Source organism: Nocardia iowensis (assembly GCF_019222765.1).
Taxonomy (GTDB): Bacteria; Actinomycetota; Actinomycetes; order Mycobacteriales; family Mycobacteriaceae; genus Nocardia; species Nocardia iowensis.
The window spans coordinates 5673156-5788498 of the sequence record NZ_CP078145.1 but is presented as its reverse complement, the minus strand read 5'-3'; the positions used below and the strand labels follow the sequence as shown (position 1 = coordinate 5788498).

Annotated in this window: 105 protein-coding genes (2 of these 105 cut by a window edge); 60 read left to right on the top strand and 45 right to left on the bottom strand. The window is 67.6% G+C overall.

Features of this window, described 5'->3' with window-relative positions; translation table 11 throughout:
* A protein-coding gene (locus tag KV110_RS26565) for a metal-dependent hydrolase (RefSeq protein ID WP_218469982.1) crosses the window boundary here: on the top strand, positions 1-396 show its 3' portion. It extends 480 nt beyond the left edge of the window; 396 of the gene's 876 nt are visible here — the last part of the coding sequence; its start codon lies beyond the left edge, outside the window; it ends in the stop codon at positions 394-396.
* Positions 393-1463, top strand: a complete 1071-nt coding sequence (locus KV110_RS26560) for a PDR/VanB family oxidoreductase (RefSeq protein WP_218469981.1) — start codon at positions 393-395, stop codon at positions 1461-1463. The genes KV110_RS26565 and KV110_RS26560 overlap by 4 nt, the downstream gene beginning before the upstream one ends.
* Positions 1464-1604: 141 nt before the next feature.
* Here KV110_RS26560 and KV110_RS26555 read toward each other — a convergent pair whose 3' ends face one another.
* On the bottom strand, positions 1605-2279 hold the full coding sequence (locus tag KV110_RS26555) for a TetR/AcrR family transcriptional regulator (RefSeq protein WP_218469980.1): 675 nt from the start codon (positions 2277-2279) through the stop codon (positions 1605-1607).
* Between the two features lie 172 nt (positions 2280-2451).
* Between KV110_RS26555 and KV110_RS26550 the strand changes: the two genes are divergently transcribed.
* Together KV110_RS26550 and KV110_RS26545 are read left to right on the top strand one after the other, a co-directional pair.
* Positions 2452-4023 (top strand): succinic semialdehyde dehydrogenase, encoded by a 1572-nt coding sequence (locus KV110_RS26550; RefSeq protein WP_218469979.1) that lies wholly within the window; start codon positions 2452-2454, stop codon positions 4021-4023.
* A 30-nt stretch (positions 4024-4053) separates the two neighbouring features.
* The gene (locus KV110_RS26545; protein ID WP_218469978.1) at positions 4054-4884 is read left to right on the top strand and encodes an SDR family NAD(P)-dependent oxidoreductase; all 831 of its coding nucleotides are present in this window, start codon (positions 4054-4056) and stop codon (positions 4882-4884) included.
* On the opposite strand, the gene KV110_RS26540 is transcribed toward KV110_RS26545, so the two are convergent.
* On the bottom strand, positions 4845-5696 hold the full coding sequence (locus tag KV110_RS26540) for a putative protein N(5)-glutamine methyltransferase (protein ID WP_218469977.1): 852 nt from the start codon (positions 5694-5696) through the stop codon (positions 4845-4847). The genes KV110_RS26545 and KV110_RS26540 overlap by 40 nt on opposite strands.
* Positions 5697-5818: 122 nt before the next feature.
* On the bottom strand, positions 5819-6691 hold the full coding sequence (locus tag KV110_RS26535) for a YdcF family protein (protein WP_246633993.1): 873 nt from the start codon (positions 6689-6691) through the stop codon (positions 5819-5821).
* Positions 6692-6929: 238 nt separating this feature from the next.
* Here KV110_RS26535 and KV110_RS26530 point away from each other — a divergent pair, with 238 nt between their 5' ends.
* The 7 genes from KV110_RS26530 to KV110_RS26500 all read left to right on the top strand — a co-directional run bounded on the left by KV110_RS26530 (position 6930) and on the right by KV110_RS26500 (position 13885).
* Positions 6930-7781 carry a bifunctional 5,10-methylenetetrahydrofolate dehydrogenase/5,10-methenyltetrahydrofolate cyclohydrolase gene (locus KV110_RS26530; RefSeq protein WP_218469976.1) on the top strand — a complete coding sequence of 284 codons (852 nt, stop codon included), beginning with the start codon at positions 6930-6932 and terminating at the stop codon, positions 7779-7781.
* A gap of 204 nt (positions 7782-7985) precedes the next feature.
* Positions 7986-9320, top strand: a complete 1335-nt coding sequence (locus KV110_RS26525) for an MFS transporter (RefSeq protein ID WP_218469975.1) — start codon at positions 7986-7988, stop codon at positions 9318-9320.
* A gap of 79 nt (positions 9321-9399) precedes the next feature.
* Complete coding sequence (locus tag KV110_RS26520) at positions 9400-10119, top strand: GntR family transcriptional regulator (RefSeq protein ID WP_218469974.1); 720 nt, start codon at positions 9400-9402, stop codon at positions 10117-10119.
* A gap of 124 nt (positions 10120-10243) precedes the next feature.
* Entirely contained in the window at positions 10244-10786 is a 543-nt protein-coding gene (locus KV110_RS26515) for a thiamine pyrophosphate-binding protein (RefSeq protein WP_218469973.1), read from the top strand.
* Between the two features lie 2 nt (positions 10787-10788).
* Positions 10789-11379, top strand: coding sequence for a thiamine pyrophosphate-dependent enzyme (locus tag KV110_RS26510; RefSeq protein ID WP_218469972.1), 591 nt, complete (start codon positions 10789-10791; stop codon positions 11377-11379).
* Positions 11376-12755, top strand: coding sequence for an aldehyde dehydrogenase family protein (locus KV110_RS26505; RefSeq protein ID WP_218469971.1), 1380 nt, complete (start codon positions 11376-11378; stop codon positions 12753-12755). The genes KV110_RS26510 and KV110_RS26505 overlap by 4 nt, the downstream gene beginning before the upstream one ends.
* Entirely contained in the window at positions 12752-13885 is a 1134-nt protein-coding gene (locus tag KV110_RS26500; protein WP_218469970.1) for a mandelate racemase/muconate lactonizing enzyme family protein, read from the top strand. The genes KV110_RS26505 and KV110_RS26500 overlap by 4 nt, the downstream gene beginning before the upstream one ends.
* A 9-nt stretch (positions 13886-13894) precedes the next feature.
* On the opposite strand, the gene KV110_RS26495 is transcribed toward KV110_RS26500, so the two are convergent.
* Together KV110_RS26495 and KV110_RS26490 are read right to left on the bottom strand one after the other, a co-directional pair.
* Complete coding sequence (locus tag KV110_RS26495; protein WP_218469969.1) at positions 13895-14653, bottom strand: DUF8176 domain-containing protein; 759 nt, start codon at positions 14651-14653, stop codon at positions 13895-13897.
* 195 nt (positions 14654-14848) lie between these two features.
* Positions 14849-15274 (bottom strand): MarR family winged helix-turn-helix transcriptional regulator, encoded by a 426-nt coding sequence (locus KV110_RS26490; protein WP_246633992.1) that lies wholly within the window; start codon positions 15272-15274, stop codon positions 14849-14851.
* Positions 15275-15358: 84 nt separating this feature from the next.
* On the opposite strand from KV110_RS26490, the gene KV110_RS26485 reads away from it, so the two are divergent.
* Positions 15359-17116, top strand: coding sequence for an ABC transporter ATP-binding protein (locus KV110_RS26485; protein ID WP_218469967.1), 1758 nt, complete (start codon positions 15359-15361; stop codon positions 17114-17116).
* On the opposite strand, the gene KV110_RS26480 is transcribed toward KV110_RS26485, so the two are convergent.
* The 4 genes from KV110_RS26480 to KV110_RS26465 form a co-directional block, all read right to left on the bottom strand.
* Positions 17113-18021, bottom strand: a complete 909-nt coding sequence (locus KV110_RS26480) for an alpha/beta hydrolase (protein ID WP_218469966.1) — start codon at positions 18019-18021, stop codon at positions 17113-17115. The two genes, KV110_RS26485 and KV110_RS26480, sit on opposite strands and share 4 nt — an antisense overlap.
* A 144-nt stretch (positions 18022-18165) precedes the next feature.
* The gene (locus tag KV110_RS26475; RefSeq protein ID WP_218469965.1) at positions 18166-18915 is read right to left on the bottom strand and encodes a L,D-transpeptidase; all 750 of its coding nucleotides are present in this window, start codon (positions 18913-18915) and stop codon (positions 18166-18168) included.
* A gap of 215 nt (positions 18916-19130) precedes the next feature.
* The gene (locus tag KV110_RS26470; RefSeq protein WP_218469964.1) at positions 19131-20111 is read right to left on the bottom strand and encodes a TIGR03557 family F420-dependent LLM class oxidoreductase; all 981 of its coding nucleotides are present in this window, start codon (positions 20109-20111) and stop codon (positions 19131-19133) included.
* 76 nt (positions 20112-20187) lie between these two features.
* Positions 20188-20847: a cyclodeaminase/cyclohydrolase family protein gene (locus tag KV110_RS26465; protein ID WP_218469963.1), complete on the bottom strand. Its 660-nt coding sequence runs from the start codon at positions 20845-20847 to the stop codon at positions 20188-20190.
* Positions 20848-21031: 184 nt separating this feature from the next.
* On the opposite strand from KV110_RS26465, the gene KV110_RS26460 reads away from it, so the two are divergent.
* Positions 21032-22072: an LLM class F420-dependent oxidoreductase gene (locus KV110_RS26460; RefSeq protein WP_218469962.1), complete on the top strand. Its 1041-nt coding sequence runs from the start codon at positions 21032-21034 to the stop codon at positions 22070-22072.
* 79 nt (positions 22073-22151) lie between these two features.
* Here the strand turns inward: KV110_RS26460 and KV110_RS26455 are convergent, their stop codons facing one another.
* From KV110_RS26455 to mftR, 7 genes are all read right to left on the bottom strand, one after another.
* A complete protein-coding gene (locus KV110_RS26455; protein WP_218478913.1) occupies positions 22152-22490 on the bottom strand; it encodes an STAS domain-containing protein in 339 nt (112 codons plus the stop codon).
* 151 nt (positions 22491-22641) lie between these two features.
* Positions 22642-24990: a SpoIIE family protein phosphatase gene (locus tag KV110_RS26450; RefSeq protein WP_218469961.1), complete on the bottom strand. Its 2349-nt coding sequence runs from the start codon at positions 24988-24990 to the stop codon at positions 22642-22644.
* 7 nt (positions 24991-24997) lie between these two features.
* Entirely contained in the window at positions 24998-25633 is a 636-nt protein-coding gene (locus KV110_RS26445; protein ID WP_218469960.1) for a SpoIIE family protein phosphatase, read from the bottom strand.
* Positions 25626-26051 carry an ATP-binding protein gene (locus KV110_RS26440; RefSeq protein WP_218469959.1) on the bottom strand — a complete coding sequence of 142 codons (426 nt, stop codon included), beginning with the start codon at positions 26049-26051 and terminating at the stop codon, positions 25626-25628. The genes KV110_RS26445 and KV110_RS26440 overlap by 8 nt, the downstream gene beginning before the upstream one ends.
* Positions 26029-26418, bottom strand: coding sequence for an STAS domain-containing protein (locus KV110_RS26435; RefSeq protein WP_218469958.1), 390 nt, complete (start codon positions 26416-26418; stop codon positions 26029-26031). Before KV110_RS26435 ends, KV110_RS26440 begins: the two co-directional genes overlap by 23 nt.
* 15 nt (positions 26419-26433) lie before the next feature.
* Positions 26434-27339, bottom strand: coding sequence for an STAS domain-containing protein (locus KV110_RS26430; RefSeq protein WP_218469957.1), 906 nt, complete (start codon positions 27337-27339; stop codon positions 26434-26436).
* Positions 27340-27466: 127 nt separating this feature from the next.
* Positions 27467-28060 (bottom strand): mycofactocin system transcriptional regulator, encoded by a 594-nt coding sequence (gene mftR / locus KV110_RS26425; RefSeq protein WP_218469956.1) that lies wholly within the window; start codon positions 28058-28060, stop codon positions 27467-27469.
* Positions 28061-28100: 40 nt separating this feature from the next.
* Here mftR and mftE point away from each other — a divergent pair, with 40 nt between their 5' ends.
* Together mftE and mftD are read left to right on the top strand one after the other, a co-directional pair.
* Positions 28101-28847, top strand: coding sequence for a mycofactocin biosynthesis peptidyl-dipeptidase MftE (mftE, locus tag KV110_RS26420; protein ID WP_218469955.1), 747 nt, complete (start codon positions 28101-28103; stop codon positions 28845-28847).
* Positions 28844-30082 (top strand): pre-mycofactocin synthase MftD, encoded by a 1239-nt coding sequence (mftD, locus tag KV110_RS26415; protein ID WP_246633991.1) that lies wholly within the window; start codon positions 28844-28846, stop codon positions 30080-30082. Before mftE ends, mftD begins: the two co-directional genes overlap by 4 nt.
* Positions 30083-30086: 4 nt before the next feature.
* On the opposite strand, the gene KV110_RS26410 is transcribed toward mftD, so the two are convergent.
* Positions 30087-30557, bottom strand: a complete 471-nt coding sequence (locus KV110_RS26410) for a MarR family winged helix-turn-helix transcriptional regulator (RefSeq protein WP_218469954.1) — start codon at positions 30555-30557, stop codon at positions 30087-30089.
* A 270-nt stretch (positions 30558-30827) separates the two neighbouring features.
* Between KV110_RS26410 and KV110_RS26405 the strand changes: the two genes are divergently transcribed.
* Entirely contained in the window at positions 30828-32504 is a 1677-nt protein-coding gene (locus KV110_RS26405) for a fumarate hydratase (protein WP_218469953.1), read from the top strand.
* A 7-nt stretch (positions 32505-32511) separates the two neighbouring features.
* Here the strand turns inward: KV110_RS26405 and KV110_RS26400 are convergent, their stop codons facing one another.
* The gene (locus KV110_RS26400) at positions 32512-33678 is read right to left on the bottom strand and encodes an alkane 1-monooxygenase (protein WP_218469952.1); all 1167 of its coding nucleotides are present in this window, start codon (positions 33676-33678) and stop codon (positions 32512-32514) included.
* Positions 33679-33936: 258 nt separating this feature from the next.
* Between KV110_RS26400 and KV110_RS26395 the strand changes: the two genes are divergently transcribed.
* The 8 genes from KV110_RS26395 to KV110_RS26360 all read left to right on the top strand — a co-directional run bounded on the left by KV110_RS26395 (position 33937) and on the right by KV110_RS26360 (position 41192).
* Positions 33937-34794 (top strand): class I SAM-dependent methyltransferase, encoded by an 858-nt coding sequence (locus tag KV110_RS26395; protein WP_218469951.1) that lies wholly within the window; start codon positions 33937-33939, stop codon positions 34792-34794.
* 137 nt (positions 34795-34931) lie between these two features.
* Positions 34932-36278: a sensor domain-containing diguanylate cyclase gene (locus tag KV110_RS26390; RefSeq protein WP_246633990.1), complete on the top strand. Its 1347-nt coding sequence runs from the start codon at positions 34932-34934 to the stop codon at positions 36276-36278.
* Between the two features lie 200 nt (positions 36279-36478).
* A complete protein-coding gene (locus KV110_RS26385) occupies positions 36479-36946 on the top strand; it encodes a hypothetical protein (RefSeq protein WP_218469949.1) in 468 nt (155 codons plus the stop codon).
* A 497-nt stretch (positions 36947-37443) separates the two neighbouring features.
* A complete protein-coding gene (locus KV110_RS26380; RefSeq protein ID WP_218469948.1) occupies positions 37444-37674 on the top strand; it encodes a hypothetical protein in 231 nt (76 codons plus the stop codon).
* Entirely contained in the window at positions 37671-37976 is a 306-nt protein-coding gene (locus tag KV110_RS26375; protein WP_218469947.1) for a type II toxin-antitoxin system PemK/MazF family toxin, read from the top strand. The genes KV110_RS26380 and KV110_RS26375 overlap by 4 nt, the downstream gene beginning before the upstream one ends.
* 54 nt (positions 37977-38030) lie before the next feature.
* Positions 38031-38561, top strand: coding sequence for a M15 family metallopeptidase (locus KV110_RS26370; RefSeq protein WP_246633989.1), 531 nt, complete (start codon positions 38031-38033; stop codon positions 38559-38561).
* 167 nt (positions 38562-38728) lie between these two features.
* Positions 38729-39748 carry a poly(ethylene terephthalate) hydrolase family protein gene (locus tag KV110_RS26365; protein WP_218469946.1) on the top strand — a complete coding sequence of 340 codons (1020 nt, stop codon included), beginning with the start codon at positions 38729-38731 and terminating at the stop codon, positions 39746-39748.
* A 28-nt stretch (positions 39749-39776) separates the two neighbouring features.
* Positions 39777-41192: a serine hydrolase domain-containing protein gene (locus tag KV110_RS26360; protein ID WP_218469945.1), complete on the top strand. Its 1416-nt coding sequence runs from the start codon at positions 39777-39779 to the stop codon at positions 41190-41192.
* 4 nt (positions 41193-41196) lie between these two features.
* On the opposite strand, the gene KV110_RS26355 is transcribed toward KV110_RS26360, so the two are convergent.
* The 6 genes from KV110_RS26355 to KV110_RS26335 all read right to left on the bottom strand — a co-directional run bounded on the left by KV110_RS26355 (position 41197) and on the right by KV110_RS26335 (position 47824).
* On the bottom strand, positions 41197-42528 hold the full coding sequence (locus KV110_RS26355; RefSeq protein ID WP_246633988.1) for an FAD-binding oxidoreductase: 1332 nt from the start codon (positions 42526-42528) through the stop codon (positions 41197-41199).
* Positions 42525-43535 carry a class I SAM-dependent methyltransferase gene (locus KV110_RS41620; RefSeq protein WP_246633987.1) on the bottom strand — a complete coding sequence of 337 codons (1011 nt, stop codon included), beginning with the start codon at positions 43533-43535 and terminating at the stop codon, positions 42525-42527. Before KV110_RS41620 ends, KV110_RS26355 begins: the two co-directional genes overlap by 4 nt.
* Before the next feature lie 22 nt (positions 43536-43557).
* Positions 43558-43905 (bottom strand): RidA family protein, encoded by a 348-nt coding sequence (locus tag KV110_RS26350; protein ID WP_218469943.1) that lies wholly within the window; start codon positions 43903-43905, stop codon positions 43558-43560.
* Entirely contained in the window at positions 43902-44999 is a 1098-nt protein-coding gene (locus tag KV110_RS26345) for an alpha-hydroxy acid oxidase (protein WP_218469942.1), read from the bottom strand. Before KV110_RS26345 ends, KV110_RS26350 begins: the two co-directional genes overlap by 4 nt.
* Entirely contained in the window at positions 44996-46426 is a 1431-nt protein-coding gene (locus KV110_RS26340; protein ID WP_218469941.1) for an amino acid permease, read from the bottom strand. The genes KV110_RS26345 and KV110_RS26340 overlap by 4 nt, the downstream gene beginning before the upstream one ends.
* A gap of 228 nt (positions 46427-46654) precedes the next feature.
* Positions 46655-47824: a hypothetical protein gene (locus KV110_RS26335; protein ID WP_218469940.1), complete on the bottom strand. Its 1170-nt coding sequence runs from the start codon at positions 47822-47824 to the stop codon at positions 46655-46657.
* A gap of 133 nt (positions 47825-47957) precedes the next feature.
* Between KV110_RS26335 and KV110_RS26330 the strand changes: the two genes are divergently transcribed.
* Positions 47958-48539 carry a TetR/AcrR family transcriptional regulator gene (locus KV110_RS26330; RefSeq protein WP_218469939.1) on the top strand — a complete coding sequence of 194 codons (582 nt, stop codon included), beginning with the start codon at positions 47958-47960 and terminating at the stop codon, positions 48537-48539.
* Here KV110_RS26330 and KV110_RS26325 read toward each other — a convergent pair.
* The 4 genes from KV110_RS26325 to KV110_RS26305 all read right to left on the bottom strand — a co-directional run bounded on the left by KV110_RS26325 (position 48536) and on the right by KV110_RS26305 (position 57224).
* Positions 48536-52720: a TIGR02680 family protein gene (locus KV110_RS26325; protein ID WP_218469938.1), complete on the bottom strand. Its 4185-nt coding sequence runs from the start codon at positions 52718-52720 to the stop codon at positions 48536-48538. The genes KV110_RS26330 and KV110_RS26325 overlap by 4 nt on opposite strands.
* A 4-nt stretch (positions 52721-52724) precedes the next feature.
* The gene (locus KV110_RS26320) at positions 52725-54149 is read right to left on the bottom strand and encodes a TIGR02678 family protein (protein ID WP_218478909.1); all 1425 of its coding nucleotides are present in this window, start codon (positions 54147-54149) and stop codon (positions 52725-52727) included.
* The gene (locus KV110_RS26315) at positions 54149-55816 is read right to left on the bottom strand and encodes a TIGR02677 family protein (protein ID WP_393540186.1); all 1668 of its coding nucleotides are present in this window, start codon (positions 55814-55816) and stop codon (positions 54149-54151) included. Before KV110_RS26315 ends, KV110_RS26320 begins: the two co-directional genes overlap by 1 nt.
* Positions 55817-55991: 175 nt before the next feature.
* Positions 55992-57224, bottom strand: a complete 1233-nt coding sequence (locus tag KV110_RS26305) for an NsdA family TPR-like regulatory protein (protein WP_246633985.1) — start codon at positions 57222-57224, stop codon at positions 55992-55994.
* Between the two features lie 235 nt (positions 57225-57459).
* Here KV110_RS26305 and KV110_RS26300 point away from each other — a divergent pair, with 235 nt between their 5' ends.
* Positions 57460-57765: a hypothetical protein gene (locus KV110_RS26300; RefSeq protein ID WP_218469937.1), complete on the top strand. Its 306-nt coding sequence runs from the start codon at positions 57460-57462 to the stop codon at positions 57763-57765.
* Here KV110_RS26300 and KV110_RS26295 read toward each other — a convergent pair.
* Together KV110_RS26295 and KV110_RS26290 are read right to left on the bottom strand one after the other, a co-directional pair.
* Positions 57667-60285 carry an AMP-binding protein gene (locus KV110_RS26295; RefSeq protein ID WP_246633984.1) on the bottom strand — a complete coding sequence of 873 codons (2619 nt, stop codon included), beginning with the start codon at positions 60283-60285 and terminating at the stop codon, positions 57667-57669. The genes KV110_RS26300 and KV110_RS26295 overlap by 99 nt on opposite strands.
* 91 nt (positions 60286-60376) lie before the next feature.
* Positions 60377-61261, bottom strand: coding sequence for a PAC2 family protein (locus KV110_RS26290; protein WP_218469935.1), 885 nt, complete (start codon positions 61259-61261; stop codon positions 60377-60379).
* A 172-nt stretch (positions 61262-61433) separates the two neighbouring features.
* Between KV110_RS26290 and metH the strand changes: the two genes are divergently transcribed.
* The 10 genes from metH to KV110_RS26245 all read left to right on the top strand — a co-directional run bounded on the left by metH (position 61434) and on the right by KV110_RS26245 (position 74808).
* Positions 61434-65030, top strand: coding sequence for a methionine synthase (metH, locus tag KV110_RS26285; RefSeq protein WP_218469934.1), 3597 nt, complete (start codon positions 61434-61436; stop codon positions 65028-65030).
* 527 nt (positions 65031-65557) lie between these two features.
* Positions 65558-67291, top strand: a complete 1734-nt coding sequence (locus tag KV110_RS26280; protein ID WP_218469933.1) for a serine/threonine-protein kinase — start codon at positions 65558-65560, stop codon at positions 67289-67291.
* A gap of 176 nt (positions 67292-67467) precedes the next feature.
* Positions 67468-68139, top strand: coding sequence for an HAD family hydrolase (locus KV110_RS26275; protein WP_281427685.1), 672 nt, complete (start codon positions 67468-67470; stop codon positions 68137-68139).
* Between the two features lie 149 nt (positions 68140-68288).
* Positions 68289-69152 (top strand): HalD/BesD family halogenase, encoded by an 864-nt coding sequence (locus KV110_RS26270; RefSeq protein ID WP_218469932.1) that lies wholly within the window; start codon positions 68289-68291, stop codon positions 69150-69152.
* A gap of 59 nt (positions 69153-69211) precedes the next feature.
* Positions 69212-70048: a class I SAM-dependent methyltransferase gene (locus KV110_RS26265; RefSeq protein WP_218469931.1), complete on the top strand. Its 837-nt coding sequence runs from the start codon at positions 69212-69214 to the stop codon at positions 70046-70048.
* Entirely contained in the window at positions 70045-71859 is a 1815-nt protein-coding gene (locus KV110_RS26260; RefSeq protein ID WP_218469930.1) for a choline/carnitine O-acyltransferase, read from the top strand. The genes KV110_RS26265 and KV110_RS26260 overlap by 4 nt, the downstream gene beginning before the upstream one ends.
* A gap of 302 nt (positions 71860-72161) precedes the next feature.
* Positions 72162-72425 (top strand): phosphoribosyl-ATP diphosphatase, encoded by a 264-nt coding sequence (locus KV110_RS26255; RefSeq protein WP_218469929.1) that lies wholly within the window; start codon positions 72162-72164, stop codon positions 72423-72425.
* 48 nt (positions 72426-72473) lie between these two features.
* Entirely contained in the window at positions 72474-73325 is an 852-nt protein-coding gene (hisG, locus tag KV110_RS26250; protein WP_218469928.1) for an ATP phosphoribosyltransferase, read from the top strand.
* Between the two features lie 125 nt (positions 73326-73450).
* A complete protein-coding gene (locus KV110_RS41860) occupies positions 73451-73585 on the top strand; it encodes a hypothetical protein (protein WP_281427684.1) in 135 nt (44 codons plus the stop codon).
* Positions 73585-74808: a YeiH family protein gene (locus tag KV110_RS26245; protein WP_218469927.1), complete on the top strand. Its 1224-nt coding sequence runs from the start codon at positions 73585-73587 to the stop codon at positions 74806-74808. Before KV110_RS41860 ends, KV110_RS26245 begins: the two co-directional genes overlap by 1 nt.
* 234 nt (positions 74809-75042) lie before the next feature.
* Here KV110_RS26245 and KV110_RS26240 read toward each other — a convergent pair whose 3' ends face one another.
* Positions 75043-75954: a RecB family exonuclease gene (locus KV110_RS26240; protein ID WP_218469926.1), complete on the bottom strand. Its 912-nt coding sequence runs from the start codon at positions 75952-75954 to the stop codon at positions 75043-75045.
* Between the two features lie 79 nt (positions 75955-76033).
* Here KV110_RS26240 and KV110_RS26235 point away from each other — a divergent pair, with 79 nt between their 5' ends.
* On the top strand, positions 76034-76867 hold the full coding sequence (locus KV110_RS26235; RefSeq protein ID WP_218469925.1) for a tRNA (adenine-N1)-methyltransferase: 834 nt from the start codon (positions 76034-76036) through the stop codon (positions 76865-76867).
* Positions 76868-76925: 58 nt separating this feature from the next.
* Here KV110_RS26235 and KV110_RS26230 read toward each other — a convergent pair whose 3' ends face one another.
* Positions 76926-77435, bottom strand: a complete 510-nt coding sequence (locus KV110_RS26230; RefSeq protein ID WP_218469924.1) for a WKL family lipoprotein — start codon at positions 77433-77435, stop codon at positions 76926-76928.
* 179 nt (positions 77436-77614) lie between these two features.
* Between KV110_RS26230 and arc the strand changes: the two genes are divergently transcribed.
* Positions 77615-79375, top strand: coding sequence for a proteasome ATPase (gene arc / locus KV110_RS26225; RefSeq protein ID WP_218469923.1), 1761 nt, complete (start codon positions 77615-77617; stop codon positions 79373-79375).
* Positions 79376-79439: 64 nt separating this feature from the next.
* On the opposite strand, the gene KV110_RS26220 is transcribed toward arc, so the two are convergent.
* Both KV110_RS26220 and KV110_RS26215 read right to left on the bottom strand, forming a co-directional pair.
* On the bottom strand, positions 79440-82349 hold the full coding sequence (locus KV110_RS26220) for a tetratricopeptide repeat protein (RefSeq protein ID WP_218469922.1): 2910 nt from the start codon (positions 82347-82349) through the stop codon (positions 79440-79442).
* Between the two features lie 86 nt (positions 82350-82435).
* Positions 82436-82774: a hypothetical protein gene (locus tag KV110_RS26215; protein WP_218469921.1), complete on the bottom strand. Its 339-nt coding sequence runs from the start codon at positions 82772-82774 to the stop codon at positions 82436-82438.
* Positions 82775-82940: 166 nt separating this feature from the next.
* On the opposite strand from KV110_RS26215, the gene KV110_RS26210 reads away from it, so the two are divergent.
* The 6 genes from KV110_RS26210 (at position 82941) to KV110_RS26185 (ending at position 89886) form a co-directional block, all read left to right on the top strand.
* Positions 82941-84200 carry a carboxylesterase/lipase family protein gene (locus tag KV110_RS26210; protein WP_218469920.1) on the top strand — a complete coding sequence of 420 codons (1260 nt, stop codon included), beginning with the start codon at positions 82941-82943 and terminating at the stop codon, positions 84198-84200.
* Positions 84201-84218: 18 nt separating this feature from the next.
* Positions 84219-84854: a TetR/AcrR family transcriptional regulator gene (locus tag KV110_RS26205; protein WP_218469919.1), complete on the top strand. Its 636-nt coding sequence runs from the start codon at positions 84219-84221 to the stop codon at positions 84852-84854.
* Positions 84847-86367, top strand: coding sequence for a glycosyltransferase family 39 protein (locus tag KV110_RS26200; RefSeq protein ID WP_246633983.1), 1521 nt, complete (start codon positions 84847-84849; stop codon positions 86365-86367). Before KV110_RS26205 ends, KV110_RS26200 begins: the two co-directional genes overlap by 8 nt.
* Before the next feature lie 120 nt (positions 86368-86487).
* On the top strand, positions 86488-87276 hold the full coding sequence (locus KV110_RS26195) for a class I SAM-dependent DNA methyltransferase (protein WP_218469918.1): 789 nt from the start codon (positions 86488-86490) through the stop codon (positions 87274-87276).
* A 44-nt stretch (positions 87277-87320) separates the two neighbouring features.
* Positions 87321-87761 carry a VOC family protein gene (locus KV110_RS26190; protein ID WP_218469917.1) on the top strand — a complete coding sequence of 147 codons (441 nt, stop codon included), beginning with the start codon at positions 87321-87323 and terminating at the stop codon, positions 87759-87761.
* 379 nt (positions 87762-88140) lie between these two features.
* Entirely contained in the window at positions 88141-89886 is a 1746-nt protein-coding gene (locus KV110_RS26185; protein WP_218478898.1) for a CocE/NonD family hydrolase, read from the top strand.
* 90 nt (positions 89887-89976) lie between these two features.
* On the opposite strand, the gene KV110_RS26180 is transcribed toward KV110_RS26185, so the two are convergent.
* Both KV110_RS26180 and KV110_RS26175 read right to left on the bottom strand, forming a co-directional pair.
* Positions 89977-90702 carry a peptidylprolyl isomerase gene (locus KV110_RS26180; RefSeq protein ID WP_246633982.1) on the bottom strand — a complete coding sequence of 242 codons (726 nt, stop codon included), beginning with the start codon at positions 90700-90702 and terminating at the stop codon, positions 89977-89979.
* Between the two features lie 124 nt (positions 90703-90826).
* Positions 90827-92254: an aminotransferase-like domain-containing protein gene (locus KV110_RS26175; RefSeq protein WP_218469916.1), complete on the bottom strand. Its 1428-nt coding sequence runs from the start codon at positions 92252-92254 to the stop codon at positions 90827-90829.
* 250 nt (positions 92255-92504) lie between these two features.
* Here KV110_RS26175 and KV110_RS26170 point away from each other — a divergent pair, with 250 nt between their 5' ends.
* From KV110_RS26170 to KV110_RS26135, 8 genes are all read left to right on the top strand, one after another.
* Positions 92505-93341 (top strand): nitrilase-related carbon-nitrogen hydrolase, encoded by an 837-nt coding sequence (locus KV110_RS26170; protein WP_218469915.1) that lies wholly within the window; start codon positions 92505-92507, stop codon positions 93339-93341.
* 16 nt (positions 93342-93357) lie between these two features.
* Positions 93358-94779 carry a dihydropyrimidinase gene (hydA, locus tag KV110_RS26165; protein ID WP_218469914.1) on the top strand — a complete coding sequence of 474 codons (1422 nt, stop codon included), beginning with the start codon at positions 93358-93360 and terminating at the stop codon, positions 94777-94779.
* A gap of 49 nt (positions 94780-94828) precedes the next feature.
* On the top strand, positions 94829-95863 hold the full coding sequence (locus KV110_RS26160) for a TIGR03842 family LLM class F420-dependent oxidoreductase (protein ID WP_218469913.1): 1035 nt from the start codon (positions 94829-94831) through the stop codon (positions 95861-95863).
* A gap of 130 nt (positions 95864-95993) precedes the next feature.
* Entirely contained in the window at positions 95994-96881 is an 888-nt protein-coding gene (locus KV110_RS26155) for an ABC transporter permease (RefSeq protein WP_218469912.1), read from the top strand.
* Positions 96882-97008: 127 nt separating this feature from the next.
* Positions 97009-97950 carry an ABC transporter ATP-binding protein gene (locus KV110_RS26150; RefSeq protein WP_218469911.1) on the top strand — a complete coding sequence of 314 codons (942 nt, stop codon included), beginning with the start codon at positions 97009-97011 and terminating at the stop codon, positions 97948-97950.
* The gene (locus KV110_RS26145) at positions 97947-98720 is read left to right on the top strand and encodes an ABC transporter permease (RefSeq protein WP_218469910.1); all 774 of its coding nucleotides are present in this window, start codon (positions 97947-97949) and stop codon (positions 98718-98720) included. Before KV110_RS26150 ends, KV110_RS26145 begins: the two co-directional genes overlap by 4 nt.
* Positions 98717-99859, top strand: coding sequence for an ABC transporter substrate-binding protein (locus KV110_RS26140; RefSeq protein WP_218469909.1), 1143 nt, complete (start codon positions 98717-98719; stop codon positions 99857-99859). Before KV110_RS26145 ends, KV110_RS26140 begins: the two co-directional genes overlap by 4 nt.
* A gap of 1 nt (position 99860) precedes the next feature.
* Positions 99861-101168 carry an aspartate aminotransferase family protein gene (locus KV110_RS26135; RefSeq protein ID WP_218469908.1) on the top strand — a complete coding sequence of 436 codons (1308 nt, stop codon included), beginning with the start codon at positions 99861-99863 and terminating at the stop codon, positions 101166-101168.
* A 42-nt stretch (positions 101169-101210) separates the two neighbouring features.
* On the opposite strand, the gene KV110_RS26130 is transcribed toward KV110_RS26135, so the two are convergent.
* The gene (locus KV110_RS26130) at positions 101211-101714 is read right to left on the bottom strand and encodes a nitroreductase family deazaflavin-dependent oxidoreductase (RefSeq protein WP_218469907.1); all 504 of its coding nucleotides are present in this window, start codon (positions 101712-101714) and stop codon (positions 101211-101213) included.
* 156 nt (positions 101715-101870) lie between these two features.
* On the opposite strand from KV110_RS26130, the gene KV110_RS26125 reads away from it, so the two are divergent.
* The 3 genes from KV110_RS26125 to KV110_RS26115 all read left to right on the top strand — a co-directional run bounded on the left by KV110_RS26125 (position 101871) and on the right by KV110_RS26115 (position 105182).
* Positions 101871-103406: a glycosyltransferase family 39 protein gene (locus KV110_RS26125; protein WP_218469906.1), complete on the top strand. Its 1536-nt coding sequence runs from the start codon at positions 101871-101873 to the stop codon at positions 103404-103406.
* A gap of 197 nt (positions 103407-103603) precedes the next feature.
* The gene (locus KV110_RS26120; RefSeq protein WP_218469905.1) at positions 103604-105022 is read left to right on the top strand and encodes an amidase; all 1419 of its coding nucleotides are present in this window, start codon (positions 103604-103606) and stop codon (positions 105020-105022) included.
* 13 nt (positions 105023-105035) lie between these two features.
* Complete coding sequence (locus KV110_RS26115) at positions 105036-105182, top strand: hypothetical protein (RefSeq protein WP_218469904.1); 147 nt, start codon at positions 105036-105038, stop codon at positions 105180-105182.
* Positions 105183-105186: 4 nt separating this feature from the next.
* Here KV110_RS26115 and KV110_RS26110 read toward each other — a convergent pair whose 3' ends face one another.
* Positions 105187-106668 (bottom strand): bifunctional phosphatase PAP2/diacylglycerol kinase family protein, encoded by a 1482-nt coding sequence (locus tag KV110_RS26110; protein ID WP_218469903.1) that lies wholly within the window; start codon positions 106666-106668, stop codon positions 105187-105189.
* Between the two features lie 91 nt (positions 106669-106759).
* Here KV110_RS26110 and KV110_RS26105 point away from each other — a divergent pair, with 91 nt between their 5' ends.
* The 3 genes from KV110_RS26105 (at position 106760) to KV110_RS26095 (ending at position 108344) form a co-directional block, all read left to right on the top strand.
* Entirely contained in the window at positions 106760-107128 is a 369-nt protein-coding gene (locus tag KV110_RS26105) for an arsenate reductase family protein (protein WP_218469902.1), read from the top strand.
* Positions 107129-107288: 160 nt separating this feature from the next.
* Positions 107289-107606, top strand: a complete 318-nt coding sequence (locus KV110_RS26100) for a hypothetical protein (RefSeq protein WP_218469901.1) — start codon at positions 107289-107291, stop codon at positions 107604-107606.
* Positions 107607-107663: 57 nt separating this feature from the next.
* On the top strand, positions 107664-108344 hold the full coding sequence (locus KV110_RS26095) for a TIGR00266 family protein (protein WP_218469900.1): 681 nt from the start codon (positions 107664-107666) through the stop codon (positions 108342-108344).
* A 185-nt stretch (positions 108345-108529) separates the two neighbouring features.
* Here the strand turns inward: KV110_RS26095 and KV110_RS26090 are convergent, their stop codons facing one another.
* Complete coding sequence (locus KV110_RS26090; protein WP_218478893.1) at positions 108530-109039, bottom strand: NUDIX hydrolase; 510 nt, start codon at positions 109037-109039, stop codon at positions 108530-108532.
* A 91-nt stretch (positions 109040-109130) separates the two neighbouring features.
* Between KV110_RS26090 and KV110_RS26085 the strand changes: the two genes are divergently transcribed.
* Both KV110_RS26085 and KV110_RS26080 read left to right on the top strand, forming a co-directional pair.
* Entirely contained in the window at positions 109131-109514 is a 384-nt protein-coding gene (locus KV110_RS26085) for a nitroreductase family deazaflavin-dependent oxidoreductase (protein ID WP_218469899.1), read from the top strand.
* Positions 109501-109749 carry an SRPBCC family protein gene (locus tag KV110_RS26080; protein WP_218478891.1) on the top strand — a complete coding sequence of 83 codons (249 nt, stop codon included), beginning with the start codon at positions 109501-109503 and terminating at the stop codon, positions 109747-109749. The genes KV110_RS26085 and KV110_RS26080 overlap by 14 nt, the downstream gene beginning before the upstream one ends.
* A 25-nt stretch (positions 109750-109774) precedes the next feature.
* Here the strand turns inward: KV110_RS26080 and yidC are convergent, their stop codons facing one another.
* From yidC to KV110_RS26050, 6 genes are all read right to left on the bottom strand, one after another.
* On the bottom strand, positions 109775-110659 hold the full coding sequence (gene yidC / locus KV110_RS26075; protein ID WP_218469898.1) for a membrane protein insertase YidC: 885 nt from the start codon (positions 110657-110659) through the stop codon (positions 109775-109777).
* 94 nt (positions 110660-110753) lie between these two features.
* Positions 110754-111053 (bottom strand): DUF6412 domain-containing protein, encoded by a 300-nt coding sequence (locus KV110_RS26070; protein ID WP_218469897.1) that lies wholly within the window; start codon positions 111051-111053, stop codon positions 110754-110756.
* 24 nt (positions 111054-111077) lie between these two features.
* Positions 111078-111938 (bottom strand): helix-turn-helix domain-containing protein, encoded by an 861-nt coding sequence (locus tag KV110_RS26065; protein WP_218469896.1) that lies wholly within the window; start codon positions 111936-111938, stop codon positions 111078-111080.
* 106 nt (positions 111939-112044) lie between these two features.
* Positions 112045-113424, bottom strand: coding sequence for a condensation domain-containing protein (locus tag KV110_RS26060; RefSeq protein ID WP_218469895.1), 1380 nt, complete (start codon positions 113422-113424; stop codon positions 112045-112047).
* A complete protein-coding gene (locus tag KV110_RS26055; RefSeq protein WP_218469894.1) occupies positions 113424-114875 on the bottom strand; it encodes a condensation domain-containing protein in 1452 nt (483 codons plus the stop codon). Before KV110_RS26055 ends, KV110_RS26060 begins: the two co-directional genes overlap by 1 nt.
* Positions 114866-115343 carry the final stretch of a condensation domain-containing protein gene (locus KV110_RS26050; protein ID WP_218469893.1) on the bottom strand. It continues 974 nt past the right edge of the window, so only the last 478 of its 1452 coding nucleotides appear in the window; its start codon lies beyond the right edge, outside the window; its stop codon occupies positions 114866-114868. The genes KV110_RS26055 and KV110_RS26050 overlap by 10 nt, the downstream gene beginning before the upstream one ends.

The window sequence follows — 115343 nt, the reverse complement described above, 5'->3', positions numbered from 1 at the left end:
AAGGGAATGCACCCGGCCATGCTGGATCTCATCCGCTGGCACGGCGCGGAAGAGGTCGAGCACCGCAGCGTGGTCTACGACGCGTACATGTACGTCGACGGTGGGTACGTGCGCAAGGCGCGGCAAGCACTGATCGCGAGCACGGGATTGCTTGTGCTGTTCGTCATTTCGGGCGGATACCTGTTCCACAAGGACCCGTCCCCGCACAAGGGACGATTCTGGCCACTACAGTTGGCCAGCGCCTCTTTGCGCGGAGTGGTGCCGAACTTCACCACCTTCTTCACCGAGATCCCGCGGTACCTTCGGCCGGGGTTCCACCCCTCGCAGCTGGGTCCGATGGACAACGCACTGCGCTACCTCGCGCAGTCGCCCGCGGCGCGGACGGCGGTCGCATGACGGCCGCCGAGGCGGGTTATCGGCCGGGCCCTGGGTTGCGGTTGATCGCCTCGGCGGCCGACGCGTACAAGCGCGTCTTCGCCGAAGGTGATGCGGCGCAACTGCTTTCGCCGCCACAGCCGGTCCGGCACACCGGGTACGAGTTCGCGGTCGTGATCGATCGGATCGAGTCGGAAGCCGACGAGGTGGTCAGCCTGATCCTGAGCGACCCGGACGGCGGGCTGCTGCCTGCCTGGACGCCGGGTGCGCACCTGGACGTGGTGCTGCCATCGGGACGCCAGCGCCAATACTCGTTGACCAGCGATCCGGCCGATCGTCGGCAGTACCGGATCGCCGTGCGCTACATCGCCGATGGGGGTGGCGGATCGCGGGAGGTCCACGAGCGGTTGCGGGTCGGTGACCGGCTGTCGGTTCGCGGGCCGCGCAATGCCTTTCCGTTCATCGAGGCGCCGCAGTACCTGTTCGTCGCCGGTGGTATCGGGATCACGCCGATCCTGCCGATGGTCGCCGCCGCTGAGCAGACCGGAAAGCGTTGGCGGCTCATGTATTTGGGACGTTCACGGTCGCGGATGCCGTTCCTCGGCGAGTTGGCGCGGCTGACCGGTGGCGACGTGGTGGTGCGTCCGGACGACGAATTCGGCATGCCGGACCCGAGGATGATCTTCGAGCAGACACCGACCGGCGCCGCCGTGTACGTCTGCGGCCCACCACCATTGGCCGCGGCGGCGCGCGAGGTGTTGTCGCTGCACGACCCGACGGCATCGCTGCACACCGAGCGGTTCTCGCCGGTCCCGGTGCGTGACGGTGCCCCGTTCCGTATCCGACTGCGCCGGAGTGGGATCGAGGTGGATGTCGCGTCCGACGAGTCCGCGCTGGCCGCGATCCGGCGGGTCCTGCCCGGCGTCGCCTACTCCTGCCAGCAGGGTTTCTGCGGCACGTGCCGGGTCGACGTCCTCCGCGGCGAGGTCGACCACCGAGACCGGTTCCTCCTCGACGCCGACCGCGACCACGGGATGCTGACCTGCGTATCCCGTGCCTGCGGTACGGAACTCGACATAGACCTGTGAACTCGGCGACCAACGTCGCTCGCCGAGTCCACGTGCGGAAAGGGTGTGCACACCCCTTCTGGCAGCCGCACACCTTCGTGAACGGGTGTGCGGCTGAGGCAGTGGGTGTGCACACCCTTTCGGTAAGGCGTGCGGCTGACTTCAGGGAGCGGGGAAGATGCCGGGGAGGTTCATCGCGTATTCGATGTCGGTGCGGGTGCCCAAGGTGGTCAGTAGTACGCGGATCATCGTGAGGCGCGCTGCCGCAACGGTTTCCGCGTCGGGTTCGACGCCGGGCTCGGTGCCCGCGGAGATCCGGTAGACCACGTATTCGCAGACGTGCAGTGCGGCATCGAGATCGAGCGGGCTCGGGACGGGGCGGCCCAGCTCGGTGAAGGTCGAACGGACCAGGGCGCGGATATCATCGAGCGCCCGTTCCCGGTACGCGGAGACCGGCGAGGCGGGGTCGTGCAGTTCGGCGAACAGCGGGCGCAGCATGGCGCCGTGCCCGCCTGCCCACGCCAGGTAGGCGTCGATCAGCCGGATGCCGAGTTCGACCGGTTCGTCGGTACCGGTCAGCGCCACCCGGATGCCGTCGACCAAGCCGTCGTTCGACGTGTTGAGCAGCACGTGCAGCGGCTCGGTCGCATTGCCGAAGTAGCGGTAGAAGGTCGGCCGCGCCAATCCGGCCTGCTCGATGATCTGCGCGACGCTCAGCCCGCGCGAGCCGTTGCGGGTGAATACCGCCGCGGTGGCGAGCACGATCCTGGCGCGGACCTCGTCGGCCTGCTCCTGGGTCTGCGGCGGCCTGCCCCGCCGGGTGGTCGCCTCGGTCACCGCGCCGCGCCGCAGACATGGTGCTGCCTCACAGCGAGCAGCCGGTCATGTCTGTGTTCCATGACGAAGAGCTTGACACGAGACGTGGCACGCCCATTAATCTAACACTAGTGTTCAGTTAATGGACGACGTGCTTCCGGCCCGTCCGACCGTCCGATCGAGAGGGCCGACAATGACGACCGCCTCCCAGCTCACCACCGCAGACGCGTTGCCGTCGTCGCTGGTCCAGCCGCTCCTGGACCGGGCGGTGGCTGGTGGCGCGCCTTCCGTGGAGGTGTTCGCGCCGGCCACCGGGCGCAAGATCGCCGACCTGCCACAGTCCGCGACCGCCGATATCGAGCGGGCCTTCGCGACGGCACGCGCGGTGCAGCAGGAGTGGGCGCGCCGGCCGATGCGCGAGCGCGCCGCCGTGCTGCGCCGCTTCCACGACATCGTGCTCGCCGAGCAGGACACCATCCTCGACATCGTGCAGACCGAGACGGGCAAGTCCCGCGCACACGCTTTCGACGAGGTCGGTGACGTCGCGGTCAATGCCAGGTACTACGCGCAGGTCGCCGCGAGGCTGCTCGCCACCCGGAAGCCGCGCGGCGTGCTGCCGGTGCTCACCCAAGTCGACGTGCGGCACCGGCCGAAGGGTGTCGTCGCGGTGATCTCGCCGTGGAACTACCCGCTCGCGCTGGCCGCCTCCGACGCACTGCCCGCCCTGGTCGCGGGCAACGCTGTGGTGGCCAGACCGGACAACCAGACCGCGCTCACCGCGCTGTGGGCGATCGACGCCGCCGAACGCGCTGGGCTGCCACGCGGGCTGTGGCAGGCGGTACTCGGGCGGGGCTCGGTGATCGGTCATGAAGTGATCGGACGCGCGGACTATGTCGACTACACCGGTTCCAGCGCGACCGGCCGCACCATCGCCCAGCAGGCGGGGGAGCGGCTCATCGGCTACTCGCTCGAACTCGGCGGCAAGAACCCGCTCGTGGTGCTCGCCGATGCCGATGTGTCCCGGGCCGCGAAGATCGCGATCCGCGCCTGCTTCGCCTCGGCCGGGCAGCTGTGCGAATCGATGGAGCGAATCTATGTGCACGACAAGGTGTATGACCAGTTCGTCACCGAATTCATCGGGCACGTCGAGGGAATCGCGCTCGGCGGCGGGCTGAACTACGACAGCGACATGGGTTCGCTCACCTTCCCGCGCCAATTGGCCACCGTCCGTGCACATGTCGACGACGCGGTGGCCAAGGGCGCGACGGTGCTCGCCGGTGGCCGGGCTCGACCCGATCTCGGCCCGTACTTCTACGAGCCGACGGTGCTGAGTGGCGTGCGCCCCGGTATGACGGTGTATCGCGAGGAGACCTTCGGTCCGGTGGTCTCGATCTACCGGGTCGGCAGCGACGACGAGGCGGTCGAGCAGGCCAACGACACCGCGTACGGCCTCAATGCCAGCGTCTGGACCAAGGACATCGCCCGTGGTCGCGAGGTCGCGGCGCGGATCAACGCCGGTTCGGTGAACGTCAACGAGGGCTTCATCGCGGCATGGGGGAGTGCCGACGCGCCGTCCGGCGGGCTCGGCATTTCCGGCACCGGGCGCAGGCACGGACCCGAGGGACTGTTGAAGTACATCGACACCCAGACCATCGCGGTGCAGCGGGTGCTGCCGATCGCGCCGCTGCCCGGCATGTCCGAGGAACTGTGGGCCAAGACCATGACCTTCTACTTCGGCCTGATGAAAACACTGCGGCAGAAGTAACTTTCAGCGAATCGACAGGGATAGGGACGGATGAAACTCGACACGGTTGCGGGTAAGAAGGTTCTGGTGACGGGTGCCGCGATGGGCCTCGGCAAGTTGTTCGCCGAGCGCGCGGTGCGTGAAGGTGCGGCCGCCGTCGTGCTGTGGGATATCAATGAAGCCGCGCTGAAGGACACCGCCGCCGAGCTCACCGGTCGCGGCGGCAACATTCACCACTTCGTGGTCGACGTATCCGTGCCGGAGGCCATCGCCGAGGCGGCGGAATCGGTCCGTGCCGAGGTCGGCACCATCGACATCCTGGTCAACAACGCGGGCATCGTGCGCGGCAACAGCTACTTCTGGGAGACCGAGAACCGCGCCGACATCGAGAAGACGATGGCGATCAACGCGCACGCCCCCATGTACGTCACCCTCGAATTCCTGCCTGCCATGGTGGCCGGTTCGACCCAGGCGAGGGTGCTGACCATCGCCTCCTCCGCGGGTCTGGTCTCGAACCCGCGGATGAGCGTCTACGCGGCGTCGAAGTGGGCGGCGCTCGGCTGGTCCGATTCGGTGCGCATCGAGTTGGAGCAGGCGGGCCACGACCACGTCACGGTCACCACGGTCTGCCCGACGTACATCAACACCGGAATGTTCGACGGCGCAAAGGGTTTCCTGTTCACTCCGATCCTGGATCAGGATGAGGTGGTCGATACGTCCTGGCGGGAAATGAAGAACGGCACGCCGCTGGTGATCCTGCCTTGGACCTCCCGCCTCAACAAAGCGCTGTCCGGAATCCTGCCCATCAAGCTTCGCGACCTGTTCCTCAACAGCGTCGGCGTCTACCGCTCGATGGAAGAATTCACCGGCCGTAAGAAGTAGTTGAGCGACCGGGTGGGCCGGGTGCCGATGACGACCGTGGCGTGGTGCTCGTCGGATTCGGCGATCCGGCCGATGAGCCCGTGCTCTGCCAGCACCGCGACCGCCACCGGCGCCTGCGCCTCGCTGGATTCGACCAGCAGGTGACCGCCCGGCGCCAGCCAGGATTCGGCGCCCTCGACGACGCGGCGGAAGATGTCCAGGCCGTCGGGTCCGCCGTCGAGCGCGGTGCGCGGTTCGTGATCGCGGGCCTCCGGCGGCATCCGCGCGATCATCTCGGACGGGACGTACGGGGTGTTGGCGAGCAAAATGTCGATACAGCCGCGCAGCTCGGCGGGCAGCGGGTCGAACAGGTCGCCCTGGTAGACCGGCGCGCCGAGCGGGGTGAGGTTGCGGCGGGCGCAGTCGACGGCGACGGGGTCGATGTCGGCGGCGGCCAGGGTCACCGGGGTGTGCTCGGCGGCCAGGATCGTGGCCAGCGCCAGGCCCAATGCGCCTGTGCCGCAGCACAAGTCGACCACCACCGAATGGCGGTCGCGGGCGCGAGCCAAGCCCGCCGCCTCCGCGACGAGGAATGCCGTGCGTTGACGTGGCACGAATACGCCCGGCGCGACCGCGACCCGCAGGCCGTTGAACTCGGCCCAGCCGAGCAGGTACTCCAGTGGCGTACCGGAGACACGCTGAGCGACCAGGGTGTCGAGATCCGCTCCGGTCTCCGTGGCAGCGGCGGTGAGCAGTCGGGCCTCGTCCTCGGCGAAGACGCAACCCGCCGCGCGTAGGGTCGCGACCACCTCGGTACTACCTGCTGCCATCATCGCCAGCCATACTGCCGTGCCCGCACCCGGCACTGCCAGCGGATTTTCGGGTGACGTCGGTCTCGGCGGTCGCCACTCACCCGGAATCCGCACGGTCGTCGGGCGGATTCCGGGCACCGAACTCAGCGCGAAGTGGCCAACTGGAACGTCCGGGTGGCGTCCAGATAGATGCCCCGCTGGGATTGCTTGGCCGGCGGCGGCAACTGGGAGACCAGCTGTTCCAGCGAGGTCGTCGCGCCGACCACCGTGGTGCCCGCCACGATGAAGTCGGCGACGGCGCGCCGGATGTGGTTGGGCGAGGTGACGACCACCGCGCTCGTCGCCCCGACATCACGCAGCAGCTTGGTGCTGAACAGCGCGTTCTGCACGGTCGATCCGGCCCGGCTCTCCACGCTGATCCGGGATGCGGGCACCCCGTGACCGATCAGCCAGCCCGCCATCGCGTCCGCCTCGGTGATGCCGTTCTGCGGATTGCCGCCGGTCACCACGATCGGCGACATAGGCGAGGCGATCGATTGCAGCCACGCGGCCGTCAGCCGGTTCACCAGTTCGGGCCGCAGTGCGCCGTCCGGCAGCAAGCCGTAGCCGAGGACGACGATGCCGGTCTGCGGCCCGACCAGGGCGGGCAGCGGATTCGGCAGGGTGCCGACCGCGGCGCCGATCGCGTTGAGCACGTGCGTGGTGCCCGCCGCCATGCCGGGGTCCACGGCGTTCAGCCGCGCCATCGCGTCGGCGAGGGCGGGCAGGTCGCCCGCGTAGTGCGACCAGATGGCCTGGAGTGAAAGCGCCTCGGCGTCGTTGGGGTCGGCGCCGATCAGGTTGCGCAGGTCGGCGCGACCGGCGACATCATTGCCGTCGGTGAAGTTGCGCTGGGCGGAGTTGTAGAGGGCGTCGGTTTCCCCGGCCGCGTGGGCCGGGACACCGGCTAGGCCGGTCAGGGTGAGCGCCGCGAACACGGTCGCGGTTAGATGTTTCCAGTGCCTCGAGATCTTCACTACAGTCGACACCTTTCCGCGATGCTGATACTCGGCATGAAACGGGTTGGGCACGTGCTGGCAGTTAGCCGTGGGCAAGCAGTCATCACCATACGGCCGAGTGATCTCGAAATCACGTATTAGCCGGGGGGATTCTGCGGCCTATTTGCCGCATCGGGACAAACCGGGCGGAGCCTGGTCGGGCCCAGGTGCGGTCTGCGAACGGATCACGGCCGCGGAGCCATTAATGTGTGACAGCGTGGATACCGCTTCGCTGACCGGCAAGGAACTCGCCGCCGCCATCAACGCCGACACCAAGCAGCGCGCCGCCGCGCGTACCGAGGCTGGCGCCGCGCCGCGCCTGGCCCTGATCGTGGCGAACGACGACCCGGCCAGCGCCTGGTACGTGAACTCGCTGCGCAAGGCCGCCGAACGACTCGGAATCGCTTGCGACACGGTCGATCTCGGTGCCGACGCGACCGCGGATACGATCCGCGCCGAACTCGAAGCGCGCAGCGCGGACAGCGCGACCGACGCGATCATGCTGCAGACACCGCTGCCCGCGGGCATCACCCTCGACGATGTCAGCTCCGCGATCGCCGCCACCAAGGACGTCGACGGGGTGAGCCCGCTGTCGCTCGGGCTGCTTGCCTCCGGCCTCGACGGGTTTGTGCCTGCCACCTCCGAGGCGGTCGTCGAGTTGCTGAAGCACCACGACATTCCGCTTTCTGGTCGGCATGTCGCCGTCGTCGGCCGCTCCAACGTCGTCGGCAAGCCGCTCGCCCAGCTGCTGCTCGCCGAAAACGCCACGGTCACCGTCTGCCACTCGCGGACCACCGATCTGCCCGCGGTCACCTCGGCCGCCGACATCGTCGTTGCCGCGGCGGGCCGCATCGGCCTGGTCACCGGCAAGCACGTGCGCGAGGGTGCGGTCGTCGTCGACGTCGGCACCAACGAGTCCGCCGACGGCGGCATCGTCGGCGATGTCGAGGCCGACTCCGTGCGCGGCAAGGCCGCCGCCCTGAGCCCCGTCCCCGGTGGCGTCGGCCCCGTCACCACCGCCCTGCTCATGCGGCACGTCGTCGTGGCCGCGGAGAACGCTCGACGCTGACCCTCTGCGGGGGAGAACCTCGCACCCGACTACGGCCGGTCCGGAAGTTATCCGGGTCGGCCGCACTTTTCCTCTCCTTGCCACCTCCGCGAAGCCCTTGTGCGCCGCGTCACAGCATGAGTAGCATGCCACTCATTAAGTGGGACATGTTACTTACACGGGTGACATGCCATCACAGCTGGCTCTGTGCTGTGGAGGAAAGAGATGGATCGTTCGATTCCCCGTGCCGAGGGGAACGTGCTGCAGGCGAACACAATCCGGAAGATCACCCGCCGGATCGTCCCGTTGCTGATGGTCGGCTACATCGTGAGCTACATCGATCGGATCAATATCAGCTTCGCCAAGTTCGGCATGGAGGAGACGTTCGGGATGAGCGCGACCCAGTACGGGTTCGCCGCGGGCATCTTCTTCGTCGGCTACGTGCTCGCCGAGGTACCCAGCAACATCATCATGACGAAGGTCGGCGCCCGGATCTGGCTCAGCCGAATCCTGGTGACCTGGGGCATCATCGCCACGCTGACCGCGTTCGCCGCGAACGTCGAGATGGTGTACGTGCTGCGCTTCCTGCTCGGCGTCGCGGAGGCGGGCTTCTTTCCCGGCATCCTGGTGTATCTCACCCGCTGGTACCCCAATGCCCAACGCACCAAGGTCATTTCGACGGTGATGATGGCGATCCCGGTGGCCAGCGTGCTCGGCAGTCCGCTCAACGGGTGGATCCTCGACACCTTCGACGGCGCACTGGGCGTTGACGGCTGGCGATGGGTGTTCATCGTCGGCGGACTTCCCGCGGTAATCCTCGGCGTCGTCTTCTTCTTCGCGCTCACCGAAACACCCGCGCAGGCAAAGTGGCTCAGCGAGAGCGAGCGGGCGTGGCTGATGGCGACGCTCGAGGCCGAACACGCCGAACGCGCGCGCTCGGCCCCGGCCGGTCATCGGGCGGCACTGCGGAACAAGCGGGTGATCGCGCTGTGTCTGGCCTACTTCCTGCTGCTGTGCGGGGCGTACCCGCTGGCCTACTGGATGCCGACGGTGGTCAAGGAGGTCGGAAACGGGTTGAGCAGCACGCAGATCGGCTGGTTGTCGGCGGTGCCGTTCCTGTTGGCCGCGATCGGTATGTACGTCACCGGGCGCCTGGTACGCACCGAAGGTTCGCCGCGACCGGTGCTGGTCGCCTTGGCGATCTCCGTGGTCGCGTTCCTCGTCACGGCGCTCGCCCTCGGCTCGCCGTTGCTGGCGTTCGCCGCGATCACCGTGGCCACCATGGCGGCGCAGACGGCCAAGCCGCTGTTCTGGTCGGTGCCGACGGCCTATCTGGCCGGTGTGGGTGCGGCAAGCGGTATCGCGCTGATCAATTCGCTCGGCAACGCGGCCGGGTTCGTCAGCCCGTACGCGTTCGGCTGGATCAAGGATTTCTCCGGCGGGCGCACCGGTTTCGCCATTGCCGTGATGATCCTGGCGAACGTGGGCGCACTGATTGTGATCGGCGCTATTGCCGCGCGGTCCAGGCAGCGCCGCGCCTCGTCGGTATCGACCGCCTGAGCGACTATGCTGGGGAATCGCCCGGGGACGGTGTGCCACGGGCGATTTCCCGTCGCTTTTCGGTCCATGAAGAGGTGCCTTGTCGCAGGATGCGGTAGACAGCAAGTCCGAGCAGATCGCCGCCGAGATCAGGGACGCGATCCGGCAGGGGCGGCTCGAGCGCGGCATCCTGTACTCGTCCCGTGAGCTGGGCGAACGGTTCGGTGCCTCGCGGACGCCGGTGCGCGAGGCGCTGCTGAAGCTCGCCGACTTGGGCTTGGTCAAGATCGAACGCAACCGCGGCGCGCGGGTACTCGGGCAGGACGGTCGCGGCATCGTCGACCTTTGCAGCCTGCGGGTGCTGCTGGAACCGCCCGCCTGTCGCAGCGCCGCGGCCGTGATGACCAGCCGCGACGACGAGGCGATGCTGGCCGAGTACCGGATCATGGAGCGCACCGCCGACGGCGGCGCCGAATACTTCGCCGCCGATGAGCGCCTGCACGAACTGATCCTGCAGGCCAGCGGCAATCGCCGGCTGGCCAAGGTGGTCAACGAACTACGGCAGACCTTGTCTCTCGACGGCAGGCACAGTGTGCCGAGATATCAGACGGTGGACACCGCGCTGAAGGACCACTGGGACATCATCGACGCGCTGCGTAAACGTGACGGCGTCGCGGCCGAGCGGGCCATGCGCAAGCACCTGGTGCGGTCGGGTGATCTGCTGGTCGCGCACAGCAGCGACGACAATCGCGGCCTGGTCGCGGAATGGCGCCGGTGGGTCTCGGTGTCCGTTCCCGAGGGCGACCAAGTCGTGTACTGACAGTCCCGCTGAATCCCATCCCTCTCGACCATATTTGAGTGTTGCATGCTACTAGCCATGGGTAGTATGTTTCAGACACCAAGTGGGCTGTCACTAGACAGCTGGTCCGGCGAAGGGACATTCGGTGAATTCCAACTCGTATGCGACGTCGGTCGCCAGAGGAATCTGGGCGGCGGAGGTCGATCTGGTCGGGTACGTGCCATCGGTCAGCGTGGCACCCGTCATCGCCGCGCTGGTCGACACCAGCGGCGGCGACGCGGGCATCTCCGAGCGGGTGTTTCCGCTTTCCAGGGAGGAAGAAGCGGCCGGATTGCTCGGCGCGCTACCGCTGACCGGAAAGCTCGGCGCGATCGTCATGCAGGACAACGGTTTCGGTAATGCGCTGACCGCGCTGACGACCTTCAACGTGGCCTATCAGCTGCCGATGCTGATCGTGGCGAATACCCGCGGCGGGCTCGGTGAGTACAACTCGATGATCCACACATTCAGTCAGCACGTGCCTGGCGTACTGGAGAAGTTCGGGATCCCGTTCTTCGAAATCGACCGGCGCAGTGGGCCCGCCGACTGGGCGGCAGTGGTCACCGAGGCGGGAGTGCACGCGCGCATGACCTTTCGGCCCGTGGTGGTGCTCGCGCATTTCTGGGCGACCGACGGTAAGGCGGCGTGATCGTGAAACGCATTGACGCACTGCGCATTATCGCCGCCCAGACCGGCGACTTGCCCGTGGTGGTGACCTGTGCCGCGTCGAGCAGAGAACTGGCAGCGGTAGCGGATGGTCCGAATCATCTGTATCTGCTCGACGCCATGGGCTTGGCCGGTTCCGTTGCCACCGGGGTCGCGCTCGGTATCGCCGACACGGACGTGCCGAAGGTGGTGGCGATCGAGGGTGACGGTTCGTTGCTGATGAACCCGAATGTGCTGGCGACAGGAGGGTTTCTCCGGCCGTCGAAGCTGGTGCTGGTGTTGCTGGACAACGGTGTCTACGGCGCGACGGCCAATTTGCCGACCTACGGTTCTCGAATTGATCTGGGCGAGCTGGCGACGGCGGCGGGTTGGACCGTGCGCCGCGCCGCCGATCCCGAGGAACTCGCCGCCCGGCTGACGGAAGTGCTGTCGCTGGATGGGCCGGTGTTCCTGCATGTGCGCATCGCCGTGGGGAATGCCACCGGCGTGCCGAAGCTGCTGGAGAACCCGGTGATCATCGGACGGCGCTTCCAGGATTGGCTGGCGTCGCGCGCCACCGAGGTGGCGAGTCGATGATCACGACGATCAATCCCGCTGACGGAAACCCCATCGAGACATACCCTTTCACTCCCGATCACCAGTTATCCGCGCTGCTGAACCGCGCTGTCGTCGCGGCCCGCCGAGCCGCTGACGAACCCGTCACCGACCGCGCCGACCGGTTGCGGTTGCTGGCCGCGCGACTGCGTGCCGACGCTCAGGCGCTGGCTTCGCTGATCACCACCGAGATGGGTAAACCGATCGACCAGGCCGTCGCCGAGATCGAGAAGTGCGCGTTCACCTGCGACTACTACGCCGACCGTGGCGCCGATCTCGTTGTGCCGCAAGCGGTCGATGTGTTCCCCGACGGTGGACAGATCCGAATCCGGCCGCTGGGCGTGATTCTGGCGATCATGCCGTGGAATTATCCGTTCTGGCAGGTGTTTCGGTCGATGTTGCCCGCGGTCGCGATCGGCAACACCGTGCTGCTCAAGCATGCCGACAATGTCACCGGTTGCGCGTTGGCGGTGCAGCGGCTGTTCGACGAAGTATGCGGCACCGGGGTGCTGACCAGTGTGCTGCTGTCGCCGGAGCGGATCGGCCCGCTCATCGATGATCCCCGCATTGCGGCGGTGGCGTTCACCGGCAGCAATCGCATCGGCGCCGTCGTCGGTGCCAGGGCCGGGCGGGCGGTCAAGAAGGTCGTGCTCGAACTCGGCGGGTCCGATCCGTTCATCGTGCTGGCCGACGCGGACGTGGGTGAGGCGGCGGCCGCTGCGGTGCGTTCCAGGTTCCTCAATACCGGACAGAGTTGTATCGCCGCGAAACGAATCATCGTCGAACAGAACATCTTTTCCGATTTCACCGAGGCGATGATCGCCGAGCTCGGCAAGCTGGTTGTCGGTGATCCGGCACTGCCAGGCACCGACATCGGACCGATGGCGCGCGCGGACTTGCGCGACGAGTTGCGCAGGCAGCTGACCGCGACGATGGCCGCCGGAGCCGAAGTACTGGTCGGTGGCGCAGCCGATTCCGGGCCGGGCGCCTGGTTCACGCCGACTATCGTCCAGGTGCCGGACACGTACTCCGTTGCGTTCCAAGAGGAAACATTCGGACCACTCGGCGCGGTGCTGCCGGTCGGTTCGGCGGCTGCCGCGCTGGCCGCCGCCAATGCCTCGGCATACGGCCTCAGCTGTTCGATCTGGGGTGGTGACCTCGGCCGGGTCGAGCAACTCGCGACCAGGGTCGCCGCCGGATCCGTCTTTATCAACCGCATCTCCGAATCCGACCCGCGCCTGCCCGTCGGCGGGGTCAAAGCCAGCGGGCACGGCCGGGAGCTGAGCAGCTACGGCGCCACCGAATTCGCCAATATCCAGGCGGTACGCACCGCCCGAGCCGCGAGGAGCAGTCGATGACCATCACCCGAATCCGAGCCCGCGTCGTCGGCATCCCGGTCGACAAGCCGACCCGAATGTCCAACCGCGACTTGACCGATCGCCATTACGTGCTGGTCGAGGTCACCGACGACACCGGCGCGACCGGCCTCGGCTACACCTACGCCGGAACCAGCGGTGGGACGCTGACCAAGTGCGCGATCGACGACGTGCTGGCACCGGTCTATCTCGGCGCCGACCACAACGACGTGCACGGACTCTGGAGCCTGGCCTATCAGGAGGCACTGCTCGCCGGCCGCCGCGGCGCCGTGATCCGGGCCCTGTCGGCGATCGATATCGCGCTGTGGGACCTGCGCGCGAAACGTGCCGAGCTGCCGTTGGCCAGCCTGCTCGGCGGCGCGACCACCCCGCTGCCCGCCTACGCGTCCGGCGGCTACTACCGCCCGGACGACGGCGAATGGACCGATGCCGTCCGCAAGGAAATCGAATTCAATGCGGGCCAAGGCTTCACCGATCACAAGATCAAGGTCGGTGGCCTGAGCGTGGCCGAGGACGCGCGCCGCGTCGCCACCGCGATCGAGGCGATCGGCGACACCGGCAGGCTCGCGCTCGACGCCAACAACGCCTACCGCTCGGTTCCCGAAGCACGCAGGGCCATCGAGGCTTTCGAGCGCGCGGCGGGCGAGCGCGGCCTGTGGTGGTTCGAAGAACCGCTCACACCGGACGCGATCGCCGGGCACGCCGAACTCGCGCTGCAGATCCGCACGCCGGTCGCCACCGGCGAAATACACCAGACCCGTTGGGAATTCCGGCAGCTCATCGAGGCGGGCGCGGCCCCGATCCTGCAGGCCGACGCCGGTGTGGTCGGCGGCGTCACCGAGTGGCTGCGGGTCGCGCACACCGCCGACGCCTTCGGCCTGCGGATGGCGCCGCACTGGCACCACAATCTGCACGTCCACCTGTGCGGTGCGGTCGCCAACACGCTGGTCGTCGAGTATTTCGCGCTGGAGAAGGGCATCTACAACTTCGAACAGCTGCTCACCTCCGAGACCCGGCTGCGCTACGAAAACAACCAGGTGCTGGTGCCGTCGCGTCCCGGGCTCGGCATCGAACTCGACGAGGAAGCGGTCGCCAAGTACGAATTCGCCTGAGCGCCGGACCTATTGGCCGGGACTGATGGCGCTGATGAGCGTGCGGTCGCCGTCCTGGGTGGTGGTGACCAGCTGCGGGTTGTACGTGACCGGTGGGCGGCCGGGCCGGTTCTCGGTGACCACGACCATGTACTGACCGGCGAACGCGCCAGGAGTGATCGCGACGCAGTAGGTGGTACCCGCCGGAATGCTGTCGATGCCGCGCTGGATGGCGTCCGCGGGCTCCACCGCCGCGTCCGGGGTGGTCGCGGCGCGCGCCTCGTCACCGGATCGCGCGACGTAGTACGCGTGCTGAAAGGCGAAGATGGCGGCGGGGCCGGAGTCGAAACCGCCGGGGTCGTTGCCCTTGATCCGGTTCCCGACCCGTTCGGCCGGGCACGGTGCGGGGGAGGAGGCCGCGGCGCCGATCTGGGTCGGCGTGTTCGATGCCGCGGGCGGTTCCGAATCACCGCCGAACAGCACGAAGGCCGCAGCGCCCACGGCGGCGATCCCGAGCGCGCCGAGCGGCACCGCCCATCGGCGTGCCGATCGGCGCCGCTTGGACCGATCGATCAGCCCGCTGAACTCGTCTTCGAAGTAGTTCGGTGCATAGTCCGGTTCGGGTTCGTAGTCCGGTTCCGCCGCGGACGGCCGGTCGACCCAGTCGGAATAGGCCCCTTGATACCGCTCGTCGGGTGCGTACTGCTGTTCCGGCGCACCACGTTTCATCATCTGCGGCCCCCGCCCGTAGTCGTATCCAGGTCGTGAGCCCATCTCCGGTCGATCCATCGCCCCACCTTCATCAGGTCATATCGCCAGGTTATCCGCACCGTTCCTGAAATGCAGCAACGCGTAGACGCGTATGTCCAGCCGACTTCGCTGTCGCTCCGGGCAGAATACTGCCCGTTTGCCGAGAGTCGGGTACGCCCTAGGGATACCGGGCGGTAGCGCTGCCGATGGGGATTGCCAAACGGTCGAATCGGTCTAACAGGCGGCGGAATCGAGGGTGGCCAGCAGGTCTCGCAGCGTTTCGCGTTGCTCGGCGGATAAGGTGGCGAACAGTTCCTCGGCGGCCTCGCGGCGCGCGTCCGACATGCGGGCTAGAGCGGCCCGCCCCGCTTCGGTCGGCGTCACCAGGGTGGCGCGCCGGTTGTCGGGATCGGGCGCGCGAGTCACCAGGCCCGCGCCCGCGAGGGCGTCGACGACCGTGGTGGCCGAGCGCGGGACGATGCCGAGACGGTCGGCCAGCGCGGTCATCCGCAGCGGTTCCTGCTGGTGGCCGACGATCCGCAGCGCCCGTGCCTGGGCGGGGGTGAGGCCGAGCGGGGCGAGCCGGGCGACCTGGTTGCGCCGGATCCGTTTGGCCGCGCGCAGGAACAATTCGGGCAGGTCGGTCTCGGCGGACTCCATGATTCTGAGCATAACTCATTGTTTTGGGAACAATTATGAGCCATGCTCAGTTTCATGACGTAGTTCCCTCGGAAGGAGGCGCCTTTGCAGCCCCCACATCAGCTTCGCCGGATCGTCCGGCTCTTCCGGCCCTATCGGGCCCGGCTGGCCCTTGTGGCCGCCCTTGTCGGTCTGTCCTCGGTCGTCGCACTGGCCACGCCGTTCCTGCTGCGTGCGGTGCTCGACGACGCGCTCCCGCACGGGCGCACCGGCCTGTTGACTCTGCTCGCCGCGGGTATGGTCGCCGTTGCCGCGCTGACGAGCGTGTTCGGCGTGCTGCAGACCTACATCTCCACCACGGTCGGCCAGGACGTGATGCACGATCTGCGGTCCGCCGTATACGCGCAGTTGCAGCGAATGCCGTTGTCCTTCTTCACCAGAACGCGCACCGGTGAGGTGCAGTCGCGCATCGCCAACGACATCGGCGGCATGCAGTCGACGGTCACCTCGACCGCGACGTCGCTGGTCTCGAACTTCACCACGGTGGTAGCGGCGGTAACCGCCATGATCGTGCTCGACTGGCGGCTGACCATCGTGTCGCTGATCATGCTGCCCTTCTTCGTGTGGATCAGCCGCCGCGTCGGCAGCGAACGCCGGAAGATCACCGCGCAGCGGCAGGAGAAAATGGCCGGAATGTCGGCGATCGTGGAGGAGTCGCTGTCGGTGAGCGGCATCCTGCTCGGCCGCACGATGGGGCGCTCGCCCGCACTGGTCGACGGTTTCGCGCGGGAGTCGCGCGGGCTGGTCGATCTGGAGATCCGCTCGAGCATGGCGGGGCGGTGGCGGCAATCGACCATCACGATCGTCATGTCGGCCATGCCTGCCGTCATCTACTGGGCCGCGGGCCTCACCGTCGCGACCGGGCAGCCGCTGGTTTCGATCGGCACGCTGGTCGCGTTCACCACGTTGCAGACGACGCTGCTGCGGCCGATGGTGCAGCTGCTGTCCACCGGCGTCGAGGTGCAGAGCTCGATGGCGTTGTTCGGCAGAATCTTCGAGTACCTGGACCTGAAGCCCGATATCGAAGAACCCGCGCGGCCGGTCGCGCTCGGCACGGTCGCGGGGGAGGTGCGGTTCGACCATGTCGGCTTCTCGTACGGCGCGGGTAATCGAGATGTGCTGAGCGACATCGACATCACCGTGCCCGCCGGGTCGAGCCTGGCGATTGTCGGCGAAACCGGTTCCGGCAAGACTACGTTGGGGTATTTGGCAGCGCGGCTCTACGACGTGAGCTCCGGTGCGATCAGGATCGACGGAAAGGACGTGCGCGACTTGTCCTTTGCCGATCTCGCCGCTGCCGTCGGTGTCGTGTCGCAGGAGACCTACCTGTTCCACGCGACGGTCGCCGAGAATCTGCGTTTCGCGAAACCTGATGCGACAGAACAGGAATTGCACGACGCGGCCCGTGCGGCCCAGATCCACGAGCACATCATGAGCCTGCCCGACGGCTACGACACCCGCGTCGGCGAACGCGGCTACCGGTTCTCCGGCGGCGAGAAGCAACGGCTCGCCGTCGCCCGCGCTGTCCTGCGCAATCCGCCGATCCTGGTGTTGGACGAGGCGACAAGCGCCCTCGATACCCGCACCGAGCAGCAGGTGCAGCAGGCCATCGACGCGTTGTCGGTCGACCGCACCACGATCACCATCGCGCACCGGCTGTCCACCATCCGCGACGCCGACCAGATCGTGGTGCTCGACCACGGCCGCATCATCGAACGCGGATCGCACGACGAGTTGATGGAACTCGGCGGTCGCTACGCGTCGCTGCTCTCCCGCGACGAGGCGCTGATCGCGGCTGCCTAGGCCCGGCTCGGGTCGAGATGCCGGACGAGGAAGGCCGTTTCGTCGGCCACCACCTTGTCGAAATCCGGGGACACGTAGATGTCGAAGTGGCCTGCCGGATATTCGTGCACCTCGACATTGGGTCCGGCGGCCGCCGCGTAGCGCAGGGTGCGGCGGGCCGGGGCCACGCTGTCGTCGAGGCAGACGCCGAGGAATACCGGGGCCTTGATCTTCTGGAGGCTGCGACCGGGGCGGTAGAGGGGGAGGGTGAGCCCGATCCGGGCAGCGACTTCGTTCGGGTGGGTGAAGTCCGCCGGTGCGAGGGCGGTGTAGCCGGGCTTGGCGTCAGGCGCGTTCATCAGCGCCGTCTGTCCTGGCTCGGCGGTGAGCGGCACGGTGACCGGCGGCCTACGCAACGCCGTCGCGAGGAGATCCAAGCCCGCGCGTACTCCGATGGTGAGCAGCGGTCGCAGTCCGACCGTCGGCGCGGACGAGGGGCCGTCGGTGAACGGGCACTGGGACACCACCGCGGCGACCCGCTTGTCCTGTGCCGCTACCCGTAGCACGTGGCCGCCGCTGAAAGATGTTCCGAACAAGGCGATTCGAGATGGATCGATGCCGTCGAGGGTGGCAGCGTAGTCGATCGCCGCCGACCAGTCGGCGAGCTGGCGGCCGATGCTCAACAGCTGTCGGGGTTCGCCGTCGCTGGCACCGAAATGCCGGTAGTCGAAGACCAGAGCGGCGAACCCGGCTGCGGCGAATTGCTCGGCAAAAGCGTCCAACCGCATTTCCTTGACAGCGCCGAGCCCGTGCGCCATGACCACGATGGGCACCGCTCGGCCGGTGGTGGACGGCCGATACAGCCAACCCCGCACCGTGGTGCCGTTCGAATCGAAGTCGATGTCCGCGCGAGGTGTAGTCGTCATCCGTCAGCTCCTACCGAATCTCAGCGATAGAGACTTGCTGTCCCATTCGCTCGATCATGTCATGAATGGGAGCTGCGGGGTGATCTTAGTGATGCCAGTGGCACCGCCGACGATAACTTGCCGGGCGGTGCCACGCGGGTGCTGTTACCAGTGCACGGAGACCGGGTCGCCGACACTGATGGTGTTGTAGACCCATTCAGCGTTTTCCGGGGCCAGGTTGATGCAGCCGTGGCTGACGTTCGCCCGGCCCTGGTCCTCGACCGACCACGGGGCGGAGTGGATGAAAACGCCACCCCAGGTAAGGCGTTCGGCGAATTCACCGTTGATCACATAGCCCTCGGGGGAGCTCAGCGGGATGCCGATGGTCCGTGAGTCGAAGACGACGGAGCGGGCCTTCTCCAGCACGGGGAAATTGCCCGACGGAGTTTCGTAACCCGGCTTACCCATGGAGGCGGGCATCGTCCTCGGGATGCCGCCGACGGTCAGGGTAAAGGTGTGCGTCGACATGTTGGCGTCACCGAAAACGCCTACGTTGGTATGGAATTGGGTGCGGGTGTTACCCACGCCGACGGTGATGTTGGCGTTGGCGGGCAGGAAGCCGGTCGGCGTCCACACCGCCTCCCGATCACTCGTCCAGGCGAAAGTGCCGTTCAGTGGTTCCGCGGCCTTGATGTCGATGGTCTGCTCCGCGGCGGCCCGATCGGCGACCGGAGCGGCGAATCGGATGGTCACCGGGTGGGCAACACCCACCACCGCGCCGTTAGCGGGTCCGATCGATTCGACGGAGTTCGTCTGTGGCGTGCCGACCAGCGTTGATGTCGCGGCACCCGCGCCGAACACGCCCAGCGCAACGATCAAGATCGCGAAGAAGAGATATCTCATTACGTGCCTCATGGCTCCACCCCTCCGAGATGGTGTGGGTAGGCAGTTGTCATGCCAGGCCTGCAAGATCAGCCATCTGCCGGCTGACCAGGCCTTCTGTGGTCGTATCGACCACCATTGCCTTGTCTATGCTGCCTACCCGCCCCACCCCTGAACAAACCCCACCCACCCCCGCCCCCCGATTGCGGCCAAGGAGATTCGGAGATATCAGCGCTCCGCGATGACCGTCAGGCGTTCACCGTCTTTCGGGGCGTGAGCTGGCGGATCCGGGGTTCCAGGTCTTGCTGGAAGAAGTCGATGAAGCCGTCGGGGTCCGGGCCCGCGTTCTGCATGACCAGGTGGTCGAAGCCCGCGTCGACGAATTGTTGGGCGACCTCGATGTAGCGGTCCGGGTCGGGGCCGCAGGCGAACTGCTCGAAGATGTCATCGATGCGGACGGTGCGGGAGGCGGCATCGAAATTGACGGGGTTGGGGAGTTCGCTCATCACCTTCCAGCCGGTCAGTGCCCAGCGGGTGGTTTCGTGTACGGCCTTCGCGGCGGTCTGTTCGTCCGGGGCCCAGGCCATGGGGACCTCCGCGTAGCGGGGCCCGGCGCCGCCGGCCGCGCGGTACCGATCGACGATGTCGGCTTTCGGTTCGGTGGCGAACAGTCCGTCGCCGAGTTCGGCGGCGATTCGGGCCGAGGGCGGACCACTGGCGGCGACGGCGATCACCGGCAGTTGGTCGGGTAGGTCGAAGACACGTGCGTCCGACAGCGACAGGTGACGCCCGTCGTAGGACTGGTATCCGCCGCGCCACAGCAATCGAATGATCTCCAGCGCCTCACGCAGCATTTCCTGCCGGATGCGCACATCCGGGAATTCCTTCGCCACCACGTGCTCGTTGAGCCGCTCGCCGGAGCCGATACCGAGGGTGAAGCGTCCATCGGAGACCAGCGCCAGCGTCGCCGCGGCCTGCGCGATGATCGCTGGGTGATAGCGGACCGTCGGGCAGGTGACCCCGGTCGCCAGGCCGATCCGCTCGGTCTGCGCTGCGATCGCGCCGAGCACGGTCCAGGCGAACGGCGAATGTCCCTGTACGTCGAGCCAGGGATGATAGTGATCACTCATCTCGACGAAGTCGAAACCGGCGGATTCCGCTCGAACCGCTTGGCGCATAAGCTCTTTCGGTCCGAATGCCTCCGCGGCCAGCTTGTATCCGATCTGCACGGCTACCTCCTCGGCTCGGTCAGCTACTTTCGCCGACATACCCGGCCGCGCGGCACGGAAACACGCCGAATGGGACCTAGCCGCGCACCGCGTGCACCACGTCGGCGTGCAGGCCGTCGGCGCGCGCGACGATTTCCTCGATACGCAGCAAAACGGCGGCGAACCGGTCACCGTCCGCAGCGGGCAGCGAGGCGACGTTGATCTCGATATTGAGCTGGGAGCTGGCGGCCGCGGCGCGGCAGGCGTCGGCGGCGGCGCCGATATCGGTGACTACGTTGGGGTTTCCGATCGGGAACAGCTCGGTCGCCAGCGAAAGCACCTCGTCGGCCTCGTCGACCACGGCGGCGGGCACGCGCGCGGCCTCGATCAGGGCGCTGTTGATGGCCGCGGTGCGCGCGTCGGTCTCCTCCGGCGTGGTCTTCGGCAGCTTGTAGGCGGCGCCGACCGCGGTGAACGCGGCGGCGTCGGCCTCGGCCAGGGCCAGCGCCCTGGCGCGGGCGGCATCGGCGGCCTCGATGATGCGGTCGATCACCGGCCGGTTCTCCGCGTCCTTGGCGCGCGTCGTGTAGCGCCCCACCATCGCGACCAGCGCGGCGCCCTGCGCGGCATGCAGCGCGGCCACGGCGCCGCCGCCCGGTGCGGGAATCTTGGCGGCCAGATCCGACAGGTACTGCGCGAGCGTGGCCCCGCCGAAGGTGGACGCAGTTTCCTGGGACGGTGTGCTCGGCTGCGACACGGGTGCGTGGCCTTTCCTAGTGCGGCGAGGGTGGGGAGTGCGCGGTCAACGCTACCGGTTGGCCGCCGACCGGCCGGGCGGGACCGGTCCGCTGGGCGCACTTGCGCCTCCGCTCGGGCCGAGAGCGGAGCAACGGCCCGGTCCGGTGCGGCGTTTGCCCGTAGTCGCCGTTATGTTGAGAGCTATGCGGATCGGATTGGGCATCAACTACTCGGGTGGTTTCAAAGAGGCGGCGGCGGAGGTGGCCGACCTCGAACGGGCCGGTCTGGACATCGTGTTCGTCCCCGAGGCGTACTCGTTCGACGCGGTGAGCGCGCTCGGCTACCTGGCCGCCAAGACCTCTCGCCTGGAACTGGCCTCGGGCATCCTGCAGATCTACACCCGCACGCCCAGCCTGACGGCGATGACCGCGGCGGGCCTCGACTTCGTCTCCGACGGCCGGTTCATCCTCGGCCTCGGCGCATCGGGCCCGCAGGTGATCGAGGGCTTCCACGGCGTGCCGTACGACGCGCCGATCGGGCGTACCAGGGAATTGGTGGAGATCTGCCGCAAGGTGTGGCGCCGCGAGAAGTTGGAGTACCACGGCAAGTACTACCAGATCCCGCTGCCCGAGGGGCAGGGCACCGGCCTCGGCAAGACCTTGAAGCTGATCAATCATCCGGTGCGCGAACGCATTCCGGTGCTGCTCGCGGCGCTCGGTCCGAAGAATGTGCAGCTGGCGGCCGAGGTCGCCGAAGGTTGGCAGCCCATCTTCTTCCTGCCCGAGCAGGCGAAACAGGTGTGGGGCGAGTCGCTGGCCGCGGGCTTGGCCAAGCGTGATCCGCAGCTCGGCGACCTCGAGGTCTACGCGGGCCCGGCACTGGCCATCGGCGACAATGTCGAGCCGCTGCTGGAATTCGTGAAACCGCACCTCGCCCTCTACATCGGCGGCATGGGCGCCAAGGGTAAGAACTTCTATCACACGCTGGCCACCAAGTACGGCTACGGCGCCGAGGCCGACCGCATCCAGGAGCTCTACCTGGCGGGCAAGAAGGACGAGGCGGCCAAGGCGGTCCCGGACGCTCTGGTTCGCGACATTTCGCTGGTCGGCCCGGCGGGCTACGTCAAGGAGCGGGTCGCCGCGTTCGCCGAAGCGGGCGTCACCGTCCTCAACGTCGTGCCGATGGCGGCCACGTCGGCCGAGCGGGTCAAGCTGGTCGAGCAGCTGCGCGAGCTCTGCGACTGAGCCGCAGCACCGGAAAATACGAGTGGGCGGGCCGACCAGGCCCGCCCACCGTCACATTCGAGACCATGACCCATTCAGGTCAGCGATTGCGCAGCCCGGCGAGGGCCTCCTGCAGGGTGGAATAGACGGCGAAGACCTGATCGAGGCTCGTCATCTTCAGCTGCCTGCTGGTGGCGGGGCCGTCGGCGACGACGGCGATCGCGGTGGCGTCACCGGCGCGTTGATGCGTCGCGACCAGAACGGCCATGCCCGCCGAGGCCAGGAAGCTGACCGCGCTCAGGTCGATGATCAGGGCCGATGGCTTGCCATTGAGGATCGTTTCGATCGAGCTCTCCAGCGCGGGGGCCGTCGCCAGGTCGACCTCGCCGGCCACCGTCAGGACCGTCGCACCGTCCTGTGCAGCGACGGTGGTTGTCATCGTGTCCGCCAGGGGATACGCGTCTCCGGAAGTATTGGTCACAGCAAAACACTCTACAAGTGACCTTTCCCGGATTTCCCTGCAACGACCGGGATAACGCTCGACCGTCACCTGTCCGCCCGGCAACCGCTGTCGATGGCGGGCCGGTTCATCATCCGGAAATGTGGCGATTCGTGCCGCGCAACGGGTTGGCTACCGGGAAGGTGATGGCGGGCAGGGTCACCGACATGCGCACGCGGGTACCGGGTCCGGTGTGGTCGATGTCGAGTTCTTCGGTGAGCGCGCGCATCATGTCGATGCCGCGGCCGCGGTGTCCCGGGTCGGCCGAGCGCGGCTTCCAGCTGCCCGCGTCGGTGACGGTGATCACCACCGTCTCGATATTGCAGGTGGCGGTCAGCTGGACGCGGTCGGCGTCGGCGGCGGGGTCGCGCAGCGCCTTGGTGGTCCGGCCCATCGAGCGGTCGGTGCTCGCGGGACGGCCGGTCGGCACCGCGCCGTTGCGGTAAGCGTGCTCGATGCTGTTGCTGCACGCCTCGTTCGCCGCGGCCACCAGGTCGGACGCGAGATCGTGCGGCACGGCGGCGGCGGCCAGCCAGGCCTTGAGCGTACGGCGCAGTGCCGCGAGCTCATCCGGGTGCGCGGGCACCTCGAGCCGCAACGGGGCGGGCGGCTGGCGATACACCACCATGGCGACATCGTCGTCGTACCCTGCGGCGGGCCGCAGCCGGGAGAGCACCGCGTCGGCCACTTCGCGCGGCAGTTTGGCGGAGGTGTCGGCGAGCACGGCGGAGATCTTGGCGAAGCTGTCGTCGATGTCCACGCCACGCTGTTCGACCAGCCCGTCGGTGAACAGCACCAGCGTCGAGCCCGGCGTCAACGCGGTGGTCGCTTCCGGGCGGCGCGGCGGGTCGAAGGTGGCCAGCGGAACCGAACGCCCACCCTCCAGCAGGCGACCGGTGGCGGCGACGTCGGCCAGGATCGGCGGCATGTGGCCAGCGCTGCTGTACCGGACCAGCCCGCGCACCGGATCGAGCACCGCGGCGCACACGGTCGTGCACATCGCACCGGGTATCCGGCCCGCGACGGTATCGAGTTCGGCGAGCAACTGCGCCGGACCGGCCCCGCGCAACAGCAATGCCCGTGCGGCCGTGCGCAATTGGCCCATCACCACGGCGGCGGACAAACCACGGCCGACGCAATCGCCGACCACGACGCCGATGGTGCCGTCGCGCAACGGAACCACGTCGTACCAGTCGCCGCCGATTTCCAGCGGCGGCAGCGCGGGCTCGTAATGCACCGAGAACCGCGGCGGTAGCTCGATCGGGCCGAGCATCGCTCGCTGCAGCGTCAGCGAGGTCGAGCGCGCCTGGTCGAAGTTGCGTGCCCGCTGCACCGCGAGACTGAGGTGACCGATCAGCAGCGAGAACAGGGTCCAGTCGGCGGCGCTGATCGCCCGCGGCGCGGCGAACCGCAACCACAGTGCCGCATCACCGGTTTCGCCGAGCGGGGCGACGATCCCCTCGGAGCTGTCGGCGCCCTCCGGAATCGCGAACAGGCTGCGGCCGGGTCTACGCCTGGCGCGCTCGAGCATGGCCCGTGCCCGCGCGTCGAGTTCGGTGCTCTCGCGTCTGTCCGACGAGCCCTCGGTGCCGGAGACGTACACCTCCGGCTCGACGTGCCTGCTCGGCCACACCGACACCACCGCGGTCTGCGCGCCGACGGTGCGCCGCAGCTCATCCAGGCCGACCGCGAGTACCTCGACCACGCTGGTCGCCGCGCCGACGGCGGTGGCGAGCCGGGAGGCGGCCTGATCGCGGGCCTGTGCGTCGTGCTCGGCGGTGACGTCGCGGATGGTGCCGACGAAGATGCGTTCGTTGTTCTCCGGTTTGATCAGCGCGCTGGTACTCACCGCCAGCCACACCGAGCGGCCGTCGCGGTGCCGGATCGGAATGACGAAACGCTGTGCCTCCGTACCGAGATCGGGATAGCGCGGCCCCTCCGGCATCGACCACGGATGCGGCAGCGGGTACGGAACGTCGGCGGCGCCGTAACCGGTGAGCGCGCCGAACGCGGAGTTGACCTCGACGATGGTGCCCTGCGAGTCGGCGACGAAGAAGCCGTCCTGCAGCGACTCGACCAGCGCGGTGCGGAAGGCATCACGCCCGGCGAGATCGTCTGCGCGGGAACGCTGTTGCTCGTAGCGGCCGACCCCGTCGAGATAGCCGCGGGTCGCGATGTCCAGTGCGGCAAGGGTTTGCAGCAGAAACTCCAGCGCGGTCTCGGCCAGCCGGGTCCCGGCATCACCGTCGCTCGCCGCCTGCTCCGCGAGCTGGGCCACCCGGAAGTGGTTCTCGGTCAGATCGAGCAGGCTGATGCCTTCGACCAGCGCCCGCCGACCGAGCTCGTACCCCTCGGCGAGGGTGGCCTGGGTCGGTGCGTCCAGGTGTCGCCGTAGCGCTTTCGCGTAGGCGTCGAGGAAGTCGGCCAGCGGTCCGGTCATCGAGCCCTCACGACTCCGGGCCCTGCGCCGAGCCGCGGTGGCGGGCGGCGAGCACCAACGCGTCGTCGGTGTCCTTGGCGTGCCTGGCCAGGATGTCGGCGGTGATCTCCGCGGTCGACTTGGACAGGTCGATCGCGTCGGCGGATTCGCTGACGATGCCGTCGGTGGACATCAGGAGCAGGTCGCCGGGGCGCACCTGAATGGTCTGCGGTTGCAGATTCTGCGGTAGTCGATAGCCGACGATCCCGGCGGTCAGCAAGATGGTCGCGCGGACGGCGAGGCCACCCGGACTCACCGTGAGCACTTGGGATTCCACATTGCCGACGCCGAGCCAGCGCACCGTGTCGCTGGGATCGAACAGGGCGAGCGATACCGCGGCACCGCGGGTGTCGGCCATGGCTCGATGACACAGCACCATCAGTACGTCCAGCGGTTCGGCGCGGTTCTCGGAGAGCACCTGGGCCGCCCGGTCGGCGGCGTCGGCCGCGGGTGCGCCGTGCCCGAGCCCGTCCAGGACGGCGAAAAGGACTGTGCCGCCGCCGGTGTCCAAGATGACGCCGCGATCACCCGAGACGCGTTGCCCTGGCAGCGGGCGACCGGCCACCGCCCACTCGATTCGGCCGATGAACCCGTCGTCATGCACCGTTGGGTACCCACTTCCACATCTCCACCAACGTGCCGCGGCCAGGTGCTGATTCGACGGTGAGCCGGTCCATCAGTCTGCGGGCGCCGGGGAGACCGAGGCCGAGTCCGCGCCCGGTTGAATAACCGTCCTCGAGCGCGCGGGGGATGTCGTGGATGCCGGGCCCTTGGTCCTCGGCCTGAACCACCAGTGCCTGACGGCCTTCCCGTTCGTCGACCATCAAACGGATCTCGCCGTTGCCCGCGTAACTGGTGATGTTGCGGGCGATTTCGGAGATCGCCGTCGAGATCATGGTGCGGTCTGTCAGTGAGAATCCGAGCTTCGCTGCCAGTTCGCGTCCAGCCTGACGTGCGATCACGATGTCGCCCGACACTCTGACCGCAATCACCAGGTTCTCAGCGGCCACTGTCACGACCATCTCGCTGGCGTGGTGAGGCGGTCTTCCGGTTGAGCCAGGCGAGTCCCTCTTCCAGATCGAGGGCCGTGTGCATGTCCTCGAACGTCAGGCCGAGTTGCACCATGGCGAAGGCCACTTCCGGTTGCAGTCCGACGATCACCGTTTCGGCGCCGCGCAACTGCGTCATGTGCGCGATGGTACGCAATGATCTCGCGGCGAAGGAATCCATGATGTCGATCGCGGTGACGTCGACGATGATGCCCTGCGCCCGATATTTGCTGACCTGTTTCATCAGGTCGTCCTGCAGGCGCTCGGTATCGGCGTCGGTCAAGGCGGATTGAACCGACGCGATGAGATAGGTGCCCTGTTTGAGAATCGGTACCGGCATGGTGCCCGCCCTGGTCTAGCGACCGTCGCGTTCGGTGACCCGCTCGGCGACTCGGGAAACCTCGTAACCCAGTAGCCGTTCCGCTTCCTCGATGCCGCCTTGCAGGTCGCCGACCGCGTTCATCTTGGACAGGTCGAGACCGATGGTGACCAGGGTCAGCGCGATCTCCGAGGACAGGCCGGTGATGATCACGTTCGCGCCCATCAGGCCGGAGGCGTCGACGGTTTGCACCAGGTGGTTGGCCACGGTGGAGTCGATTTGCGGCACACCGGTGATGTCGATGACGACCACCTTGGCGCGGTTGGCCCGGATCGCGCGCAGCAGCTGTTCGGTGAGCTGGCGGGCGCGCTGGCTGTCCAGCACGCCGATGATCGGCAGGATGAGCAGCTGTTCACGCACCTGGAGAACCGGGGTGGACAGCTCGCGGATCGCCTCCTGCTGCTGGCGGATGACGCGCTCGCGCTCCTGGACGAAGGAGACGCCAACGGTGTTGGCGATGCGGTTGGCGGCGGGCTCGTAGGCGTCGAGCACGGCGTTGAGCAGCTGGAAGTCGGCCTGGTACTTCTCGAACAGCGAGCGGGCGAGCACGTCGCGCAGCAGCAGCACGATGCCGAGGATCTCGTCGGTCTCGACGCCTCGCGGGATGATGCGTTCGGACAGGTCGCGTGCGTAGGCCTGCAGCGCCTCGACGCTACCGGTCTCGAGCACCTCGACGTAGTTGTCGTAGACGGACGTCGCCTCGGAGAAGATCTCCTCCGGAGTCATCGCGGTCAGCAGCTGTGCGTCGGTGATGCGCCGGGCCCATACCTCGCGCAGCGCGGTGCGGTTCTGGCGCAGATGTTCGACCAATTGCGGTAACAGCTTGTCGACCGGTCCCGTGTTCAGCGAATCCGCCGAAAGGCTCATGGACACCTCGGACATGGAAACTCCTGCCCCTTTCGACGGTTTGAGTCGGGATCGTCGTACGTTCCGGCCGTGAGGCCGACACCGAGCCTAGTCATACCCCAACCGTGTCGCGGATGAAACCTGCCGGTTGTTCGCCCGCGATTCACGGTGCGGGCGCGAAGCCACGTTCCAGTCCGAGCAGCACCTCCTCCAGATAGACGGTGAGATCGGCGTCGGCGCGCGCCAGCCAGGCGTCGAAGGCGGCGCGGGCCGCGGCCAGCGTGGTGCGCCCGACTGCTAGGGGGATCAGGCCGTCGGCCGGTTCCCCGAGCCTGCGGGCGGCGAAGTCGCTGACCGTGCGTTCCCAGGCGTCGTAGTGCGCGCCCGCGGTGGCCGCCAGGGCCGGGATGGTGGCGACAAGGTGCATGCGAGTGCGTAGCTCGGGCACGTCCTCGGCCCGATACCGATTGGCGTTCACGACAACTCGACGCACCGCGGTCATCATCGGAACATCGTCCGGCACGGTGGCGAAGGCGGCACGCAGAGCGGTGACTTCGTCATCGAACTGGTACCAGAGCACCTCCGCCTTGCTGGGGAAGTAACGGAAGAAGGTGCGGCCACTGATGCCCGCCGCGGCGGCGATCTGCTCGACGGTGGTGTCCTCGAAGCCCTGCTCGGTGAACAGCCGCATGGCGATCAGTTCGAGTTCCCGTTTGCTGGTGCCGCGCGGGCGACCGCGGGTGGTCCTGGCTGTCACGGCTATTGATTATGTCAGTGACTGACGATAATCTCCGGACATGTCCGAAAGTGTCACAGGCCACAGTCGCGCGGCGACTGGCTGCCTGGTGGCGGACCTCACCTGGCCGCAGGCGGGCGAGCGCGCCGCCGCCGCTGCGCTTCTCGCCGTCGCGGTGGGTGCGACCGAACAGCACGGTCCACATCTGCCGTTGTCCACCGACACCGATATCGCCGCCGCACTGTGCGCCCGGCTTGCCGCGCTGCGACCGGATGTGCTTGTCGCTCCGCCGATTCCGTATGGCGCGAGCGGCGAGCACGCCGGATTCCCCGGCACGCTGTCGATCGGACAGGCGGCGCTCGAGCTGCTGATCGTCGAGTTGTGCCGCTCGGCCACCGATACCTTCGACCGCATCCTGCTGGTCAACTGGCACGGCGGCAACCTCGAACCGCTGCGGCGCGCGGAGACGCTGTTGCGCGGCGAGTCTCGCGATGTGCGCGTGTATCTGCCGCGCTATCGCGGCGACCTGCACGCGGGACGGTCGGAAACCGCCGTTCAACTGGCACTCACGCCGGATCGCGTCGCGCTGGACCGCGCCGAAGTGGGTGACGTCCGGCCGTTGGCGCAGCTCATGCCGCTGCTGCGTGGTGCGGGCGTGCGCTCGGTCAGCGCCAACGGCGTGCTCGGCGATCCGACCGGAGCGAGCGCCGCCGAGGGTGCGGCGCTGCTCGACCACCTGACCACCGACTTGCTAGAACGAACCCGGCTGTGGTGGCCGGTGACTTCCCCGGAAAGGACCGGAACATGAACCCGTGGTTCGAAACCGTTGCCGAAGCGCAGCGGCGTGCGAAGAAGCGACTCCCGAAATCGGTGTACGGCGCGCTGATCGCCGGATCCGAGCGCGGTCAAACCATCGAGGACAACCAGCAGGCGTTCACCGAACTCGGTTTCGCCCCGCACGTCGCCGGCCCCATCGGCACCCGCGACCAGTCGACAACCGTTCTCGGCCAGCAGCTTTCGATGCCGGTGCTGATCTCGCCCACCGGCGTGCAGGCGGTGCACCCGGACGGCGAAGTGGCCGTCGCCCGTGCGGCGGCGGCGCGCGGGATCGCCATGGGGCTCAGCTCCTTTGCCAGCAAGCCGATCGAAGAAGTCATCGCGGCCAATCCGGCGACCTTCTTTCAGATTTACTGGTGCGGCAGTAAAGACGAGATCTCGCAGCGCCTGGCGCGGGCGAAGGCAGCGGGCGCGGTGGGGCTCATCCTGACCCTGGACTGGTCGTTCTCGCACGGCCGGGATTGGGGGAGTCCGGTGATTCCGGAGCAGCTCGACCTGCGCACCATGCTGAAGTTCGCGCCGCAGACGCTGGCCAGGCCGCGCTGGCTCGCTGCTTATGTGAAGTCCGGGCATATCCCGGATCTGACCGCGCCGAACATGGCGATCGGGGACGGCCCGGCACCCGGGTTCTTCGGCGCCTACGGCGAATGGATGGGGACACCGCCGCCGGACTGGGCGGACGTGCGGTGGATCTGCGAACAGTGGGATGGGCCGGTCATGCTCAAGGGCGTTATCCGGGTCGACGACGCGTTGCGGGCGGTGGACGCCGGTGTCGCCGCCATCTCCGTGTCCAACCACGGCGGCAACAACCTCGACGGCACCCCCGCCGCGATCCGGGCGTTGCCCGCGGTCGCCGACGCGGTAGGTGGACAGATCGAGGTGCTGCTGGACGGCGGCATCCGGCGCGGCAGCGATGTGGTGAAGGCGGTGGCCCTCGGCGCTCGCGCGGTGATGATCGGACGCGGATATCTGTGGGGCCTGGCCGCGAATGGTCAAGCGGGCGTCGAGAACGTGCTGGACATCCTGCGCGGCGGGATCGACTCGGCGCTGCTCGGATTGCGCAAGACCAGCGTCGCCGAACTCGATCGCGACGATCTCGTGGTGCCGGAAGGGTTCGAGCGGGCGCTCGGCGTGCCTTCCCGTCCGGCCCGCGAATTGGCAGACGTCACAGTCGAGTTGGTGGACGCGGCGGGCACGCCCGCCTGAACCGTCAGTTCTCGCTCGTCGTTTGCCGATGATGGGCGAGCAAGGTGTCGTAGATATCGGCGAGTGCGGCCAGTTGCTGACGGTCCAGCACATCGATCATGTGCCTGCGCACGCTGAGCACGTGCGCGGGCGCCGCGCCGGTCAGCACCTCGGCGCCGCGCGCGGTGAGCCGGGCCGCGGTGCGGCGTGCGTCGTCGGGGATCGGCTCGCGGACGACCAAGCCGCGCTTCTCCATTCGGGTGATCTGATGCGAGAGCCTGCTCTGCGACCATTCGAGATTGGCAGCGAGTTCGGCGAAGGTGCAGCGGTGTTCCGGTGTCTTGCTGAGGAAGGCCAGCACCGAGTATTCGACGTAGGTGAGGTTCGACTCCCGCGTCGAGTCCCGCCCGACCGCCGCGGCGATGAGGTCGCGGGTGCGCACAAAGCCCACCCAGGCGCGCATTTCGACGTCATCGAGCCAATGGGGATCGGTCACGATAGCGCTCCAAACTCTGGCGTGTCATACATTGTCGCGCGTCGTTGTGCGTCGCGCGACGGTGTTGCGGCGGGCGGACGCTTGGACGTCCGATCGCTTTTGTCTGAGACGACAGGTAGCACTACCGGGGTTGAACGTGCAACCTTTTGTGGCAACTCCTAGAGATAAGCCTTGCCTAAGCACGGCGTGACGTTGCCTGCTGGATAGGCTCGCTGTGCTTGTGACCAGCCCGGCTCACCTCGCCCGGGCCCGCCCGAAGGAGTGCGTCCCGTGACCGCGCCGGAGTTCCGCTATTCAGACCTGCTGCCGATCGGCGCCGATGACACCTCGTACCGGTTGCTCACCACCGAGGGCGTCCGCACCTTCGAGGTCAACGGCCGGACCTTCCTGCAGGTGGAACCCGAGGCGCTGCGCCTGCTGACCGCCGAGGCGATGCACGACATCAGCCACTACCTGCGGCCTGCGCACCTGGCCCAGCTGCGCAAGATCATCGATGATCCGGAATCCAGCGGCAATGACCGCTTCGTCGCGCTGGACCTGCTCAAGAACGTCAATATCTCGGCGGGCGGCATCCTGCCGATGTGCCAGGACACCGGCACCGCGATCGTCATGGGCAAGAAGTCCGAGGGCGTGCTGACCGGTGCGGACGACGCCGAATGGATCAGCCGCGGCGTCTACGACGCCTACACCGAGCTGAACCTGCGCTACTCCCAGCTCGCCCCGATCACCATGTGGGACGAGAAGAACACCGGAACCAACCTGCCCGCGCAGATCGAGTTGTATTCCACGCCGGGCGATCCCGCGCATCCGGCGTACAAGTTCCTGTTCATGGCCAAGGGTGGCGGGTCGGCGAACAAGTCGTTCCTGTACCAGGAGACCAAGGCCGTGCTGAACCCCACGCGCATGCTGGAATTCCTGGACGAGAAGATCCGTTCGCTCGGCACCGCGGCCTGCCCGCCCTACCACCTCGCAGTCGTAATCGGCGGCACCAGCGCCGAATTCGCGTTGAAGACGGCCAAATACGCCTCCGCGCACTACCTGGACAACCTGCCCATCGAGGGATCGCTGGCCGCACACGGGTTCCGGGATCTGGAGCTGGAAGAGGAGGTCTTCAAGCTCACCCAATCCTTCGGTATCGGTGCGCAGTTCGGCGGCAAATACTTCTGCCACGATGTGCGCGTCGTGCGGCTGCCCCGGCACGGCGCCAGTTGCCCGGTGGCGATTGCGGTTTCGTGCTCGGCGGACCGGCAGGCGCTGGCCAAGATCACCCCGGAGGGCGTGTTCCTCGAGCAGCTCGAGCGCGAGCCCGCGCACTATCTGCCGGAGCAGACCGACTCGATCCTCGGCGGTGACGTGGTGCGGATCGATCTGAACCGCCCAATGTCGGAAATCCGCGCGGAATTGTCGAAATACCCGGTGAAGACCCGGCTTTCGCTGACCGGGCCGCTGGTGGTCGCCCGCGATATCGCGCACGCCAAGATCAAAGAGCGCCTCGACGCGGGCGAGCCGATGCCGGAATACCTGCGCGAGATGGCCGTCTACTACGCGGGCCCGGCGAAGACGCCCGAGGGGTACGCGTCCGGCTCGTTCGGGCCGACCACCGCGGGCCGGATGGACTCCTACGTCGACCAATTCCAGGCCGCGGGCGGCTCCTTCGTCATGCTGGCCAAGGGCAACCGCTCCGCCCAGGTGACCAAGGCGTGCCAGCAGCACGGCGGTTTCTACCTCGGTTCGATCGGCGGCCCGGCCGCTCGCCTCGCACTGGACTGCATCAAATCCGTCGAGGTGCTCGAGTACCCCGAACTGGGCATGGAAGCCGTCTGGAAGATCGAGGTCGAAGACTTCCCCGCCTTCATCGTCGTCGACGACAAGGGCAACGACTTCTTCGCCGAAACCCAGAAGCCCATTGCCCTTCGGGTGCGCACCCGCTCCGCGGAACGCGTCTGAACCAGGGTCAGCTGGTGGCCCGGCGGTATGCCAGGGTGGCGCGTAGCCGTCCCTGTTTGGGGGGTTGCACGTTGGCGAGGCTGATGTCGCCGCCGTAGTGGGCGAGGACGCGATGGTCCATCACCGTGCGCCACAGCGGTGGGATGGCGGCGAGCACCACCATCGTCGCGTAGCCCGCGGGGAGTTGCGGTGCCTGCGCCGAGCTGCGCAGGGTCTGGTACCGGCGTCCCGGATTGGCGTGGTGATCGCTGTGCCGCTGCAGATGGAACAGGAAGATGTTGGTGACCAGCCGGTCGCTGTTCCAACTATCCCGCGGCGAGCACCGCGCGTAGCGGCCGTTGCTGCGGCGGGCCCGCAACAAGCCGTAGTGCTCGACGTAGTTCACCGTTTCCAGCAGCGCGATCCCGATCACCGCCTGCAAGGCGAGCCACGGCACGATGGTCACGCCGAACACCGCGATCAACACACCGAACAGGACCAGGCTCATCGACCAGGCCTGCAGAATGTGATTGTCCACATCCCACCAGCGCCTACCGTTGCGCGCCAGGCGCTCGCGCTCCAGCTGGATCGCCGACCGGAAACTGCCGATCACACTGCGCGGCAGGAACTCCCACAACGACTCACCGAGCCGCGCACTGGCCGGATCCTCCGGCGTGGCGACCCGCGCATGGTGTCCACGGTTGTGCTCGACGAAGAAGTGCCCGTACCCCGACTGGGCGAGCGCGATCTTGGCCAGCCAGCGTTCCAGGTGCTCGACCCGGTGCCCGAGTTCGTGTGCGGCGTTGATGCCGATACCGCTGACGAAGCCGAGCGTCACGGCGAGGCCGAGCTTGTCCACCACACGCAGTTCGTCGCCCGACCACAGGTAACTGGCGATCACCAGCCCGGCCAGCTGAATCGGCAGGAAAAGATAAGTGCACCAACGGTAGTAACGGTCGCCGGAGAGTAGCTCGTAATCCTCGTCGCGCGGGTTGGCGCCGTCCTCGCCGACCACCCAGTCCAGCACCGGGATCACGATCAACACGATGATCGGGCCGATCCACCAGAAGACGGGCGCACCGGTGTGCAGCACGAGCTGGGAGGGCAGGAGCGCACACGCGGGAGCGATCAGGCCGAGCACCCACAGCGGGCGCTTGCGGTCCTGGCCGCGAGGAGGTCGACGGATGATCTTCATGCTTCTTTCGATGCGATTCCGGCGACGCGCGACCGTAATCAGTTGTGACGGGTCAATATCTACTACAGCTGCGATTGTCTGTGTTAGCTGAGTCGCCGAGAATACGGCTCCCGTTACCGATCTGGAGCGAATGTGTTCCGAATCGTGACCAGCCGCTCACCTCGATAGCGCGGATCCGCGGGGGCACGACCGCTACCGGTCGGCACCGCGACCGCGCCGCACCGGAATCGCCAAGGACGGTGTGTCAAACTGGCCCGCATGGCTGGAGGGGATGCACCGATTTCGAATGTGTCGGACACCGCTCGCTGGGTGGCCGCCTATCGTGCGCGCGAATCCGCGCGGCCCGATGCGCTGTTCTCCGATCCACTCGCTGATCGGCTGGCCGGACCCCGGGGACATTCGATCATCGACGCGGCACCACGTCTCATGCGCAGCGGTTGGCCAGTCGTCACCCGGACCAGGCTGATCGATGACCTTGTCGCGAAAGCAATCGGCGAGGGCTGCGATCGAATCCTCAACCTGGCGGCCGGATTGGACACCCGCCCTTACCGTCTCGCGCTGCCAGCGGACTTCGTCTGGGTCGAGGCAGATCTGCCGCAGATCCTCGCGGAAAAGGAAAGCGTGCTGGCCGGGGAAACCCCGAACTGCACGTTGATCCGTCGCGCGGTCGATCTCGCCGATCCTGTCGCACGCGACGAGTTCCTGGACGACGCGATCGGCGCGCTCGGGTCGACCGGTGCACCCGCGACCACAGCGCTCGTACTCACCGAGGGATTGCTGTTCTACCTCGATTCGGACACGGTCGCAGAGCTGGCGCATGCCTTGGCGCGGCCAGAAATCGCCTGGTGGACAGCCGATATTCTGCTGCGGATGGACCGCATGCGCACCGGTTCGCTGTTCGCGAACGCGCCGATGAAGTTCGATCCGCCCAACGGGCTCACCTTTTTCGAGGAACTGGGCTGGCAGCCGGTCGAGATCGAGAACATCCTGGTGCACGCGCGAAAGCTGGGCCGCGCTCCGTGGTATCTGCGCCCGTTCACCTACTTGCCGGTGCCCGATCCGCGCAAACCGTTGCGCAACCCATGGTCGGCCGTGATCCGCTTCCAGCACGAATAGGTAACCCTCGGACCCCACCGAACTGATGTTTTGGCTAACAATGGGATACACCGGCGCGAGCCGGATTTCCTGCGTGTTAGACGTGTGACTCGATGGCACCGTTGGCGGGCCGGCGACGGCCGAACAATCAGGGGGTCGTGGTGGAAGAGACCGAACGGACTTCGCTGGCGCATGAGTGGTGGCACGCGCTGTCCGCCGTGTGCCGCATGCCGGTGCCGCCCCACGAGACGCTGCGACTTCTCGCCAGTCTGGTCAGTGCACTGGAAACAGGTCTCCATGCGGATCCTTTCGACGCGGTTGCCGCCGCGGACGCGGGAGCCGCGCTGGTCGCCGCCGGAGTGATGGGTCGCGAGGTGCCTGCCGTTTCCGCGCAGGTGCTGTACAGGATGGTCGAGCGATGCCATCGTCCGGATTCGGGCGGTCGGCTCGCCGCGCTGCTGGCGGCATTCGGCCAGGGATACGGGGCGGAACTGCATCGGCAGTTCTTCCTCGAACGGCAGTCTGTCGAACAAGCCAGGGAAGAGGCCAGGCGTGCGGCCGACGAAAGATTTCGGGCGGTCTTCGACAACGCGGCGGTCGCGATCGCGATCGTAGACACCGATTTCGCCCTGCTGGATGCCAACCGCGGCCTTGCCGACGTGATCGGTGTGTCGGTCGAAGATCTGCGCGGAGTATCCGTCTACGACTTCGTTCACCCGGACGACCGGGACAACATTCGAACCCTGGTGTACGGGCAGCTGGTGCCGAACGGGAAAGGGACGGTCAAGTTGGAGCAGCGGCTGGTGCGCGCGGACGGGAGTTACGGATGGGCCTCGTTTGCGATCACCTTCGTCAAGGGGGTTGGCAGGCAGGCGGACTATTTGCTGGCGGTGGGGGAGGATGTGACCGAGCAGCATCGGTTGCGCGATGAACTGCATCGGCAGGCGCGCCATGATCTGCTCACCGGGTTGCCGAATCGGCGGCATCTGCTCGAGCGGGTCGAAGCGATGATCGCCACGGCGGACCTCGGCGATCGGGTCGGGCTGTGCTTCATCGATATCGACGGGTTCAAGAGCATCAACGACCGCTACGGGCATGGCACGGGTGACCAGGTGTTGGCGGCGGTGGCGGGCCGGTTGCGCGACAGTGTGCTCGACTTCGGGTGTCCGGTCGCGCGCATCGGCGGCGACGAGTTCGTCGCGGTGATCCCGCCACCCGCGGACAACTCCAGCGTGAGCGCCGTGGCGAACAGCCTCCAGTCGGCGCTGGTCGACCCGGTCTCGATCGACGCGCTGCGGCTACGCATGTCGGCGAGCATCGGAGCGGTGCTGGCGGCGGTGTCCGGCACCCAGGCCGAGTCGCTGCTCGACGCCGCGGATACCGCGCTCTACCGAGCCAAGGCGGACGGCAAGGATCGCTGGGTGCTGCACACGCTCGAGCCGCACATCGATCGGCGGGCCACGGCGGATGGTCTGGGTGAATATCAGGGAATTGCGGCTACGTAGCGGTTGCTGCCGCTCGCGCCCTTGCGCCGGGTAGGCCCCTGAACTGGGTGTTCGGCTTTTGATGAGGCTTCTGTGCGGACAAAGCAGTGTCACCCCGATCGCCGGGGTGGCGCTGCCGATTTGCGAGGCACCCTTAGCGATGTACGTCGTTGATTCCAGGTGCCGTTCATCGCAGATGCCATTGAAGGTCAAGGAGGGCAATGAGTACGTCCAGGGTTGTCACCAGAACACTGCGTCTCTCGCAATCCGCCAGCCGCCGGTTGGCCGCACGTGCCGCACGCGAAGGAACTACTGCTACCGCATTGCTCGACCGCCTCATCCGGGAGGGCGTCGATCAGCTGGATCATCCCGGCATTGTTTTCCGCGGACCGATGACCGACCGTCGCGCCGCACTCGTCGCGGGACCCGACGTCTGGGAAGTCGTTGCGCGCCTACAGGAATTGGATGGGCCGGTAGATCGGCGCATCGAACTGCTCAGCGCCAAGTCGAGTCTGCACACCGCCAAGATCAAGATTGCCATCGAGTACGCCCGCGATCACGGCAACGAAATCATCGAGCGGATCGGGCGCAATCGCGAAGCGGCCGAGGCGATTCGCCGCACGACCACGATGCGGGCGCCCAATCTCGAACGGGACCACCTCACGCTGGTCACCCCGTTGCGCGAGTGATTCGGCCGAATTGTCCGGTATCGTAGTCGAATTGTCCGTTGTAGTGGCTGTTCACATGACTGGGGAGCAAATGTGAACGCTTCCGCCGCCTGTGCACAACCCGCCCAGCCTGCGGACGAACACCCGTCGAGTCAGCCAGGGTGCCGTCCGCGGCCTGCTCGGGGCACATCGGCGGCGGTGGGGGGAGTCTTGCGGAAAACGGTACGGTCGTGAAACTCAAGAAAACACCGTAATTTTCGCGAACCGGACTGGTAGCAGCCGCCCGCACACTGTGATCCACAGCACTGGGATAGATTGTGGACAACGTGCGTTCCTTGTGGATGAAGCATTTGCCACGCAAGGGAATTCGGGTAAGCATGGGCCATGCCCAATGACTATGACCCCTCGTCACTCGCGCGCTTCCGCCGAACGCTGTCGTTTGCCGCGCGGAGTACTCGTGCCCCTGCGGCAAGCCGCGCTCTTCCGATGAAGGGCGCGAGGATCGTATGATGCTCAGTATGAAGGCCCGGATGACGTTGAGTCTCGAGCAGGCCACGGCCGACTACATCACCAGGCAGGCGGCGGCCGCGGGCGGGAATGTCTCCGCCTGGGTCGAGCGGCACTTCCGCGAGCAGGCGCTCCGCGAATCGGTCGCGTCCTACGTCGAGTGGGACGCCGCGAACCCCGGCTACGCCGAGGCGGCCGCGGAAGAAGCCGAGGCGGCGGCGCGTGAAACCGGCCTCGCGTGAACCGCGGCGAAGTCTGGACCTATGAGCCGATCATCAACCGGCCGGGGGTGTCGACCCGTCGGCTGATCATCAGTGCCGCGCCGATCAACGAGAACCCCCACCTCAAGGTCGTGTTGACCTTGCACATTCTCGAGTCCGACCCCGGTGGGTTGCTGGCCGTCGAGATCGGGTCACACGGCTGGGCCTCGGCATTGCATCCCGAGGCGACTGTGCGCCGACGGCTAAATGAATGCGTCGGCGTCGCGGACGCGGAGATGATGGACCGGGTATCGGCAGCTCTGCGGGCCGCGCAGGATCTCTGAGCCCAGTGGTCCATGGCTGCGGGCTCGGCCGCGCCGAGGCATTACCATCGCGACATGGTTTTGCGGAGTGGTGTGCGGACTCGGATGGTGCTCGGTCTACCGGTGGCGGTGCTGCCAGCGCTGGTCGCGACGGGGCTGATGGCGCCGCAGGCAGTGGCCGGGCCGGGGGTGCAGATCGATCAGCGGGAGGCGCTGGGGTCGGCGGCCGGGGCCGAAGGGTTGGAGCCGAGGCTCGCATTGGCGTACACGTTGGCGGAGACCGAGGCGCATGCGCAGGGGGTGCCGTTGTCGATTACGTCCGGGTACCGCTCGTTCGAGGAACAGCAGCAGATGTGGGACAACGGCGTAGCGACCTACGGTGGTCCCGATGCGGCGCGCCGGTGGGTGCTGCCGCCCGAGGAGTCGACGCACGTGTCGGGTCGTGCCGTGGACGTCGGGCCGATCGAGGGGGCGCAGTGGCTGGAGGCCAACGGAACCCGGTGGGGATTGTGCCGGATGTATGACAACGAGTGGTGGCATTTCGAATTGGCGACTACACCCGGCGGGGTCTGCCCGCCGACGCGGCCGGACGCGAGCACCCGGTAGTTCCGGCGAGCATAACAGTGACCCAGCCCGATTCGGGCTGGGTCACTTTCGTATGCCCATTGTGCCGTAGGCCACTTCCGAGTAACCTCCGAAATGCGAGACCGAATGGTTTCACTATCGAATGAAGTGAGTCCGGCGACGCTGCCGGATGGATGAGGGAGCCCTCGATGATGAGGTATGTCGCCGGAATGCGCTCGGGGGCCGCGGTTTTCGCGGCGACAATGGCAGTGTCGGCCGCCGTGCTCGCGGCGCCCGCCGCGGTCGCGGACCACCTGGAGCCCGGTGCCACCGCGCAGAGCGTGTTCAACAAGCCCGGCCCGCACCCCGTCGCGACACCCGTGCAGACGAATCCATGTCAGGAATCCGTTTTCGGCATGTTCGAGCACATCGTTGTGCACATGTTCGGCAACCGCGACGATATGACCTGCACTCAAGCATTTCCCAACGGTCTGGCGTCACCGATCGGGGTGAACACCTACTATCCGGCCGATATCGCCGAACTCCCCGCCGCACCGCTGCTGGTGTTCACCTCAGGGTTCGGCGCGAATCCCGGGATGTACGACGCGCTCGCAAGGCAGTGGACCAGTCACGGATTCGTCGTGGTGATCCCGTACGAGTTCTTCAACTCGCTCGTCCACGTGCCTGCCCTCGGCGTAGCAACCGCGGTCGTCGCCAATCGCGACCCGAATTCCCCGCTGTACAACAAAATCGACTTGGGCCGGACGATCTTCGGTGGTCACTCCGGGGGTGGCCAGGCGGCATTGCAAGCGGGAACGGTATTTCCCGGCATCGCACCGATCATCGACCCGGCCATGCGGGTGCTCGGCGTGCTGGCGATCGAGCCGGGACCGCTCGCGGTGGGTGCTCTGGTGACGGTGCCGACGCTGTTCCTCACCGGCTACAACGATTTCGTGGTGCCCGACTTCGCCTGGGTGCGTTGGTGGCAGTACAACCTCACCTTCCAAGCGCCCGCATGGATCGCCAACGCCCGTGGAGTGAGCCACTTCTCGCCGGTCGACGGGCTCGACAACTACCTGTCCGCGGGCACCGCGCTGGCTTGGCTGCGCTATCGGGCGTTCGGTGACGACACCGCCGAGGAGTACTTCGTCGGCCCGACCTGGCGGTTGCCCGCCGACAAAACGTACTTCAGCGTGCAGCGCAACGCGCTCGCCGACGCACTGAACTAGCCAGGCACGAAACAGAAATGGGTCGAGAATGAAACTCCGTCGGGCGTGGGCAGGTGGGCTCGGAGCCACCGTCTTGGTTACCCTTTCGCTGGTTGGCCCCAACGCTGCGGCAGCACCTGACGCCGCGGCGGCATCCAGCGCTGCGACCGCGTGTGCCGAACCAGCCGCGGGCCAAACGGCCGAGCGCGTCGACCCGGCCACCGCCGGATTCGATACCGCCGCGCTGACGGACGCGCTGAACTTCGGTTCGGCCAAGGGCGCGTACGCGATTCAGGTGTACCGCCACGGCTGCCTGGTCGGTGACCACACCGGCACGGGCAACCTACCGGTGCCGTTGGCCAGCTCCACCAAGGGCGTCACGTCGGTCGCGGTGGGCCGCGCGATCACCCTGGGCTACTTCGGCCTGGACGATCCGCTCGGCAAGTTCTTCCCGCAGGCCGATGCCGCACACGCGGCGCTCACCGTGCGCCAGGTGCTGAATCAGACGACCGGCCTGCGCTTCTCCTGGGCCGCCGATATCGCGGGAATCGCCACCGACGAGGTGCTGCAAACGCTGAACACGCCACCGGTATTCGAGCCGGGCACCACCTTCCAGTACGCGCAGGCGGTGCTGGCGCTGTTGCCGAAGATCGTGGAAATCAGCACCCGGATGGACTTTCAGGACTTCGTCCAGCGAGAACTGATGCAGCCCTTGGGTATTGCCCGCGACCAGTGGGTGTGGCTGCGTGACCGCAGCGGAAACACGGCCGTCAACGGCGGTCTGGCCATGCGTGCCGACGACCTGGCCCGGCTCGGTCTGCTCCTGCTGCACGAAGGCCGTTGGGGCGATGCCCAACTCATCGATCCGGACTACATCCGGCAGGCCCGTCAACCCACGGCGGCGAACGGCGGCTACGGATTCCTGTTCTGGCTCAATGCCGGTGACTCGTACAAGACCGCGTCGGTGCCCACCGCCAGAACCTACGACCATCCGATGTTCCCCGGTGCGCCCCGCGACCTGTACGCCTTCGTCGGCGCCCTCGGCCAGTTCAACGTGGTGATCCCCAGCCGCGACATGGTGATCGTCCGGCTCGGCGTGCCCGGCGGCATCGACACCGGCAATGTGCAGACTTCGCTGGCGGCCGAATCCAACCCGGACAACAAGGAATTCCTGCGCCGCGTCGTCGCGGCCGTCAACGATGTACCCGCGGAACCGATCGATGACCCCTACCGCTACAGCGACAACTTCGGCCCGATCATCAGCGGTCTGGACGACCTGGCCTTCTGGGTGGATCCGGAGCACACAGCCCAGATCCTGTTCGGTGTCGGTCCATACGCCCCGTCGAACTGCAATGTCCTCTGGTGCCACGGAAAGCTGGTGCCGCAGGACATCTTCGCGGCCATGCTCGATTCCACCGGTCAGATCGTCGCCGCGCTGCTCGGCCTCGGGCACGGCCCCCGCTGAGTCGTCAGTCGAGGATTTTGCCCGGATTCAACAGTCCGAGCGGATCCAGCGCGCGTTTGACCGCGGTCATCAACTCGACCGCGGCGCCGTGCTCGGCTCGCAGATACTGCTTCTTGGCCAGTCCGATGCCATGCTCCCCGGAGGCGGTCCCGCCAACCGAGAGCGCATGGCGGACAACCTGATCGGAGAACTCCCGAGCTCGCTCCGCGGATTGGGTGGTGTAGGGAACGACCACGTGCACATTGCCGTCGCCGATGTGGCCTGCGACCGAGATATCCAGGTCGAGGAGTTCGCCGAGCCGCTCGGCCGTCGCCACCGCGTCGGCGATCCGCGAGTACGGCACGGCGGTGTCGGTCACCAGGAACCGGTGGCCGGGATGGCGAGCCTTGAGCGCGAAGAACAGGTTGTGCCGATCCTCCCAGAGGCGGTGCTGAGCGGTATGGGTCTGTGCGGCAACAATTTCCAGCGCCTGATGTCCGACGCACAGGTCGCGGATCTCGGCTTCGTCGAGCTCGGCCGCCGCCTCGGAGGTGGCCGTGACGTCGAGGAACAATGCGGGCGCCACCGGATGCCGAGTGCCGCGATAGGCATTGATCGCCGCCATGCTGACGGCGTCGACGAGTTCGGCGCGACTCACCGGCAGCGCCCGCCCGAGCATGTCCACCGCCGCGGCCACCGCGTCGCGCACGGTGCGGAACGAGACGCGCAGCGAACGTTGCCATTCCGGGATCGGATGCAGCCGTACGGTGAGCTCGGTGATGATGCCGAGCGTGCCCGCCGACCCGATCAGCAGATCCTTCAAGTCGTAGCCGCTGCTCGACTTGCGCACCGCACGACCGAGCCTGGCCACCGTGCCGTCCGCGAAGACTGCTTGCATGGCAAGGGTATTCGCGTGCATCCCGCCGTACCGGACGGTGGTGGTGCCGCTGGCATTGGTGGCGGCCATACCCCCGAGGCTGGCATCGGCGCCGGGGTCGACGGTGAACTGCAACCCGTACGCGGCGGCGGCCGCGTTGAGCCGGGTCCGGGTGACACCGGGCAGCACGGTCGCGGTGAAGTCGGTGGGGGAGATGTCACGAATCGCGTCCAGCGCGGAGAGATCGAGCACCACCTCGTCGCCGCGCGCCAGCAGATGACCCTCCAGGCTGGTGCCCGCGCCCCGGCAGATGATCGGAGTGCCGGTGTGCCTTGCCCATTCGACGGTGCCGAGCACATCCTCGAGGTCGGCCGCCCGGACGATGCCGCGCGGGCGCTGTCCGGAACGGCCGGTCTCGTCGACGGTGTATTCGTCCAGTGCCGCCGCCCGGATGTCGATCCGGTCGGCGACCGTGGTCACGACCGCTCCAGGATCGAGGTCACCAGCATGGTGTGGTCGTCGAAGGTGCGGGCGACGGTCCAGCCCAGGTCCGCGAACGCCGCCTCGTACTCCTCTTTCGTCCACAGCCGCACACCGGTGATGGTGTGGTAGATCTCGTAGGTCGGCGAGAACCATGGCTGCCCCGACCACTGCGGTGCCGCCAGCAGGTACCCGTCGCCGATGACGAGTCGCTCCAGATTCGGGAACCAGCGCATCCACTCCCGTAATACGGCGATGATGCCGCCGCCGTCGCTGGCCAGCTGATGCAGCAGGAAGAACGACATCGCGGTGGTCACCTTGCTCCGGTCGAGCACCGCGAGCCATTCGGGATCGGTCGCTTCGGGTTGAACGGAGCCGGGCAGCAAGGTGATTCGGTCGGCGTAGCCGGACTGCGCCACCTCGGCGGACGCGGCGGCGATCACCTTGGCCTCGATATCGACGCCGATGAACTGCTCCGCGGGCGCCACCTGGGCGAGTGCGCGCACCCGGCCCGCGTCCGCGCAGCCGAGGTCGACCGTGCACCCGGGACCGCTTGCGGCAATGGCTTTTCCGATGCCTTGCAGGATCTCCGGCCGCCGCCGCGCGATATCCGTGCAGCCGCGCGCCACCGCCCCGGCATCGGTGGCGGCGGGGATGAACGCCCGATCGGCGCTGTCGGCCAGCTGCCGGAAGGTGGGTTCCCAACCGCGCGTGACCATTCGGACGAAGCCGCGGTTCTTGGCGACATCGTGGCCGGTGTGCGTCAATTGGAACCGGTGCCCGCGGCGGGTGAGGAACCCGGCGCGGACCAGCCCATCGCTGACGGTCTGCTGAATGCCGCTGGTCGGCGCGATGGAGTCGCCGTTCAACAGTGTTGCCCACCAACCCCAATCGTCGGCGGCGACCACCAGTTGCGCGGCGGTCTGCCCCTCGACGACATCGCGGATGGTGAGTCCGGCAGGCGGTGCGTGGTTGAACAGCGCGACGGTGGTTGTTGCAGCGGTCATGGCGGATCCTCCTGATACACGGCTAATCGGCGAGCGCGATTACCTGGATTTCGATGAGCAGCCCCTCGATGGGCAGGGTGGTGACGGTGGTGGTGCGAGCCGGTGCGGTGGCGCCGAAGAACTCGGCGAACGCGGCGTTCCACTCCGGAAACCAGTGGCGGTCCGCCAGATAGCAGTCCAGCTTCAGTGTCTGTGCACGGGAGCTGCCCGCCTCGGTGAGTGCCTTGTCCAGCTGGTCGAGCACCGATTCGAGCTGCTCGGCGAAGGTGGTCGCGTTCGGGGTCAGCGTGGCGGGGTCGATCGCGGCGAGCCCCGAGGTGAACACCAGCCCGGAACCACGGCGAGCGGACGGAAAGGGTGCACTACTCATGGTTGCGCTCCGATCAGTCGGGTGGCGTCGATTCGGTCGATGGTCGCGGCCCCGGACAGAGTCATCAGGGTGCGGAGTTCCTCGGTGAGCAACTCCAGTACCCGGCTCACCCCTGCCTCACCCGCGGCGGCGAGGCCGTAGATCGCCGCCCGGCCGATCACCACGGCGTTCGCGCCCAACGCCAGCGCGAGGAAAACGTCGCTGCCGGTGCGTATTCCGCTGTCGAACAGGATCGGCAGCTCCGGGCCCACCGCCGCCCTGATGCGCGGCAGCATGTCCAGGCTGGCCGGCGCCGGGTCCAGTTGGCGGCCACCGTGGTTGGACACCACGATCGCGCAAGCGCCTGCGGCCAGCGCCTGTTCGGCCGCATCGGGGGTCAGCACGCCCTTGGCGATCCACGGCAGCTGGAACAGTGCGGCAGCCTCCCGCAGATCGGCCCAGTTCCAGGCCGCGGCACCGTGTTTGAGCAGTTTCCCGAACACCTCGGCGACACCGGGAGCGCCGTCGCGGCCGGTGAGGTTCCCGCCGAACTGCCGCATGTCGGGCGCGAAGCGGTTGGCCATGTTGCGGGTGCGGAAGCCGCCGACCGGGCAGTCGACCGTCACGCACAGCGCGGCATAGCCCGCGCGGTATATCCGTTCGGCGACGTCGGGCGCGTGCGCGAACGGATGCAGCTGAGCAATGCCCGCCGCATCGGGGGCGGCCGCACGGATCTGCTCGTAGGAGTAACTGCCCGCTTCCGGCACGATCGTCAGCGTCCCGTGCCGCTGCACCGCCCGCGCCACCGCCAGATGACCCTCGGCATGGAACATCGCATCGCCCCCGAACGGTGCGGTGAGGATGGGCGTTTCGAGCGTCCTGCCGAGCAACGAGGTACGGGTGGACGGATTCGCCACCCCGCTCATCGGGTCCGGCAGAATCCGCCACCGGTCGAACGCATCCCGATTGGCCCGCAACGTGATCTCGCGCCCCGCACCACCTTCCACGAAGTCGAACACCGCCGCGGGCAGCACGGCGCGGGCGGCCCGATGGATCTCGTCGAGCGTGCCGAAGTCGACCGTGGTCGGATACATGCTGTCGAGCTGTGCGGTCACCGGAAGCCTTCCTGAGCGGCGACAAGGGAATGACGACGGCCGTAGCCGAAGTACACGGCCGCGCCGACCGCGCTCCACAGGGCGAAACGCACCCAGGTGAGGCCCTCGAAAGTGGTTGCCAGCCAGATACATCCGGCGATCGCGGCGAGCGGCACCAAGGGCACCAGCGGAGCGCGGAACGGGCGCGGCCGGTCCGGCGCGCTGCGGCGCAGGATCAGCACCCCGAGCGCGACGATGACGAACGCGAAGAGCGCCCCGATATTCACCAGCTCGGCGACCGTCCCGATCGGCAGCAACGCCGCGACCAGGGCGATGGCCGCACCGAGCAGCAGGCTCAGGCGAACCGGCGCGCCGCGGGGGCTGGTGTGGCAGAGCGCACGGGGCAGCATTCCGTCTCGGCTCATCGCGAAGATCAGCCGGGTCTGCCCGTAGCACAGCATCAGCAGGCCCTTGGTCAGCGCGATCACCGATGCCACCAGGATGACCTGGCCGATCCAGCCCGCGCCGATCGCGCCGAGCGCGGTGGCAACCGGGGCGGCGTTGTTCAAGCTCGGATAGGGCGCCACGCCGGTGAGTACGGCGCTGACAGCCGCGTACAGTCCGGTGGCGACCACAACCGAACCGATGATGCCCCAGGGCAGATCGCGCGCCGGGTCGCGGGTTTCCTCCGCGGACGTGGCGACGATATCGAAACCGAGGTAGGCGAAGAAGGCGAGCGCCGCGCCCGCGGCGATGCCATGCACGCCGAACGGCATGAATGGCGTCCAATTGGCCGTGTCCACCTGCGGTGCACCGATCGCGATCACCAGTATCAGAACGGCGATCGTCACCGTCACCAATGCCTTCACCACGGTCGCGGTCAGCTCGACACCGAATATCAGCACAGCGATTATCGCGGCGGTGATGAACAGAGCGGGCAGATTGACGATGCCGCCATCGGCCGGGCCTGCGGTTATTTCACGTGGAAGGGTCACGCCGAAAAGGGAATTCAGCATCGCGGTGAACAATCCCGACCAGCCGATGGCGACGGCGGCAGCGGCGACGGCGTATTCGAGCAGTAGATTCCAGCCGACCAGGAACGCCGGTGATTCACCGAGCGTCGCCCTAGTATAGGTGTACGCGCTGCCGGAAAGCGGTGTCATCGAAGCGAGTTCGCTGTAACAGAGGGCGACCAGCACACAGATCGCCCCGGCCAGCACGAACGACAGCACGATCGCCGGGCCCGCCTTGGTAGCGGCGGCAACGCCGGTGGTGACGAAGATGCCCGCGCCGACAATGGCGCCGACGCCCATCGCGATCAGGTCGAAACGGCCGAGCGTGCGTTTGAGCGGCTGAGTTTCGGCCGTCTTCGTCGCACGGGGTGCGGTGAATCGAGACGGGCTGAAGCGGCGGTTGGTAACGGGGCGAAGCTGTGTCGGTGCGGCCATGTCAACGGTCCGTTCGCTGTGCGAAATATGAATTACACCGGTACTTCTCGGTGGTTGTAATTCAGTAAATCAGCCGTCCTTTGTGTTCTGGTGAACTCAGGTAACGTGTCTGTTTCGCCCGGTCCGTGAAAATGATTGTTTATCAAGTAGTTCGGCAACGTCGAAATGCGCAGCGGTCCGCTGCGCTGAATCGAGTGGTCGGCGGAAAATTCGGTGACGAATATCCGGCTATGCGGTTGTCTTGGTTACTGCGGTGGGTGTGGCGGTAATGGCGTGCGGCACTGCACGTCTGCGGACGAGAACGGTGGCCGCCGCGACCGCGAGCAGCACCAGCGCGGCGGCGATGACGGCGTCCTGCATCGTGCCGAGGGTGGCGACGACACCGAAGCCGATGGTCGCGACGGCCGCACAGAGATACGCGACGGCGGCGTAGCGCGACGCCACCCGCGCGTGCTGATCGGGCGGAGTCGCCGCGCTGACGATGCGCAGTCCGGTGCGATAGGCGATACCCTGCCCGCACCCCGCGACCACCGCGCCGGTCAACAGCACCGCGAGGCTCGGCACCGCGGCCACGGTCGCGGCCAGCGCGAGACCGACGATGATCGTCAGCTGACCGAGGATCGGTTCGGCGGGCAAGGTGCCCGGCGGCACCGCGCGCTGGACGACCCAGGCGCTGACGAGATACAGCGTGACCGGCAGCGCCAGCAACGGCAGGCTCGTCGTGTCGAGCAGTTCGGCTCCGTAGCTCGGCAGCAGCGCCACCACCAGCCCGGCCGACACCCACGCGGCAATTCCGTTGAGGTACCCCGCGATCGCGGTTTCGGTCGGCGGCTGCGCCGGTCGGTGTGTGCCGACCGAAACCCGATCCCGCACGGCTCGATCGAGCAGCACGACCACCGCGACGACACCGAGCAACACCGCATGACCGAGATAGACCGTGACACCCGGCGCGGGAAGATACTGAGCGACCCACGCGGCCGCGAGGGTGCCGAGTGCCGAACCGAGCACGGTCGCGGTGGCCATCGCGGTCCGGCCCCCTTCGCCGGACCGCTCCAGGATCAGCCCGGCCAGCGACCCGGTGACCAGTCCGACCGAGAGTCCCGCCAGCACCCGCGCCACGCAGGCGGGCCCCGCGGAATCGGCCAGACTCATCGCGATGTCCGCGCCGATGCCGCAGGCGCTGCCAAGTCCGATCCGCCACCACCAGGCCGCGCGCGCGGGCGGGGTGCCGATGAACGAGAGGGTCGGCGTCAGCGCGAACAGGTACGCGGCGAAGATGACGGTGATCAGCAGCGGCGCCAGGTCCCAGGCATGGCGGTAGTACGGCATCATGCCGGTCGCCATGTTGGGCTGAGCCATGATCAGCACGAGCAACATGCCGGGAGCAGCTGAGCGCATCCACCCTCCCAAGTGAGGAGATCTTCTCGGTTGATAAGGTAGCAAACTGAGAAGATCTTCTCTACTCAAGCGTGTCGATCTGGATGGACGGCAATACCCGCTGTACAACGGGCAGGATGGAGTCGTGCCAACGGTGAACACCCGAAGCGATGCCCAGCGCAGTAGAACGGTGCTGGTCGACGCGATCGGCAACCTGCTGGACGAGGGCAGGGTCGGGTTCTCGATCCCCGAATTGGCCGGCGCGGCCGGTGTCGGTGTCGCCACCGCGTACCGGCACTTCCCGACACCGCAGGACGCGATGCAGGCGTTCCATCGCCGCGCGATCGAACAACTGCTGGAGGCGCTCGGCGCGATCGACCCGACCACCGACCCGGTCGAGCGGTTCCACCGGTTCTGCCGCACCTGGGTCGAGCAGGCGCGGCAGTGGGGTCCCGCGGTCCGCTACATCCGCAGCCACAAGGGCTTCATCGAACGGCTCGCCGCGGGCGACACCTCGATCACCGCGCTGCACGACATCCTCGCCGAAGTACTGGATGCGCTTGTCCGGCAAGGCAAGACGGCACTGAGCGATCGCACCTTCGCGGTGCTGATGTGGATCACCATCTTCGATGAACGGGTCGTCTACGACCTCACCGTGCACCAGCACTGGTCGGCCGACCGCGTCACCGCCCAGCTCACCCGCGCCGCCGCGGGCGCCCTCGCCATCCGCGTCTAACCGATCGGCGTCAGCTCGATCCCGCCTTCGATGGTCGTCGGGACGCGGCGGCGGTTGGGCGAGCCGAGGGCAGCGGTCAGGTCGGTGCCGTCGTGTTCGGCGAGCAGGTCGCCGCTATCCCAGACCAGAAGCGTTGCGCTGACGGTGTTCTCGGCGGCGGCGTGCGCCAGGTCGTAGTGTGCGCAGCCGGGCACGTGCGGGTAGGTGATCCACAGATCGTAGCCGGTCATGAACAGGTCGAGATCGAATTGCACACTGAGCCCGAGCAATTCGCTGCGGCCGTTGTCGTCGACACCGGCGAACGCCTCGTCTAGGGCGAGCAGGCGCGGCGCCTGCGGGTCGGCCGAATCGAGCATCACGTGCGCGGCCGCGAACAGCGGCAGGTGCAGCGACACCGACTGCTCGCCTCCGGACAGCGCGCTGTGCCTGGCCACGGTGAGCTTGTCCTCGCTTCCGTCGGCTGAGATCAGGGTGAACGAGAACACCCGCCAGGTGCGGTAATCCAGGGTAGCCGCGAGAATTTCGGGGTAGGAGCGTTCCGGGTGCGCGGCCCGGGCCGCCCGGATCTCGGACGCGAAATGCGCACGGATGGTCGCGAGTTCGTCCGCGCCCAGCGCCGACGCGTCCCGGTCGAGCAGCTTGCACATGGCCCGAGCCGGGTCGGAGAGCGTGTCGGCCAGCACCCAGTGCACGCCGATGGTGTTGCCGGAGGACATCCGCCGCTGCTTCATCTCCGCACCCATCCGGGCGATGAGATCGCGTGCGTCGCTGGTGCGTTCGTAGATCTGCTGGGCGAGCCCGGTCAGCAGTGCGTCCTCCAGGATGCGCCGCTCCGCGTCGGTGAGCAGCAGCTCCTGATCCTTGCGGGCGCTGTCGATGCGGGCGGCGAAATCGGCGAGCGCCGACATGCCGTCATCGTCCTGGACCTGCACGACGGTCAGCCCGTCGGCGGCGTCCCACTGCAACCGGTAGTCGCGCCCCGACCCGGCGAGGGCGGCATCGAACTCCTGCAGCGCCGCGGTCACCGCGCTGCGGGTGGACTTGCGGGTCGCCTCACTGGCCCGCACCGAAGCCGTTGCGGTGCTGAGGCTTTCGAACAGTTCGGCGACCTCCTCGGGCAGTACCCGCGGTTCGGCGTCCGGTCCGGCCTTGGCGATCCGGTACAACAGCTGTTCGGGGGTCGACCAGGCGGCCTCGCTGCTGGGCCAGCGGCCCTCGGTCGAGGCGCCGAGTAGCCGGAGCAGGTCCGGCCGGGCGTACGGGGCAAGGGCTTTCACGTCGGCAAGCACCTCGGTGAGTGCGGTGCCCAGGGATTCGTGTGCGGTGCGGTAGGCGGCTTCGGCGTCGCCGATGGCCTCGATCGCCTCGTTGGCGGCCTTGCGTGCGGCCTTCTGTTCGGCCTTGGTCGCCTCGATCTTCGCGCGCGCTCGGTCGAGTTCCTGATCGATGTCAGCGGCGCCCGCACCCAGTGCCTCGCGCAGGGTTTCGAGTTTGCGCAGCTGCTCCTGATAGCCGGACTCGGCCGCCTCGGCTTCCTCGGCGAACGCTTCGGCCAGGTCCTTGGCCTCGTCGTAGCGGTCGCTGCCCTCGCGTTCGCGTTCGCGCTCCCGGTCGTGTTCGGTGCGCAATCGCAGCAGGCCGGTGCCGGTGTTCTCGAAATGCCGGATGGCCGCGGCCAACGCGTCGAGTTCACGGGGATCGCGCGGGGTCCGATGTTTCGTTGCGGCCGCGCGCAGCTTCTTCTCGACCGACGTTACCTCGGCGACCGCCTGATCGAGATCGCGCTCGGCCTGCGCGGCGGCCTCGGTGCGCGAACGCATCATGCCCGCCGTCTCCGAGACCGCGCGCAATGCGGCGCTGACCGCTGTCGCGCGCGGCAAGGCCTTGGCGGCGGCCGAGATTCGGGCGAGCTCGGCGGTGGCGGCCGCCTCCTCGTTCTGTGCCACCCGATGGGTTTCGGTCGCCGCTTCGAGCGCGGCGGCCAGTTCGGTCAGCCGGAGTTCACGGCGGCGCGCACGGGCGGTGGCGCCGATGAACTCGGCGTCGTCCTTGTGGTGCCTGCCCACCTGGACGCCCTGCCGGAAGCCGCCCGCGGTGCTGACCGCGATTCCGGCCGCCGGATCACCCTTGCCCTCGTGCAGGGCAATGGAGGCCAGTACGTCGGCGACCGTCTGTCGCGGCACCGTGAGCTCATCCGAATCCTCCTCGACAACAAGGACATCGGCGAGCGTGCGGCCCTTCGGCCGTTCCTTCGCGGGCAGCGGGACGAGGAATTGGTCCGAGTCGTATGTCGACGGCGGTTCCGCGCAGACCCAGCCGTCGAGCAGATCGGCGGCGTGCAGCGCGGCCTCGATACCGGCGGCCGCCTCCGGTGTCACGTCGTCGGCGAAGCGGACCAGGCGCCACAGCGGGGCGCCGGGCCGGTCGTCCGACTGCCGCGTGCGTGCGGCGAAAGGCGGTGGCGCGTCGTCGCTCTGGGCGGCCACCCGGTCACGTTCGGCGGTCAGCTCGGCGATCTGTTCGGCCGCCGTCGCCGCTCGCCCACGGGCTTCCTGGCGACGGTTGCGAATTTCGTCCAGCAGCGGCTCGGTGCGCTCGGCCAGCACCTCCGCAACGGTCGCTTCCTCCGAACCTGCTTGGGCGAGCGCGGTATCCAGCGCTTCGAACAGTCCGTCTCGAATGGAGGAGTAGACCTCGCGGTGCTCGTCCCACCAACTGCGCAGTGCGCCCGCGGCTTCGGTGCGGGCCAGCACCACCGCCGCTTCGGCGTGCGCGACCTCGGCGGCGGCCGCCTCACTCAACTCGCGGGCGCGTTCGGCGAGCCGTTCGGCCCTGGTGCGTTCGGCCGCCGCGGTCTCCATGACGCCAAGGGCCTGCCGCACCGCGCGCACGTCGGCGTCGCGTTCCTCGGCATGCCCGCGCACCGTCGCGGTGAGCTGTTCGGCGCGGGCGGTCTCGGACAGCGCCGTCCAGTTGATTCCGGCTTCCTCGGCGGCGGACCGCAATTCGTCCTCGCCGCGGGCCAGTGCCGCGGCGGCCGTCCGCACCCCGGTACGCGCCCGCTCCGCCTCCTGCGCCCGCTGATCGAGCGTCTGCCTGGCCTTCATGGCCTTGTCGCGGTGCACGCCCGCGGAGGTCTCCAGGCGACGGACCGCGTCGGCCAGATCGTCTAGCTGCTGTTTGCCTTCGTAGGCGCTGGAGCGTTGCAGGTTCTCCCGGTCGCCGAGCGCCTGCTCGTAGGCGCGGTCGGCGTCCTCGGCGCGCGCCTCGGCGGTGGCGCGTTCGGCTTCCCGGCGCTCGCGCAGTGCGGTCGCGGCGAACAGCGCGGTGCTCGCGTGGGTGACCGCGTCCAGCCTGGTGCGCAGCTGGTCGACATCGGTTTTAGCCTGCACCGCAAGATATTTGCGATAGACGTCGACGAAGGTTCGGGTGGCGCTGTCGGCGTGCACCAAGCCCTCGAGCGTGCGCCCAACCTCCTCCATATCGCTGAAGGACCGGGCCGCGTCGAGGATCAGCTGCTCGTCGAGGGGACGCAGGCCGTCGGTGAGTGCTTGCGAAAGACCGCGCGGGTCCAGGTTTTTCGCCAACTGCGGGCGGCGCAGCGTGAGAATCAGGTTGATCAGCTGGTCGTAGCGCTGGGTGCCGAGCCCGAACATCCTGGCGTCGATGGCGTTCCGGTATTCGACCGGGCGATCCACGATGGCATCGGTGCCGATCTGCTCGGCCAGCTGCTTGCGGGTGAACGGCCGGTCGTCCGCCCCGATGAGCGAGAAGTCGACGCCCACCCGGCCGTCGGCCACGAAGTACCAGCGGGTCACCTTGTCCGAGGACCGGGTGGCCCGCATGCCGATGCCGACGGTCACCGCCTCGGGGTCGTCCCACTGGCCGCGCGCGAACTCCATCCAGACATAGGAGTAGGCCGATTCCTGCTTGCGGTACAACAGGTTCGACTTCATCGTGCGTTCCTCACCGGCGAACGGGTTGAGCCGGCGCGGCTCGATCCGCCCGTCCAGCACGAACGGGAACAGCACCTCGAGTGCCTTGGTCTTGCCGGACCCGTTGGGGCCGCGCAGCACCAATCTGCCGTCCGCGAAGCAGAATTCCTGGTCGCGGTAGTCCCACAGGTTGACGATTCCGGCGCGGGTCGGAATGAACCGCACTCCGCCGTGGATGAGCGACATCGCCTCAGTTTCCTTCCGTGCCAGTGCTGTCGGACCCATAGGTGTCGGCTGCGGTGACGAACAGTTCCTCGGTGCGCTTGGCGCGGACCGTAACGACGGCGCCGCGATAGCGAGCGAGGGCGGGCAGCACCAGCAGCCCGTCGTCGACCGCCTGCACCAGGCGCAGCCGCTCCAGCAGCGCCACCACCTCGGTGGTCAGGCCGGGCACATCGGCCTGCCACTGGGCGGCGAAGGTGGCGCCGTACCGATCGGTGAGCGCCTGCACGGTCTCGCGCACCCAGGCGGAGTCGACGAGCGGATACGTCGCCTCGACCGGCTCCGCCTCGTCGGTGTCGCCGTCGGAAGCCGAATCTGACTGTGCCGGAAAGTCATCGAGTGCCCGGAGCTCGGCAAGCGGTGCGAACACCGTCGATTCCGGGATCGCGCCGTCCAATTGCGCCGCCAGCGCCGCGCCCGCCTCCGGCGCCCCCGGCCTGCGCGGCACCGGGTTGTCGATATCGAGCACCCGGTCGGCGATCTCACCGGCCAGCAGCAGCCCTACCTGTGCCAGCGTGCCGGTGCTCGGGAAACGGATGTCCGACAACCGCCCGGACGTGTCGATCAGCGCGACCCCCTCCGCCCGGCGTTCGGCCCGCAGCCCGGTGAACAGCTCGACATCGGCGACGATCCGATCCTGTCCGAGCACCGGCCGTTCTTCCGGCGTCAGGTCCGCGAGGTACACCACGGGCCGCTCCACCAGTGCTCGGCGCACCCGCCTGGCCAGGTCGGCGGCGGTCGGCGCGTGCGCGGGACCGGTTGCGGCCGAGGCTTCTTCGGTGAGCAGCCCGCGCACGCTGTGCAGGTGTTGCAGCGCGCGTGGTGGCCGGAACAACGCGAACACCACGGGCCGGTCGATGTCGTAGAGCGCCTCGCCCGCCTCGGGATCGCTGGCCCAGCCGCCCGCGTCGCCGTCGGCCAGGGTGAGCGCGCCGCGGTGGGTCAGCCAGCCGACCGCGTCGACGAAGGCGTCCCGGTCGGCCGCGCGATCGGTGGACAGTTCCAGTCCGTCCACCCGGCCCGCGTAGGCCGCGACCTGATCGGCCAACTCCGACAACGTGATCTGGTCGCCCGCCCGGCCGAGCGCGGCGATGCAGAGCGCGAGGTAGGCGTAGCGTCGACGATCGAAGAGTCGGTCGGCGGGCGTGCGGGCAGGCTTGCCCGCATCCAACCGGTCGATGATCGGGAACACCCGCGCGGTGGTTTCGGTGACCTCGAGCCGGTAACCGAACAGCTCGACCAGGTCCTCCCGTAATTCGGTGGCCCATCGGCGGATCAGCGGCAGCGCGATCCGATCCGGATAGGTCCTGGTGACCAGGTGGTTGGCGAGGACGACCCGGGCGGCGCGCTGATAGTTGTCCAGCGCGAGAGAGTCGATCTTGCGGCCGTGCATCATGGGCGGCCGCCATTGCCACGCGGCCGGGTCTTGGTCGTCTGGCGTACCTCGAGCCTGCGGTTGTTCAGGTGCAGCAGCCCGTGCGCGGTCTGCACCACCGTCGAACCGTCGTGCTCCGAGACGGTCAGGGTGACCCCGCTGTCGGATCCGGTGGTCCCGGCGACCCGGCCGCTCACCGGCACCCACGCCGTGGAGGCCGCGTCCAGCAGCCGCAACAGCACCTCGGTCTCCCGTTCGTCGAGCACCCGGTCGTGCACATCGGCGGCGGCCAGGGACTTTGCCGCCTCGGCGCGCGCCCGCTGCGCAGCCAACTGCGCCTCACGCAACCGCCGAATCCCCGCGTCGTTGCGATGGATTCGGGCGGGCGCCCCGGCCGACGGCGGCCGCCCGGTCTCGGCCAGCGTGCGGGAGATCTCCAATGGCGGCGCCTCCCACCAGGAACGCTGCGCCGGAATGAGATCCGCGTCGGGATGCTCCATCGCCAGGTGCCGCGGCCGGCCGAGGCCGAACACCGCGTCGAAGAGGGCATGCGCGCTGTCCGCGGTCGGCGCGGCGGTGAACCAGCCCGCCAGGTGGCGCAGCGCCGACTCCCTGCTCACCCCGCCGCGCCGGGTCTCGGTGACCCGGCGCAGCAGCGAAAGCACGGCGGCGATGGCGCTCATGGTGGCCTCGCGCAGCCGTTCCGCCTCGGTCGTCCCCGCGGTCTCGCCGCTGCCGGACGCGACGAACCAGGTCCGCAACCCGTCCCAGCGCGCCTGCCAATCCGCCTGCCGCTCCGCGAAACTGAGCAGCACCCGCTCATCGCACCCGGCGGCGCGTTCGATCAGTTCGTCGACGCCGGTCTCCTCGATCTCGGCGATCGCACCGGCCAGCCGTGGGGTGAACCTGGCCAGGTCGAGGCTGAACTCCCGCATGTGCGCGAGCAGCGCGTCCTTGTGCGCCAGAAAGGATTCCGGGGTGATCTCGGTGGTCCGCACCAGGTCGCCGAGCGAGAGGTAGAAGTGGGCGGCGCGGGCGGCCATGTCCGTCAATGCGGCGTCGAGGCGGCGCAGCGTGCGGTAGACCCGTTCGGCATCGCCGTCGCGGTTGGCCGCGGCGAGGGTGTGCAGGTCGGCCAGCAACTCCGGCAGCACCAGCCGCGACAGCGATGCCTCGTCGAGCCGGGCGTTGAGCACGCCCGCGACCGCGCGGTAAGCCTGGAACCCGGCTTGGGAGAACTGGTAGACGAAGTGCCGGTTGCGATATTCGGCCAGGGTGGCGGCGCGCGTTCCGTCGTAGCTGCGCTCGAGCACGCCCCATTGATGCAGTTGATCGAGCAGCGGGCCGATCTCGGCGGCGGTGAGCCGGGGTGCGTTCGGACGGCCGCCGTGTTCGGTGGACCAGGCCGCGGCGCTCGCGGGACCGTCGTCGGCGGGCGGTTTGTCCGCTGACATGTTGTCCTCTATATGTTGCTGGCTCTCGACGTCAGCCGCCGGTGCCTGCGGTGGCTCTGCCAGGTCCAGCAGGTCAGGCGTGCGCGGGCGATGGCCGTTGCGTTCGATCCACTCCGCCACATCGTCGGCGTGCAGCAGCACTACATACGCCGCCCGCGCGCTGTCGAAGGCGCGCAGCACCCACAGATAGTCGGCGCGGCGCTCGGCGGTGGCGAAGGAGAACAGCCGCAGCCGATCGTCCCAGCGGACGGAGGCGGCACTCGCGGAGCCGTCGACGGAGTCGGTCACCGGGAACAGGGTAGTAGCGGGCCGGTCGCCGACAACGCGAACGTGCCCTGTTCGGCGTGGCTGTGTCCTGTTTGCCGGGTGTTCGCCGTCGAATCGGCCTGCGCCGGTACGGTACCGGTCACTCGTTCGACAACGAACGCAGCTGGTCAAAGTACACGCGGGTGCGCGGATCGCCGGGGTAGCGGGCGATGATTTCGCGCGCGGCCTCGCCCGCGATCCACATCAGCGAGGGCAGTGAACGGCGTTTACCCGCGAACGCGCGCAGTCCTTCATCGACGGCGAGTTCCAGATCGCGATTGCGGACGGCGACCACCGCGAGGGTCAGATGCGCCTCGGACACCCGCATCGGATTGCGGACCGTGCCGTCGGCGCGGGTGGCGTTGCGGATGACCTCGTTGGCGTAGTTCTCGGCGCGCCGATCCTCGCCCGCGACCCGGCAGCAGTCCATCGCGTAGAAGTCGAACTTCTGTGGGTCGACTACGAAATGGTTATCCAGATTGATCGGATGGTCGATTCGCTCCAAAATTGCTCGGCCCTGGTCGAGCGCCGCCTCGACCTGGTGGCGGTCGCCGAGCCGGGCCCACGCCTTAGCTCGTTGCGCGGCGAGTTGCACGCCGACGCCCAGGTTCTGGCTTACCCCCAGCACTTGGTCGACCGCGTCGATCGCGCCGCGATAGTTGCCCTGGGTCAACGCGAACCAAGCGGCCATTTCCACACTCCAGCCGGTGATTTCGGCGTTCTCCGCCTCCACCCCCAGCGAATACGCGGCGCGCCGGGTCGCTTCGGCGGCGGTCCGCCGGCCGAGGTCGTAATCCACGCAACCGACCAGTAGCGCAACCCATCCCGCGAGGACGAGGATGTCGCGATGCTGCGCCAGTGTCAGTCGGCCGTCCAGTAGCGAGGTAATTCGCCGCAACCACCCGGTGCCCTCGGCGTGCAGTTCGTGCGGATCGGCATAGGAGTACTCGCAGCACAGGCGTTCCGCGGTGATACGGATGGCGTCGAGGGTGGCGGGGGAAACGTCCGACATGCGGAGTCTGCCAATGAACTCCAGCGTGTCCATGCCGGTTGCCGAGAGGACTTCGTCGTCTCGATTCGGCCTGGCTTTGGGGAAGAACGCGGCCGTGACAGTGTCGAAGGCGGCGGCGATGATCGGTGCGTAGAAATCATCCGGCCGCGACTCGCCCGATTCCCAGCGGCGCCAGTTACGCAGCAGTGTACTGTCTGTCGGCAGGTTGTGGGATGACTTGGCGCGCATCACGCGGACGGCGTCGGCTTGTGACCACCCCCGCGCGTCGCGCTCGGAGCGCATCCGGACAGCCCAGACGGGTCGATCGTCTCCAGCGGCCACGTCAGTAGTATCGCACCAGTTAACGCCCGGTGGCCGAGATAGGGCATATAGGTGTCACTGGGTTGACATCTGCATTCGCAGTTTGGCGTTGTGCATGCTGGACATGGGAGCGGAAAGTTTGCCGGACCCATCTTGCTCGAGCCAGATGCAATTGCATCTGTCCTTGCAGGGCGCAGTACCCCACAATGGGGTGATCCACATAAGAACAGCGGTACCCAATCCAACGGAGGTTCGGGTGGAAGCGTTGATCTATGGATACGTGCGTGACGATTTGGCCGACGGCCACAGCGAAGAGCTCGAGGATGCGATGACCAGCCTCGCCCGCGAGGAAGGGCTCTGCTTCGCCGCAACGTTCCATGAATCGACTTCCGGTGATGGCACGGCCTTTGCCGAGCTGACCCAGGAGCTCAAGCGAGCCGACGCGCACCACGTAGTGGTTCCGTCACTCGATCACCTTGCCGGCCAGACGATCCCGCGAGACATCCTGCTCGCGAAGCTGGCGCAGGAAGCGGCGGCCCAAGTCTGGACCATCGACAGCTGATCGAATCGACGGCACGCGCAACCGCCGTCGCGCCCCCGCCACCATCCTCGTCGCGGCCACACCGGCCATCAGCGAGGCGAGCAACGCCGCAACATGGTGTTGCCCGAACGGTGGATATACCTGCCAATGCAGCAGATACGCGAACAACGAGCTGTCGGCGAGCACCGCGGCCGCGACAGCCACCAGGGCGGGCACCCGGATCGCGGGCAGCCAGATCAGCAGGAGTAGCCCGGCCATGACCAGCCGCTCCCGATCGGGAACCCCGAAATAGCCCGGCACACAAGCCAGCAGGACGGCGCTCACCAGCAGCCGCTGCCACCTCGACGTCGCCTTCGCGGCGGCCCAGCCCATGGCGAAGAACCACACGGCCAGCGGCGAGAACCGCACATCCTGCGCCGAATAGAGTCCGAACGGCTGGTACCGCAGCACCAGGGTGATCGCGAGCAGGCCCATCGCGAACCAGAACGGTTCGCGCCGCTCCAGCGCGTCCACCAGTGGAATCCGCAGTAGTAGCGCGGCCGCGATCGTGAAATAGACGAGCACCTCGATGAACCAGAGGTGCCCCGCGGTGGCGCTGTCGTGCGGGCCCAGAATCTTGTTGAGCAGCAGCACGTTCTGCCACCCGTAGTAGTCGGTGAACAGCAACGTGATGGCTACCCAGGTGGCAGTCGGTACGGCGATCAGCGCGACCGTGCGCAGCGCGTGCCGCAACCGTTCGGCGCGCGGCGCGGCGGTCACCGCGAAGCGGGCGAAGTTGAATCCGGCGACCGCGAGCAGCACGTGCGCGGCACCCCACAGGACGAAAAGACCGATGTGCGAACCCGCGATCAGCACGATGGCCGCGGCGCGCAGCAGCGTGCCCGTGTCCAGGGTGCGGCCGAATCGCCTGCCGCCGTGCGGTATCCGTTCGAGCTCGGCGATCGTCATAGTCGGCCAGTCGGCGGGCAGCCGGCCCAGCGCGTGTTCCACTCGGGCCGCGGTCGTCACATAGGTCAGCGAATTGCCGCCGAGATCGACGAAGGTGCTGTCCGGGCGGATCGCCGCCGGGTCGATGCCGAGGGCAAAGGCGTAGAGCGCGCGGATGTCTCGGTTCTGCGGCGCGGGCGCGGCCAACGTGCGGACGGCAGGGTAGTCCGGCTTGCCGTTGGCCAGCCGCGGCAGGTCCTCGACCGGGCACACCCGCACCGCCGCGGCGGGCAGCCCGGCCAGGCGGGCGGCGGTCTCGGTCGGATCGGTGTCGGGGTGCTGCACCGCGACGACAAGGTGTTCGTCGTCGTCGGTGCAGCAGGCGGTGAAACCCGCTGCTGCCAAGCCGGACTCGAGCCGTTGCAGATCGATGCGCAAGCCGAAGATCTTCGCGAACCGGCTGCGGCGTCCGATCACCTGGTACAGGCCGTCCGAAGTGCGGCGCGCGAGATCGCCGGTGCGCAACGCGGTGACGGTGCGGCCCAGCGCCAGATCGGACGAGGACGTCGCGTAACCCATCATGACGTTGGGTCCGTGGTAGACCAGTTCGCCCGCCTCGGCGTCGAGTTGCTCGTGTCCGCAGGGGTTGACGCTGTGCCAGTCGGCGTCGTCGACCGGTTCCAGGCTGAACTCCCCGCCAGGGATCGGCACACCGATGCAATCGGGGTGCTCAGTCGCCAGATCCGGCGGCAGATAAGCCATCCGGGCGGTGGCCTCGGTCTGGCCGTACATGACGAAGAAGTCCCAGCCCGACCGTGCGCCGAGCCGCGCGTATTCGACGACTCGCTCGGCGGCGAGCCTGCCGCCCGCCTGGGTGACGTAGCGCAGGTGCGGCAATTCCATGCGGGAGAAGCCGATCCGGTCCAGCAGGTCGATGGTGTACGGGACGGCCGCGAAAGACGTTGCCCGGTAGGCGCGGAACTCGTCCCAGAAGGTGTCGTCCAGGACCGACCGTTCGGTGAGCAACAGGCTCGCGCCGCGCACCAGGTAGCTGTGCACCACCGAGAGCCCGTAGCAGTAGAACATCGGCAGCGTCGTGGCCGCGCGGTCGCCGGGGGTGATGGTCAGGTATTCGGCGATGGCGGCGGCGTTGGCCAGCAGGTTCGCCGACGAAAGCCGGACGAGTTTCGGTGACCCGGTGGAACCCGAAGTGCTCAGCAGCAGCGCGAGATCCGGATGCAGGGTATGCGACGACGTCTCGCGCCGCACGTGGGTGGCGCCGTCCTCGATGACGACATCCGGATCGTAGGTCGTCAGTAATTCGGTGGTGACTTCCGCGGTGAGCAGGACAACGCAGCCCGCGCTGAGTGCGCCGAGATACGCCACGAGCGAAGCGAGGTCGTTCCTGGCCGGGAGCGCGACGAGCCGCCGGTTCGGTCCGAGCGCGGCCGCGAACTCCTCGACGAGCGTCGCCAGTTGCCCGTAGGTGACCTGCCGCAAATCTTCCGCCACCGGCACCGCCGCCGTGCTGTTCGCGGTGGCAGATCGGGGGCAGAGGACGGCGATCCGGTCGTCAAAACCGCGCAGATGCGCGACGATCGGGAGAAAGGTCACCCTAAAAAGAATAGGCGGCAGCCGCTTCGCGGCCGACATGCGGCCCCTCGGTGAACACTGGGCAAACCAATGTTATTCGGGCTCAACCACTTCAGAGTCCGAAGCTGCCCGGACCCCGCCTGCGCAGATACTTCTCGAACTCGGCCGCGATGGCGTCGCCGTCGATCTTGGCCATCGCCTCGTTCACGTCGACCGCCGCGTCGCCCCGCTCCTCGAGCGACCGCACGTACTCGGTGACCTCGTCATCGCCCGCGGTCATCTCGTTCACCGCGGTCTCCCAATCCTCGGCCTGCGAGGGCAGTTCGCCGAGCGGCACCTCGATGTCGAGCACATCCTCGACCCGATGTAGCAGCGCGATCGTGGCCTTCGGGTTCGGCGGCTGGGAAACGTAGTGCGGCACGGCGGCCCAGAACGACACCGCGGGCACACCTGCCTTCACACACTGGTCTTGCAGCACCCCGGTGATCCCGGTGGGACCCTCGTACCGGGTTTGCTCGAGGTTGAATCGCTCGGCGGCTTCCTTGCTGTACGCGGACCCCGTCACCGGAACGGGACGGGTGTGCGGCGTATCGGCGAGCAACGCGCCGAGGATGACCACGGTCTGCACGCCCAGTTGTTCGATGAACTCCAGCAGGTCGTCGCAGAAGCTGCGCCAGCGCATGTTCGGTTCGATCCCGCGCAGCAGCACGATGTCGCGGTCGCTGCCCGGCGGCGAGCACACCGAGAGCATGGTGGACGGCCACTGGATTTCCCTGGTCACGCCGTCCACCTGGCGCACCGTCGGGCGGTTGACCTGGTAGTCGTAGTAGTCCTCGGAATCGAGTTCGGCTAGCGGCTCGGCGTCCCAGATCAATTCCAGATGCTCTACGGCGCCGCTTGCGGCGTCGCCCGCGTCGTTCCAGCCTTCGAAGGCCGCGACCAGCACCGGTTCCCGCAACGTCGGCAGTTCCGGATCGGGAGTTTCACTGGGGTTCACTCGGTCAGCATAGTGCGCGCAGCCGGACGAAGTCCGTCATCAAACCACGCACGGCCGCCGCGAAGGGCGAGGTACGCCGGATGTGTGCGGAACTGGGCGGCCGGACGCCCGGCGTGTTCGGCAACGGCGGCGGGGGACAGGGCTGTCTCACCCGACCATTACGCTTGATCACATGTCTGCGTCCATCCCCGCCGAGTTCGACACCACGCTACTCGACACATTGCGCCGCCGTGTCGTGATCGGTGACGGTGCGATGGGCACGATGTTGCAGGCGGCGGACCTCACGCTGGACGACTTCCTCGGCCTCGAGGGCTGCAACGAAATCCTCAACGACACCCGCCCGGACGTGCTGCGCAGCATCCACCGCGCCTACTTCGAGGCGGGCGCGGACGCGGTCGAGACGAATACCTTCGGCTGCAACCTGCCCAACCTGGCCGACTACGACATCGCCGATCGCATCCGCGACCTGTCCGAGCGCGGCACCAGGCTGGCCCGCGAGGTGGCCGACGAGATGGGCCCGTCCGCCGATGGCACGCCGCGTTACGTGCTCGGCTCGATGGGGCCGGGGACGAAGCTGCCAACGCTGGGCCATGCTCCTTATATCGCGTTGCGCGACGCGTACACCGAATCCGCGCTCGGCATGCTCGAGGGCGGCGCTGACGCCATCCTGATCGAGACCTGCCAGGACCTGCTGCAGGTCAAAGCGGCGGTGAACGGCAGCCGGGAGGCCATGCGGCTGCTCGGGCGGCGCATTCCGATCATCACCCACGTGACCGTGGAGACCACCGGCACAATGCTGGTCGGCAGCGAGATCGGCGCGGCGCTCACCGCGCTGGAGCCGCTCGGCATCGACATGATCGGCCTGAACTGCGCGACCGGTCCGGCCGAGATGAGCGAGCATCTGCGGCATCTGTCCCGGCACGCGCAGGTCCCGGTGTCGGTGATGCCGAACGCGGGTCTGCCGGTGCTCGGCGCCAACGGTGCCGAATACCCGCTGTCACCGGAGGAACTGGCGGTCGCGCTCAGCGGCTTCGTCTCCGAGTTCGGGCTCGCGCTGGTCGGCGGCTGCTGCGGCACCACCCCCGAGCACATCAGGCAGGTGACCGAGGCGGTTCGCGAGATCGAGCCGAAGTTGCCGCCGCTGGACGAGCGCCGCGCTCCGGCCCACGAGCCCGCGGTGTCCAGCATGTACACGGCGGTGCCGTTCGAGCAGGACGCCTCGATCATGATGATCGGCGAGCGCACCAATGCCAACGGCTCCAAGGCATTCCGGGAAGCCATGCTGGCCGAGGACTGGCAGAAGTGCCTGGACATCGCCAAGGACCAGACCCGCGACGGCGCGCACATGCTCGACCTCTGCGTCGACTACGTCGGCCGCGACGGCGCCAAGGACATGGAGGCGCTGGCCAGCAGGCTGGCCACCGCGTCGACGCTGCCGATCATGCTCGACTCCACCGAAACTCCGGTGCTGAAGGCGGGTCTGGAACACCTGGGCGGCCGCTGCGCGGTGAACTCGGTGAACTACGAGGACGGCGACGGTCCCGAATCCCGTTTCCAGCAGACCATGCAGCTGGTCGCCGAACACGGCGCCGCCGTGGTCGCGCTGACCATCGACGAGGAGGGCCAGGCCCGCACCGCCGCGAAGAAGGTGGAGATCGCCGAGCGGTTGATCGCCGACATCACCGGCAACTGGGGCTTGCTGGAGAGCGACATCATCATCGACACGCTCACCTTCACCCTCGGCACCGGTCAGGAGGAGTCGCGCCGGGACGGCATCGAAACCATCGAAGCCATCCGGCTGCTCAAGAGCAAGCATCCCCAGGTACAGACCACCCTCGGCCTGTCGAACATCTCCTTCGGCTTGAATCCCGCGGCCCGTCAGGTGTTGAACTCGGTGTTCATGCACGAATGCGTGCAGGCCGGACTGGATTCCGCGATCGTGCACGCCTCGAAGATCCTGCCGATGGCGCGTATCCCCGACGAGCAGCGCGAAACGGCGCTGGACCTGGTGTACGACCGGCGCGGCGAGGACTACGACCCGCTGCAGAAGTTGATGGGACTGTTCGAAGGCGTATCCACGTCGTCGTCGCGGGCCTCGCGCGCCGAGGAGATGGCGGCGCTGCCGCTGTTCGAGCGGCTGGCGCGGCGCATCGTCGACGGCGAACGCAACGGCATGGAGGCCGACCTCGACGAGGCGATGCAGCAGGTGCCGCCGCTGCAGATCATCAACGAGACGCTGCTCTCCGGCATGAAGACCGTCGGTGAGCTGTTCGGCTCCGGACAGATGCAGCTGCCGTTCGTCTTGCAGTCGGCCGAGGTGATGAAGGCCGCGGTCGCGTACCTGGAGCCGCACATGGAGGCCACCGACGACAGCGGCAAGGGCCGCATCGTGCTGGCCACCGTCAAGGGCGACGTGCACGACATCGGCAAGAACCTGGTCGACATCATCCTGTCCAACAACGGCTACGAGGTGGTGAATCTGGGCATCAAGCAGCCCATCGCGACCATCCTCGATGCCGCCGTGGACAAGAAGGCCGACGTCATCGGCATGTCCGGGCTGCTGGTGAAGTCGACCGTGGTGATGAAGGAGAACCTGCAGGAGCTCAACGCCAAGGGTGTGGCCGAGCAGTTCCCGGTGCTGCTCGGTGGGGCGGCGCTGACCCGCGGTTATGTCGAGAACGACCTCACCGAGGTGTACGAGGGCGACGTGCACTACGCCCGCGACGCCTTCGAGGGCCTGCGGTTGATGGACGACATCATGACCCGCAAGCGCGGCGGCGGCATCGATCCCGACAGCCCCGAGGCGATCGCAGAGCGGGAGAAGGCGGCCGAACGCAAGGCCCGCCACGAACGGTCCAAGCGCATTGCCGAGCAACGCAAGGCGGTCGAGGTGCCGATCGAGGTGCCCGCGCGCTCCGATGTCGCCGCGGACGTGCCGGTGCCGGTGCCACCGTTCTGGGGCACCCGGGTAGTGAAAGGCCTGGCGCTGCACGAGTATTCGGGGCTGCTCGATGAGCGGGCACTGTTCCTCGGTCAGTGGGGTCTGCGCGGCCAGCGCGGCGGCGAGGGGCCGAGCTATGAGGAACTGGTGGAGACCGAGGGCAAGCCGCGGCTGCGGCTCTGGCTCGACCGGCTGAGCACCGAGGGTGTGCTCCAGCACGCCGCCGTGGTGTACGGCTACTTCCCTGCGGTGTCCGAGGGTGACGACGTTGTCGTGCTCACCGAACCGAATCCCGGTGCGGCCGAACGCTATCGGTTCACCTTTCCGCGCCAGCAGCGCGACCGCTTCCTGTGCATCGCCGACTTCATCCGGTCACGCGAGCAGGCCGAGGCGACCGGTCAGGTGGATGTGCTGCCGTTCCAGCTGGTTACCATGGGCCAGCCGATCGCCGACTTCGCCAACGAACTCTTCGCGGCCGACAACTACCGCGACTACCTCGAGGTGCACGGCATCGGCGTCCAGCTCACCGAGGCACTGGCCGAGTACTGGCACCGCCGCATCCGGGAGGAACTGACCCTGGACGGGCACGCGGTCGCCGACTCGGACCCCACCGACGTCCTCGACTACTTCAAGCTCGGCTACCGGGGCGCGCGCTACTCCTTCGGCTATGGCGCCTGCCCCGACCTGGACGACCGTGCCAAACTGGTCGACCTGCTCGAGGCCGACCGCATCGGGGTTGTCCTCTCCGAGGAACTCCAACTCCATCCGGAACAATCCACCGACGCGTTCGTCCTGCTGCACCCCGAGGCGAAGTACTTCAACGCCTGACCGCGTGCCCCAACGGCTTCGTCGTTGGGCTGTCACAGAGCGTCCAGACGCCGCACAGGGCTTACACCCCCTGTGGGGCTTATAGACGCTCTGTGAGTCCTCGCAACCCGTCCTCGCTACGCCACCGCGGCCAATGGGTGGCGTAGCGATCCGTTATGCGTACCGTCGGCCGGTTGTGATCGTGATCACGCTGTGGCGGAACAGTGTTCGCGTGCCGCAAGGGCCTTGGCTACCTGCTCGTATGCCATGATTTGGGCAAATCCCGACGCGCCGAGTGGATTTCGTGACTCGGCGTGGCGCAGCGCTGACCTGGGGGATCGCCCGGGCGTTCACGGTGAGGTGGATGTCGGTCGGGTGGGTATGCCATTGTCGGAAGCGTTGCAACTGCATCCGGAGCAGTCGGCGGATGCGTCGCCATCGCTGCTTACGGGTGCAAAGGACTTCGGCGCGTGGCAATTTCGGGGATTTCCCGGCGTTGCGCGCCAGTGCAGTACCGGCTCGGCGCGTAAGCAGGAAGGCACAACACCATGACGGCGGACCGATTGATCGCGGGACGGTATCGACTCACGGATCCGATCGGCACAGGTGCCATGGGCGTTGTCTGGCGCGGCACGGACGTCCGGCTGCGGCGCACCGTCGCCGTGAAGCAGTTGATCCTCGGGCCGGGCCTGTCGCGCGAGGCGGCGCTGGAGGCGAAACTGCGCGCCATGCGCGAGGGCCGGATCGCGGCGCGGCTGCACCACCCGAACGCGATCACCGTCTTCGACGTCGCGGAGGAAGACGGCCAGCCGTGGTTGGTCATGGAATACATGGACGCGCCGAGCCTGGCGGCCAAACTCTCCGGCAAGCGCACCCTGGCCCCGGCGGAGGTCGCGCGCATCGGCGCGCAAGCCGCGGGCGCACTGGCCGCCGCGCACAAGGCGGGCATCATGCACCGCGACGTGAAGCCCGCGAACCTGCTCGTCGGCGACGACGGCACCGTGAAGCTCACCGACTTCGGCATCTCCCGGGCCGTCGGCGATGTCACCGTCACCGCCACCGGATTCCTCGCGGGCACCCCCGCCTACCTGGCACCGGAGGTGGCGCGCGGGGAGAACCCGGAACCCGCCTCCGACGTATTCGCCCTCGGCTCAACGCTGTACGCCGCGGTGGAGGGCCAGCCGCCGTTCGGTGAGGGCGACAATCCGCTGGCTGTGCTGCACGCCGTCGCGCGCGGCCAGGTCCCGGAGCCGAAGCAGGCCGGTGTGCTCGGGTCGGTGCTGATGCGGCTGCTCGCCCCGACGATCGACGCGCGCCCGACCATGCGGGAGGCGCAGCAAGCTCTCGAAGCCGTTGCGGAGGGCCGGGTTCCGAAGCTGGGGACACCGTCGCTCACCAAGGCGCTGCCCGCGCCGGGAGCGGATGCGACGACCGTGCTCCCGCAACCGGGCACCGATGCCGCGAGCAGCACGGCGAACGCGACCGCCGCGACGGCACTGGTGCCGACCGCAGCGCTGGCCAACGCCGCGCCGCAGGCGAATCCGGCTGCGGCCGAATCCGTTTCCGCGCAACCGCCGATCCCGCCACGCCGTGCGGCGACCACCATCCCCGGCGGCGCGGGCGGCGGGCCGCAACGTAACCGCGCCATGGCCGTCGGTGCCGCCGCGTTCGTCGCGGTGCTCCTGGTGATTGGACTCGTCGCCTACATTGTCAACGGTGACCGCAAGGACGAGGGCGGCACTGCCGCACCGTCGGTGACCACCGTGTCCGCCGCACCCGAGGGCCCGCCGCCCCCCGCCAACGCGGCGAGCACCGGCCAGGAGGCGCCACCGGCTCCGGTAAGCACCCCAGAGCCGTCGCCCCCGCCGAGCCCGACGCCCGCGCCGTCCTCGACGACGCCCACACCTACGCCCACGCCGAGCCCCACCCCGAGCAAGGCACCGCCCACGACCGTCACCGCGACACCCTTCGGCCCGCCCCCCGCGGCCAGCGTCGCCCAATTCATCCAGGGCTACTACAGCATGCTGCCCGGCAACACTTCCGCTGCCTGGTCGCAGCTCACGCCCTCCTATCAGGCGCAGACCGGCGGCTACGACGCCTACGTCCGGTTCTGGAGCGCCATCCAAGCGGTGAGCGTGGGGAGTGTCACGCCGAGCGGTGAGAGCCGGGCGACCGCATCGATCACCTACACGATGAAGTCCGGTGAAAGAAGGTCGGAGAGCCGCTGGTTCCAGGTCGTGTCGGAGAACGGGCGCATGCTGATCGCCGGGTCCGGGGCCTAGGCGCTCTGTCGCGATGCGGTAGAGCGCTGCCGGGATGCGCAGCGCCTTGCCGGACAAGATCCGACGCGAACTGTGCCGCCGGTGCACCACGCAGCCGAATGCCGGAGAATAGCTCGGGGCGGCGACCGTCATCGTGGCCTGGGTCGACCGTTAACCAATGAGGAGATGTACCGCACGTGACTGCGCGACTAGCCGCCGTTCTCTGGGATATGGACGGCACGTTGCTGGACTCGGAGAAGCTCTGGGACGTCGCCGTGCGCGAGTTGGCTCGCGAGCACGGGCACGAGATGACCGACGAGCTGCGGCACGCGTTGATCGGCGCGTCCGGGCCGGACGCGCTGCGGTTGATCTTCACCGGTCTCGGCATCGAGTCGACTCCGGAGGCACTGGGGGCGGCGGGGGACTTTCTGGAGTGGCGGGTGACCGAGTTGATGACCGGTCCCATCCCGTGGCGTCCCGGTGCGAAGGACGCGCTCGCGTTGGTCAAGGAGGCAGGACTCGCTTCGGCGCTCGTCACCAATACCAAGCGGTCGCTTACCGAATTCGGATTGGACACGCTCGGCCGCGATTTCTTCGACGTGTCGGTCTGCGGTGACGAGGTGGCACGCGGCAAGCCCGAGCCGGACGTCTATCAGCGGGCCGCTGAGCTGCTCGGCGTCGATCCGCGTGACTGTGTGGCCGTGGAGGATTCGCCGACTGGCACCCGCGCGGCGCGGGCGGCGGGTTGCGCGGTGATCGTGATCCCGTGCGAGATTGCCGTTCCGGACGGACCTGGCCGAACGTTCCGTGACTCGCTGGTCGGGCTCACGATCGAAGACCTCGAACAAGCGCTGAAGCTGCGCGGCTGACCGGCCACCGTTCGACACTCCCGACCGCGCTCTACCGAGAGTTACTGTGCCGCAACGGTAGTGAGTGCTGCTGGGAGCTGTGACGGCGATCACCGGCAATCTCGCCGAATCTCGGGCGTGTCGGCGGTGCGCTCCACCAGAATGTCGCCATGGCAGCGTTGGGTGTCCTCGACGAGATCGTTGATACCGCACGGTATCCCCTCGCCGAACCGGAGGACCCCGGCCGGCGCAGCGCGGTGCGGCGAGCCCGCACGGAACTGGACGAGAGCGGCTGCACCGTCCTGCGCGGTTTCATCCGGCCGGAACTGACCGAGACCCTGCGGGCACAGGGCGAGGCGATGGCGCCGCACGCGTACTACGAAGTCGAGCGGGTGAACGCCTACAACATCCCGCTGGACACCGAGCTGCCCGCGGATCATCCGGGGCGTATCGTGCTCGAGCGCGGAAACGCCTTCGTGCCCCGCGACCGCATCCCCGGCGACGCGCTGATCCACCGGCTCTATACCGACAGGCGCTTCCAGCGTTTCGTCGCGGACTGTTTCGGCCTGGCCGAACTGCACGAATTCGCCGACCCGCTGGCCGGACTGTGCCTGAATGTCGTCGCCCCCGGCATGTCGCATCCGTGGCACTTCGACACCAACGAATTCACCGTCAGCATGCTGACCCAACCCGCGGAGTCGGGCGGAATCTTCGAGTACTGCCCCAACATTCGCACGCCGGAGGCCGAGCGCCTCGATGACGTCCGCGCCGTGCTCACCGGCTCGGGTGAGCGGTTGATCCAGCGGCTCGACCTGCGCCCCGGCGACCTGCAACTGTTCCGCGGCCGCTTCTCGCTGCATCGCGTATCGCCCGTCGCCGGTGCAGGCCAACGGCATTCGGCGATCTTCGCCTACACCGACCGGCCGGGCGTGATCGGCACGGTGGAGCGCACCAGGCAACTCTTCGGCCGCGTACTACCCGATCATCTGGCCGCCGCGGCCGACGTTGTCCGCGGTGACCGATTGCTCGACTGAGCTGAACACCCGTTCGACCCAGTGATCGGGAGAAACCGCTCGACCCGAGAGGAACGACTGTGGCAGTGCCGTTACACGAGACCGGGAAAGCCTCCTTCGACGACATCTACGACCGTCCCGATCCGCGCGACTACTACGCCCGCATGTCCGACCTCGACTATCGAATCCCGGAGCTCGCGAAACCCGTTTTCCAGCAACAGATTCGGGAATACCGCGCCTCGGCCCGGGTAACCACGCCCACGGTGCTCGACATCGGCTGCTCCTACGGCGTCAACGCCGCGCTGCTGCGCTTCGACACCTCCATGAAAGAACTCGCCGAGCACTACCGCAGCGCGGACGGGGACCGTGCGACCCTCATCGCCCGCGACCGCGCGGACCTCGGCACCCGAGACGAACTTCCCGATGTCCGGTTCCTCGGTATGGACGCCTCCGCGCCCGCGCTCGCCTACGCCAAGGAGACGGGGCTGCTGCACGACACCGTGCACGCCGACCTCGAGTCCGGCGAGCCCACTGATGCGCAGCGGGAGGTGCTGGCCACCGCCGACATCATCATCTCCACCGGCTGCGTCGGCTACGTCACCGAGAAAACGCTGGCCCGCGTGGCCACCGCGCATCCGCGTCGGCGGCCCTGGATGGCACACTTCGTGCTGCGCATGTTCGACTTCACCCCGATCGCCGCGGAACTGGCCGCGCTCGGCTACCGGACCGAACAGGCGCCCGGGCTGTTCGAACAGCGCAGGTTCGCCTCCGCGGCCGAGCAGACCCAGGTGCTGAACACCCTGTCCGCCAAGGGAATCGACACCACCGACCGGGAAGCGGACGGCTGGCTCTACGCCGGCCTGTATCTATCGAGACCGTTGCCGAAGCACCACGCCGACACCGAGGACCAGCATTGACCGAACGCACCTTCGCCGCCGACGACCACCTGCCCCGGGTGCCCCTGCCGACGCTGGAGGACAGCTGCGCCCGATTCCTGCAGTGGTGCGCACCGCTGTTGACCGCGGCCGAGCTCGCCACCACCGAAGCCGCGGTCGCCGACCTGCTGCGCCAGGACGGGCCCGGTCGCACACTGCACGCGGCACTGGCGGAATACGACGCCGCCGCGGGCGTCGGTAGCTGGCTGGACCTGTTCTGGCCGTCGCGGTACCTGGGCAGGCGCGACCGCATCGCATTGAACGCCAACTTCTTCTTCCTCTTCCGCGACGACACCACGCTGGCCACCTCGACGGCCGCGACCCAGGTCGATCGCGCGGCCGGAATCATCTCCGCCGCAGTGGATTACAAGCTGTCACTGGACGCCGAGGCGATCCCCGCGGTGACCCAGCGCGGGCAGACGTTGTCCATGTGGCAGAACAAATATTTATTCTCCGAGACCCGCATCCCGGGGGAGCAGCAGGACAGCGTTCGCGTCCCGTACAGCCCGGAATGGCCGGGCCCGTCCACGGCCAAGCATGTGGTGGTCTTCTTCCGCGGCCACATGTTCCGGATGGACGCGATCGGTCCCGACGGCGCGCCGTACTCGCTGGACGACCTCGCCGACGGACTGCGAGCGGTGCTGAAGGCCGGTGCGCGGTCGACCCGAACCGATTCCGCCGTCGGGCATCTCACCACCAAGGCGCGGGCGGAATGGGCGGCGAGCAGGCAGGCGCTGCTCGCCGAACCGACCAATGCCGCGGCGCTGAATACCATCGAGACCGCGCTGTTCTGTGTTTGCCTGGAGGACTTCGCCCCGCGCGACGAGCTGCACGCCTGTGATCAGCTGCTGCACGGCGACAGTGCCAACCGGTGGTTCGACAAGTCGGTGTCGTTCATCGTCTTCGGGGACGGTCAGGCTGGCATCAACGTCGAGCACTGCGGGCTGGACGGCACCACCATCCTGTCCTTCGTGGACACCTTGCTGGAGACTCCGGCGCAGGAGCACGCCGCCCGGTCGGGGGCGAAGGCGCAGGGGATGCCCGCCGTCGAGCCGATCGACTTCGTGCTGGATGCGGCGCAGCGCAACGATATTGCCGAAGCCGGTGCCGATTTCGCCCGCTACGCCGCCGAAAATGCCACGCAGACGGTCTCTTTCCCGGACTTCGGCACAACGCGCGCCAAACAGCTCGGCATCTCACCGGATGCCTTCGCGCAGTTGAGTTATCAGCTCGCCCACCGGCGCAGCAAGGGAATCACCGGCGCCACTTACGAATCCATCGCCACCCGCCAGTACCGCAACGGCCGCACCGAGGCCATGCGGGTGGTCACCCCGGAAATGGTGGCGTTCGTGGACGCGATGCAGGACCCCACGGTCGACCAGCAGGGCAAGCTGGCCGCCGCGCGCACCGCGGCCGCCGCGCATGTCGAACGCGCCAAGCAGTGCCAGGCGGGCGCGGCACCTGAACAGCATCTGTGGGAACTGCAGTGGATCCAGCGTCGTCGCGGCGCCGAACTCGGTGTCACCGAACCGATCGCGCTCTTCGACAGCCCGGGCTGGCTGATCATGCGTGACGACTACCTGAGCACCAGCTCGGCGCCGTCGATCAACATCCGCTACTTCGGTTTCGGCTCTACCAGCCCCCGCTGCATCGGTGTCGCCTACGTTCTGCTGCCGGACCGGTGGAACCTGTATCTGGCCACCCCGACCCCGGTCGCCGACCAGATGCACGCCTTCGCCGACCATCTGCGGACCGCCGTCGCTGATCTGGAGGCGTTGCTCGCGCGGGGCTGACCCGGCCCCACCGTCGCCGCCCGCTGCGGCGCTCATTCCCGGCGCGGCCGGTGCGCTGACCGGCACCCGGTTCGAGGCCCCGCGAGGCCGCGCGCCACGAGCACCGCGTGGGATGGGCTGCGGCGAGCTCACCGTCCGGCCCCATCGGGGCCGGACGAGGTGGCACAGGGCGAACAATCGGTCGGCGCGGCGCGAACAACCGGCCTCAGGACGCCCGGCATGTTCGCCGCTGCGAGTGCCGCCGAAACCCGGAATGGGCCGGAGCAACGGTCCCGCACACGGGTCTGAAACAATGGCTCATCATGAAGAACTTCGAAACCCTGTTCGCCGAGCTGCAGGAACGTGCGGTTACCCGCCCCGAGGGGTCCGGAACCGTGGCCGCGCTGGACGCCGGCGTGCATAGCCAGGGTAAGAAGGTGCTCGAGGAGGCCGGCGAGGTGTGGCTGGCCGCCGAGCACGAGAGCGACGAGTCGCTCGCCGAGGAGATCTCGCAGCTGCTGTACTGGGTTCAGGTGCTGATGGTGGGTCGTGGACTGAAGCTCGAAGACGTGTACCGACATCTGTGACGGCCGCGTCTTACTCCGCAGTTTCTCCTTCCGAAAGGACCCCATCCCATGCTGCGCGTCGCAGTCCCCAATAAAGGCGCCCTGTCCGAAGCCGCCACCTCCATCCTCAGCGAGGCCGGTTATCGCAGGCGCACCGATTCTCGCGACCTGACCGTACTCGACCCGGCCAACCAGGTGGAATTCTTCTTCCTGCGGCCCAAGGACATCGCCATCTACGTCGGGTCCGGTGAACTCGACCTCGGCATCACCGGCCGCGACCTCGCGCTCGATTCCAGCGCTCCGGTCAGCGAACGGCTCGCCCTCGGCTTCGGCCGCTCCACCTTCCGCTACGCCGCCCCGGCCGGGCAGGCATGGAAGGTCGAAGACCTGTACGACAAGCGCATCGCCACCTCCTACCCGAACCTGGTGCTGGCCGATCTGCAACGGCGCGGCATCGAGGCCGAGGTGATCCGGCTGGACGGCGCGGTGGAGATCTCCATCCAGCTCGGCGTCGCCGATGCCATCGCCGACGTGGTCGGCTCCGGGCGCACGCTGCGCCAGCACAACCTGGTCGCCTTCGGTGAGTCGCTGTGCGACTCGGAGGGCGTTCTGATCGAGCGCACCGGCTCGGACCAGCAGGAACGGGCCCGCAACCAGCTCATCGCCCGCATCCAGGGCGTCGTGTTCGGCCAGCAGTACATCATGCTGGACTACGACTGCCCGAAGGAGCTGCTCGATCAGGCGGTCGAGATCACCCCTGGTCTCGAGTCGCCGACGGTGTCCCCGCTCGCCGACGAGGGCTGGGTCGCGATCCGCGCGATGGTGCCGCGCAAGCAGGGCAACGAGGTGATGGACCAGCTCGCCGAGCTCGGCGCCAAAGCCATCCTCGCCTTCGACATCCGCTCGTGCCGGGCTTTCTGAGCCGGATTATCGCGCCTGTTTTGTCTTGTATGCGTGAATAATTCACGCTGAACGCAACCGGTGCGCCTGGTGACCGGGTGTTGCTACCGTGCGGCCTCTCGATGAGGAACGCAAGGAGCACACCCGTGTCACAGACATCGCCCGAGGAACGTTCGGGTAGCACATTCGCTTGGAGCGAGGACTGGCTGGCGGCGATCGTCGGACTGGCGCTGATCGCGTTGGTTCTGCTCGGCGTGATTCCGGATTGGCTGGTGCCGTGATGCCGGATATCGAAGCGCGTGACGGCAATACGTCCGGTGGGTCCGCTGTCGAGGGTGGCGTGGTGACCGCCACGTCCGAAACAGCTACGGGCGCGGACTCTTTCGCGCCGGTGAAGTCGGAAACAGCGGCATTGCAGGCGGTCTCGCGTCCCACGGTGGGTGCCGTGGTGGCGGGGATCGCGGTGGTGGTTGTGCTCGGCGCGCTGACCCGCTACTTCGACACGCAAGTGCCGCGCTGGGCGGCCGATACCCCGTTCACCAGGGTGGCGAAGTCGATCGAGTTCCCGGTGTACGCCATCGCGATCGGGTTGCTCGGCAATGTCATTCTCGCCAAACTCGCACTGCGTGACCGACTTTCGGCCGGTTTCCGCACCGAGTTCTTCATCAAGACCGGGGTGGTGCTGCTCGGTGCCTCGATCAACCTGAAGATCCTGGTGACCGCGGCGGGTCCGGCGATTCTGCAGGCGCTGCTGTTGATCACCGTGGTGTTCGGCTTCACCTGGTGGCTCGGCGGGCGGCTCGGGCTCGACGACAAGCTGCGGGCGCTGCTGTCCTCGGCGGTGTCGATCTGCGGCGTCAGCGCGGCCATCGCGGCCGCCGGTGCGGTGCAGGCGAAGCGTGAGCAGATCGCCTACGCGGCCTCACTGGTCATCATCTTCGCGCTGCCGTCGATCTTCGTGTTGCCCTGGCTCGCCGATGTTTTCGGACTTTCCGATGCTGTCGCGGGCGCTTGGATCGGCGGCAATATCGATACCACGGCGGCGGTCGCGGCGTCGGGCGCCATCGCGGGGGAGAAGGCGCTGCAGATCGCCACCATTGTCAAGACCACGCAGAACGCGCTGATCGGCATCGTCGCGATCGCGTTGACGGCGTACTTCACGGTGAAGGTGGAACGCGCCGCCGGTGCGGTACGGCCCTCCGTGCGGCAGTTCTGGGACCGCTTCCCCAAGTTCGTCCTGGGTTTCCTCGCCGCCTCCGTGATCGGCACGCTGTACCTGCAGTCCGTCGACAAGAAGTCCGGCACCGCCCACATCGCCATCATCAACGACCTGCGCACCTGGTTCCTGATCTTCGCGTTCGTCTCCATCGGCCTCGAGTTCTCCCTGCGCGGCCTACGCGAAGCAGGCTGGCGCCCAATAGTCGTCTTCGGCTCCGCGGTACTGGTGAACCTGCTCGTCGGCCTAGGCCTCTCGATCGTCCTTTTCCGCACCTTCACCCTCTGATCTCGCGCCGCCGCGCACGAATCCTCGCGCTGCGCACGAAATCGCAAGGGATTTCGTGCGCGGGGTGAGGTTTGGTGCGCGGCATTGTGTTTCGTGCGTGGTCGAGGCGCGCTGCTGGGTGTTGGGCGTATGGCGGATGGCGGATGGGCAAGGGTGTCCGCGTGCCTTGGCCGGGGCGTGCTCGTCGTAGTGCTTGCCCCGCCGCAGATCAAAGGGGACCAGGAACACCAGGGGTCAGTCGGCTACCGCATCGGCGAGGGTTTCGTCCGGCGATTCGGTGGTTCCGCCGTCGGGCCAGCCGGGGTAGGGGGGTGGGGTGCCGCCGAATTCGGGGCAAAGGGGTTTGTAGTCGCAGTAGGAGCAGAGCCAGCTGGTGTTGGGCTGGAAGTCGCCGGTGCGGCCTGCCTCGAGGATGGCCTGCCAGAGGGCGGACAAGGTGCGCTCGAAGCGGAGCAATTCCTCCTCGTCGGGCGCGTAGGTGAGGATCTGCTCGTCGGCCAGGTAGATCAGGCGCAGCTGAGTCGGCACGATGCCGCGGGTGCGCAGCACGACCAACGCGTAGAACTTCAGCTGGAACAGCGCCCTGGTCTCCTGGGTGGGTCCGGGGGAGCGGCCGGTCTTGTAATCGACGACGCGCAACTGTCCGGTCGGCGCGACATCGATCCGATCGACGAAGCCGCGCAACAGAACTCCGTCATCGAGCTCGACCTCCACCCGCGCTTCCCTTGACTCCGGGTCGAAGCGCGTCGGGTCTTCCAGCCGGTAGTAGGTTCGCACCAAGGTGCGCACCTCGCCGAGGAAACCGGCCAGCTCGTCGTCGCTGATCAACTCGGCCACCTCGGCCCGCTCCGCCGACACCCGCGCCCACGCGGGCACGATCAGGTCCTCTGCCTGCTGTGGCCGCCGTTCGCTCGCGGGCAGCCCGTACAGGTCCTCCAGCACCGCGTGCACCACCGTGCCGCGGACCGCGTGCCGGGTCGGCGCCTCGGGAATCCGATCGATCGCCCGGAACCGGTACTTAAGCGGGCACTGCTTGAAATCTATTGCCCGCGAAGGGGAGAGCGCGGGTCGCGAGCGACCCGCCGCCGCACCGGGATCGGGCACTGGCGCACCGTCGGCAGGGGGCGTGGACACGGGCGAGCTCATACCTGGCAGGCTATCCGGCGGCACCGACACGCCGGTGCGCTACCGATCAGAGCATTGCTCGACCAGCGAACGGAGATTCATGACGGCCAGACGGACCGGGCCATTCACCCTCGGTGACCGGGTACAGCTGACCGATGCCAAAGGGCGCCTGTACACGGTGGTCTTGGAGGAGGGCAAGGAGTTCCACACCCACCGCGGCGGTATCAAGCACGACAGCTTGATCGGCGCCGACGAAGGCACCGTGGTGAACTCGACCAACGGCACCCCGTATCTGGCCTTGCGCCCGTTGCTGATCGATTACGTGCTGTCCATGCCGCGCGGCGCCGCTGTCATCTACCCGAAAGACGCCGCGCAGATCGTGCACGAGGGCGACATGTTTCCCGGCGCGCGCGTGTTGGAGGCGGGCGCGGGCTCCGGCGCGCTGACATGTTCGCTATTGCGTGCCGTCGGGCCGCAGGGCGAGGTGATTTCGTACGAAATTCGCGAGGATCATGCTGAGCATGCGATTCGCAACGTGGAAACCTTCTATGGCGAACGACCGGCAAACTGGTCGCTGACGGTGGGGGACGTCGCGGACTTCGACGGCGAGCCGGTCGATCGCGCGGTGCTGGACATGCTGGCGCCGTGGGACGCGCTGCCCGCCGTGGCCAAGGCGCTGGTGCCTGGTGGCGTGCTGATCATCTACGTCGCGACGGTCACCCAGTTGTCCAAGGTGGTGGAGGCGCTGCGCGAACAGGAATGCTGGACCGAACCGCGCTCGTGGGAGTCGATGGTGCGCGGCTGGCACGTGGTCGGTCTCGCGGTGCGCCCCGAGCATCGCATGCAGGGCCATACGGCGTTCCTGGTGAGCGCGCGCAGGCTTGCTGAGGGCACGGTGACCCCCAAGCCGCAGCGCAGGCCCTCGAAGGGCTGACGCGCGCGTTGCGCGCCGGGCCGAGGGTGCCCGCAACACCCTGGGCCTCCGCTTCGGGTCAGGCGGGAACGCAGGGCGCCTGCGCGAAGCCGAGCATCAGGCAACCGCTCGCATCCGAGAGCTTCCAGGTTCCGTCGACGTTCTCCCAGGTGAGCGGCATGGGAGGAACCGCGCCGTGCGGCGAGGTGATGGTCACTTGAGCGGTGGCCGTATTGCCTTGCGTTGTGATGTCGGCCACTGCGTAGGTCAGTGTGTAGCCTGCCAGCCCCTTGTTCATCTGATCGATGTTCGCCGTGCGCTTTTCGCCGTCGACTATGAGCTTGGTCTTGTCAGCGGTGGGTACAGCGGGGTCGGACAATTTGACGAGCACGCCCTGCAGTGTTTCGGCGGTCGGCGCCGCGACGGCGCCGGTCGCCGCCGTGCTGCTCGAGGCCACTGCGCTGGAGGAAGAGACCTTGTCATCGGATTTGTTGTCATCAGAACTACAGGCCGCGAGCCCGACGGTAGCGGCAAGCGCGGTAGTAGCGATAGCAACGGAAACGCGGAGAATCCTGGCGGGAAGGAGCATATTCAGCAACCTTTCGGCTCGGTCGGCGAGTGGGCTCACCGAGTGCGGGTTAGGGCAGGCTAACATGGTCATCCGCCCGTCGATCGCAGCCCAGATGTGATCACGACGAAACCATGTCGGAAAGCGAGAACGGTTCGCGCCCGGTAGCGTTGATAGACCGGGACTGGGAGGAGCAGCACATGAGCCCCATCGAGAATTCGGATTCGGCGGCCTGGAGAGAGCTCGAGGCGGTACGCGCCGAAGCGGCTGCACTCCGCAGGCAACTCGCCGATTCGCCGGATCGTGCACGGGAATTGGAAGCCCGCATCGATTCGCTGACCATTCGCAACACCAAGCTGATGGACACACTCAAGGAAGCGCGGCAGCAGCTCGTCGCCTTGCGTGAGGAAGTCGATCGGCTCGGTCAGCCGCCGAGCGGATACGGGATCCTGATCGGGGTGTACGACGATCAGACGGTCGACGTGTTCACTTCGGGTCGCAAGATGCGGTTGACGTGTTCCCCGAACATCGAGACCTCGACCCTCGAATACGGTCAGACCGTCCGCCTCAACGAGGCGCTCACGGTTGTCGAGGCAGGCATCTACGACGCGGTCGGCGAGATCGGCACGTTGCGGGAGATCCTCGATGACGGTCGCCGCGCGCTGGTCGTCGGTCATGCCGACGAGGAGCGCGTCGTCTGGCTGGCAGGCCCGCTCGGCAAGCTCGCGGAGGCCGACGATCTGGAAGACCCCGACTACCCGATTCGCAAACTGCGCCCTGGTGATTCGCTGCTGGTGGACACCAAGGCCGGGTTCGCGTTCGAGCGCATCCCCAAGGCCGAGGTCGAAGACCTTGTGCTGGAAGAGGTTCCGGACGTCGACTACGGCGACATCGGTGGTCTCGGTCGGCAGATCGAGCAGATCCGCGATGCCGTGGAATTGCCCTTCCTGCACAAGGATCTGTTCCGCGAATACGCGCTGCGCCCGCCCAAGGGTGTGCTGCTCTACGGTCCGCCCGGCTGCGGTAAGACGCTCATCGCCAAGGCGGTGGCCAACTCGCTGGCCAAGAAGATCGCCGAGGCGCGTGGTGAGGATGCCAAGGAAGCCAAGTCGTTCTTCCTGAACATCAAGGGCCCCGAGCTGCTGAACAAGTTCGTCGGCGAGACCGAGCGCCATATTCGGATCATCTTCCAGCGGGCCCGCGAGAAGGCGTCCGAAGGTACGCCGGTGATCGTGTTCTTCGACGAGATGGATTCGATCTTCCGCACCCGTGGCTCGGGCGTGTCCTCCGATGTGGAGACCACGGTCGTGCCGCAGCTGCTGTCGGAGATCGACGGCGTCGAGGGACTCGAGAACGTCATCGTGATCGGTGCCTCCAACCGCGAGGACATGATCGACCCGGCCATCCTGCGGCCAGGCCGGTTGGACGTGAAGATCAAGATCGAACGGCCGGACGCGGAGTCGGCACAGGACATCTTCTCCAAGTACCTCACGGAGACGCTGCCGCTGCACGCCGACGACGTCGCCGAGTTCGGTGGCGACAAGGCACTGTGCATCCGCGCGATGATCGAACGGGTCGTCGACCGGATGTACGCCGAGAGCGAGGACAACCGCTTCCTGGAAGTCACCTACGCCAACGGTGACAAGGAAGTCCTGTACTTCAAGGACTTCAACTCCGGCGCCATGATCCAGAACATCGTGGACCGGGCCAAGAAGTACGCCATCAAGGCCGTGCTCGACACCGGCAACCCCGGCCTGCGCATCCAGCATCTCTACGATTCGATCGTGGACGAGTTCGCCGAGAACGAGGACTTGCCCAACACCACGAATCCCGATGACTGGGCCCGCATTTCGGGCAAGAAGGGCGAGCGGATCGTCTACATCCGCACCTTGGTCACCGGCAAGAACGCCAGCGCCAGCAGGGCGATCGACACCGAGTCCAACACCGGCCAGTACCTGTAAGGGCTTCAGCCGAACAAAAGGCCGCGCTTCCCTTGGGAGCGCGGCCTTTTCGTGTTCAGCTGCTTCATGGAGCTTCATTGACCGGTGGTTCCCGGAGGAGATGGAGCTGCAATGCGACCATCTCGGTGAGCAGATCGTCGTCGCGGTGAAGCCGGTGGAGGTCGGACAGCAACGCTCCGAGATCTTCGATGGCACCGGCGGTGTCGCCGCTCGCTCCCCGAAGTACGGCAAGCCGATATCGAGTATCGAGACTGGAGTCATGGTCTGGACCCAGTACTTCGACCTGCTCGGCGTGCAGCTCTGTCAATCGGCCTATGGCTGAGAGGGTTTCGCCGCTCCGCCAATACCAGTCCGCGATCTCGTAGCTCAGCTGTGTGCGCTCCTTATCGGCACCGCCAAGCAGACGGCTGCGGTCGGCGAGCAGCTTGTCCAACTCCGCGGCAGCACGCCCTGGATCACCGGCCTCGCCGTGGCAATGGGCGAGCGCGCGGCGTGCGGCGTGTGTGTCGGGATGATCGGGGCCGAAGACCCGCAGGTGCTCTGTGAGGACGCGGTCGAGTTCGGCGGCGGCCCCGACGGGGTCACCTAACTTGCCTCGGCATTGGGCGAGTGCGCCGCGGGTGGTGAGTGTGTCGGGGTGGTCGGGGCCGAGGACGCGGAGGCGCTCGGTCAGCAACTGCTCGAATTCGGCGGCGATCGTCGTCAGATCATCGTCTTCGTCGATTCCTGGTATAGAGCCCATCTCCGGCAGGTGACGGCCGCGTTCTCTGAGGCGGGCGGTCAGCGCTTGCGCGAATTCGACGATTTCTCTTCTGGTCTGGTAGTTCGCGGCCCGCCAGACGGCCAGGTTGTGTCGTGCGGCCAGGGTGGCCGGTGCGTCGAGGCCGAGCACGGTGACGAAGGAAGGCAGCCACGCCGCCCAAGTCTCCCGGTTGTCCTCGACAACCTTCGCCACCGTGTTCTCGAGATAGGCGACGGCCGCCGCGCCGTCACGGTAGGCCAAGTAGTGGCGGACCGCTGAGTCGCGGGCATACTCCGCGGCCTGATCGGCGGAGTCGGCTTCGATAGCGGCGGTGATCGCCCGATGCGCGTCTTCGACTTCGATTCCTAGCCTTGACGTTTCGGTAATAAGCGCGGGCAGCAGCGCGCCGTGGGTGACACCAAGCGCCTCGCTTGCCGCACCCGGTCGACTGCGACTGACCAGCACCCCGAGCCCAACCACTAGGTCGCGGATCTGCGCAGTGCTCAACTCCGCGCCGAGCTGCGCCATCGCGGCCGCCGCGAGTTCGATCGGCAGCACCGGTCCCGCGCCGGCGGCGACCAGCACCCCCAGCAGTGGACCGATTGCCGTGCGGATGGCCGGATCCGCGGCCACGATCGCATCGCCGACCCGGTGCGCTATCAGCGTGTCCAGCCCGATTCCCTGACTGACCTCCGCGGGTGTGACCATGGAGTCGACCTCGATCAGCAGCCGCGCCACCAACCAGCCACCCGCAACGGCATGCGAGCCGCTGAACACGCTGGTAGGTGTTTCGGCGAGCAGGGCATCGATCCACCTGACCCACGCCTCGGAGTGGTAGCGGGCGAGTTTGGAACGCGTGGATCCCAGGAGGATGTCGGCAATGTCCCGGGCAGACGGCTCCGACAACGTAATCCGGTGCATGTGCGCCAGTTCCGGTGCGTCTTCGACCCCGGTTCCGGTGCGGATGCTGATCACCAGGCGGACGTGGGTGAATTCAGCACTGGTCGTGAGGTCCGCGATCGCGCGGATAAGCAGATCGCGGCTGCCCGTTTCGGGCTGGTCGAGCCCGTCGAGCACGATCGTGACTCGTGTTCCCGGCGACGCGAGGCGGGCGAGCGGCAGCCTGACCTCGATGTCGAAGGTGTCCGGCTTGGGATCGCTTCGCTCGGCGAGCAATCGGACTTCGCGCAGCGCGTCATCGAAACCGCGGAGGCGGCTGCTCAACTGGGCCGAAAGTTCGGCCGCGACGGCCTCCATCGAGCTGTTGACCGTCAGAAAGACTGCCGCAGTGACGTATTCGGGCGCGATCGGCAAGCCATCCACGATGGTGGGCCGAATCAGCATCGCCATCACGGTCGATTTCCCGGCGGCAGGCGGTCCTACGACCGCACGCAGGCGGTGACTGCCACTCTCGACGATTTCGGTAAGTCGTTCGCGGATGGTGCCGGTCAGTCGGAGCCGACGAGTGAGGTGATCGACGAACCCGGCGGCTGGTCGGCCTGTCAATGCATCGCGGCGGCGAGCCATATTCGGGACCAGCCAGAGGCCGGGGTCGCCGCCGGGGGATGCGGATTCGTTGCCCATAGCGTAGGAAAGATGTTGCGGGCGTTGCTGAACGCAGCGTGCGGCAATCGGGTCGACCAGATCCGAGGGGAGCAGATTTTCGCCTCGTGCCGCGAGGCCTTCTTCGAACGCGCCGAGCATCGTTCTGGTGAAGCAGCCTTCGTAGGCGGGGCCGTCGTCGGAGGCGACCAGCAGTTCCACCCGTCCCGCCGATCTGGCGAGCAGGTCGGTCCATCGTCGCGCCGCGCCGCGCACACCTTCCTCGGCCTCGCAGGCGTCGATCAGGACGACAAGGCCGTCGAGCGCGGACCGATTCAACCGTTCCCGGATCGTCTGGGTCAGGTGCACAGCCGTTCGTGAGTCGGGCAGCGCGGGCGAATCATAGGCGAGGAGGTAGAAGTCTTCGGGACCGGTAGTGATGCCGTGTCCGATGAAGGCCACCAGCAAGCTTGCCTGCCGGTCTCCTGCCGTGTCGAAGGCCGTGCCGATGACGTCTGCGAGTTCACTTGCGCCAGGATTGATTACGGGTCCGGCGTGCGCGGTCGCCGGTGCCCACGCGCCGACGCTGGTGAGACTGGCGTACAGGTCAGTGGCCAGGCGATGGACGAAGCCCAATTCCGGTAGTGCCGCGCACTCCGACCCGACGACCAGGGCCAACCGTCCTCCCACGAAGGGAAACATACCCCGCTCCGCTGGCGCGCGGACAACAACGAAGGGCCGCGCTCTCGACGGGGCGCGGCCCCTTCGTTCGCTGCTCAGCGCAGGCGGACGTCGGTGAGGATGCCGAGACCCATATTGGGATAGCCGCCGATGCAGGGGACGGTGACGCCCTGGGAGAGGTTGCCGAAAGCCCACTGGTTGTAGGGGCCCAGGCCGGGGCCGAAGCCGTAGGTGAGGTAGGGGCCGACGCAGGTGATGTCGACGATGCCCCAGCGGGCGGGGTCGGCCGGGCAGGTCACGGTCGCACCGGTGAGTTGCCGGTTGAAGGTGCAGTCCTGGGCGTTTGCGGTGCCGGTGCTGCCGAGGACCGTGACCGCTGCGGCACCGAGGGTGACGCCGAGGGCCGCGATCATGCCGCGTTGGCGCATCATCATGTTCTCCTCCTAGGTTGGAATCACCTGAGCATGGCGGCCGGTGGTAGGCGCGGCGTCCTCCGAACGGAGGATCTTGCAGGTGTAGTTCGGTGACCGAATCCGTTGTGACGGGTCGGGGAGCGGCGCGTGGTGGCTCGGTGGACCTGGGCGGGGCAGACTCGAACGCATGACCAGTGAGCTCAATCGTTCGATGATCGTAGAGACCGCTGCGGGCAAGGTGCGCGGCGTTGCCGACGGTCCGGTGACCATCTTCCGCGGAATTCCGTACGCGCAGGCTGCGCGCTTCGGCGCACCGCAGCCGGTGCGGCCATGGCACGATGTGCGCGACGCCACCGAATTCGGTCCGGCCGCACCGCAATTGCCGTCGCGGCTGGAACGGGTGATGGGGCCGTTCGAGGTGCCACAGGCGGAGGATTGCCTCTCGTTGAACGTGTGGGCACCGCCGGGAGCGGGTCATCCGGTGCTCGTCTTTCTGCACGGCGGCGGATTCTCCAGTGGCGCAGGCCGACTCGACTGGTACGACGGGGCAGAGTTCGCGGCGCAGGGTGACGTTGTCGTGGTGACGGTCAACTACCGGCTCGGTGCGCTCGGGTTCCTTCGGTTGCCGGGGGTGAGCGACGGCAACCTCGGTCTGCTCGACCAGATCGCCGCGTTCACCTGGGTGCGGGACAACATCGCCGCGTTCGGCGGTGACCCGGACCGGGTGACCGCGGCGGGCCAGTCCGCGGGCGCGATCTCGCTGGTGGCGATCTTGTCGGGTGAGGGGGGCAGCGGACTGTTCCAGCAGGCGATTCTGCAGAGCGCACCGCTCGGCATGCTGCCCGCGACGCCGGATGAGGCGGCGCGGACCGGCGCGATGTTGTTGCAGGAGTTGGGCATCGAGGCGGACCAGCTCGGCGAGGTGCCGGTCGGTGCGTTGCTGGCCGCGCAATTGGCTGTCGCGAGCCGAGCGGCCGCACCGTCGCGGGTGATACCGCCCTTTCAACTGGTGGGGGACGGGAGGGTAGTTGCCGCCGACCCGGTGGACACGGTGAGCCGGCGCGGGGACGGTATGCGGATCCTGCTGGGCACGACGTGGGACGAGGCGGCAGCGTTCTTCTCCGACGACTGGACCGCGATGCAGGCGGTGTCGGAGCAGTTGTTCCGCGCGCCAACCCGGCAGTTGGGCGAGTCGCTCATCGAGCACGGCGGCAATGCCTGGAGCTACGAGTTCGACTGGCATCCCGGGCACAGCGAGTTCGGTGCGTGTCACTGCCTCGAACTGGCTTTCCTGCTCGGTAGCGCGGCGGCGTGGCAGCACGCACCCATGCTCGGCGGCGAGCGGCCGCAGGGCCTGGTCGACGAGATGCGCCGCAGCTGGCTCGGGTTCATCAAGGATGGCGATCCGGGGTGGGAGCAGGGCAGCACCACGCACTTCACTGGCTGATCGTGCTAAAATCTGGCCATGCGGTCAGAAAATGGTTCGGATGGCCAACCGAGGTCGTTCATCGAGGAGGCGCGGCGTCGCCAGATCATCGCGTCCGCGGTGGAAGTGATCTCCGAGGTCGGCTACGGCAATGCGTCACTGGCGCGGATCGCCGAGCATGCCGGGATCTCCAAGGGGGTCATCTCCTACCACTTCGCGGGCAAGGACGACCTGATGACGCAGCTGGTGATTCAGCTGTACGTGTCGGCGGCGGAATACATCGGGCCGAAGGTCGGCGCGGCGGTCGGGCCGCGAAACATGTTGCTGGCCTATATCGAATCGAATCTGGGCTTCATCGATGCGAACCGGAACTATGTCGCGGCGCTGATGGACGTGGTGCTGAATCTGCGTGACGCGCAGGGGCATCCACGGTTCGCCTCGGCCGACGGGGAACGGGAGATCATCGAGCCGCTGATCCAGATCCTGCTCGAGGGGCAGCAGGCCGGGGATTTCGGTGAGTTCGACGCGGAGCTGATGGCCAAGTCGATACGGGACGCGATCGACGGTGCGGCCGGTCGCGCCGTCCGCGGCGAAGACTTCGACCTGGATGCGTACGCGGTGCACGTGTGCCGCTTGTTCGATGTGGCGACCCGGAAGGTGGGCAACGATGACTAGTATGGTGGGAACCGCTGTGCCGCAGGCAGATACGCGAGATCCGCTGCCTCCCTTCGCGCTGGCCGGGGTAGGCGCGATCGCTGTTGTCGCCGCCGTCGCGCTGCTCGCGTCGCTGGGCCGGTACGGGTTCTTCGGCGACGAACTGTATTTCATCTCCGCGGGGCGCAGGCTGGCCTTCGGCTACGCCGATCAGGGTCCGCTGGTGCCCGCCATCGCCCGACTGATGGACCTGCTCGCACCGGGATCGCTGGTGGCGCTGCGCATTCCGGCGGCACTGGTCACGGTCGCCGCCGTGCTGATCAGCGCGCAGATAGCCAGGGAATTCGGCGGTTCACGCGGCGCGCAGATGCTGACCGCCACCGCTTACGCCACCTCGCCGTTCCTGTTGGTGCAGGGAACCCAGTTGGCTACCAACACCATCGACACGGCGCTGTGGGTGCTGATCAGCTGGCTGCTCATCCGCTGGGTGCGGACCCGGCAGGACTCGCTGCTGCTGTGGGCGTCGCTGGCCACCGCGCTGGATATGCAGGTGAAGTGGTTGATCCCGTTCTTCTGGATGGCGGTCGCGATCGGTGTGCTGAGCTACGGTCCGCGCGATCTGCTGCGGCGTCCCGTGCTGTGGCTTGGCGCGGTGCTGGTCGTCGTCGTGACGCTGCCGAGCCTGGTCTGGCAGGCCACCCACGATTGGCCGCAACTACGGCTCGGTGCGCAGATCGCCGAGGAGCAGGCCACGGTCGGGGGTCGCTACACCTGGCTGCCCTTCGCCGTGGCCGCCGCGGGCGTGCTCGGCGGGGTGCTGCTGATCTACGGCATCGTAACGCTGTTTCGGTGGGAACCGTTGCGTCCGTGGCGATTCCTTGCCCTCGTCCCGCTGCTCCTCGCCGTTGCCTTCATCGCCACCGACGGCAGGTCGTACTACGCCGCCGGGTGCTACGCGGCCATCATCGCGGCGGGCGCGGTCCGCTGGACTCAGCATCCACCGCGCTGGCGCAAAATTCTCACCATCGCGCTGATCGTGGTATCCGTTGCGGTCGTCGCGTATTCGACGCCATGGCAGTCCGAGGCGGACATCGCCCCGCCGAAGGACGAGGTGGAGGCCGGACTCGCCCTCACCGTCTACGGCAGGTTCGGCTGGCCCGAACTCGCCGACGCGACCGCCACCGCCTACCTGTCTCTCCCCGAATCCACCCGTGCCGATACCGTCATCGTCACCGACTCCTATTGGCAGGCAAGCGCACTCGACGTCTACCGCACCCGCTACGGCCTCCCCGCCAGCTACAGCCCCAACCGCGGCTTCGGCTACTTCGGCACCCCACCCGACTCCGCAACCACCGTCCTATGGGTCGGCAACGACCCCGCCGACGTCGCCCCCCTCTTCGCCTCGATAACCCCCATCGGCCGCGCCGACGCCCGCCTCGGCTTCCCCGGCGCCACCCGCGACGTCACCATCTGGCGCTGCGACCAACCCCACGCCCCCTGGTCCCAAACCTGGCCCAACCTGCTCCGCCTGTGAGCGCATACCGGGTGTCCTAGCGTTCGGTTACGTCACCCCGCACCGGCCGGGATCCGGCGGGTGCGGGGGTGAGGGGGAAATCGGGTCGCGGAAGGGGGTGGTCTTTGGCACTCTTCGATCATGGTCGACAGGGTGTTCGATGAGGTGCGGCTTGCTGCGTTGTACGACAGGTTCAGTCCGTGGGAGGGGCGGGGGGATTTCACGTTCTATCTGCCGTTGGTGATGGGGGCGCGGTCGGTGCTGGATGTCGGTTGTGGGACGGGGGCGTTGCTGCGGCGGGCGCGGGTGGACGGGCACAGCGGTCGGTTGTGTGGGGTGGACCCGGCTCGGGGGATGTTGGAGGTGGCGCGGGAACGGGGCGACATCGAGTGGGTGCTCGGGGATGCGGGGGCGATACGGGGGTGGGACCGTCAGTTCGACTTGGTGGTGATGACCGGTCATGCGTTCCAAGTGCTCGTCGGCGACGATGAACTGCGGACCACCTTGGCGGTGATCGCGGCGGCCTTGACCGACGCCGGTAGTTTCGCGTTCGAAACCCGCAATCCGGCTGTGCGGGAATGGGAGACGTGGCATCGGCGGTACTCGGGGGAGGTGTCGGACGAGGAGGGTGCGGTGGTGCGATGCGTGTGCCGGGTCGCGGAGCCGGTCGAGGGCGACCTGGTGTCGTTCACGCACACCTTCACCAGCGACAGCTGGGACGAGGCCGAGGTCAGTCACACGACATTGCGATTCCCCGACGCGGGCGCGCTGGCTACCTTCCTGGCCGACGCGGGCCTGGTCGTCGCAGAGCAGTTCGGGGATTGGGATCGCAGTCCGTTGACGGAGTCCAGCCCGGAAATCATCACCGTCGCGCGCCGCGTGACCGGTTGTCCGATTCGTTCAAGACCACCTGACGCCGCGAGGAGTTGACTAGATCTGCACAGACAATCGGTCCGAAGCAGAGGAGTGCAGGTATGAAAGCCCACGTCAACGCGATCACCCTGGCTGTGAGCGACCTCGAACGCTCGTTCCGTTTCTACAGCGATGGCCTCGGCTTGTCCTCGCCGGGCATCATCGGCACCGAGCACGTCGGCGACCGCGACACGCCCGGCGGTGCTGCCGCAATGTTCACCCTCGACAACGGTCTCGTCCTAGCGCTCTACTCGCGCACCGATCTCGCCAAAGACGCCGCTCTTCCCCTCGACCGAATCGCCGGATCCCCCGTCAGCCTCGGCTACTTCGTCGACACCAGGGAAGACGTCGACCGTATCCTCGCGCAGGCGCATCAGGCAGGCGCCACCATCGTCCGCCCGCCCCTCGAGCGCCCCTGGGGCATCTACTCGGGCTACTTCACCGACCCCGACGGACACCTCTGGGAAGCCGTCTACTTCCTGGACGGACAGCGCCCCAACTGACTGACGGCGCAGGCATCGAGAGGCGCGATTCGGGCGAGCCGGAGTGGATGTCGGGACGCAATTCATGGGAGGTATGTTCGTGTTCTTGATAGCATCGGCTCGACGGAGGCGTTCTCTCACCGCTGGGTGGCACGCGTCGAGTGTCCGGTAGCGCCTCTCCGGGAGGTGTATCAGCTTGTCCGGTCAGGGTATTGGCATCGGTCGCTTGCTCACCGCAGTGGTATGCGTCGGCGTGTTGGTCGGCGGATGCACGTCGGGCTCCGACACCAATGACGCGTCGACCACGCAGCCGGGAGCCCCGGGCCAGGTGGGGGCTTGGCCGCCGAAAGAGGGGCGCGGGAAATGCGAAGTCGCGAAAGAGACCGATGTCCCGGGCGCGATGCGGGACGGAACGGTACTGCGGGCGGATGTGTATCGGCCCAAGACCAGGGATCCCGTTCCCGTCATCCTGATGCGCACCCAGTACGGCAAATCGGCTGCGCAGGTACAACCTTCGCGCTACCAGACACCGGACTGGTTCGCCTCGCACTGCTATCTGGTGGTGATTCAAGACATTCGGGGGATCGGGAAGTCGGACGGGACGTTCACCGAGTTCGACAACGACCTGAAGGACGGGTACGACTCCGTCGAGTGGGCCGCCCAATTGCCCGGCACGAACGGCAAAGTGGGCATGTACGGCTCGTCGTACATCGGCGCGACCCAGTGGCTCGCCGCGGTCGAGACCCCACCGCATTTGACCACCATCGTCCCGGCCAACACCTCATCGGATTACTACGACGGCTGGACCTACGAGGGCGGCCAGTTCCGCCTCGGCTTCGTCGAACCGTGGGCGGTGAGCACCATCGGGCTCGCCGCGGCCGAGCACCGCCGCGACACCGCCGCCGTTGAGCAGATCCGCGCGGCCATGCAGAACGCCACCTCGTGGATGAATTTCCGTCCGTACAAGGACTTTCCGCCGCTGCAGCCGAATAATCCGGCGGTCGCGCCGTGGTACTTCGACTGGATCCGCAACTCGACCTACAACGACTACTGGAAGAAGTGGAGCATCCGCGAGCGCTACCCGAACGTGAAGGTACCGGTGCTCGACATGCAGGGCTGGTACGACTCGTTCCTGGCCGGCGGCATCGAAAACTTCACCGGCATGGTCGACAAGGGCGGGACGCCGGAAGCGCGGCAGAATCAGCGACTGGTGATCGGCCCATGGGACCACCTCGGTTGGGGGCGGCCCACGTCGACGATCGCTCCCGAACTGGATCAGCTCGGCCCGGTGGGCAACAGCCCGATCAACGAACTGATGCTGGCCTGGTACGACCACTTCCTCAAGGGCGTCGACAACGGCGTCTCGGGTAAGCCGCGGGTCGACTACTACGTGATGGGCGCCAACCGGTGGAAGTCGGCGCCGAGCTGGCCGCTGCCGCAAACCCAGTGGAAGACTTACTATTTCAGCGGCGACGGCGAGAACGGCGGCGCGGGCCGCACCGGCAAGCTGGTGGAGCAGGCACCGAGCGGACCGGCCGAACCCGACCGCTACCTCTACGACCCCACCGATCCGGCGCCCAGCGTCGGCGGCCACTCCTGCTGCGGTGTGGGTACCGGACCGCAGGGACCGTTCGATCAGGCCGCGGTGGAACAGCGCACGGACGTACTCACCTACGACACCGAACCGCTCGGCACCGACACCGAACTCACCGGCCCGATCACGGTGCAGCTGTGGGCCGCCTCGACGGCCGTCGACACCGACTTCGTCGCACGCCTGGAAGTGCTCGCCCCCGACGGTTCGGCGATCAACCTCAATAACGGCATCCTGCGCGCCGCGTTCCGCGACTCGCTCACCAACCCCACCCCGATCGTGCCTGGCCAGCCCTACCAGTTCACCATCAAGATCTGGCCCACCAGCTACCAGTTCAAGGCGGGCGACCGCATCCGAATCGCCCTGTCCAGCAGCGACTATCCGCAATACGCCCCGAACCCCAACACCGGCGAACCCTTCGGCGAGAGCACCCGCACCGAAACAGCCACCCAGTCCATCTACAAGGACCCCGAACACCCCTCCTCGGTAACCGTCCCCATCATTCCCGCCGGGGACAACGGCGCCACCTCGTTCGAGCTCACCCCGCACAAGTAGGCGACGAGTGGCACACCACGGCGGGCGACTCTCGACGTCTGGGTAGACCGATGGCGGCGTCGAGGACGCCGCCATCGGGGTGGGAAAGGGTTAGTTCTGGACGGTGGTTGCCGAGTTGATGACTACGTCGTTTCGGGGAGCGCCGTCGGGGCTGCCGTCCTGCGTGCCCGCGGCGGCGATGGACTCGAGGACGTCCATGCCCGCCGCGATGCGGCCGAACGGGGTGTAGCTCGGGGGCAGCGGGCTGTCCTTGTAGACGAGGAAGAACTGGCTGCCGTTGGTGTTCGGGCCAGCGTTCGCCATCGCGACGGTGCCCGCCGGGTAGGTGGCGCCGGCCAGGTTCTCGTCCGGGATCTGGTAGCCGGGACCGCCCATGCCGGTGGCGGTGGGGTCACCGCATTGCAGGACGAAGATGCCGTCGGTGGTGATCCGGTGGCACTTGGTGTGGTCGAAGTAGCGCTCGCCGGACAAGAAGGCGAACGAGTTGACCGTCTGCGGCGCCTTCGGTTCGAGGGCGATTTGGATTGCCCCACAGGTGGTTTCGAGTGTGGCGGTGTACGTGGCACCGGGCTGGGTCACCTGGGCAGGTGCCGGATAGTCGGTGCGGGAGGCCGGTGCGCCCGCCGGTGCGTTGCACTGCGCGGGCGCCTGTGCGCGCACACTCCACGAATTGGCCGAAACACCACCGGTCGCGAACGCCGCCAGCGCCGCGGCAACCGCCGCCACGCCGACCGCCCGTAGGACTCCTCGCGGCACCCCGAGCCGCCACCCTCGCTTGCTGTTGTCGAACTGCCGCCCCTGCACTTCGCTGCTCACCGCTAGGAATCTCCTTCATTCGGATTGCGCACCGGACGATGCCGTGCCGAATCATTCCATCTCCCGGCCTACAGCGGGCTGGGACCGCCTCGATCACTACGAAAACCGCACTCGCCGCGGCCGATCAGCCGCGGCGGATCCGGCGGTAGGTGGGGACGGCGGTAGTCGCGGCGGCGAGTTCGGTGGCGAGCCAGTCGAGGTCGGGATCGGTGACGGGGGAGATGGTGATGCGGAGGTGATCGGTGGGCGGGTGCTCGCCGACGACGAAGGGGCCGCCGGGAGCGGCCTTGATGCCCGCCGCGGCCAGCGAGATCATCGCGGCGTTCTCGTCGGCGACCGGCAGCCACAGGTTGATGCCGTCGCCGCGCGCGACGGCGACACCGCGCCGGGCCAGTGCGCGCCGGAGTTCGGCCGAGCGCCTGCGGTATTCGGCGCGTGCGGTGGTGACGGCGTGCACCGCGTTCTCGTCGTCGAGCATGCTCAACAGGACGCGCTGCAGCAGCCTGCTGGTCCAGCCCGCGCCGAGCATGCGGCGTTCGATGACGGGATCGAGCAGGTCGGCCGGGCCGCCCGCAACGGCGAGGCGCAGGTCGGCGCCGTGCGATTTGGAGTAGGAGCGGATGTGCACGGTGCGCCGGGGCAGCCTGCTGCCGAGGGAACGCAGTGGGGCGGCGGCGATTCCGGCGGAGTGGTCGTCCTCGATGACGAGGGTGCCGGTGTCCTGGAGGATGTCGGACAGTTCGCGGATGCGCCGCGCGGTGATGGAGACGCCGGTGGGATTCTGGCCGCGCGGTTGCAGGATGAGCGCGGTGGCCTCCTGTTCGGTGACGGCGCGGGCGAGTTCGTCCGGCAGTAAGCCGGATTCGTCCATCCGGACCGGGATGGGCCGGGCACCGAGGCCGGCGAGCAGATCGAGAAACGGTGGGAAACAGGGATCTTCGACCGCCACGGCGTCGCCGAGCCGAACGTGCGCGGAGAGTAGTCGGTCGACGGCGTCCAGCGCACCGTCGAGTACGGCGAGCCGTTCGGCGCGAAACGGCCAGTCGGCCCGGACTTTAGCGGCCAGTTCCGGCAGCACCGCCTCGCCGAGGTAGTCGGCGGCGAGGTCGCTCGCCCCATCCTTGGTGAGGTCGCGCAGCGCGGCACCGAGGTCGGGCAGCAGCTCGGGATCGGGTGTGCCACCGGACAGGTCGATGCGAAAGGCGCTGTAGGACGGCGGATGCAGCCGCTGATAGCGTCCGACGGCGGTGGCGGGCCTGGTGGCGACGGGTGCGCCGACGAAGGTGCCCGCCCGCCCGCGCGCCACGATCGCCCCGGCCGCGGCGAGCGCCCGCCACGCCTGGTTCACCGTCGCGGGCGAGACCTTCAACTCACGGGCGACCTCGCGGACGGTCGGCAGCCGGGAGCCGGGCGTCAACGCCCCCGAACGAATCTGCCGACTGACCGCTGCGGCGATACCGGCGGGTGTCCGGTCATCCAAGTCCGCGATGAACTGGCCCGATCCATTGTCGGGGACGGTGGCCTCGTCTGCGGGTGCGCACTGTGTTGTCACAGGCTCGATCGTCACAGCTCTGCCTCGCCAGCCCGCGAGGCGGCCCTGACCTTTGCCTGTTGTGGCCGGTGAGGGGCATACGGAGGCCTCGTGCCCAGGGGCGCCGCGTCTCCGGTTCGCTCGCTCACACCGTCATTCTGCGTCGGGCGCGGGGCCAGGACTATGGCCTGCCGCAAGGTTTACGGCTACGAAACTGTTTCCGCATTCTTGTAACACAACCGAATTGGTTCGGAGTGAAGTATAACAAAGCATGGGAATCGTTCGAGCGGCGCTCGTCCAGACGAACTGGACCGGCGACAAAGAGTCCATGATCAAAGCGCATGAGGATTACGCGCGGCAGGCCGCAGCGCAGGGCGCGAAGGTGATCTGCTTCCAGGAGTTGTTCTACGGCCCGTACTTCTGCCAAGTACAGGACACCAAGTTCTACGAGTACGCGGAGTCGGTGCCGGGCCCGACGACGGACCGATTCGCCGCGCTGGCACAGGAATTGGGCATGGTGATGGTCCTGCCGGTGTACGAGCAGGAGCAGCCGGGCCTGCTGTACAACACGGCGGCCGTCATCGACGCCGATGGCACGTACCTCGGCAAGTACCGCAAGCACCACATTCCGCACGTCAACGGCTTCTGGGAGAAGTTCTACTTCCGGCCGGGCAATCTCGGTTGGCCGGTGTTCGACACTGCGGTCGGCAGAGTCGGCGTCTACATCTGTTACGACCGGCATTTCCCGGAGGGCTGGCGCGCATTGGGCCTGGCAGGTGCGGAAATCGTGTTCAATCCGTCCGCCACCTCGCGTGGGCTGTCGGGTTACCTGTGGAAGCTGGAGCAGCCCGCGTCCGCGGTGGCCAACGAGTACTACATCGGCGCGATCAACCGGGTCGGCATCGAGGAGTACGGCGACGACGACTTCTACGGCACCAGCTACTTCGTCGACCCGGAGGGCAAGTTCGTCGGCGAGGTCGCCTCGGATCGAGACCCCGAACTGGTGATCCGCGACCTCGACCTGGACCTGATCAAGGTGGTACGCGACCGGTGGGCCTTCTACCGCGACCGCCGACCGGACGCCTATGGCCCGCTGGTGGCTCCCTGAGGCCGGTGACGATCACATGACATTGACATTCATCCATGGCGGCACGGTGGTCTCGGCCACCGGCTCGCAACCGCTCGACGTGCTGGTGGACGGCGAAACCATTGTCGCCGTCCTGCAACCCGGCGCCACCGCCCTCGGCGCGGACCTGACCGGCACCGCCGAGGTGGTCATCGACGCGACCGGCAAATACGTGATTCCCGGTGGCGTGGACGGACATACGCACATGCAGATGCCGTTCGGCGGCACCGAGGCGTCCGACACCTTCGAGACCGGCACCCGCGCCGCCGCCTGGGGCGGCACCACCACGATCGTCGATTTCGTGGTGCAGAAGCCGGGGGAGCGGGTGCAGGACACGCTGGGTGCCTGGCATCAGAAGGCCGCGGGGAAGTGCGCGGTCGACTACGGATTCCATCAGATCATCGGCGAGGTCAACGACGAATCCCTCAAGGGGATGAGCGAACTGGTGTCCGAGGGCGTCACCAGCTTCAAGCTGTTCATGGCCTACCCCGGCGTCTTCTACTCCACCGACGGCCAGATCCTGCGCGCCATGCAGTCGGCGGGCGATCTCGGCGCACTGCTGATGATGCACGCGGAGAACGGTATCGCCATCGACGTGCTGGTCGAGCAGGCCATCGCCCGCGGCGACACCGCGCCGTACTTCCACGGCACCAGTCGCCCATGGCAGTTGGAGGAGGAGGCCACCCACCGCGCGATCATGCTGGCGCAGGTGACCGGTGCGCCGCTGTATGTGGTGCATGTGTCGGCGAAGCAGGCATTGGAACAGATCGCCACCGCACGCGGCAACGGCCAGAACGTCTTCGGCGAGAGCTGCCCGCAGTACCTGTACCTCTCACTCGAAGAGCAGTTGGGCGCACCAGGTTTCGAGGGCGCGAAGTGGGTCTGCTCCACGCCGCTGCGGTCCAGGGCCGAGGGCCATCAGGACGAACTGTGGCGCTACCTGCGCACCGGTGACGTCACGGCGGTCAGCACCGACCACTGCCCGTTCTGCATGAAGGACCAGAAGGAAATGGGCATCGGCGATTTCAGCAAGATCCCGAACGGGATCGGCGGCGTCGAGCACCGGATGGACCTGATGTTCCAGGGCGTCAAGAGCGGTCAGATCTCGCTGGAGCGCTGGGTGGAGGTGTGCTGCACCACGCCCGCCAGGATGTTCGGCATGTACCCGCGCAAGGGTGTGATCAGTCCGGGCGCGGATGCCGACATCGTGATCTATGACCCCAACGGGCACACCAGCATCGGCCTCGGCAAGACCCACCACATGAACATGGACTACTCGGCCTACGAGGGCTTCGAGATCGACGGTCACGTCGACACCGTGCTGTCGCGGGGCCGGGTGGTCATCGACGACGGCAAGTACCTGGGTAGCGCCGGGCACGGCCGGTTCGTCAAACGTGAATTGTCGCAGAACCTGATCTGACCGCACAGCTTCCGCACAGCTGTATCCGACTCGAAACGGAGAGTGCCGCATGGACATCGGTGTGGTGCTGCAATGCACACCCCCCGCCTCCCGCGTGGTCGAACTGGCCAGACAGGCCGAGACACATGGGTTCTCGCACGTCTGGACGTTCGACTCGCACCTGCTGTGGCAGGAGCCCTACGTCATCTACAGCCAAATCCTCGCCGCCACTCGCAAAATCGTGGTCGGCCCGATGGTGACCAACCCGGCCACCCGCGACTGGACGGTGACCGCGTCGACCTTCGCCACGCTGAACGACATGTTCGGCAACCGCACCGTGTGCGGTATCGGACGCGGTGACTCGGCGGTGCGCACGCTCGGCGGCAAGCCGACCACCCTGGCCACCCTGCGCGAAGCCATCGAGGTGATCAGGGAACTCGGCAACGGCCGCAGCGCCCAGGTGGATGACACGATCGTGCGGTTCCCGTGGGCCGCTGATTCCCGGCTGGAGGTCTGGATGGCCGGGTACGGCCCGCGCGCCTTGGATCTCACCGGGGAGGTCGCCGACGGCTTCATCCTGCAACTGGCCGATCCGGATATCGCCGCGTGGACCGTCGCCCGGGTACGGGCCGCCGCCGAACGCGCCGGTCGCGACCCGGCGTCGGTGAAAATCTGTGTCGCCGCACCGGCGTACGTCACCGACGGCACGGATGCCGCACTGGCCCATGCCCGCGAGCAGTGCCGCTGGTTCGGCGGCATGGTCGGCAACCATGTGGCCGATATCGTGGCGAAATACGGTACGGGCAGCGACGTTCCGGCCGCGCTCACCGAGTACATCGCGGGCAGGCAGGGCTACGACTACAACCAGCACGGGCGCGCGGGCAACACCCACGCCGAGTTCGTGCCCGACACCATCGTGGACCGCTTCTGCCTGCTCGGCACCCCCGATGACCAGCTGATCCGATTGCGGGAACTGGAAAAGCTCGGCGTCGACCAATTCGCCGTCTACCTGCAGCACGACGCGAAAACCGCAACCCTGGAAGCCTACGGCGAATCGGTCCTACCCCGTCTCGCCCACCCTGTCACCGCGACGGAGGGCGCTTGATGGCGCGCCGGCTGACCGGTGCGCTCCGGCAGCCCCCGCCGCGCATGAGTTGTTCCGCTGCGCATGGAATTGCTAGCTGTTTCGCGCTCGGCACGACGGAAGGTGCGCGGCGGGTGTACGTGGGGGGCCGATGAGGGTGAGCTTGGGGACGGCGCGGGTCGGTTATGCCGTGGCCGTTCTGGTTTCGGTGCTGGCCAGCTGGGAATTGGTGAAGCTCGTCGTCCCGGAAAGCGGAGTGAGCATCGGGGAGCAACGCATCCTGCCGCGCACCGGCGATGGTGCGCTGCCGCACGTGTGGTCGGTGGTGACGGTGCTCGGTGAGCGGGACGGCACCGGCACAGTGGGCGAAACCCTTTTGCGGACCGCTGGATTCACGTTCGGCCTCGCACTGCTGGCGTTGTTGATCGGCACCGCGGTGGGAGTCGCGCTGGCCGTGCTCATGCAGCGGTTCGCCTGGGTCGAACGCGGGCTGTTGCCGTACATCATTGTGTCGCAAACGGTTCCATTGATCGCGCTGGCTCCGCTCGTCGCCGGGTGGGGCGGCAAGATCGTGATCGCGGGCGAGCCGTGGCGGCCCTGGATGAGCATCGCGGTGATCGCTTCGTATCTCGCTTTCTTCCCGGTCGCGGTCGGTATGCTGCGCGGCTTGCAAGCACCGTCGAAGGCGTCGGTCGAACTGCTGTACAGCTACTCCGCCGGTTGGTGGGAAACCTTGGTGCACCTGCGCCTTCCCGCCGCGGTGCCGCACTTGCTTCCGGCCTTGCGATTGGCCGCGGCCGCCTCGGTGATCGGTGCCGTGGTCGCCGAGATCTCCACCGGCACCGCGGGCGGAATCGGCCGCCAGATCATTGTTTTCGCCCAGCAGGCGACCGGCGATGCGTCGCGGCTCTACGCGGCGGTCCTTGCCGCCGCACTACTCGGCGTCGCGGTCACCGCCGTCGTCGGCCTCGCCGAACTCGCGCTGCGTCGGTACAGCCGTCCCGCCGGAGCGGCGCGCTCCTCGGGAGGCGACCGATGATCGCCCGTCAGATGTTCGCTGGTCAGACTCGCTGTGCTATCAGCGCGCCCAACGCGGGGAGCGCCGATCCCGAACGCGCGCTTCATCATTACCGCCGCCCGCGCGGCAGCTCATCAGGAGGTATCCGTTGACCGCCAAAGGACGACCTGCTGTCGCCACGGCAACCGCAGAGGGAGAACAGGTTTCGGCCGACGGGCAGTTCGGATCCGCCGACGTCAGCGCGGGAAACATCCGCACCGACGCAACAGCAGCTCTAGAGCGGACCGCCGCGGTGGAGCTGGCCGACGTCGGCAAGATCTACGCCGCCGGTTCGGTCACCGCGCTCACGGATGTGTCACTCACCGTCGCCCCTGGCGAATTCGTCTCGCTCATCGGCCCTTCCGGGTGTGGCAAGTCCACCTTGCTGCGCATCATCGCCGATCTGGAACAGCCGACCAGCGGCACCGTGACCGTGCACGGGAAGACCGCGCGACGGGCCAGAATCGACCAGGACTATGGCATCGCCTTCCAACAGTCCGGTCTGCTGGATTGGCGCACCGTGCAGGCGAATGTGGAACTGCCGCTCGAGTTGCACAAGGTGCCGAAGAGCGAACGCCGCGCGCGCAGTGCGGAACTGCTCGAGATGGCCGGACTCACCGACTTCGCCAAGCGCTATCCGGCCGAACTGTCCGGTGGCATGCAGCAGCGGGTCGCGATCGTGCGGGCGCTGGCGCCGAAGCCCTCGCTATTGCTGATGGACGAGCCGTTCGGCGCGCTCGACGAGATGACGCGCGAGCGGATGCAGGGCGAGCTGCTGCGCATTGCCGGGGAGACCGGGGCTGCCGTGGTTTTCGTGACCCACTCCATTCCCGAGGCGGTGTTCCTGTCCGATCGGGTGGTGGTCATGTCGGCGCGGCCCGGTCGGATCACCGACATCGTGCCGACCGGCGGCTGGGGCCGTGACGCAGCCTTCGCGGACGACGATGTGCGTTCCAGCGCACCGTTTTTCGAGGCTGTCGCCGCCGTCCGCGCCGCATTGCGGAGCGGTCATGGCGACACCGGCACGGCAGCGGGGCGGGACGTTCGATGACGTTACCGTGGAAGACGGTGCTGCCGCCCGTGGCGTTCGGCATCGGCGGGCTGGTGCTGTGGCAGCTGCTGACCGTCGCCGCCGGTGTCCCGTCCTTCCTGCTGCCCGCACCCACCGCGATCGCGACCGAATTCACCGAGAATTTCGACCGCATCGCCGACGCTGCCACCGCGACCGGAACCAATGCGCTGATCGGGCTACTGATCGGCGCGGTGCTCGGCATTGTCGCCGCGATGCTGGCCGTCCGGTTCCATCTGGTCGATGGGCTGCTCAGCCCGCTCGCCGCCGCGGCGGCCGCGGTGCCGATCGTTGCCCTTGCGCCCCTGTTGAATTCGATGTACTCGACCACCACGGACACCCCGCGCCGCATGGTCGTCACCATCGTCGTGTTCTTCCCGATGTTCGTCAGCACGGCCCGGGGGTTGCGCCAGGTGCCGCAGGTCCATACGGATCTGATGACGTCGTACGCGGCGGGCGGCTGGCAGGTCACCCGCACCGTCCGGCTGCCCGCGGCACTGCCGTACCTGTTCACCGGCTTGCGGATCGCCGCACCGGGCGCGGTGATCGCGGCCATCATCGCCGAATATTTCGGCGGCCTGCAGAACGGCCTCGGCAGCCGCATCACCTCCGCGGCAGCCAACACCGCCTATCCCAGGGCCTGGGCCTACGTGGTCGGCGCCATGCTCGTCGGCTTGCTCTTCCTGGCCGCTGTCCTACTCCTCGAACAACTCACCCGTAGACCCCGCACCACCCTCTGGAGATCTAGATGAGAAAGCCCACCAAGCGATTCCGGGCGAGCCTAGCGCTCGTCGCGCTGGCCGCGGCCACGCTGACCGGTTGCAGCACCACCGACAGCACGTCCGGCACGACGGCCGATGGGCTCACCAAGGTCCGCCTGCAATTGCAGTGGTTCAAGCAGGGACAGTTCGCGGGCTACCTGGCCGCGGTCGATCAGGGTTTCTACAAAGAGCAGGGCCTATCGGTCGAAATCCTCGACGGCGGAACCGATATCGTCCCGCAGACGGTACTCGCGCAGGGGCAGGCCGATTACGCCATCGCCTGGGTACCGAAGGCTTTGGCGTCCCGCGAGGCGGGTGCGGGCATCACCGACGTGGCGCAGATCTTCCAGCGTTCCGGCACCAAGCAGGTGTCGTTCAAGTCGGAGAACATCACCGGTCCCGCCGCCCTGCGCGGCAAGACGGTCGGTAACTGGGGCTACGGCAACGAATTCGAGCTGTTCGCGGGCATGACGAAGGCGGGCATCGACCCCGCAAAGGACGTCAAACTGGTGCAGCAGCAGTTCGACATGAACGCCTTCCTCGGCAAAGACATCGCCGCCGCGCAGGCCATGTCCTACAACGAGTACGCCCAGCTGCTGGAGACGAAGAACCCCGCCACCGGAAAGCTCTACACCGCGGAGGATTTCGCCACCATCGACTGGAACGACGAAGGCGTCGCGATGCTGCAGGACGCCATCTGGGCCAACAGCGAGAAGCTGAACGACACGAAATACCAAGAGCAGACCGTGAAATTCATCGCGGCCTCGCTGAAGGGCTGGGCGTTCTGCCGCGACAACCTCGACAAGTGCCGCGACATCACCGTCGCCGCGGGCACCACCCTCGGCGCGACCCATCAGCAGTGGCAGATCAACGAGGTCAACAAGCTGATCTGGCCGTCACTCGCGGGCATCGGCATGATCGACACGGCCGCCTGGGCGCGCACCGTGCGGATCGCCAAGGACACCAAGAACCAAGAGGGCGCCACCGTCCTGACGAAGGACCCCGATGCGAGCGCCTACACCAACGAATACGTCACCAAGGCACTGGAACTGCTGAAATCCGATGGTATCGACGTGACCGGTGCGGGGTTCGCACCGCGCCAGGTCACCCTGACCGAAGGCGGTAAGTGATTTGACCGACCACGTCTTCTATCCGTGGAGCGCCCAAGCCGGACTGAACGCGCCGACGATCGTCGGCGCGTCCGGCTCCCACTTCTGGGACGACAAGGGCAACCGCTACCTCGACTTCTCCTCGCAACTGGTGAATGTCAATATCGGCCACCAGCACCCGGATATCGTCGCCGCGATCATCGCGCAAGCCCAGCAGCTCGCGACCATCTCGCCGACCGTCGGCAACGAGGTGCGCAGCGAATTGGCTCGGTTGATCGTCGAACGCGCACCCGGTGACCTGAACCGGATCTTGTTCACCACCGGCGGCGCGGAAGCGGTGGAACATGCTGTGCGCCTGGCCCGTAGCTTCACCGGCCGCACCAAAATGCTCGCCGCGTACCGCTCCTATCACGGCGGCACCGGCGTGGCGATCGGGCTTACCGGTGAACCGCGCCGCTGGGGCGCCGAGCCGACCAATGTCGACGTGGTGCGCTTCTTCGGCCCCTATCCGTACCGATCACCTTGGGAGACAAGCACTCCCGAGGAAGAGACAACGGCGGCACTGCGCCATCTGCGTCAGGTGATCGAACTGGAGGGGCCGCAGAACATCGCGGGGCTGATCCTCGAAACTGTCGTCGGCACCAACGGAGTGCTCGTCCCGCCGCCCGGCTACCTCGCCGGGGTGCGCGCGCTCTGCGACGAATTCGGCATCGTCTACATCGCCGACGAGGTGATGGTCGGCTTCGGCCGGGTCGGACAGTGGTTCGCGGTGCAGGAATTCGGCGTCGCACCGGATCTCATCACCTTCGCCAAGGGGGTGAACTCCGGCTATGTCCCGCTCGGCGGGGTACTGATCGCCGAACGCATCGCGCAGCGATACGACCACACCGTGTATCCCGGCGGCCTCACCTACGCGGGGCATCCGCTGGCCTGTGCGGCCGGTGTCGCCTCCATCGAGGTGTTCGAGCGCGATGGCATCCTCGACCACGTGCGCTCGGTGGGTGCCGATGTGCTCGGAAAAGGCCTGCGCGAGTTGGCCGCCCGGCATCCGAGTGTCGGCGAGGTGCGTGGGCTCGGCTTCTTCTGGGCACTGGAACTGGTGCGTGACCCGGAGACCAGGGAGCCGCTGGTCCCGTTCGCCGCCGCCGGTGCGGCGGCCGAGCCGATGGCGAAGGTGACCGCCGCCGCGAAGGCGCGCGGGGTGTGGCCGTTCAACGTGGGCAACCGTTTTCAAATCGCGCCGCCGCTCACCACGTCGGCGGACGAGCTGCGCACCGGGCTGGAGATCGTCGACGAAGTGCTCGAGGTCGCCGACGAGTACGTGACCTGAGGTAAGTCCCCGGTCGGCTCCGCGAGCGTGTCTCGCGGAGCCTCAGCGCGGCGTCAGCGCGATGACGACGCCACCCTGCTGCCACGTCTGGTACAGGTCGGCCTTGTTCGGCGAACCATCGGCGGTGAAACCGATCCCGTTGAACTTCGCGTTGGTCGCGTTGTCCCTGGCGATGACCTCGTAGAGCCGCATGACGTCGCGTTGCTCGGTGTGCACCACCGGGTCGAAGGTCCGCGGCTTGCCGCCCATCGACACCTGGACCGGGCCGCCCGCCTGCAGGTTCTTCACCCACGGCCGCAGGGCGGTGCCGATCAGCAGGGTGCCGTTGTGCCTGGTATAGGCCACCGGCACGTCGTAGACCTTGCCGGACTTGCGCCCGACGACGTGCAGCGTCAGCAGGCGTTTGCCGACGAGGCCGGAGACCGCGGGTACGCGCAGTAGCGTCCGGACGATTTTGTTGGTCACGGCCTGTGCCGAGGGGATCGGTTGCGGTCCGGTCGTGGACGGTGTGCCATAAGGGTTTTCGCCCGGTACTGCGTCGCTCATGACCTCAGTATCGAACGCGGCACGGATCGAAACCAGACAAGTACCTGCCGGTACCGCGAAACGCCGGGTCGGACGCGCCCGGCGGGTGACCGGGCGCGACGGCCGTTTCCCGCTACATTCGAGCAGTCCCGTCCCGGAAGTCCTCCAGGAGCTGGCGTGACCCACACCGCAGAACGCCCGGAGCTCGACACCGGAGCAGACCTTCGCCCACCCCTCGCGACCTCGGGCATCACCGTCGTTGCCGCGATCTCGGCGGCGGTGCTGCTGTTCTCCGCGAGCCGCTACGACTACTTCGGCGACGAGCTCTACTTCCTGGCCGCCGGACGGCACCCCTCGTTCGGCTATGCCGACCAAGGCCCCGTGCTGCCGATGCTCGCCCGGTTGATGGACATCCTCGCCCCGGGTTCGTTCTTCGTGCTTCGCCTGCCCGCCGTGCTGCTGACCGTGCTGGCGATCGTGCTCACCGCGCTCATCGCCCGCGAACTCGGTGGCGGTCGTGCCGCCCAGCTCGTCGCCGCCATCGCCTACGCGACATCGCCGTTCCTGTTGTTGCAGGGCAAGATGCTGACGACCAACGCGGTGGACACGGTGTTGTGGGTGATCATCACTTGGCTCGTGGTGCGCTGGGTGCGCACCCGCCGCGACGGGTTGCTGCTGTGCGCGGCGCTGGTGACGGCGGTCGACATGCAGGTGAAGTGGCTGATCCCGTTCTTCTGGATCGGTGTCGCGGTGACCTCGCTGGTGTTCGGGCCGCGTGAACTGGTGCGCAGGCCGCTGCTGTGGCTGGGTGGCGCGATCGTGGTTCTCGCGACGGTGCCGACCTTGATCTGGCAGGCCGAGCACGACTGGCCGCAGTTGGCGATGGGCGAGGTGATCAGCGGCGAGCAGGGCGTTCTCGGCGGCAGGCTGATGTTCGTGCCGCTGGCGGTGCTGACCGCCGGGTACCTCGGCGCGGTGGTGCTGCTGTACGGGGTGTGGGCGCTGCTGCGCAATGCCTCGTTGCGGCCGTACCGGTTCCTCGGCTGGACGCTGCTGGTCCTGGTGGCGATCTTTCTGACGATCGGCGGGCGGATCTACTACGTGGCCGGAATGTACGGCGTGGTGCTGGCCGCGGGCGCGGTCGGGCTGGTGGAGCTGGTGCGGGGTCTGCGGGGCATCGGTCGGCGCGTGTGCACCGGAGCGGGGGTTGTGTTGGCGCTGGCCGCGACGGGGTTTGTGTTGTGGGCCACGCCGTGGCGGGACGCGTCCACGATCGAGCCGCCAGCCGACGACGCGGAGGCCACCATCAATATCGGTGTCTACGGCGAATTCGGCTGGCCGGAGCTGACCGATGCCGTCGAGCGGAGCTACGACACACTGCCTCCGCCGCAGCGGTCCGGTGCGGTGATCGTCACCGACACTTATTGGCAGGCAAGCGCTTTGGATCAGTTCGCGCGCGATCGACTGCCGCCGATCTACAGTCCGAGCCGCGGCTACGGCTACTTCGGCGCACCGCCCGACGCCGCGACGGTGGTGATCGCCGTGGCCATGAACGAGGCGTTTCTGCGGTGGGATTTCGAACGCGTCGAGCCGGTCGGCAAGGTGGATTCGCGCATCGGCTATCCCGGCAACACTCAGGAAGTGGTCATCTGGAAGTGCGCCGGGCTGCGCCATCCATGGTCGCAGGTGTGGCCCGCGCTGATGCACCTGTAGGCGGTCGCGGGTGCTGCCCGGCTCGGCCAGTGTTGTTGGTAGGAAAGGAAATTCGTGATGGTCTGCGCTGCGCTCGATCGACTATGCTCGGGGTGCTGCTGTGGCGGGGATCCAGGGGGATCGGCCACGCTCCTCGTATCGACATGATCCACACGCTGCGCCGCTGACTTTCAGCTCGCCGACTGATGGGGCAAATCATGACGCCACCTGCCGCTCCCGCGTTGCCCAGCCTGACCGAGGCAGCAGCCGCGCTGCGCCGCCGTGAACTAACCGCGACCGACCTGGTGGACCGCGTCCTGGCCAACGCCGACAAGCACGACACCATCCTGGGCGTATACCTGGCCCGGTTCGACGAGCGGGCCCGTGCGCAGGCTGAGGCGGTGGACAACAAGATCGCCGCCGGTCTACCCCTCGCACCGTTGGACGGAATCCCGCTGGGAGTCAAAGACATTCTCGCCCACTCGCACGCCCCGACCACGGCGCAAAGTCTCGTGCTCGACCCGGCATGGGGCACCTCGGTCGGTGATTGCACCGTCGTGCGCAGGCTCGAGCAGGCCGGTGCCATTGTCACCGGCAAGACCACCACCATGGAGTTCGCCATCGGAATTCCGGACCCGGGCAAGCCCTTTCCGGTGCCGCGCAATCCGTGGGATCCGGCACGCTGGGCGGGCGGATCGAGCTCCGGATCGGCAAGCGGCGTCGCGGCAGGCATGTTCCTCGGCGCGATCGGCACCGATACCGGCGGCAGCATTCGAATGCCCGCCGCGCACACCGGAACCACCGGCCTGAAGCCGACCTTCGGCCGGGTGCCGAAATCCGGTGTGGTGCCACTGGGTTACACCCTCGACCATGTCGGGCCGATCGCCCGCAGCGCGGCCGACTGTGCCCTGCTGCTCTCGGTGCTCGCCGGACCCGATGACACGGACCCGTACAGTGCCCGCGTGCCGATCGACGACTACGTCGGCGCACTCACCGGCGACCTGCGGGGGATCACCATCGGCGTCGACAATCTGGACCGGTACGCCGGCGTGGGCATCGATCCCCTCCAGCAACAACGGTTTACGGCGGCAATCGATGTTCTCCGGGAGGCCGGGGCCAGCATCGTCCCGGTGGAGCTGCCGATGTACCCCGAGGTGAACGCCGTTCTCGCCGTGGTGATGCTCGCCGAAGCGCACGCCTACCACCGGCGCACCCTGCGTGCCCAGTGGTCGGACTACGGTCAGGCCACCCGCATACTCCTGGCCGGTGGCGCAGCGGTCACCGGTGCGGATTACGTTCAGGCGCAACGAGTCCGGCGGCTCGCCAAGGAGCGGATGGCGGAACTACTCGGCCAGGTCGACCTGGTCGTCACGCCCACCTGCCATCTGAGTGCGCCCGCGCTCGACTCCTTCGATCAGCTACAGCCGCTGACCTTTCTCGACTCCCTGCACACCATGTACTGGAGTCCGCTGGGTAATCCCACGCTTGCCGTGCCCATCGGCCTGTCCAGCACGCACACCCCGCTGTCGATGTCGATCTCCGGCAGGCACTTCGCCGAGGCGGCCGTCCTGCGCGCCGGTGACGCCTATCAGCGCCGCACCGACCACCACACCCGAATCCCCACTGCCGTCCGATGATCGGAGAATGTCGATGACCGTCGAAGACCCGTGGTCGACCAGTCCGGAGGAGAACGCGGCGGTCGCCGCCATGTACCAGTTCGCGCAGGCCGCGGCCGCGTTGCTGCACGATGTCGAGGAGGCCCGCTACACCGACCCGAGCGGCGGATTCACCGGCTGACCGGTCACTCGGTCTCGTCCGGCAGCGATCGGAAGACGGCCAGCGCGGCGGGCTGGCTGGCGAAGTCCAAGGTCATTGCCTGGTGGTTCACCTCGCCATCGGTGGCAAGTGAGACGGGGGCGCCGTCGACCTGGACGCCGAGCTGCGCGACGCGCCGATGCACGTAGGTCGCCGAACGGTCCAGCGTCCCGGTGAAGGTGGCCCAGATCAGCCGGGTGCGCGAAAAGCGAAGGTCCGCACGCAGATACCGGATGTCGAGGGTCCCGTCGTGCAGCCGGGGACGCGACATCGGGATCTGGTCCGCCGGGTGGTACGCGCCATTGCCGACGAACAGCATCCACAGATCGGCGCGTTCGCCGTCGATCATCGCGCGCAGCGGTTGCGCGCGAAACAGCACGCACAGCATGGCAAGTCCCGCCGCAGGCCACTTGCCCACCCGCCGCTCCCACCGTTCCCGCAGCCGGACGAAGTCCGGGTAGCCGCCGAGGCTGGCCGTATTGACGAAGACGCGCTCCTCCGTGCCGTCCAGCCGCACGAGGGCGGTGTCGACCAGCACCAGCTGGCCCGAATCGAGCGCGGCGAAGGTCGTTCCTGGCTCCTCGACGCCGATATCGCGCGCGAAGTGATTGAGCGTCCCACCCGCGAACACTGCCAACGGAAGATTTTGCCGCACAGCGGCTTCCGCGACACCCGACACCGTTCCGTCACCGCCGAGCACACCGAGAGCCACGATATCGTCCCGGCGCACGCGCGCGTCGATCTCGGCGCTGAGCTCGAGCGAATCATCGAGCTCGAGGATTTGCGCCGCGGGCAGCCTGCCTCGCAAGGTGGCCAGCTGTTCAATGCCTTCGCCACTGCCCGAGGACGGGTTGACCACCAGCAGCAGTCCGCGCCCGTCCGGCAGCGGATCGGTCAGCTTCGCGGCCCCGAGCGTGGCGGGTTCATCATCGCGCACCGCCCACCAGCGCCGGGTCCCCAGCGCGACGCCGGAACCAAGCGCGGCCCCCACCACCACATCGGAGGGCCAGTGCACGCCGATGTGCACCCGCGAATAGGCGACCGCCAGTGCGACCGGCGCGATGGCCGCGGCCGTCGCCGGGGACTCCAGCGCCACCGCGGTGGTGAACGCCGCCGCCGATGCGGCATGGCCGGATGGGAACGAGGAGGACACGGGTGGTTTGACCAGCCGCCGCATCAGCGGCACCGCCTTGGCCGGCGGTCGGCGACGCGGGAAAAGCGGTTTGGCCACACCGTTGGCCAGCCCACTCGCCAGGCTCACCGCGGCGAGACCGCGCACCGCGCCACGCCGCTGCGCGCGACCGCCTGCCACGAAAAGGCCTGCGGCGACCGCCATCCAGAGGCGGCTGTGGTTCGCGCTCATGCTCAGCGAACGCAGCAGTTGATCGGCGGGCGACGGCCGCAAGCGCGCGGTGCGCTCTACGAGTCGGCGATCCAGGGCATTGGTCGGACGAAGTCGGTTACGCATCGAGTCGAGTTTAGCCAGCGAGCCGGTCCTCAAACCGGGACGGCGCGGGCGCGTCGGCCGCGGCCGATCCGCCGCTCGGTACCCTGCCCGCATGACATCTGGGCAGACCGAGATCTGGCACAACCCGCGGTGCACCAAGAGCCGCAACGCCACCGCGTTCCTGGACGAGGCGGGCATCGAGTACTCGGTGCGCCGCTATCTCGACGAGCCGCCGACCGCCGCGGAACTGCGTACCGTGCTGCACCGGCTCGGCGCCGAACCGTGGGACATCACCCGCACCGGTGAGCGGATCGCCAAGGACCTCGGGATGTCCGGGTGGGGCCGCACGCCCGCCGACCGGGACCGGTGGATCGAGGCGCTGGCCGAGCATCCGAAGCTGATCCAGCGGCCCATCGTGTTGACCGCGGACGGCGGCGCGGTGGTCGCGCGCGACGATGCCGCGCTGCGGTCGCTCGGCTGACCCTCGGTCGGCCCACCCGGTGCCGGATCGGGAACCCGTAACATCGGACGATCGATTAGTGATGTAGATCACGTCAGCGGGACTCGGTGTCCCGATCGATTAGAGCGTGGAGCCTGTCAACGGGTCGGGGCGTCGCAACCCCACGCGGTTGGAGGTCGTCATGAACTCGGTCATGAAGAGGATGGTGGTCGGCGTGTCCGCCGCCACCCTGATCGGTGCGTCCACGGTGCTGAGCGCGGCTCCCGCGCAGGCACAGCCCGCGCCGCACTGTTCGGTGAATCCGGTGGCGGGCACCGGCGCGTATTCGCAATGCGGAGCGCCGGTCTGGCATCAGGTCCGCATCACCTGCTGGGCGTGGTGGGCTTGGTTCAGTAGCTATGAGCGTTGGGGCAACCCGGCTTTCGGCGGATGGCACTCGGAAACAGCGTGTGATCTGCCCTTCACCATGCAAACCTGGGAGGTGATCACCTACCCCTGACAACTGGCGTCGCCGTGCCGTCCTACCGCCTCGAATCAGGCGGTAGGGTCGGCGAATATGAAGGTACAACTGCGCCACAATCCGGCCTCGACCATCGCGCGGTGCTTCCTCGCGGGCGGCGAGCCGATGCGCGTCGAGAGCGGCGCCATGGTCGCCCACTCGGCCGGAGTCACGTTGGCGGCCAAGGCCGAAGGCGGCATCCTGGCCGGCTTGAAGCGGTCGGTGCTCGCCGGTGAATCGTTCTTCGTCTCCACCTTCACCGCGCCGCAGCAAGGCGGCTGGGTGGATGTGGCGCCCGCGCTGCCCGGCGACATGCTCAATCTGCAGATCACCCAGGACCGGCCGTTCTTCATCAGCCGCGGCGGTTGGATCGCGAATTCGCATGGGGTGCAAATAGAAAGCAAGTGGGGCGGCTTGGCGAACCTGTTCGGCGGCGAGGGCGGCTTCGGCCTGCGCGCGCACGGCGAGGGCGAGATCGTCGTCGGCGTATTCGGCGCCATCGACGTCATCGATCTGCAGCCGGGGGAGCCGATCACCATCGACACCGGGCATGTCGTGGCATACGACCTCGCGATGAACTTCGCCATCCGGCGCGCGGTGTCCGGCCGATCCATCCAGTCGCTGAAGTCCGGTGAGGGCTTCGTGTTCGACTTCGTCGGGCCCGGCCGGGTGCTGCTGCAAACCAGGAACCCCGGCGCTTTCGCCGCCTGGGCCAGTTCGGTAGCCTCCTCCGGGTAAAACCGGCGCGGCGAGGATCGATGCCGGTCGTCAAAGTTCCGGTGCCCCATCGATACCCGACAAATGGAGAACCATGGAACTGTTCGATGTCGTCGTCAGTATCTTCACCACCATGCTGCAGGCAGGCAGCGGCAGCGCGGCCTGATCGCGTCGCCGAGTAAGCCGAGGGCTCGCGCGTAGCGCGCTCAGGTGAGCAGATCGTCGACGAGCACCCGGGTGTCCGGCACGAACGGCCAGTCCGGGTCGGCGAGGTGGGCGCGCAGTTCCGCGTCGGTCCACCACCAGCCGTCGACGATCTCCTCCGGCTGGTGGCGGATCGGGCCGTCGTAGCGCAGTTCGTAGCCGAACAGGTGGCAGCGCATGGGTTTGCCCTGCCATTCGCCATCCCACGCGACTTCGGCCACCGGCCGGGGTGCCGGATCGGCGCCGGTGAGCGTGATGCCGAGTTCTTCGGCGAGTTCGCGCAAGGCCGTCTTCCTCGGGGATTCCCCCGGGCCGACCACGCCGCCTGCCAGGCAGTCGTGCATGCCCGCGAAGACCATCTTGGTGTCGGTGCGGCGGTGCACGTAGATCCGCTCGCCGTCGCCGGATCGGACCAGCACACCGGCACTGGCGTGCCACAATCCGTCGCGGTAGACCGCGGCCCGATCGGCCGCGCCGACCACTCGACCGGCCGCGTCGTAGACGGCGATCATCTCGGACTTCTGCTGGACACGTTCCGGCTGCGCTGACACCGCTCGAGGGTAACGTGAGCTCAGCACGCCATCTCGAGAGAGGACCGCGCCGATGGTGCTTCCCCGCGCACTGGCGAAATTCAACCGGCATGCCACCAATCCCGCGGCGGGCCTGTTCGCGGGTCGTGCTCCCGGCTTCGCCATCTTGCGGCACAAGGGCCGAAAGTCCGGGCGGGACTATCGAACTCCGGTCGCCGTGTTCGAACGCGATGGCGTATACCGCATCTCGCTGACCTACGGTCGCAATGCCGACTGGGTTAAAAACATCTGTGCCGCAGGCAGTTTCATTCTGCATACGCGCGGTCACGCAATCGAACTTGGCGATCCCGCGGTGCGGCACGACCCGTCGGTGCAGTGGGCGCCACCGCTCGTCCGCCCGTGGCTGAAGGCATTGTCGGCCGAGTACTACGTCGAAGCCCGGCCTGTGCGCGAGTAGGGCCGATGCGGAGGCCGAGCGGCTACAGATCAGTTGGGCCGATGCCACCGCCGCCCACCCCGCCGACTGGCGGATCACCTGGACCCTGCACCCGGAAGGCTGCGGCACCCGGGTCCTGTTGCGGCACAGCGGCTTCGACCCCGACGACCCGGTCCAGCAGCTGTCCCGCAGCATCATGGGCAGCGGCTGGCCCACCGTCGTCCGAAACCTCGGCAAGGCACTCGACACCATGTGAAGCGGGTTGACGCCGCCGTCAACCGCTAGCGGCGGCGGACCGGCTTGGCGCCGGGTTTCGGGGCCGATGCCGCGCGGACGGCGGCCGTGCGTTGTGCTTCGGCGGCGGCTTCGGCGTCGAGACGGTGGTAGACGAAGTGTTGTTGGGCCAGGGTCCAGGCGTTGTTGGTGACGAAGTAGAGCAGGATCGCCACCGGGAGTAGGGCGCCGCCGACGAGGGCAGCCGCCGGGAACGCCCACAGGGTGAGCGGGCGCATGAAGGCGAACTGGGTGGGGGTGTCCTGCCGGGACAGTGACGCCCGGGCGGTGAAATGTGTTGCTACAGCGGCGATCAAGGTCAACGGGATGGCGATGACGGCCACCGTTGCCAGCAGGTCGCCAGCGCCCGCGACGGTGGCCGACAGCGGTGCACCGAAGATTTTCGCCTGTAGGAACGACTGGACATCGGTGGCGCCGAACACGTAATTGGGTGTCGCGGCGTTTTGCTCGGGTGTCATCGGTGTCGCGATTGCCTGGAACGGCAGGTGTCCGAGTGCGGCGGTGCGGTCGAACGAGCGCAGCACATGGAACAACCCGGCGAAGACAAATAGCTGACCGATGAGCGGAATCAGTGTCGCGAAGCTATTGATGCCATTGTCTTTATACAATTTCTGTAGCTCGGTCGCCTGGCGGCGACGATCGTTTGCGTATTTTTGTTTCAACCCAGCGACCTTCGGCTGCAATTTTTTAACAATCGCTTGCGTGCGAGCCTGCTTTAGAAATGGCACAAAAAGGGCAGCGCGAAGAGTGAGGACGAGAAAAGCCACCGAAAGCACCCAGGCGAGTGCACTGGCGGGTCCGAGGACGGCGGCGAAGGCGTAGTGCCAGAGCCAGAGAATGGCGGACACGGGGTAGTAGACGAAGTCGAGCATGAGAGCACCTGACTGTGGGCGTGCGTGCGCGCACGAGAACGGAAGGGTTCGACGACAACGCCGACGGCACCCCGCAGCAGCTGCGGAGTGGACGTCAGGCGGTCGCGAACCCTGGTGCTCGTGGGCGTGGACGCCCGGGGGTGTCGGGATTGCTCTGGCGCAGGAAAGAGCCACGTCGGCGCCGTTGCGCGGACGGCGGCGGACCCGAACCGACCTGGGGGAGCGGCAGACCGGCGGCGGTGTGCAGCGTGGCGAACGCGACGAACAGCGACGCCGCGACCATGCCGACGACGGCCACCGATCCCGGCTCACCGGCCGGTATCGCGAACAGCACGAGCGCGGGCAGGACGAATGCGACAACCGCATACGTCATCAGCCGAGCGCGCGTGATCATCCTCCGAGCATACGTCCTGTCAGCTCAGAGTCCGATATCCCAGTCGACCTCGCGGCTCATCATCGACGGCGGCAGCCCGAAGGTGCGCCGACAGGTGCGGGTCAGGTGGGCGCTGTCGGTGAAACCGGCCGCGGCGGCCGCGGTGGTCACATCGTCGCCCGCCATCACCCGCGTCATCGCGATGTGCAGACGTAGCCAGAGGATGTAGCGGCGCAACGGAATGCCCACCTGTTCGGTGAACAGGTGGGTGAGCCGGGTCGCCGAAATGCCCAGTTGGCGTGCCACATCCGAGCCGCGGACCGAGCCGTCCCGGACCAGGTCGGGCAGCAACTGCAAGGCCGCGGCCACCACACCCTGCCGATCGTCGGTGGACGGTGCCGCGTTGTCCCGCAGGAGATCCGCGAGGACGTCGGCCACGTGCCCGGCGAGTTGGCGCTGTGTTCGATCGACGCCGGGCGTGTGTGTTCGATCGACGCCGGGCGTGTGTGTTCGATCGACGCCGGGCGCGTCTGCCGGATCGACACTTAGCGGCTGCGCCCAGCCGTGCAGGTGCGCCCGCCGGTCGGCGGCCGCACCGGCGACGGTTTCCGGGTCGAGGTAGACGGCGATGCCGTGCGTGGCGCCGACACAGACCCGGTGCGGCGCGTCGGTGGGCACGATGATGTGCGTGCCCTGCCGCCGCACCCCGCTACCGTCCACGATGACTACGGGGGTGCAGGCGGCGACGACCTGCACGGCGTGGTGGGCATGGAGTTCCGTCGGCAGGATTTCCCCGGCGAAGGCCAGGATGCCCGGCCGCAGTAGTGCGCTGCCCTGCCACTGCGGTCCGTCGGGGGCTTCGGCGTCCGGTGACGTCGAGAAGTCGTTGCTGACCAGAGCCTTCATCTTCGGACGCTCCCGGCTTTCACGAGAAATCTCTCGCTGGTTCCTGCGCTGAGCCTAACGGGTCGGGCTGAAGCGCAGTTGTGCTTTGTGGATGGTCGAGGAGTCTTCATACCCGAACCGAGATCGCGGTGGACAAGGTCGCGGCGACCTTGTCGAGGAACTCGGCGATCAACGGCCCGGCGGTGGGTGTCGCGGGGAAACGGGTGCGCAGCGCGAGCCCGTCGTCGGTGCGGGTGAACCACATCTGCACGTCGTCCAACGGCGCGCAGCGGCTGAGCTGGGCCGGATTTCGGGGCACCGTGCGGGTGGTGTCGCTGCGCGAACCGCCGGGTAGTCGCCGGTAGTCGGTGTAGGAGACGCTGAACAGATCCTGCCTCGTCCGCTTCAGGTCGCTGCCCATCGCGGCGAGTACCCGGTTCGCCGGGACCTGCGCCAAGCGCTGTCCTGCCCGGACCGCGTCGTCGGCGGCCTGCGCGGTGGCGCAGAAGTCGTGCGCCACCGGCACATGCGCCGGCGCGTTCGACACCAGCCAGCCGAAGGTGTTGTGGTGCCGCGGCTCTCGCCGGGTATGCACCGGGAACACCAGGTCGGTCCCGGTGCGCCCGCCGAGCTCGGCCGCGGCCATCGCCACCGCAGCGAGCAGCGCCGCGAACATCGAATATCCGTCCGCCCGCGACTTGCGGTGCAGCGCATCGGTGGCCATGGCGCCGAGCAGCAACCGCACATCGCTGCCGAACGGGGCCACCGACCCGGCGGGCAGGCCCAGATCGAGCGGGAAGTGCGGCAGATCGTTGCCCGCGGCGTGCAAGAAGTCACGCCACGCACGAATCAGCGGGCCGGTGGCCGCCGCCGGAATGGCGGCTTCCCGGGTCGAATAGGACAGGAAACTGCCCGGTTCGGGCAGCCGGTCGGCGGCCGCGACGGCACCGTCGTGGCCGTCTTCGCAGGCGGCCCGGTACAGCTCGTCCAGTTCGGCCACCGCGATGGTGATCGACCAGGCATCGCACACGGCATGGTCGAAACCGCAGACAATGGTGGACGTTTCGGGCCTGCTGACCGCGCCGAGGAAATACGGCGCGAAACTGAACGGCGAGCAGGCCTGATCGAGCCGCGCGCCGAGCACCGCGCGCAGCTCCTCGGTGGACGCGGTTTCGACGGCCTGCTGGGGGACCAGCCGGATGTCGGTGTCCATCACCACGTGCACCGACGGCGGCTTGCCGTCCCGCGGTGGTTCGAAGCTGCAGTGCAGCGCGTCGTGGCGCGGCAGCCACGCCGAGAACGCCGTCTGCAGTGCGGATTCGTCGATCGGACCGGCCACGTCGAAGGTGGCGGCGAGCCAGGTGGTCGGTCCGGCCGAGGACAGATGGATGGACTGGTTGGCGGAGGGGGGCGTCGCGTCCGGCGTGGGGCCGGGCTCGGCGAGCGCGGTCCACTCGAGCAGGGTGCCCGGCGGCGCGCTCAGCTGGTCGAGAAACAGCAGCTGCATTATGACCTCGCGAAATCCGGTGTGGTCGCGGTGTACTCGCCGGTGGTGGCGATGGCGCGCAGGGCGGTGCGGATCGAATCCAGATAGGCCGCCGCCGATGTCGCCGCGGCCGGGGTGTCCGGGAACATCATGCTGACGTGCAGGCGGTCCAGCTCCCGGCTGAACCACATGGGCGAGGTCTGGCCCATCCGGGCGCGGGAGCCGAGACCGTTGATCCCGTGCACGTTGGGCAGCGCGTTCTCCAGTGCCGCACCGGAAATCGCGCGCACATCCATGTACGACACCCAAGGCCAGTCCGTCGTGGCGGGCACCGATGCGCCGGTCAGCTCGGCGGCCCGCTCCAGTGCGGCGTGAATCGGCACGCTCGCCAGGGGTTTCACCCAGTCGAGCGCGACACCGGCGCGGCCGATGAGATCGGTGAAGTGGTCGGTCGGGTCGACCTCGAACGAGATCGGCAGCAGGTTGATGAACCAACCCTGTGCGAGCTGATACTGCGGCTCCTGCCTGGTGCCGACCACATTGAGGCCGAGATAGTGGGTGCGCCCGGCGAATTCGAGCTCGGCCAGGGCGATCGCGGCGAACAGGCCCGCCGAGAACGAACCACCCGCGGCCTTGCACGCCTCCGAGAACGCCTCGCATTCGGCGGCATCGAGCAGATCGACCTTGGTTCCCCTGCTGTCGGCGAGCTCACCGGGGGCGAGTCCGAGGTCGATCGGCAGCGGCCGCACCTTGTCCAGGCTGTCGGCGATCAGGGTGGCGAGCTTGTCCAGTTCGGGCGGATTGGCGGCCACCGCGGCCCGCTCGTTCCGCGCGAACTCCACGTAGCTGCCCACCGGGAGCAGCACGGGCTCCTGACCGGTCGAGTAGGCCGTGTAGAGGGCGTGCAATTCGAAGATCGCGGTGACCAGCGACAGGCCGTCGCTGAACGCGTGGTCGGTGTTGTAGACCAGGGTGAAGCCGTCGGCGCCGTGATCGATGGCGCCGCAGAGGAACGCCGGCCACTTGATCGGCTCGGCACTGGCATGGAACTTCTCGACCAGCAGGTCGCGCAGTTCCTCGCCGGAGTCGAAGGCGCCGACGGTCGTCGTCTCCAGCTCGACAGCGCCGGGTTCGAGCAGGTAGCGGGTGAGCGCGAACTTGCCTGCGGACTCGTCTAGCTCGAACCACGACCGCAAGCTTTCGTGACGCTGCAGGAACGTGGTGAAGGCGCGCCGCAGCGCGTCCGCGTCCAGCGGGCTGGCGACGGAGAAGCACAGCGACAGCTCGGACGCGAGCGGATCCGCGGTATGCCTGCGCGCGGCCCAGCGGCGGATGTGCGACTCCTGCACGTAGGTCGCGGGCGCGTCGGACGGCGTGGCCGCCGCGGTGGCCGCCCGGCTGGCCGCGGTGGGAGTGAATTCCAGCAGCACGCCCGGCTTCGGCAACCAGTCTTCGGTGAGGGTCATCTCCATGACAGCGGCGCTCCTTCGATCGGACGGATTCGGGCGTCTCCATAGCGGGTGAACTCGGCGAGCAGATCGCGCATGCGCAGGACATGGCGGTGGATATCGCGCGTCGCCTTGGTGGTGCCGGGGTAGCGCATGTTGAGCGTCACGCCGTGTGGCGTGCGAAGGAACCAGAAGAAGAACTCGTCGGCGGACACATTGCGGCTGCGCAGCCACCGGGTGTCGGTATCGGCCCAGGTGGCGGCGGACGCTGCCGCCCGAACATCCATGTAGGACACCATGAACGAGATGCGCGGCCGAGTGCCGAGCAGCTCGCAGACCCTGGCGAACGGCACCGTTGCCGCGCTGCGGGTGCGCCGCAGCTCCTCGCCCGCCGGGGTGATGAGGTCGGACAGATTGCGGGCCGGACCGCAATCCAGCTGGAACGGCGCGAGCCCGACGAACCAGCCGAGGGTGTCAACCCACTGTGGCTCG

Excerpts from the sequence above, each read along its gene's own strand:
- KV110_RS26560 (WP_218469981.1), top strand. The coding sequence starts at position 393 with ATGACGGCCGCCGAGGCGGGTTATCGGCCGGGCCCTGGGTTGCGGTTG.
- KV110_RS26550 (WP_218469979.1), top strand. The coding sequence starts at position 2,452 with ATGACGACCGCCTCCCAGCTCACCACCGCAGACGCGTTGCCGTCGTCG.
- KV110_RS26545 (WP_218469978.1), top strand. The coding sequence starts at position 4,054 with ATGAAACTCGACACGGTTGCGGGTAAGAAGGTTCTGGTGACGGGTGCC.
- KV110_RS26540 (WP_218469977.1), bottom strand. The coding sequence starts at position 5,696 with ATGATGGCAGCAGGTAGTACCGAGGTGGTCGCGACCCTACGCGCGGCG.
- KV110_RS26525 (WP_218469975.1), top strand. The coding sequence starts at position 7,986 with ATGGATCGTTCGATTCCCCGTGCCGAGGGGAACGTGCTGCAGGCGAAC.
- KV110_RS26505 (WP_218469971.1), top strand. The coding sequence starts at position 11,376 with ATGATCACGACGATCAATCCCGCTGACGGAAACCCCATCGAGACATAC.
- KV110_RS26500 (WP_218469970.1), top strand. The coding sequence starts at position 12,752 with ATGACCATCACCCGAATCCGAGCCCGCGTCGTCGGCATCCCGGTCGAC.
- KV110_RS26495 (WP_218469969.1), bottom strand. The coding sequence starts at position 14,653 with ATGGATCGACCGGAGATGGGCTCACGACCTGGATACGACTACGGGCGG.
- KV110_RS26490 (WP_246633992.1), bottom strand. The coding sequence starts at position 15,274 with ATGGAGTCCGCCGAGACCGACCTGCCCGAATTGTTCCTGCGCGCGGCC.
- KV110_RS26480 (WP_218469966.1), bottom strand. The coding sequence starts at position 18,021 with ATGACGACTACACCTCGCGCGGACATCGACTTCGATTCGAACGGCACC.
- KV110_RS26475 (WP_218469965.1), bottom strand. The coding sequence starts at position 18,915 with ATGAGGCACGTAATGAGATATCTCTTCTTCGCGATCTTGATCGTTGCG.
- KV110_RS26460 (WP_218469962.1), top strand. The coding sequence starts at position 21,032 with ATGCGGATCGGATTGGGCATCAACTACTCGGGTGGTTTCAAAGAGGCG.
- KV110_RS26455 (WP_218478913.1), bottom strand. The coding sequence starts at position 22,490 with ATGACAACCACCGTCGCTGCACAGGACGGTGCGACGGTCCTGACGGTG.
- KV110_RS26450 (WP_218469961.1), bottom strand. The coding sequence starts at position 24,990 with ATGACCGGACCGCTGGCCGACTTCCTCGACGCCTACGCGAAAGCGCTA.
- KV110_RS26440 (WP_218469959.1), bottom strand. The coding sequence starts at position 26,051 with ATGGTCGTGACAGTGGCCGCTGAGAACCTGGTGATTGCGGTCAGAGTG.
- KV110_RS26435 (WP_218469958.1), bottom strand. The coding sequence starts at position 26,418 with ATGCCGGTACCGATTCTCAAACAGGGCACCTATCTCATCGCGTCGGTT.
- KV110_RS26430 (WP_218469957.1), bottom strand. The coding sequence starts at position 27,339 with ATGTCCGAGGTGTCCATGAGCCTTTCGGCGGATTCGCTGAACACGGGA.
- mftE (WP_218469955.1), top strand. The coding sequence starts at position 28,101 with ATGTCCGAAAGTGTCACAGGCCACAGTCGCGCGGCGACTGGCTGCCTG.
- mftD (WP_246633991.1), top strand. The coding sequence starts at position 28,844 with ATGAACCCGTGGTTCGAAACCGTTGCCGAAGCGCAGCGGCGTGCGAAG.
- KV110_RS26400 (WP_218469952.1), bottom strand. The coding sequence starts at position 33,678 with ATGAAGATCATCCGTCGACCTCCTCGCGGCCAGGACCGCAAGCGCCCG.
- KV110_RS26395 (WP_218469951.1), top strand. The coding sequence starts at position 33,937 with ATGGCTGGAGGGGATGCACCGATTTCGAATGTGTCGGACACCGCTCGC.
- KV110_RS26385 (WP_218469949.1), top strand. The coding sequence starts at position 36,479 with ATGAGTACGTCCAGGGTTGTCACCAGAACACTGCGTCTCTCGCAATCC.
- KV110_RS26380 (WP_218469948.1), top strand. The coding sequence starts at position 37,444 with ATGAAGGCCCGGATGACGTTGAGTCTCGAGCAGGCCACGGCCGACTAC.
- KV110_RS26370 (WP_246633989.1), top strand. The coding sequence starts at position 38,031 with ATGGTTTTGCGGAGTGGTGTGCGGACTCGGATGGTGCTCGGTCTACCG.
- KV110_RS26365 (WP_218469946.1), top strand. The coding sequence starts at position 38,729 with ATGATGAGGTATGTCGCCGGAATGCGCTCGGGGGCCGCGGTTTTCGCG.
- KV110_RS26360 (WP_218469945.1), top strand. The coding sequence starts at position 39,777 with ATGAAACTCCGTCGGGCGTGGGCAGGTGGGCTCGGAGCCACCGTCTTG.
- KV110_RS41620 (WP_246633987.1), bottom strand. The coding sequence starts at position 43,535 with ATGACCGCTGCAACAACCACCGTCGCGCTGTTCAACCACGCACCGCCT.
- KV110_RS26350 (WP_218469943.1), bottom strand. The coding sequence starts at position 43,905 with ATGAGTAGTGCACCCTTTCCGTCCGCTCGCCGTGGTTCCGGGCTGGTG.
- KV110_RS26340 (WP_218469941.1), bottom strand. The coding sequence starts at position 46,426 with ATGGCCGCACCGACACAGCTTCGCCCCGTTACCAACCGCCGCTTCAGC.
- KV110_RS26335 (WP_218469940.1), bottom strand. The coding sequence starts at position 47,824 with ATGCGCTCAGCTGCTCCCGGCATGTTGCTCGTGCTGATCATGGCTCAG.
- KV110_RS26325 (WP_218469938.1), bottom strand. The coding sequence starts at position 52,720 with ATGTCGCTCATCCACGGCGGAGTGCGGTTCATTCCGACCCGCGCCGGA.
- KV110_RS26320 (WP_218478909.1), bottom strand. The coding sequence starts at position 54,149 with ATGCACGGCCGCAAGATCGACTCTCTCGCGCTGGACAACTATCAGCGC.
- metH (WP_218469934.1), top strand. The coding sequence starts at position 61,434 with ATGTCTGCGTCCATCCCCGCCGAGTTCGACACCACGCTACTCGACACA.
- KV110_RS26280 (WP_218469933.1), top strand. The coding sequence starts at position 65,558 with ATGACGGCGGACCGATTGATCGCGGGACGGTATCGACTCACGGATCCG.
- KV110_RS26270 (WP_218469932.1), top strand. The coding sequence starts at position 68,289 with ATGGCAGCGTTGGGTGTCCTCGACGAGATCGTTGATACCGCACGGTAT.
- KV110_RS26255 (WP_218469929.1), top strand. The coding sequence starts at position 72,162 with ATGAAGAACTTCGAAACCCTGTTCGCCGAGCTGCAGGAACGTGCGGTT.
- hisG (WP_218469928.1), top strand. The coding sequence starts at position 72,474 with ATGCTGCGCGTCGCAGTCCCCAATAAAGGCGCCCTGTCCGAAGCCGCC.
- KV110_RS26245 (WP_218469927.1), top strand. The coding sequence starts at position 73,585 with ATGCCGGATATCGAAGCGCGTGACGGCAATACGTCCGGTGGGTCCGCT.
- KV110_RS26240 (WP_218469926.1), bottom strand. The coding sequence starts at position 75,954 with ATGAGCTCGCCCGTGTCCACGCCCCCTGCCGACGGTGCGCCAGTGCCC.
- KV110_RS26235 (WP_218469925.1), top strand. The coding sequence starts at position 76,034 with ATGACGGCCAGACGGACCGGGCCATTCACCCTCGGTGACCGGGTACAG.
- KV110_RS26230 (WP_218469924.1), bottom strand. The coding sequence starts at position 77,435 with ATGCTCCTTCCCGCCAGGATTCTCCGCGTTTCCGTTGCTATCGCTACT.
- arc (WP_218469923.1), top strand. The coding sequence starts at position 77,615 with ATGAGCCCCATCGAGAATTCGGATTCGGCGGCCTGGAGAGAGCTCGAG.
- KV110_RS26215 (WP_218469921.1), bottom strand. The coding sequence starts at position 82,774 with ATGATGATGCGCCAACGCGGCATGATCGCGGCCCTCGGCGTCACCCTC.
- KV110_RS26210 (WP_218469920.1), top strand. The coding sequence starts at position 82,941 with ATGACCAGTGAGCTCAATCGTTCGATGATCGTAGAGACCGCTGCGGGC.
- KV110_RS26205 (WP_218469919.1), top strand. The coding sequence starts at position 84,219 with ATGCGGTCAGAAAATGGTTCGGATGGCCAACCGAGGTCGTTCATCGAG.
- KV110_RS26200 (WP_246633983.1), top strand. The coding sequence starts at position 84,847 with ATGACTAGTATGGTGGGAACCGCTGTGCCGCAGGCAGATACGCGAGAT.
- KV110_RS26195 (WP_218469918.1), top strand. The coding sequence starts at position 86,488 with ATGGTCGACAGGGTGTTCGATGAGGTGCGGCTTGCTGCGTTGTACGAC.
- KV110_RS26190 (WP_218469917.1), top strand. The coding sequence starts at position 87,321 with ATGAAAGCCCACGTCAACGCGATCACCCTGGCTGTGAGCGACCTCGAA.
- KV110_RS26185 (WP_218478898.1), top strand. The coding sequence starts at position 88,141 with ATGCGGGACGGAACGGTACTGCGGGCGGATGTGTATCGGCCCAAGACC.
- KV110_RS26170 (WP_218469915.1), top strand. The coding sequence starts at position 92,505 with ATGGGAATCGTTCGAGCGGCGCTCGTCCAGACGAACTGGACCGGCGAC.
- hydA (WP_218469914.1), top strand. The coding sequence starts at position 93,358 with ATGACATTGACATTCATCCATGGCGGCACGGTGGTCTCGGCCACCGGC.
- KV110_RS26160 (WP_218469913.1), top strand. The coding sequence starts at position 94,829 with ATGGACATCGGTGTGGTGCTGCAATGCACACCCCCCGCCTCCCGCGTG.
- KV110_RS26155 (WP_218469912.1), top strand. The coding sequence starts at position 95,994 with ATGAGGGTGAGCTTGGGGACGGCGCGGGTCGGTTATGCCGTGGCCGTT.
- KV110_RS26145 (WP_218469910.1), top strand. The coding sequence starts at position 97,947 with ATGACGTTACCGTGGAAGACGGTGCTGCCGCCCGTGGCGTTCGGCATC.
- KV110_RS26140 (WP_218469909.1), top strand. The coding sequence starts at position 98,717 with ATGAGAAAGCCCACCAAGCGATTCCGGGCGAGCCTAGCGCTCGTCGCG.
- KV110_RS26130 (WP_218469907.1), bottom strand. The coding sequence starts at position 101,714 with ATGAGCGACGCAGTACCGGGCGAAAACCCTTATGGCACACCGTCCACG.
- KV110_RS26120 (WP_218469905.1), top strand. The coding sequence starts at position 103,604 with ATGACGCCACCTGCCGCTCCCGCGTTGCCCAGCCTGACCGAGGCAGCA.
- KV110_RS26115 (WP_218469904.1), top strand. The coding sequence starts at position 105,036 with ATGACCGTCGAAGACCCGTGGTCGACCAGTCCGGAGGAGAACGCGGCG.
- KV110_RS26110 (WP_218469903.1), bottom strand. The coding sequence starts at position 106,668 with ATGCGTAACCGACTTCGTCCGACCAATGCCCTGGATCGCCGACTCGTA.
- KV110_RS26105 (WP_218469902.1), top strand. The coding sequence starts at position 106,760 with ATGACATCTGGGCAGACCGAGATCTGGCACAACCCGCGGTGCACCAAG.
- KV110_RS26100 (WP_218469901.1), top strand. The coding sequence starts at position 107,289 with ATGAACTCGGTCATGAAGAGGATGGTGGTCGGCGTGTCCGCCGCCACC.
- KV110_RS26095 (WP_218469900.1), top strand. The coding sequence starts at position 107,664 with ATGAAGGTACAACTGCGCCACAATCCGGCCTCGACCATCGCGCGGTGC.
- KV110_RS26090 (WP_218478893.1), bottom strand. The coding sequence starts at position 109,039 with ATGATCGCCGTCTACGACGCGGCCGGTCGAGTGGTCGGCGCGGCCGAT.
- KV110_RS26085 (WP_218469899.1), top strand. The coding sequence starts at position 109,131 with ATGGTGCTTCCCCGCGCACTGGCGAAATTCAACCGGCATGCCACCAAT.
- yidC (WP_218469898.1), bottom strand. The coding sequence starts at position 110,659 with ATGCTCGACTTCGTCTACTACCCCGTGTCCGCCATTCTCTGGCTCTGG.
- KV110_RS26070 (WP_218469897.1), bottom strand. The coding sequence starts at position 111,053 with ATGATCACGCGCGCTCGGCTGATGACGTATGCGGTTGTCGCATTCGTC.
- KV110_RS26065 (WP_218469896.1), bottom strand. The coding sequence starts at position 111,938 with ATGAAGGCTCTGGTCAGCAACGACTTCTCGACGTCACCGGACGCCGAA.
- KV110_RS26060 (WP_218469895.1), bottom strand. The coding sequence starts at position 113,424 with ATGCAGCTGCTGTTTCTCGACCAGCTGAGCGCGCCGCCGGGCACCCTG.
- KV110_RS26055 (WP_218469894.1), bottom strand. The coding sequence starts at position 114,875 with ATGGAGATGACCCTCACCGAAGACTGGTTGCCGAAGCCGGGCGTGCTG.